This is a genomic window from Novosphingobium sp. FW305-C-111 (assembly GCF_058783565.1).
Genome location: NZ_JBYSYP010000001.1, coordinates 109,855 through 218,960, shown reverse-complemented (window position 1 = coordinate 218,960; position 109,106 = coordinate 109,855). Strand labels below are relative to the sequence as shown.

Below are 109,106 nucleotides of genomic sequence, written 5' to 3'. Positions count from 1 at the left end.
TACTGCGCCCGTTCCGCGCCCTTGCGCAAGGTACTGGGGCGGGGCCTGGTGCTCGGCTTCGGCATGGCCGGCTATCAGTCGCTGCTGCCGTCCGCGGCCCGCGACCTACTGCGCGGCGACGAGATCACATACGGCCTGATGCTCGGCGTGTTCGGCATCGGCTCGGTCCTCGCCGCATTCCGCGTCGGCGCGCTGCGCCAGCGCTTCGGCAGCGAGAACGTGGTCACCGCCGGGACCATCGCCTTCATCGCCGCGATCTCCGGCATGGCCGAGGCCCGCAGCCTCGCGCTCGCGCTGCCTAGCGCGATCCTCGGCGGGATCGGCTGGATCGCGGCGCTGACCAGCCTCAACGTCGCGATGCAGCTGCGCTCGCCCGAGGCGATCCTCGGGCGCTGCATGGCGATCTACCAGGCGATCACCTTCGGCGGGATGGCGCTCGGCGCCTATGCCTGGGGCGCGACCGCCGACTACACCAGCCTGCCGACCGCGATGCACCTCGCCTCCGGTTGGCTGGTCCTGACCCTGCTGCTGCGCTTCCTCGCGCCGATGCCGACGCGCGAGGAAGGGCGGATCGACACTGTGGAGACCCCCGCGAATGCCCGAGACTGACGCCCGCCCCTTGCGCTCCGTGCTCTACATGCCGGCCAGCAACCGCCGCGCGATCGAGAAGGCGCGCGGGCTCGATTGCGACGCGGTGGTTCTCGACCTCGAAGACGCGGTCGCGCCGGAGCTGAAGGAAGAGGCACGCGGGGCGATCCTCGCCGAAAGCGCTGCGGGCGGGTTCGGCCACCGCCGCCTGATCGCCCGGGTCAACGCGCTGGGGACGCCGTGGGGCGCAGACGACATCGTTGCACTGGCGGGCGCAAAGGTCGAGGCGATCCTCGCGCCCAAGGTTGATTCGCCGGACGACGTCGCCGCGCTGTCGGCGGCGATGGACGCGGCGGGCTACCCGGCGGACGTGGCGCTGTGGGTGATGATCGAAACCCCGCGGGCGGTCTTCGCGCTCGAACCGATCGCGGCCACGGCGGGGGCGACGCGGCTCGCCGGGTTCGTCCTCGGCCTCAATGATCTCGCCAAGGACAGCGGGATTGCGCAAGCACCGGGCCGCGCCGCGTTCCAGCCGGTGCTGACCATGGCGGTGCTCGCCGCCCGCGCCCACGGGCTCGTGATCCTCGACGGGGTGTGCAACGCGATCGACGATCCCGCGCGGGTCGAAGCCGAAGCGGTCCAGGCCCAAGGCGGCGGGTTCGACGGCAAGACCCTGATCCACCCCAGCCAGGTCGAGCCGGTCAACCGCGTCTTCGCGCCGACGGCGGAGCAGGTCGCGGAGGCCGAGGGGATCGTCGCCGCCTTCGCCGATCCGGCCAATGCCGGGAGGGGCGCGTTACGGGTCGCGGGCAAGATGGTCGAGCTGCTCCACTTGGCCCAGGCCCGCGCCCTGCTTGCCAGGGCGGAGGCGATCGCGGCCCGCTGAGCGGTGCCAGCGCAACTTAAGCCTTCCTTTACCATGTTGCGCCAGAAGGGCCCTCGTAACGCAGGGGGACGCAAGGACGCGCCATGGATACGTACCGGGGACTGGGTGGAGACCGCGAAGGCTACGACGCCGGGCGCGACGATTTCGATGACGGCGTGGTCGAAGCGCCGCCTTCGCCGGTCGGCCAGGACGAGCGCCGGATGCAGGTGCGCGCCTACAACTTCTGGGCGGGCCTGCTCGGCAATCGCAACTACCCCGCGGTCGACGACCTGCGCGGCGAAGTCCTCCCCGACTTTGCGCCGCATGCGGTGCTGCTCGATTTCTCCCACGGCATCGAGAATCCGCTGATCGCCTATCTCGGCGACAAGCTGGCGGACGAGTGCGGGGCGAACGGGCCGATCGAGCGGCTGAGCGACGTGCCCGGCCGCTCGCTGCTGTCGCGGATCACCGACCACTACATGCAGATCATCGCCAACCAGGCGCCGATCGGGTTCGAGGCGGAGTTCGTAAACCAGCGTGGCCGGACCATCCTCTACCGCGGGATCCTGCTGCCGTTCTCCTCGAACGACGATGCGATCGACTACATCTATGGCGTGATCAACTGGAAGGAACTCGCCGACCAGCACACCACCGACGAGCTGCTGCTCGGTCTCGACCAGGCTCTCGAGCCGCGGCCGGCGCCCCGTGCGCCGGAGCCGGTCGGGGCGAGCTGGGCCGATGGCCCGGTCTCGATCGGCGGGACAGCGCTGCCCGACAGCGAATATGCGATCCCCCAGCCGGTGTTCGGCAGCAGCGACGTCGAGGCCGCGGCAGACCAGCCCTTCGACATCGCCGAGGCGCACACGCTGGCCGACTGGCTGGCCAGCGCCCGCGAATTCGCCCGCGCCGCCCACGCCGCCGAGGACCGCAGCCGCAGCGCGCTTTACGCCGCCATCGGCCGGGCGTGGGACTTCGCCCTCGCCGCCGCCGACGCACGCCAGGAATTCGCCGACCTGCTCGCCGAGGCCGGCCTCAAGGCGCAGGAACGCGCGCCGATGACGCCGGTGGTCAAGCTCGTGTTCGGCGCGGACTACGACAAGACCCGCCTCACCGAATACGCCGCCGCGCTGAACCATGCGCAGCGGATGAAGCTGGCGCGCGGGACGCTCGGCCGCTACCTGACCGACGCACCGGGCGGGCTCAAGGGCGTGGTCCAGTCGGAGCGCAAGCTGCGCCGCGAGGAATCGGGCAAGACCAGCCGCCGCAAGGGGCCGGAAGCGCTCACCGCGAAACTTCGCACGATGCCGCAGCTGCCGTTCGCCGAAATTCCGCGCGAGGGTTCGGAGATCACCCTCCTCGTCGCCCGCCGCCTGCCCTCGGGCGAGGTCGCGCTGCTCGGCGAGGTCACCGGCGATCCCGCGCTAGTCGAACGCGCCGCGCGGCGACTGGTCGGCTGACGGGGCACTCGCACTCCCCTCGTCATTGCGAGGAACGCTGCGACGACCCAATCCAGCCGCCCCGCGCGGACCTTGGACCGAAGCGGCATTCGGCCTTGCAATGACGATTCAGATTTTCCCGCGTTTGGTCTAAGAGACCGGTCATGGTGGGAAAAGGACGACGGATGGGCTGGCTCGGCTGGACCCTGGCTGGCGTGGTTGCGCTCGCGATCGGGCTGTACGGGATCTATCGGTATGCCGTGTGGCGCAATCCACCGGCTGTGCTCGACTGGGCCGACATGCGCTTCCGCTCGGGCGACGAGGCGCGGCTGGTCGAGGCGACACGCTACGGCGCGGACCCGGCGCAGAAGGTGCGGGTCTATCTCCCTGCCAGGCCCGCACCCGGTCCACTGCCGGTGGTGGTCTTCGTTCACGGCGGCAGCTGGGCGAGCGGCGATCCCGACGACTACGGCTTCATCGCTCGCACCCTGGCCCCGCACGGCTATGCCGTGGTGCTGGCGGGCTACCGGCTTTACCCGCGCGCGGTTTTCCCCGGAATGGTCGAGGACACCGGCGCCGCGGTGCGCTGGGTGCGCGACCATGCGGCGGGCTTCGGCGGGGACCCGGCGCGGATCGTGCTGATGGGCCACTCGGCCGGCGCCTACAACATCGCGATGCTGGCGCTGGACCGCGAGTGGCAGGCGCGCGCCGGGCTGACCGACCACGACATCCGCGGCGTCGTCGGGCTGGCCGGACCCTATGACTTCGCGCCGTTCACCTCGCCCGCGACGATCGCCAGCTTCGGCCAGGCGAAGGATCCGGGGGCAACCCAGCCACTCAATTATGTGCGCCGCGATGCTCCGGCCTTGCTCCTGCTGACCGGCGACTCCGACACCACGGTCAAGCCGCGCAACTCGCTCGCCCTGGCCAAGGCGATGACCGCCGCGGGCGCGCCGACCAAGGCCCAGGTGTTCACCGGGATGGACCATTCGTCCATCCTGATGAACCTTGCCCAGCCCTTCGCGCGGCGCGATGCGCGGGTGCTCGACGCGGTGCTGCCGTTCCTGCGGAAGGTTACCGGCGGTGCGGCTTCAGCACAGGTTCAGCCCCCGGCGGCAAAGCCTGCCGCGTGACGCGCCGCCCTTATCGCCTTTTCGCCCGGCTCCTCGCGGTCATTGCCGCGCTGTCGCTGACCGTCCAGCAGGCCGCGGCCCAGTCGATCCTCCGCGACGCCGAAACCGAAGCCCTGCTGCGCGACATCTCCGCGCCGCTGATCAAGGCGGCGGGGCTCGAGCCGCGCAACGTCGACATCATCCTCGTCAACGATGGCTCGATCAACGCGTTCGTCGCCGGCGGGCAGGCGATCTACATCCATTCGGGGCTGATCGGCGCGGCGGATCACGTCGACGAGGTCCAGGGCGTTATCGCCCACGAGCTTGGCCATATCACCGGCGGCCACGTCACCCGCTTCAACGAGGGGCTGAAGCCTGCCACCGGCATCACCCTGCTTTCGCTTCTGCTCGGCGTCGCCGCGGCTGCGGCGGGGGCACCCGACGCGGCGATGGGGATCATCGGGGCGGGCCAGCAGGCGGCGCTCGGCAAGTTTCTCGCCTTCAGCCGGGCACAGGAATCGACCGCGGATGCGGCCGGCGCGCAGTTCCTTTCGAAGGCCGGTATGAGCGGGCGCGGCAGCCTCGAATTCTTCAAGAAGCTGCAGAACCTCGAGTTCCGCTATGGCTTCAAGCGCGACGCCGACAGCGAATTCTATTCCAGCCACCCGATGACGGCCGATCGCCTGACCACGCTGCAGGACACCTACGAGGCGGACCCTGCGTGGAACACCCCGCGCGATGCCGCGTTCGAGGCGCGCTTCCAGCGGGTCAAGGCCAAGCTCTATGGCTACCTCGCCGAGCCGGAAGACACCTTGCGCGCCTATCCCGAGTACATGACCGACGTGCCCGCGCGGTACGCCCGCGCCTATGCCTTCCACAAGGAAGCGCTGATGGACAAGGCGCTGGCCGAAACCGACGCGCTGCTCAAGTCCGATCCGGACAACCCGTACTTCCTCGAGCTTGAAGGACAGGTCCTGCTCGAATCGGGAAAGGTCGACGAGGCCATTGCGCCGCTGCGCAAGGCGACCGCGCTCAGCCGCAATGAACCGTTGATCGCGACGACCTTCGGCCACGCGCTGATCGCCAGCGAGGACAAGGCCAACTTTGCCGAGGCCGAGACCGTGCTCAAGACCGCGGTGGCGCGCGACAGGGACAACCCGTTCGCGTGGTACCAGCTCGGCGTGGTCTATGAAGCGCGCGGCGATCTTCCTCGCGCCCGCCTCGCCAGCGCCGAGCAGCAGCTGATGAGCTACCAGCTGCCCGAGGCGATGCGCAGCGCCGAAGCCGCCGAGCAGGGGTTGCCCAAGGGCTCGCCCGACTGGCTGCGCGCGCAGGATATCGCGATGTCGGCGCGTGCGGAGATTGAGCGCAGCGAGAAGAAGAAGTAGCGCGTCCGGCGATGGCATCCGACGACACCGCTCGCCCGCGCAGCAACCGCGCCTTCCTGATCCTTGCGGTGGTGCTGCTGGTCGCCGGGGCGCTTGGCGGCTGGTGGTGGGAAAGCCGCCGGACCGCTGCGGAGAGCGGCGACGCGGCGCTCGACAACGATCTCGCCGCCGCCGGGATCGACGGGCGCGAGCGTGCCGCGATCGAAGGCTTAGTTCGCGCCTATATCCTCGAGCACCCCGAAATCATCCCCGAAGCGGTCGACCGGCTGGAGCAGAAGCAGGCGGCGAACGCCATCGCGCCCTTGCGCGGTGCGCTGGAAGCACCGTTCCCCGGCGCGGTGCTCGGCAATCCGAACGGCAAGGTCACGCTGGTCGAGTTCACCGATTTCGCCTGCACCTACTGCCGCCGCAGCGTCGCCGACCTCGAGGCGCTGATCGCTGCCAATCCCGACTTGCGCGTGGTCGTGCGCGAACTGCCGATCATCTCGCCGCAGAGCGCGCCCGCCGCCAAGATGTCGCTCGCCGCCGCAACGCAGGGCAAGTACCCGGCGTTCCACAAGGCGATGTTCGCGGGCGAGACGCCCAATCCGAAGAGCATCGCCGCTGCTGCCACCGCCGCCGGGGTCGACATGGCCGCGGCCAACGCCTTCGTCGTCCGCCCCGAAACCGATCAGGAACTCGCCCGCAACCTCGACCTCGCCCGCCGGCTGGGGATCAGCGGTACGCCGGCATGGGTGATCGGCGACCGCCTGATCCACGGCGCGGTCGGCAAGGCGGAACTGGCCGAGGCGATTGCGGCGGCACGGAAGGGGTAGGGGGCACCTAACCGCTGTTGGCGGTATGCCCACCCCTAACCCCTCCCGCCTGCGGGAGTGGAACTGGTCGCGCTAGCCGGGAGGTAGGCCTTGAATCTCCCCCTCCCGCATGCGGGGAGCCGCAGGCGTTCGCGAAGCGAACAGCGGGTCGGGGGGTGGGCCTGCCAGCAAATCACAACCCATCATCCGGCAGCGACCCCGGACGTTACGCTGGAACTGAAACATCGAATCGCGCGGCCGGCCGCGGCGCCATGTGCCGCGGGAGGGGCGGTGTCTGTACGCGTTGCGAACGGCGCAAGGGGAGCAGACGCCCGGTGCGCTCGGCCTGTGAGGACGACGGGCCGGGGCATCGCTCGCAGGCTCGCGAACGAAACGACGCCCTCGCGGCTGACTGTGCCGCGCCATGATGGGGAGACTTGAGCACCGCCCATCCCGTCATCCGGGCTTGGCGCTGGGGGCCTCGCGAGGGCTTAAGGTCAGCGCCCCGTTCTCACCCGCCGCCGCGCCGGCCGCGTCGCTGTTGCCAGCGAAGGAACGAGGCTGGGCCGGCCAAGCCCGCTCCCGATCCGATTCGTCGGGGCTAGGAGTTCAAATCCTACATGTATCCAACAACTTGCTCCGTTTCGGCGGAGTGTTGGAAAGATTGTTTCGCGCGGAGACGCGGAGACGCGGAGAAGAAGAAGAGGGGTCGCGCAAAGGCGCGAAGGGGAAGAAGGCGCAAGGATGGTGCGCCGGGCCGACAGGCCCATCTATGATTCCGGCGCTACGGCAAGCGCGAGGTGTGAGCGGGAAGCCGGCTTCGCCGGTGGCGCTGCATCTCCGCGTCTCCGCGTCTCCGCGTGAACCCTCCTTTCTTTTTAGAGACTCTGCGCGAATCCCGAAAAACCGGACCCCGGATCGAGGTCGGGGTGACGGTAAGGACGGGCGCAACGCCTTTGCGCCTTCGCGCGACCCCCCTGCCTCACTGGTCCGGATCGCGCACCTTGAACGGGTCGGTCGCGTCGGGCTGGGTCGGCAGCGGCATGCGCGGCAGTTCCTTGTCGCTGTTCGCCGCCTGCAGCAGCATCCCGGCCAGGATCACCGAGGCCTGGCGCATGTCGTCGGCGCGCATGTGGTCGACCGTGTCGAGGTTCGAGTGGTGGACCTGCGTCGAATAGTCGAGCGGGTCCTGGATGAACTGATAGCCCGGCAGCCCGATCGCCTGCATGTAGACGTGGTCGGTGCCGCCGGTCTTCTTGGTCACCACCTTGCCGGCGCCCATGGCAGCGAAGGGGGAGAGCCATTCGCGCAGCAGCGGGGCGGCGGCGATGTTGCCTTCGGCATAGATGCCGCGGAACTTGCCGGAACCGTTGTCCATGTTGAAGTAGGCCTTGAGCTGCGCATGCTCGGGCAGCGGCCGAATCGGGAAGGCGTTGCGCCAGGCGATGTAGCTTTCCATGCCCTTGAGCGAGGGATCGACCGGCCGCGTCGCGAGGTGCTTCTCGATATAGGCCTTGGAGCCCAGCAGGCCCTGCTCCTCGCCCGCCCACAGTGCGAAGCGGATCGTCCGCTTCGGCCGCACGCCGAGGCTGGAGAGGATCCGCGCCGCCTCGATCACCGCGACGCTTCCCGCGCCGTTGTCGCTCGCGCCGTCGCCGGCGATCCACGAATCGAAGTGCGCGCCGGCCATCACGTAGCCGGCCTTGGGATCGGTCCCCGGGATCTCGGCGATGATGTTGTGGGCCATCAGGTCGGCGCTGTCGAAGCTGGCATCGGCGGCAAGTTCGACCACCGGCGCGGGACCGGTCTTCGCGAGCCGCACCAGCCGGCGATAATCCTCGGCGGCCAGTTCGAACGCCGGCACCGCCAGTGTCTGGCCGGGCTGGAAGGCATAACCCTCGCCGTGGACCAGCATCCCGTCGCGGTAGCTGCGCTTGACCAGGGCGAGCGCGCCTTCATCCTTCAGGAACGCGGCGAGGCGGTTCTGGAAGGTCGAGCGCTTGAGCTGGAGCTCGGCGCTGTCGGGATCGAAGCTCGGCTGGTCGAACTTGTCGAGATCGGCGATCTCGCTGTCGCTCAGGCGCTTGAAGGTGGGATCGGTGCGCTCGGTCGGCGTGCCGGGGAGCGAGACGAGGACGATCTTGCCGGCGAGCTTTCCGCGCCATGCATCGAAGTGGGCATCCTCGCTCATCGGCGCGATCACCACTTCGGCGCGGACCGGGCCATTGGTCCCGGGCGACCACGCCACCGGGATCGCGGTCATCTCGAGCGGGCGGGGCGATACCATCCGCGCCGAATGGCTCTTGAGGTTCCAGCCCAGGCCGAACTCGAACGGCTCGGCGTGGACGTTCTTGAGGCCATACGCGGCGAACTTGGCAAGCGCCCAGTCCTCGGCCTTCTGGTAGCCGTCGGAATTGGTCAGGCGCGGGCCGATCCGGTCCATCAGCTCCGACGCGGTGAGCATCGCCTCGCTGCGGTTCATGCCCTCGTCGATGACCTGCGCGACGGCGCGATCCTCGGCCGGGCCGGCGGCGGCGGGGACGGCGGACAACAGCACGGCTGCGGCTCCGGCGAGCCAGATGGAACGGGTCATGGTGTGGATGCTCCCCTGAAGGCTTTTGGTTCAGGGCGCGAGTGTTGCGGCAAGCGGTTCCGATTGCAACCGGTTTGCTAGAGCCACCCGATCCGCTTGAACCGCCAGAACAGTCCCCCGCAGATGGTCAGGATCAAACCCCAGACAAAGAAGTAGCCGTATTTCCAGTGCAGCTCCGGCAGGTTGTCGAAGTTCATTCCGTATATCCCGGCAATGGCGGTCGGCACGGCGAGGATCGCGGCATAGGCGGCGAGCGACCGGGTCATCTCGCCCTGGCGGTGCTGTTCGAGCAGGCTCGCGGTCTCGACGATCGAGGCGAGCGTTTCCTTCAGCCCGTCCATCCGCCGCAGGACCCGGCGGACGTGGTCGAGCACATCGCGGAACCAGATGCGGGCGGCGGGGTCGATGTGGGGGAGGTTCTCCTGCACCAGCCGCTCGCACACCTCCTCCATCGGGCCGACGATGCGCTGGAAGCGGCGGAGCTGGCGGCGCAGGCGGAAGATGCGGCGGATGACGTCCTGTTCGGGGAACACGTCGATCGCGCCTTCCTCCATTTCCTGGACCGAGACCTCGAGCGATTCCATGATCGGCAGGTAGCCGTCGACGATGAAGTCGAGCACCGCGTGGAGCACGTAGTCGGCGCCTTCGCACAGCCGTTCGGCGTCGCGCTCCAGCGTCTGGCGCAGTTCGTTGTGGGCGCGGGTCGAGCCGAAGCGGACGGTGATGACGAAGTCCTTGCCGAGGAACACCGCGGTCTGGCCATAGCCGATGACGTCGCCTTCCTCGAGCGCGGCGGTGCGCGCGACGACGAACAGGTGCTTCCCGTAGATCTCCAGCTTGGGCATCTGGGTCGGCTTGAGCGCGTCCTCGACGGCCAGCGGATGGAGCCCGTACTGGACGCGGACCCGCTCCATTTCCGCGGCATCGGGCTCGCACAGGCCGATCCAGTCGAAGCTGTGGGGCTCGTTCTCGGTCCGCACCGATCCGTCGAGCTTGATGGCGTGCTCTCCGGGCACTCCGAGGGTGTAGCGGCGGGCGGCGATGACTGTCATGCTGGCGCGACAGTGGCAAAGCGCGGGCGCGCTGGCAATCGGCGGCGAATCAGGGTAACCCAATTGACACTCTTGTCAGTAGGGCGAAAACGAGAATGAAGACCGGGATGATGGATAGCATAAACCTGCAGCCGGACGTCGATGTCGCGATCGTCGGCGCGGGACTTTCAGGCATCGGCATGGCCGCGCACCTCGAGATGCAGTGCCCCGACCGCAGTTACGCGATCCTCGACCGGCGCGAGAATATCGGCGGGACCTGGGACCTGTTCCGCTACCCCGGCATCCGCTCCGACAGCGACATGCACACGCTGGGCTTCGTGTTCGAGCCGTGGAAACACGAGAAGTCGATCGCCGATGGCCCCGCGATCCTCGACTACCTCAACCGCATCGCCGATGAGCGCGGCATCCGCGACCATATCCGTTTTTCGAGCAAGGTCGGCGCCGCCGACTGGGACAGTGCCACCGCGATGTGGACGCTCTCGATCGAGGGCAAGGACGGCAAGTACCAGCGGCTGACCGCGCGCTTCGTCTACCTCGGAGCCGGCTATTACGACTATGACAATCCCTATGATGCCGGGTTCGCCGGGCGCGAGAGCTTCACGGGCGAAATCCTCCACCCGCAGTTCTGGCCGAAGGACTTCGACCATGCCGGCAAGCGGATCGTGGTGATCGGATCGGGCGCGACCGCGGTGACGGTCGTACCGGCGATGGCGAAGACCGCCGCCCATGTGACTATGCTCCAGCGCACGCCGACCTGGTACGCGATCCGCCCGGCCAAGGACGCGTTCGCCAACACGCTGCGCAAGTTCCTCCCTGAGAAGGTCGCCTACGCGATCACCCGGTTCAAGAACGTCCGCCTGCAGGACCTCGTGTTCAAGCGGGCCCGGTCCCACCCGGACAAGGTGAAGGCCTATCTCACCGACAAGATCAAGGGCGCGCTTGGCGACAAGTATGACGAGGCGACCTTCACTCCGCCCTACGATCCGTGGGACCAGCGGCTGTGCCTGGTGCCCGACGGCGACATGTTCGAGGCGATCAAGGCGGGGAAGGCGGAGATCGTCACCGGCCACATCGACCGCTTCGACGAAACCGGCATCGTGCTCAAGGATGGCCGCCATCTCGACGCCGACGTGATCGTCACCGCGACCGGCCTGGCGCTGGCGGTCGCCGGCAAGATCGCTCTGTCGATGGATGGCGCACCGGTGAACCTCGCCGAGCGATTCTATTACAAGGGCGCGATGTTCTCGAACGTGCCCAACCTCGCGCAGGTGTTCGGTTATCTCAACGCCAGCTGGACGCTGCGCGCGGACATCGTTTCGGACTATGTCTGCCGCCTTCTGAACACGATGAAGGCCAAGGGCGCGACCGTCGCCACGCCGTTTCTCGCGCCGGGCAGCGAGCCGGAGGAGGACGACATCTTCGACTTCTCCTCGGGCTATATCCAGCGCTCCAGGCACATGATGCCCAAGAGCGCGAAGACCAACCCGTGGCGGCTCAGCCAGGAGTACGTGAAGGACAAGGCCTGGCTGAAGGCCGATCCGGTCGACGACGGCCTGATGCGCTTCGGCCAGGCCGAGCCGCAGGCGGCGGCGCTGATGGAGGCGGCGGAATGAGCGTCCTGGCGGCGCTGTTCCTCGGGGCCGCGGAGTACCGGGACCTGAAGCCTGAAATCGACTGCCCGCAGCTTGTCGCGCTGCGCGATGCGGCGACGGATCCTTCGGCATTTGCCGCATTGCTCGCTGCGGGCGGCGCTCCAAAAGTTTCGCCGCTTTACTGCACGACATCGGGGATCGGAACGTGGTGGTGCACCATGTCCCTCGCGCCCGACGGTGTCCGCCGCGACAGCCTCGCCGAGGCGATTACGGCGTGCCTGCCGGATGCGGTCGTTCGCCGCGGCGCGGGGGAGGGTTGGCGACTGGGTCCGACGGTGATCCGCAGCGGCGCGCTGCAGGTTGAAATCGAACAGAGCGGCTCGCCGGCCCATCATGTCGGCGTCTCGGTTGAGCTCATGTTCAGCATCGCCGGATCGCCGACGACCGGAAACTGATCTGCGCCTTGCCATGCGGCCGCTGGCGGTTATCTGCTGTGGCCATGACGGACGAATCGCGCATCTGGACCGCCGCCCTCATCGTCGTCGGCGACGAAATCCTGTCGGGCCGCACGCATGACAAGAACATCGCCCAGGTCGCGACCTGGCTGGGCGTGCAAGGCATCCGCCTGCGCGAGGTCCGCGTCGTGCCCGATGTCGAGGACGCGATCGTCGAGGCGGTGAACGCGCTGCGCGCCCGCAACGATTACCTGTTCACCACCGGCGGGATCGGGCCGACGCACGACGACATCACCGTCGATGCGGTGGCCAAGGCGATGGGCCTGGGCGTCGTGGTCCATCCCAAGGCGCGCGCCATGCTCGAAGGCTGGTACGCCAGCCGCGGCGGGTTGACCGAGGCGCGCCTGCGCATGGCGCGGGTGCCCGACGGCGCGGACCTGATCGAGAACCGCCTGTCGGGCGCACCGGGGATTCGCATCGACAACGTGTTCCTGATGGCCGGCGTCCCCCACATCACCGCGCAGATGCTCGACGGCCTCACCGGCACGCTCGAGGGCGGGTTGCCGCTCCTTTCCGCGACGATCGGCTGCTGGGTGCCCGAAAGCGAGATCGCAGACCTGCTGGCCGTGACCGAAAAGGCGCATGAAGGCTGCCAGATCGGCAGTTATCCGTTCTTCCGCGAGGGCAAGGTCGGCGCGAACTTCGTGATCCGATCGACGAGCGCGGACGACCTCGCGGCTTGCGCCAAGGCGCTCGAGGATGGCCTCGCCGCGGTGGGCCGGTTCCCGGTCCCGGGCGGCATCTGATGCGCTTCACCCGCCGCCTCGCGCTGCTGGCGCCAATGGCCGCCGCACTGGTCGCCGCCGCGCCGAAGAAGAAGCGCGCGGCTCCGTTGCCGCCGCCTAAGCCGATCGGCGAGACCGAATATGTCGTCTTCAAGACCGAGCTGGGCGAGATCATCGCCCTGATTGACGTCAAGCACGCGCCGATCACCGGCACCAACTTCATCCGCTATGTCGATGGGGGCCGGTTCGACGGGATCACGTTCTACCGCGCCATGCACCTGCCGTGGGGTGCCGAGCCCAATGGCCTGATCCAGGCCGGCACGCGCGGCGACCCCAGGCGCAACTTCAAGCCCATCGCGCATGAACCGACCAGCGTGACCGGGATCCTCCACAAGGCGGGCACCCTGTCGATGGCGCGTTACGCCCCGGGGACGGCGACCGGCGATTTCTCGATCATGCTGTCCGACCAGCCGGGGCTCGATGCCGATCCCGCTGCGACCGAACCCGAACTGCAGGCCGGCTATGCCGCGTTCGGCCGGGTTGTTTCGGGCATGGAGGTGGTGCGCGCGATCTACGATTCGCCGATTTCCCCGACCGAGGGGGAGGGCGTGATGCGCGGACAGATGCTGGCGAAACCGGTGAAGATCCTCACGGCCCGGCGGATCGACGTGCCTTCGGTCCCCGCAGCGCCCGCCGCCCCCGCTTCGTGACGGCGCGCCTCGTCACCGCGCTCGCGCTGGTGCTGGGAGGCTGTGTCCCGCCGGGGCTCGCGGATTTCCGCGCGACACTGGCCCGCCAGCCGAGTGCCACCGCCGCGCTGGGCGAATGGTGCGAGGCACGGGGGATCGCCGACCCGCCGACCATCGCCGCATGGCCGGTCGTGGGCGACGAGGTCGCCGCAGGTCCTGACGTTCTTGCGGCGCTCGGCGTGCAGGCGGGCGAGCCGCTCGGCTATCGCCATGTCCGCCTGGCTTGCGGGGAGACGGTGCTGTCCGATGCCCGCAACTGGTACGTGCCGGCGCGCCTGACCCCTGAGATGAACGCGGCGCTCAGCCAGACCAACGTACCGTTCGGCAGGGTCGTCGCTCCGCTCGGTTTCCGCCGCGAGCGGCTGGCCGAGACACGCGGGACGCTCCCGGGCTGCCCGGCCGGGACCATCCTGTCGCACCGCGGCGTGCTGCGCCTGCCCGATGGCCGGGCGATCGCCTGGGTGCAGGAGTGCTACACCCGCGCAAACCTGGCGCGACGATAAAATCAAGCGGGCCGGGAACCTTCCGTCCGCTGGGCCGTTGCGAGCAGTTGGACCGGGGAACCTCTGACAGATCATGCCGAATACGCCGACCTACGCTTTCGGCCGCGACGCACGCACCAACAGGATTGTGCTGGCGTTGCTCGGGCTGGGATTCGTCGCGCTGATCGCGGCGGCGGTGGCCGCGCTGTTCGTGCAGCGCCAGATCGAGCACGATGCGGCGATGGTCGAGCATACCTTCGACGTCGAGACGAGCGTCAATCGCTTCGCCAAGGTCCTCGAACGCACCGAGACGGCGCGGCGCGGCGCACTGCTCAGTCCCGATCCGGTCTTCGCGTCGATCTTCCGTTCGTCCGGCGACCAGGCCGCGCGCGATATGGAGAAGGTCAAGCGGCTCACCGACGACAATCCTGGCCAGCAGGCGCGCGCGTCAAGGGTCGCTTCCCTGCTCGCCGAATACCGTAGCCACGCCGAATACTCGCTGACGACGCTCGGGGAGGAGCGCGCCGCTGTCATCGCCGGTTTCAACTCGGATCGCGGGGTCCGGGCGGTCCGTGCGATTCGCCAGATCACCGACGAAATCCTCGCCGAGGAAGAGCGCCTGCTGGCGATGCGCAGCCGGGTCCAGGACGCGAACCTCGCCCTGTTCTATGCGGTACTGGCCGGGGCCGGCGTGCTGATCGTGCTGACTGCCGTGGTCACGCTCGTCCTGATCCGCCGCAACCTGCGCGAAATCAACGAATCGCGTCGCGAGCTGCGCGTGCTGAACACCCAGCTCGAAGGGCTGGTCGATGCGCGGACCGCGGAACTCCAGCGCGCCAACGCCGAGATCCAGCGCTTCGCCTACATCGTCAGCCATGACCTGCGCTCGCCGCTGGTCAACGTGATGGGCTTCACCGCCGAACTCGACGCCGCGCGCGACACCATCGCCCGCCATTTCGAGGCGCAGGACGAGGCCCCGCCCGAACCGGTGCGTCTGGCGGTGAGCGAGGACCTGCCCGAATCGATCGGCTTCATCCGCAGCTCGACCCAGAAGATGGACCGGCTGATCAACGCGATCCTCCGCCTTTCGCGCGAGGGGCGGCGCAACCTCGCCCCGGCGCAGGTCAGGCTGGAGGACGTGGCCGAGGGTGTGGTCGAGAGCCTCCAGCACCGCATCCAGGAAACCGGGACCGAGATCACGATCGGGCCGATGCCGACCATTTTCACCGACCGGCTCGCCGTGGAGCAGATCGTTTCCAACCTCGTCGAGAACGCGCTCAAGTATCTCCAGCCCGGGCGGCCTGGCCGGATTGCCGTGACCGCGCAGGAGGTGGGCGACCGTGTGCACTTGTCCGTCGCCGACAACGGCCGCGGGATCGAGGCGCGCGACCACGAGCGCATTTTCGACCTGTTCCGCCGTTCGGGCGCGCAGGACCAGCCGGGCGAAGGCATCGGCCTCGCCCACGTGCGCGCACTGGCCTATCGTCTCGGCGGGTTGATCGACGTCGAATCCACCCCCGGCGAAGGCTCGATCTTCACCGTCGTCCTTCCCAGAGAATTCAAGACCGGAGTGTCCGATGCCTGACCAGGTTGCCGTCAATATCGTGATGATCGAGGATGACGAGGGCCATGCCCGGCTCATCGAGAAGAACATCCGCCGTGCCGGGATCTCCAACAAGATCCACCATTTCACCGACGGGACCAGCGCGCTGCGGTTCCTGTGGGAGGACGAGCATGGCCCGGCCCGCAACGGCCCGGCACTGATCCTGCTCGACCTCAACCTGCCGGACATGAGCGGGATCGACATCCTTGCCAAGGTGAAGGGCGACGACAAGCTGCGCCGCACGCCGGTCGTGGTCCTGACCACCACCGACGACAAGGTGGAAATCCAGCGCTGCTATGACATGGGCTGCAACGTCTACATCACCAAGCCGGTCAACTACGAGAACTTCGCCGACGCGATCCGCCAGCTCGGCCTGTTCCTCTCGGTGATCCAGGTGCCCGACCTGGGCGAGGACGGCGCTTGAGCGAAAGCCCCCGCCTTCTCTACATCGACGACGACGCCGGGCTGCGGCGGCTGGTCGAGCGCACGCTCGGCCGCCGGGGCTTCACCGTGACCGTGGCGGCCGACGGCGCGGAAGGGGTGGCGCTGGCGAAAGCCGGCGGGTTCGACCTGATCGCGGTCGACCACCACATGCCGGGGATGGACGGGCTGGCCACGCTGGCGGCGCTGCGCGCCCTGCCGGACTGTCCGCCGGTGGTCTATGTCACCGGCGCCGACGACGGCCGCCTCGCCATGCAGGCGATCCGCGCCGGGGCCGAGGACTATGTCGTCAAGCACGTCGGCGAGGACTTCCCCGACCTGCTCGAGGCGGCGTTCGGCCAGGCATTGGAGCACGTTGCCCTCCAGCGCGCCAAGGATTCCGCCGAGGCCGAGCTGCGCGCCAGCAACGACCGGCTCGCCGCGCTGCTGCGCGAGGTCAACCACCGCGTCGCCAACAACCTGCAGATGGCGATCGCGTTCATCGGGATGCAGGCGCTGGCGCTTCCCGAAGGCGAGGCGCGCAACGCCCTGCTCGCCACCCAGCAGCGGATCGGCGCGATCGCGCAGGTCAACCGCCGCCTCTATTCGACCGGCGATGTCCAGCAGGTCGCGCTGCAGGATTACTTCGAGGGCCTCGCCCATGACCTTGCCGAGACCTGGTCGACACCGCAGGGCGAGCGGCGAATCGTCGCAAGGGTCGCCGACGTCACGCTCAAGACCGACCGCGCGGTCAATCTGGGCATGATCGTCTGCGAACTCGCCGGCAACGCCTGCAAGTACGCCTACCCCGCCGATGTCGCGGGCGAGGTCCGCATCGTGCTGGAGCGCGAGGGCGAACACGGCCTGCTCCTCGCGGTCGAGGACGACGGCGTCGGCATCAACGGCGAGGGCGAGGCGAAAGGCACCGGGCTCGGCACCAAGCTGGTCAAGGCCCTCGCCCGCGGGCTGGGCGCGACCCCGGAATTCGACAAGGCGCACGCCAAGGGGCTACGCGTGGTTTTGCGCTTCAGCGAATAGGCACAACGAAAAGGCCGGGAAGGTTTCCCCTCCCGGCCTTTCGATTTTCAGCCGAAGCGCGGTGCTTACGCCCCGTGGACTTCCGCCACGTCGATCTTGAGGCCCGGGCCCATCGACGAGGACAGGCCGGCCTTGCGCAGGTACTTGCCCTTGGCGCCGGCGGGCTTCGCCTTGACGATCGCGTCCACGAACGCGTCGAAGTTGGCGCGCAGCGCCTCGTTCGAGAACGAGAGCTTGCCGATGCCGCCGTGGATGATCCCGGCCTTCTCGACGCGGAACTCGATCTGGCCGCCCTTGGCCGCCTTGACCGCTTCGGCGACGTTCGGGGTAACGGTGCCCAGCTTCGGGTTCGGCATCAGGCCCTTGGGGCCCAGCACCTTGCCGAGGCGGCCGACGATGCCCATCATGTCGGGCGTCGCGATCACGCGGCCGTAGTCGAGGTTGCCGGCCTGCATGTCTTCGAGCAGGTCCTCGGCACCGACCTTGTCGGCCCCGGCGGCGAGAGCGGCTTCGGCCTTGTCGCCGCGCGCGAAGACCGCGACCTTGACGTCCTTGCCGGTGCCCGAGGGCAGGGTGACCATGCCGCGGACCATCTGGTCGGCGTGGCGCGGATCGACGCCGAGGTTCAGCGAAACCTCAAGGGTCTGGTCGAACTTGGCGCTCTGGAGGTCCTTCAGGAGCTGGATCGCGTCATCGACGCCGTACAGCTTCTGGTTGTCGCCCAGCTTTTCGACGAGGGCCTTCTGCTTCTTGGTCTGCTTTGCCATGGGATCAGCCCTCCACAACCGAAAGGCCCATCGCGCGGGCGGAGCCTTCGATGATCTTCGTCGCCGCGTCGATGTCGTTGGCGTTGAGATCCTTCATCTTCATCTCGGCGATTTCCGAGAGCTGCGAGCGCTTGATCGTCCCGGCGGATTCCTTGCCGGGCAGCTTCGAGCCCGACTTGAGGTTGATCGCCTTCTTGATCAGGTAGGTCGCCGGGGGCGTCTTGGTGATGAAGCTGAACGAGCGGTCGGCATAGACGGTGATCACGGTCGGAAGGGGCATGCCCTTTTCCAGCTCCTGCGTGGCAGCGTTGAACTGCTTGCAGAATTCCATGATGTTCACGCCGCGCTGGCCCAGGGCCGGGCCGATCGGCGGGGCAGGCTTGGCGTCGCCCGCCGGCACCTGCAGCTTGATGTAACCTTCGATCTTCTTGGCCACGAGGGGCCTCCTTTCTTCCTGTCGCCCCGGCTTTCGGCCGGGGCTCAGAGTGAGCGGTCAAGCAACGGCGAAATGCCGTCTCCCGCACGGAATCGCCCCGGCAAGCCGAAGCGAAGGCGCGCGGGTAGGGGAAAATGCGGTTAAAGGCAAGGGCGGGAAGGCCCACCCCGTCCGACTACGGCCGCTGCGCGGCCAAGTCTCCCGACCCTCCCGCATGCGGGAGGGCAGCTGGCGCTTGAACTCCCCTCCCGCTTGCGGGAGGGGCAGGGGGTGGGCAAGCAGCGCGGCGCTGCCCGCCCTGCTTATTTGACCAGTTCGACTTCCTCGAAGCCCAGTTCCACCGGCGTGGCGCGGCCGAAGATCGAGACCGAGACCTTGACCCGGCTCTTGTCGAAGTCGAGCTCCTCGACGATGCCGTTGAAGCTGGCGAACGGGCCGGCGTTGACCTTGACCGAATCGCCGATCTCGTAATCGACGTGGACCTCGCGCTTGGGCGCGGCGGCGGCTTCGTCGCGGGCGCCGAAGTAGCGCGCGGCCTCGCGGTCGGAAATCGGCTGCGGCTTGCCGCCGTTGCCGAGGAAGCCGGTGACCTTCGGGGTGTTCTTGATCAGGTGATACACGTCATCGTTCATGCCGAGCTTGGCGAGGACGTAGCCCGGCATCGTCTTGCGCTCGACCTGGACCTTCTTGCCGCGCTTGACCTCGGTCACGGTTTCGGAAGGAACCTCGACCGCCTCGACCAGCTGCGACAGGCCCATCCGCTCGGCCTCGGACATGATCGATTCGCGGACCTTGTTCTCGAAACCGGAATAGGCGTGGATGATGTACCAGCGGGCCATTGTATCTCGTTTCCCTGGAAAAGCGCGTGCGGCGGCGATCAGGCCAGCGACAGCAGGAACTGGACGATCTTGCCGAACAGCGTGTCGATGCCGAGGAAGAACACGGCGAGGATGACCATCATGATCCCCACGAAGATCGCGGTGGTGACGGTTTCCTGACGGGTCGGCCAGACCACCTTCGCAGCTTCTGCGCGGACCTGGCGGATGAACTCACCGGGGCTGGTCTTGGCCATCGTCGTGTTCCTTCACGGACAATTGAACTCGTCGCTTCCGCCATGGCCTCATCGCCGCCCCGGTCGGAACCGGGAGGGGCTTGCGAGATTCCGATGTCGGAAGAGACCCCGCATTTAGGCCGCACCCGCGCCGTTGGCAAGGGTGGAGGGTGGCGGCCTTGGCAGCGCGCGTTCACAGGATCGCCGAGCCGCCGTCCACCGCCACCAGCGCGCCGTTGACGTAGGACGCCCGCGGCGAGGCGAGGAACGTGGCGACGCTGGCGTACTCCTCGGGCCTTCCCATGCGGTTTGCCCAGAAGTTGCGGTCGTGGCTGGCCATCATTGCCGCCTCGATCTCGGCGGCGGTGCGCCCGGAATCGCGGGCTTCCCGGTCGAGCCTGCCGGCGAGCGCCTCGCCCCTGATCCAGCCGGGGAGCACGGCATTCACCCGCACGCCGGAGCCTGCCCCGTCGCGCGCCCAGTTCTTGACGAGGTGGGCGAGCGCCGCCTTCATCGCGCCGTACTGTGCGGTGCCGGGGCTGTAGTGGCGGACCGAGTTGGCGCAGAGCATGACCACCGCGCCGCTGCCGCGCGCCTTCATCCCGGGGATCACCGCACGCCCGATCCGCATGGCGGACAGGAACAGGCCGTCAAATGCGGCCAGCCACGATTCGTCGTGGCCATACGCGGGGACCGGCACCGTCGGATCGCGGGGAAAGGGGCCGGCGGTGTTGACCAGCACGTCGATCCCGCCGAGCGCGGCGTCGGCAGCGGTGGCGAGCCGGTCCGCTCCCTCGGCATGCGCCAGATCGGCGCAGATCACCGTCGCTCCGCCGCACAGGCGGGCGGTTTCCTCGAGCGGCTCGCGGCGGCGGCCGGCCAGTACCAGCCGCGCGCCCTCCGCCGCCAGTGCCAGCGCGGCGGCCCGGCCGACGTCGGCCCCGGCGCCCACCACGAGCGCGCCCTTGCCGCCCAGTTCGAGGTCCATGTGCTCTCCCGCGCGTGACTGATGCGCACCATCGCCGCACAGGAACCTGCGGACAAGAGCCGGATTGTCAGGGGGAAGTGGCAGGAGTGGCAGGATTCGAACCCGCGGCCCTCGGTTTTGGAGACCGATGCTCTACCAACTGAGCTACACTCCTGTGCGGGGGTGCCCTTAGAGCCAACGATGCGGTAAGACAAGCGAAGGAAAGCATCGCCCTAACAAATGCACGGCACGACCCCTCCTCCGATCATCCCGCCGGCGCTGCTGCTCAAGGCGTACCGTTCCGGCATCTTTCCGATGGCCGACAGCCGCGACGATCCCGAGGTGTTCTGGGTCGAACCGCGGATGCGGGCGATCATGCCGCTGGACGCGTTCCACCTCTCGCATTCGCTGGCGAAGACGCTGCGCAAGGGCCGCTTCCGCGTGACCTGCGACGCCGCGTTCGACCGGGTGATCGAGGAATGCGCCGGCCCGCGGCCCGGCGCCGACGAAAGCTGGATCAGCGCGCGGATCATGGCGAGCTACCGCCGGCTGCACGAACTCGGACATGCTCATTCGATCGAATGCTGGCACGGCGATGAACTGGTCGGCGGGCTTTACGGGGTAAGCTTCGCGCGCGTCTTCTGCGGCGAATCGATGTTCAGCAGGATGACCGATTCGTCGAAAGTGGCGATGGCCTGGCTGGTCGCGGCGTTGCGGCGGGGCGGGGCGGAGCTGCTCGACTGCCAGTTCATCACCCCGCACCTCGCCTCCCTGGGCGCGGTCGAACTGCCGCAGGCGCGCTATCTTGCGCTGCTCCGCGCTGCTCAGCGCCCGCTGGCGGAGGGCGAGGGACTGGGCTTGGCGCTCGGCTTCGGGGAGGGTTTCGGCGATGGCGACGCGCTGGCCGAGGCCGAGGGCGAAGGGCTTGGCTGGGACTTCGGCGCGTCGCTGCTGCCGGCGGGCTTCGCCGCGCTGCTGGCCGATGCCGACGGCGCGGGGCCGCCTTCCTCGCCGGGGAACTTCATCGCACAATTCTTGACCCACACGTCATAGACCGGGTGCTCGACCACGTTGAGCGACGGCGATTCCTTGAACAGCCAGCCCGAGAACACCTTGTGCCAGGCCAGCTTCTCCTGCGTGCTGGCGCGCTCCTCGACATAGACCTGGACGAAGGCGCCGGTCTGCGGCTCTTCCCACGGCAGGCTGCGCTCGCACGTGGCGAGCTTGACGATGACGTTGCCGATCCGCTTCGATTCGCCGGACTTGAGCGTGATGTCCTGTGACAGGTTGTTGCGCTTGTTGAGGAAGCCGAGCGTCGCGACGCGGTCCTTGACCGGCGTGCCGTATTCGCTTTCGACCACCGGGCCGGCCTTGACGTCGGAGCCGCCGGTCGCGGCGATCTCGGGCGGCGGGGCTGACTCCTTCTCGTCGCCGCAGCCGGCGAGCGCGAGCAGCGCCGCGGCGGCAAGCAGCGGCGCAGGGCGCAGGCGCATCAGGCTTCCGGGGACCAGGCTTCGTAGTCGCCGGTCGCGGCGGCGCGCTTGCCACCACGCTCGAGCGCGCCTTGCGGGCGATAGGCGGCGGCGGTGCCGGTGGCGTTGGGGGTATAGTCCACTTCCCAGATCCGCGCGGGCGGCAGGTGGCTTTCGGGCACACCGTCCAGCGAGCCGTGGAGCCAGCCGTGCCATTCGGCGGGCACGCGGCTCGAATCGTTGGCGCCGTCGTAGATCACCCAGCGCCGCTCGCGTCCTTCGAACGGGGTGCCCTTCTTGCCGGGCTTCTTGGAGCGGTAGTACTTGTTGCCCTGCGCGTCGGTGCCGACGTGCTCGTTGTTCACGGCGTTGTCGAGCAGCGTGCCGACGGTCGCGCCGTCCCACCAGGTGAAGATCTTCGCAAGGATGCCCATGGCCTGCGCCCTACTGGATTTGCAGGGGGCGGGGCAAGGGTTGTGTAGTGGTCGGGCGAACCTTGCCTGACTGCGCGGGCCCACCCCTAACCCTTCCCGCTTGCGGGAGGGGGACTGCGCAGCGCTTTACTCCCCTCCCGCTTGCGGGAGGGGCCGGGGGTGGGCCTGCTCTTTTACATCACCACTCGACCTTGTCGCCCGGCTTGATCCCCAGCTGCGCCGCGCGGCCGCCGTTGAGTTCGAGCACCGCCGCGGCGATGCCGATCGAGGGGCGCGGAGTTTCGTCATAGGGACGCGCGTTGGCGGCGATGTTGAGAATCCGGTGGTCGGTGCCGATGAAGATGATGTCGAGCGGGATCACCGTGTTGCGCATCCAGAACGAGGCGACGTCGGGCGGCTGGCGGATGAAGATCATCCCCTCGTCCGCGCCCATCGCGGTGCGGAACATCAGCCCCTGCGCCTGTTCGGCCGGGCTCTTCGCGACTTCGACGAGGAACCCGTGGGCGCCGGTCGGGCTGGTCACGGTCAGCGGAATGACCGGCAGGCCCGACAGCGGGTGAACCTTGGCCGCGCTGGCCGAGGACGACGACTGGCCCTTGCTGCCCGCGTCCGCGGACATCGGCGAGCAGGCCATGACCGCACCCGCCAGCACCAGCGCGGCGGTGCGCAGCTTTCCCGTCCAGCTATTCGCCGTGCACCTATTCGTCATCACCACTCGCCCATTCCTCCGCCGCTTCGACGCTCGCTGCATCGACCAGAATTCGCGCGCTTTCAAGCGGATGCCCGGCGCGCAGCATCGCCGCGAGCTGCTTTTCGCGCTGCGCCCGGTCGGCTGAACCGGGGCCGAACGGACCGAACCGGCGCTTCCTCGCCATGACCAGCGCGGCCTGACGCTGCTCGGCCCGGGAAATGGCCTCGCGGTCGTCCTCGGCGATCCCGGCCGCGGCGAGGGCCTGCCCGATCCGCCGGGTGCCATAGCCGCGCCGCAGCAGGCCGCCGGCCTTGGCCCGGGCATAGCCGGCATCGTCGACATAGCCGCGCGCCACGAACCGCGCGACCAGCGCCGCCGGGTCCGGCTCGCCCGCGCCGTCCCATCCGCGCTCGCGCAGCTTGCGCCTGAGGTAGGCGGACAGCTTGCCCGCGCTGGTCGCGAAGCGCGCGACATAGGCGAGCGCCAGTTCCTCCAGCCGGGCCGCGTCAAGCGGCTTGGGCGGGCGCTTCTCGCGGCGGTCCAGAGGCGGGCGGGTCATCGCCACATTCGTGCCACAGTCCCCGTTAAATGGGAAACTCCGCAGCCGTGCCTTATGAATTGCGCGGCAATGAGAGGTTCAGGCGGACGCGCCGAAAGGCGTCCGCCCCAAGACAACAATCGGGTAAACGCACATGACCGCAACGAACGCCGTGCTGGACAAGACGCCGCTCGTTTCCACGCCGAACGACGATGCACTGCCGCGCCGCTATTCCGATTTCGGCACCTTCGGCGAAGCGCTCGACTATGCGGCGCAGGGTACCAAGGGGCTCAACTTCCACGATGCCCGCGGCAACCTGGTGCGCCCGTATCCGTTCAGCGAACTGCGCGAGGACGCGCTCGCCGCGGCCCGCCGCCTTGTCGCACGCGGGGTCCAGAAGGGCGACCGGATCGCCCTGATCGCGGAGACCGGTCCCGATTTCGCCGCGCTGTTCTGCGGTGCGGTCTATGCCGGGGCGTGGCCGGTGCCGCTGCCGCTGCCGACAAGCTTCGGCGGCAAGGAAAACTACATCGACCAGCTGTCCGTCCAGCTGTCGAGCAGCGACCCCAGCATCCTGTTCTTCCCCGGCGAGATCGCCGAGATGGCCGGTGCCGCCGCCGCGCGGCAGGGCTGCGAAGGGCTCGCGTGGCAGGATTTCTGGAGCGAGGCCGCGCCCGACGTCGCCCTGCCCGAAAGCCGGCCCGACGACATCTGCTACCTCCAGTATTCGAGCGGCTCGACCCGTTTCCCCCACGGCGTCGCGGTGACGCACGAGGCACTGCTGGCGAACCTCGCCGGCCATGCCCACTCGATGAACATCGGCGAGGGCGACCGCGGGATCTCGTGGCTGCCGTGGTATCACGACATGGGCCTCGTCGGCTGCTTCCTCTCGATCATCTCGAACCAGATGTCGTGCGACTACCTCAAGACCGAGGACTTCGCCCGCCGCCCGCTGGCGTGGCTCGACCTGATCAGCCGCAACAAGGGTACCTCGATGTCGTACTCGCCGACCTTCGGCTACGACATCTGCGCGCGCCGCATTTCCAGCCAGTCCAACGTCGCCGAACGCTTCGACCTGTCGCGCTGGCGGGTCGCCGGCAACGGCGCCGACATGATCCGCCCCGACGTGATGCAGAGCTTCGTCAACGCGTTCGCGGATGCGGGCTTCAAGGCCAGCGCCTTCCTGCCGAGCTACGGCCTTGCCGAAGCGACGCTGGCGGTCACCGTGATGCCGCCGGGCGAAGGCATCCGCGTCGAACTGGTCGAGGAAGAGCGCCTGTCGGGCAGCCCTCGCGACCTCTCGCGCCCGGCCCGCTACCGCGCCATCGTCAACTGCGGCAAGGCGATCCGCGGCATGGAAGTCGAAGTGCGCGGCGAGGGCGGAAAGCCGCTGCCCGACCACCACATCGGCAAGGTATGGTGCCGCGGCAGCAGCGTCATGCACTCTTACTTCCGCGACCCCGAATCGACCGCCGAGGCGCTGGTCGACGGCTGGCTCGACACCGGCGACATGGGCTACCTCGTGAACGGCTACCTGTTCATCGTCGGCCGGGCGAAGGACATGATCATCATCAATGGCAAGAACCACTGGCCGCAGGACATCGAGTGGGCGGTGGAACAGCTTCCCGGCTTCCACCAGGGCGACATCGCCGCGTTCTCGGTCGAAAACGACAGTGGGGAGGAAGTGCCCGCGGTGCTCGTCCACTGCCGCGTCTCCGACCCGGTCGAGCGGGCGAAACTGCACGAGGAAATCCGCGAGAAGGTCCGCTCAGTCACCGGCATGAACTGCGTGGTCGAACTCGTCCCCCCGCGCACCCTGCCGCGCACCAGCTCGGGCAAGCTCAGCCGCGCCAAGGCGAAGAAGCTGTACCTGTCGGGCGAGATCGAGCCGTACAAGCTGGCGGCTTGAGCCTGATATCGGCGTCATCCCGGGCCTGACCCGGGTTCCCGCTTTTATTCCGAAGCTACGGAAGACAGCAGCAGGACCTTCGAACAAGTCCAGGGCGCCGGACTAAGATGGCAAGCGGCTACGGCGCAACCTCTCGCCCATCCCACGCAAACACCTTTCCGCTGTCGCTTGGCTGCAGTCCGTCGACCACGCCCAGCAGCCGCTCCGCCGCAAATTCCGCCGAGAACAACTTGCCCTCGGCCACGCCCTTCTGGAACGGGCGGGACAAGTCGGTATCGACCGTTCCGGGGTGCAGCCCGGCCACCACGGCGGCGGGGTTGCTGCGGGCCAGTTCAATCGCGAAGTTCCTGAGCAGCATGTTGAGCGCCGCCTTGGCCGCGCGGTAGGAATGCCAGCCGCCGAGCCGGTTGTCGGAGATCGAGCCGACCCGCGCCGAGAGCGCCGCGAACACGCTCCGGCGGTTGCGGCCCAGCAGCGGCAGCGTGTGCTTGGCTATCAGCGCCGGGCCGATCGCGTGGACGGCGTAGAGTTCGGCCATCGCGGCGGGATCGAGCGCGCGGTAGCTTTTCTCCGGGCCACTGCCGTCGCTGCGATGAAGGATGCCCGTGGCGACGATGACGAGGTCGAGCGGGCCGCCGATTTCTTTCGCGGCCTCGGCGATCGAGCCTTCGTGGAGCAGGTCGAAGCGGAACGGGCGGACCTTGTCGTGGACCGCCACCGCGCCGCTTCTCGCCCCGGCATGGACCTCGCCGACGTCGTCCCGCCCGGCCAGCGCATGGACCAGCGCGCCGCCGATCCCGCCCGAGGCGCCGAACACCGCGCAGCGCAGCGGTGCGCTCATGCCCGCCGCCCGCTGCGTCCCGCAACGGGAACCCTGTTGGCGAACGCCAACTGGTGTCTTGACGAAATCGCCGGCTTTCGATTCATAATCACCCCGGGATAACGGGGAGAGGTCCAATGGGACAGATGGTTGCGGAGCGCGCCCGCGCCGATGCCGTGGTGCATGACACGGGTGAATTCGGGGTACTGGTCGGCTGGACGCACACGCCGTTCAACCGCGGCATCGACCTGTCGGTGCAGAGCGCCGCGCAGGCCTCCACTGCCGCCGGGCAGATCGAGAACCGCCATTACCTGATGACCAGGAACCAGGCGCTGATCCTTGCCAAGTACCTGCTCGACGCGACCGGGCAGGAACTGCCCGAGCGCAAGCGCCCGGGCCTGCTCCAGCGGTTGTTCGGGTAGCAACCTTTCCCCACCTTCGTCATTGCGAGGAGCGCAGCGACGAAGCCATCCAGTGCCGCACGGCTCCTCATGGATTGCTTCGGCCTGCGGCCTCGCAATGACGCGTGTCTGGAGAAGCGGCGGCTTCAGCCCGCCAGCAGCGGCCACAGCACCATGCCGAGGCCGATCAGGCTGACGAAGAACACCAGCGTGCGGATCTTGGGGATTCCGGCCCAGTAGATGAACAGGTAGGCCGTCCGCGCGCCGAGCCAGATCCAGCCACCCAGCGCGGTGGTTCCGTTCGTTTTCCCGGCAAGGACCACGCCGAGCAGCGCGATGATCGCAATCGGCAGCGTCTCGAGGAAATTCGCCTGCGCCCGCGTCAGCCGCCCGGCGATCGGATTGAGCGGCGGCAACGCTTCGTCGCGCGCGCCCATGTTCCAATCGACCCCGTACTGTTTCGTCTTGAAATGCGCCGCGGTGAAGATGTGGACCAGCAGCAGCACCGCGCCCCACGCAAGAATTGTCAATTCGACCGGCATCGACCCGTCTCCCCCTGTTTTTCCGGGCAAGAGGATGCCGCGAACCCGCCGTCCTGTCGAGCCGTGATCTCTCGACGAGCCGCGGACCTTCGCCGACAAACGGAGCTTGCCCGTGTCTTATGGCGATAATACACTTGGCATTGCGGAAGCGGAGCGCCATCTTGGGCGCTTCACCCGGCTCGAAAAAGGGATTGGGCAGGCGATGGCCAGCAGCACGGAAACCACCACGCAGGACGCCTTGGGCATCCAGTTGACACCGCCCGATCCGGTGCCCCAGGTCGCGCCCGCGCAGGCCGCGGGGCTGGTTCCGGTGTCGGAAGAGAACAAGTCCAAGCTCGCCAGCAAGGTCGATGCCTTCGTGGCCGACCTGATCGCGCAGGACGCGGCGAGCCCCGAGTTCGGCAAGCGGGTCGACCAGCTGACCAACATGGGCCGCAAGGAAATCGCGACGGCGGCGGGCATGTCCAACCGCTTCCTCGACCGGCCGATCCGGGCAATGGACAAGGATTCGGGCGTCGGTGCCAACCTCGCCGAACTGCGCCGCACGGTGGAAGAGCTCGACCCCGGCCGCCAGGGCAACCTGTCTTCGGGCCGCAAGTTCCTCGGGATCATCCCGTTCGGCAACAAGCTGAAGAACTACTTCGACAGCTACACCTCGGCGCAGGGGCACATCAAGGCGATCCTCGACCGCCTCGCCTCGGGCAAGGACGAGCTGCTGATGGACAACGCCTCGATCGACGTCGAGCGCCAGAAGCTGTGGGAGGCGATGGGCAACCTCGAGCAGATGATCCTGATCGCCCGCGAGCTCGACACCAAGCTCGAAGACACCGCCAACGACCTCGACCACACCGATCCGGCCAAGGCCAAGGCGATCCGCGAAAGCGCGCTGTTCTATGTCCGCCAGCGCCACCAGGACCTGCTGACCCAGATGGCGGTGACGGTGCAGGGCTACCTCGCGCTCGACCTCGTCAAGAAGAACAACGTCGAGCTGGTCAAGGGCGTCGACCGCGCCAGCACCACCACCGTCGGCGCGCTGCGTACTGCGGTGACGGTGGCGCAGGCGATGACCAACCAGCGCCTCGTGCTCCAGCAGATCACCGCGCTCAACACCACCACCGCGGGGATCATCGATTCCACCGGCAAGCTGCTGCGCGAGAACACCGGCAAGATCCACGAAATGGCGGCCTCGAGCACGCTTCCCATGGAAACGCTGCAGCGCGCTTTCCAGAACATCTACGACACGATGGACAACATCGACACGTTCAAGCTCAAGGCGCTCGACGCGATGAAGCAGACGGTCGACACGCTCTCAGGCGAGGTCGAGAAGTCGAAGGGCTACATCGCCCGGGCCGAAGGTGCGGCGCAGGCCAAGGCGATCGGCACCGAAGCGCCCTCGCTGCTGAGCCTGGAGGGCTGACCGCGCCGGCATGACCAGTCCCGCCCAGAACAGCGACCGCATCCTTGCCGAGGCCCGGCGCACGCTGGCCGAACAGCGCGCCGGCGGGCGGCGGGTGAAATCCATTGGCAAGCGCTCGGCCGAACTCAAGAGCCGTCACGCCCGCGCCAAGGCGGCGCGGCTGGGGGCGGTGATCGCGATGATCCTCGCGGCGGCGACGATCACCGGCCTGGTCATGGGCGGGATCGGCTTCACCGGGCTGATGCTGACCGGCCTTGCCATCTTCGCCGCGCTTTATGTGTTCGGCAAATACCCGAAGCTCAAGGTGCCGGAATTGCCCGCGCTCAACCAGGGCGACGTGCGCCTGATGGTCGGGCGGACCGAGCTGTGGCTCGAGGCGCAGCGCCCGGCGCTGCCCGCGCCGGCGGTGGAGATCGTCGACCGGCTGGGCGTCCAGCTCGATGCGCTCGGCCTCCAGCTTGAGGGCATCAACCCGGACGAGCCGGCGGTCGGCGAAGTGCGCAGGCTGGTGGGCGAGCACCTGCCTGGCATGATCGACAGCTATCGCCGCATCCCCGCGCACCTGCGCCGCGAGGAGCGGGCCGGGCGCACCCCTGACGCGCAGTTGACAGACGCGCTCGGCAAGGTCAGCGGCGAGATCGACCAGATCACCCGCCAGCTCGCCACCGGCGACATCGACAAGCTGGCGATCCAGACCCGCTACCTCGACTACAAGTACGGGGACGCGCTCGACGACGAAGAGAAGCCTGCCTGATGCGCGTTGCCATTCCCCACAGCCACGACCGCGCCGAAGTCCGCCGCCGCATCCGCGAGCGCAGCGGCGAGCTGGCGGGAATCGTGCCGGGCGGCGTCGCCACGGTCGAGACCGCGTGGGCGGACGAGGACACGATGGACATGGCGGTCACCGCGCTCGGCCAGACCGTGCGCGGAGCGGTGACCGTCGAGGACAGCCAGATCGTGGTCAACTTCGACCTGCCCGGGCAGCTGGGCTTCCTCGGCGGGATGATCGAGCAGACCATCCGCGAGAAGGGGCAGAAGCTGCTCGCCTAGAGCTTGCGCTCCAGCTCCAGCAGCTCCTCCGGGATCCGCAGCGATTTCGCGACGATCCGGGTTTCGGCCAGCAGATACACCAGCGCCGCCATCAGCAGGGCGATGGCGAGGAAGAACACGCTGCCAGCGGCGACGCGTAACTCGCGGTCGAGCAGCTCGCCGATGAAGATGACGCCCACGGTCACGCCGATGGCGAGGCCCGACAGCACCAGCATCGTCAGCGCCCGCCCGATCAGGTGGATGCGCCGGTCGACATAGCGGATTTCCACCACGACGGCGTCATGTTCCAGCCCGGCGGTCTCCCCGTGAAGGCGCTGCAGGGCGCGCGAACGGTCGACAACCCGGCCAAGCCGCGTCGTCAGGATGTTCATGATGTTGCCGATTGCCACCAGCACGAAGACCGGGGCAAGCGCGAGCTGGATGGTCTGGGCGATCACGCCGCGAGGCTTACGCCGGATGGACGAGGATGGCGAGGCCGGCCGGATCGAGACGAACGTCTCGAATGCTGGACGCCTGCGCGCACTGGCCGGGGCGCACGCTTTCGCCGCCGACCTGCGCCTCGCCGCGGCGCGGGATCACCAGCAGCGGGCGGTCGTATTCGGCCAGCAGCGCGGCGTCCGGTTCGCCATCGACCCGGTGCGCGGTGAAATACGGCCCGCGCGCGAGCTCGACCGTGCCCTCGTCCGGGATGTGCCGGCGCAGCGCCGGATCGTGCGGCTCGCCCTTCGACACCGCGATCCCCGCGTCGAGGTGCAGCTCGCGCGGGCGGCCATAGTCATAGAGGCGATAGGTGATGTCGCTGGTCTGCTGGATCTCGATCAGGCTGACGCCAGCACCGATTGCGTGGACCGTGCCCGCGGGAATGTAGAAGAAATCCCCGGCCTGGACCGGATGCCACACCAGCATGTCCTCGATCGCACCGCTGAGCGAGGCGGCGCGCATCGTTTCGCTGTCGACGGGATCATGGAAACCGACGCCGAGCGTCGCGCCGGGTTCGGCGTCGATCACCAGCCAGCACTCTTCCTTGCCGGTGTCGGTCTCGCCCGCCGCCTTGGCCTGCGCGTCGTCGGGGTGAACCTGGACCGAAAGCTTCTCGCTGGTGAAGATGTATTTGACGAGGACGCTGGGCAGCTGCGCCGGCGGCTCGAACCAGATTTCGCCGATGCGCTGGCCTTCGGGCGCGGAGAACGGCGCGCGCAGCGTATCGCGGCCCCACGGTTTCTCCACGCTCTTCACCGGCAGGATCACTGGTTCGCCGCCCCCTGGAGCTTGCCGACGAGCTGCGCGCCCTCCGGCGTGCAGACCAGCACCTCGCCCTTGTCGACGACGATGACGAGGTCGCTCGCTCCGATCACCGAGACGCGCGGACCGTCGCTGTCGACCAGGACGTTGCGGCAGTCGACCAGCTCGGCATTGCCGCGCACCGCGTTGCCAACCTCGTCGCGTTCCAGCGCGGCGTGGAGCGCCTGCCAGTTGCCGATGTCGGACCAGGCCATGCTCGCCGGGACCATCGCCGCACGGTCGGTGTTTTCCATGACCGCGTAGTCGACGCTCTCGCTCTCGATCCCGGCGAAGGCCTGCGGATCGGGGTGGAAGCGCTGGCCGTCGACGTGACCAGCCTCGACCGCGGCGCGTGCCGAGGCGGCGATCAGGGGGCGGTGCTTCGCCAGTTCGTCGAGGAACGTGCCGGCGCGGAACGCGAAGATCCCGCCGTTCCAAGAGTAGGTGCCTTCCGAAAGAAAACCGATGGCCCGTTCGAGGTCGGGCTTTTCGACGAACCGGTCGACCTTGTAGCCGCCGGTGGCATCGATCGCCTCGCCGCGCTTGACATAGCCGAAGCCGGTTTCGGGCGCGGTTGCGGCGATCCCGAACGAGACCAGCCAGCCGCTCTCGGCAAGTGCGCCCGCAGCCCGCGCGGCGGACACGAACGCCTCGCAGTCGCCGATGTGGTGGTCGCTCGGGCAGACCAGCATGATCGCATCGGCGGGCAGGCGCAGCGCAGCAAGCGCGATCGCGGCGGCGGTGTTGCGGGCTTCGGGCTCGACGATGACCTGGGCGCGCTCCGGGTGCGGCAGCTGCGCCTCGACATGATCGAGGTGGGCGGTGCCGGTCACCACCACCGGATCGGCGAAGTGGGCCCCGTCGGCACAGCGCAGCAATGTAGCTTCGAACAGCGTGCTGTCGCCGACCAGCGGGAGGAAGGGTTTCGGCATGGTCTTGCGCGAACGCGGCCACAGCCGGGTTCCGCTGCCGCCGCACAGGATAACCGGGGTGATCTTCGTCACGCTCACTCCATCAATTCGAGCAGGTCGGCGATGGTGGTGGTCGCGAACCCCACCGCGCTGTCCGAGATTCCGTAAGGCACCAGCAGCCGCTCGCCAACCCTCAGCGCGCCGCAGGTGTAGACGACGTTGGGGACGTAGCCATAGCGGTCGGCATCGACTGCGGTGAGGATCGGAGTGGGACTGCGGGCCAGTACCTTCGAGGGGTCGTCGCGGTCGAGCAGCGCGCAGCCCAGCGCATACTTGCGCATGGCGCCGACCCCGTGCGTGATCAGCAGCCAGCCCTCATCGATCAGGATGGGGCTGCCGCAATTGCCGATCTGGATGAATTCCCACGGGTATTTCGGCTCCATCAGGAGCACCCCGTCGTCGTCCCAGCACTCGAGATGGTCGGAGCGGAGCAGGAACAGGTTCTTGCCGTCCTGCCGACCGATCATCGCGTACTGGCCGCCAATCTTCTCCGGGAACAGTGCCATTCCCTTGTTGCGCCCGGCGCGGCCCATGATCGGCTCGAGGATGAACTCGCGAAAGTCGGCGGTGCGCAGCAGTTCCGAGCGAATCGAGCTGCCCGAATAGGCGGTGTAGGTCCCGATCCACTCGTAAGCCCCGCCACCATGGTCGAAGCGGACCAGCCGCAGGTCCTCGAGGCCCCCGCGCTGCTGCTCGGTGATCGGGAAGATCACCGTGTTCGACAGGCTGCTTTCGGGATGGCGGTAGACGGTCACCGCCGCGTCGCCGTCGGTCAATGTCGCCGCATCGGTGGACACGGAGGTCGCGAAGGCATTCTGCGGCCAGAGCTGGAAGCTCCCGTCCTGCTGGACGATGCCTTCCCGAAAAGCGACCGAGCTGATGTGGCCTTCGCCGACCGCGCGCAGGCTCATGACGAAGCGGCAGGCACCGCCCGACATCCCCGACTGGTCGGGATGCGGGACGATCGACGGATTCATCAGCGCGGCCGCGGCATAGGTGTATTCGTGGCAGAAGTAGGCGCCGATGAGCCGCTTGCGCAGCTTGCCGAAGTTGCCGCCGTCGAGCCCGAGCGAAGCCTCGACCTCGGCATAGCGTTCTTCGAACATCAGTTCGGTCTGCCAGTGGCGCTCCGCGAAGTCATGGAGCACCCGCCCGTATTCCTCGGCCGCGGCTTCGTCGCTCATCGCAGCGATGTCAGAGACCAGGCGGCCGGCACGCGAATCGGTCGCGGCGCCCTGCCAGCCCAGGTGGAATGGGCGCAGGACTACCCGCGAGGGATCTGCGTGCAGTCGTTCTTCAAGAATGCGCAAGGTGCTGGGCTGTCCGTTCCGCCTTGCCCAACGCCGGGCCCTCCTGCTGGTTCCGCGCCGGTCCATCGATCGCGATCATTTCGCGCAGTTTGTAGTGCGCCAGCTGGAAAGCAAGGATCGATTCCGCGCCCGTGTTCTCGTTTGCGCCGTGCGGGGTGACCCCGTCGCGGCAGCGCCCGCTGGCGAGGTCGCCCAGCACGACGCCGCGATCGTTGGCGCCAAGGAACCAGCGATAGGCGGTTTCGGCATGGCGCAGCCAGCCGCGGTCGCCCGTCGCCTGAAGCGCCACCGCCGCCGCATCGACCGCAGCCCACGCCTCGAGCGGCTGCTGGTCGAACGGGAGGACCGCGAACGGCTTGTGGAACGTGTCGGAGCCAACGGGGCGGAAGTGCCCGGCGGCCGCGACCTGGCGCGAAGCGATGAAGCGCAGCGAATCAAGACCGGCGGCGAGCCAGTCCTCGCGCTCGTCGAGCACGGCTGCCTCGATCAACGCCTGCGGCAGGCGGGGATTGTCATAGCCGAGCACGGCTTCGAACCAGGCCCAGTCCGGGCGGCGCTCGCGGGCCAGCAGATGGCACAGGGTTTGCGCGCCCTTGCGGAACAGGTCGCGGGCCGCCTCGCTACGGTGCCCGGCGCGCAGCGCGGCGCAGGCCCCCAGCATCGAGAAGGCGATGGTCCGCGGCGAATCGAGTTCGGCGAGCGGCTCCACGGCGATATCGAACCACTGCCGCGCCCACGCTCGCAGGCCCGGATCAGGCGCATTGCCGATGGCGAGGCCCAGCGCCCAGAGAGTGCGCCCATTGCTGTCGTCGGAACCGATGTCCTCGCACCAGGTCCGGTCGAAGTTCATGAAGTTGCGGAAGCGTCGCGCCTCAGGGTTCCAGGCGTGCTGGATGAAGCTCGCGTAGACCATCGCCCAGCGCTGCCGATCTTCGGCCGGAATGGCGTCGGCGTTGCCCATCAGCATCAGCGCCCGCACGTTGTCGTCGAGGCAATAGCCGTGGCGCCGGTCGGGCACGATCCCGATCGAATGCTGGAACATGCCGGTGCCATCGCTCATCGCGAAGACGCCCCGAGCGCCGGGGGTGGCGAGGAGCGGCGGCTGCTTGGGTGTGGCGCCGACGGCGCTCCGCACAAGCGCGGCGCTCGCCTCGGCAAAGCGCGGCCAGATTGTTTCGCGGCCGCGCTGCCATGCACGGCGCTGCATCTCGGCGAGGCGGTTGCGGTCGCCCAGCAGGCCGTTAACTGCGTCGGCGATGGCTGAAGCCGAGCGCGGCTCGATCAGGCAACCGACACCGTCGGCGAGCAGCTCACGGGCATGGACATAGGGTGTCGAAACCACCGCCCGGCCCAGCGCGACCGCATAGCTCAGCGTGCCGGAGGTCGACTGCTGCAGGCCCGGGTAGGGCGTGAGATAAATATCGCAGGCTTCCAGCTGCTCGAGCAACTCGCCGGTTTCTAGGAAGCTGTTCTCCCACTGGATGTTATCCGCCACGCCCAGCTTTTCGGCCAGCGCGACGAGACTGTCACGGTAGGCCTCGCCTTCGTGGGCGATCAGGTTGGGGTGCGTCGCGCCGACGATCCGGTAAAGGGTGTCGGGATGGGCGGCGACGATCGACGGCAAGGCTTCGATCACCGTCTCCAGCCCCTTGCCGGGGCCGAGCAGCCCGAAAGTCATCAGCACGTTGCGGCCCTCGAGGCCCGCCTTGCGGCGGAACGCATTGCCCGCGCCGAACGGGCGGTCGGGCGCGCCGTGCTCGATGACGGCGATGCGGGCGGGATCGGCGTGATAATTGCGCACCAGCAGGTCGCGCGAATGGCGGGCCATGACCATGACCCGGCTTGCACGGCGCAGCAGGTGTTCGATGATCGCACGCTGCTTTGCGCTCGGCTCGGCCAGCACGGTGTGGAGCGTGACGATCAGGGGTGCGGCGATGCGGTCGACCAGATCGAGCACCATTTCCCCATCTTCGCCGCCGAAGATGCCGTATTCGTGCTGGAGCCAGACCGCATCGACCGCGTCTTCATTGATCCGCCGTGCGGCGATCGCATAGTCGGCGGCCCGGTCGGCGCGGATCACCGCCCGTGCGTCGGCGTACTCATGTTCGTCGGCGGGGCTGTCGATGACGTGGAGGTCGAGCGCGATCTCGGGATGGTGGCGCAGCAGCTGGTCGTGAATGTCGCTGGTGAAGGTCGCAATCCCGCACTTGCGCGGGCGGAAGCCTCCGATCAGCGCGACGCGCGCGGAGTCGGCAGTCTGACGGGGAATTCTTAGCGCAGCCAGTCCGGTTTCGCCGGCGCTGCGCGGAGCCACGATACGGTCCATCGAAGTCATCGCTATTTCCGGTCCTTCCCGAGAGGATGAGAAACTGTCCCTCCGATGAATGAATGATCGAACGACCCATCCGGTTCCATTGCAGTGCGGCAGTATCTCCCGATCCGGATGCAGTTCGTCGCATCAAGGTGGAGCAAATTTCCGAATTTGCAAGCAGATGCCGCAACTGCGAAGCAATGTTCGCATTTGCAGCAAGAATGAATCAGGGACTGAAGAACCGCTGGCCCCAGCGGTAGACCGCCTCGACCGGCTGGCCGCTCGCATCGAGGCGCGGGCGAAAGCGGAAGCGCTGTTCGGCGAGACGGCAGGTGATCCGGTCGGACTCCGCATCACCGCTGCTGCTGACGACACGGCAATTGCGGGCGCGGCCATCGGTTCCCACCGTCATTTCGATAATCGCGGAGTGGCCCAGCCGGGCGTCGCGCCCGGCCTTGGGATAATCGCGGATCGAATCGATCGTGCCCGCGGTCTTTTCGACCGGTCGCGCCGCCCCGCTGCCCGAGCCGGTGCCACTGCCGCCCGAGCCGGTCCCGTTGCCCGCTCCGCCTCCACCGCTGCCGGAGCCGCTCGCGCCCGCGCCGGAGCGGTCCTGCGTGCCCGACGAGGCAGCAGGCGGAGCGCGGTCGGTCTTGCGCGGGATCCTCGGCTTGGGAGCCGCAGCCTCGCGCGGCTTGGCGGTCGCCGCTTCGGGGGCGGCCTTGCCGGCGGCACTGTCGCCGGTGTCGCTCGGGCTGGGCGGCGGGGCGGGGGGCGGGAGGGCGACGTTGTAGGCGCTGGTCTCCACGAACGGATCGTCGATCACCCCGGCCGCCGCCAGCCCCTTGATCAGCGCGAAGGCGACGACAAGGTGCAGCGCCGCCACCGCCGCGATGGTCGCGATACGGGTGCGGCGCGGCACGCGAGGCTGGTCGCTGAAGCGGACATCGGGTGATTCGCGGGTTGGCACGGGTGCGAGAATTCCCCGCATGGCGCCCCGGTTCCAGCCCAAACTGGCCCGGCTTTGCGACGAGCCGAGCCGATTTGGCCTTGGAGCATTGGGCAAGGCCCCGAAAACCTGTATGGTGGTCGCTTGCGCATTTGGCGCCGGGCCCACCCTTTCGATAGCGGCGGTTCGCTCTGAAGGATGACTGCGATGCGCGTACTGGTTGTCGAGGACGAGCCCCTGCTCGCCATGCTGCTCGAAGAAAACCTCGCGGAGCTCGGCTATGAACTGGCCGGCTCTGCCGCCACGGTTCACCAGGCGCTGTCGCTGCTCGACCAGAGCGAGATCGACTGCGCGTTGCTCGATTTCAGCCTCGGCCAGGATTCGACCTCGGTGCCGGTGGCCCAGCGCCTGCGCGAAGCGGGCAAGCCGTTCACGTTTCTCACCGGGCATGCCTCGCTCGAAGGGACGCAAGGGGTTCCCGAAGATGCGCCGCTGCTGGTCAAGCCAGTCAGCCTCGCCGACCTGCGGGGCGCGCTCAGCCGGATGGCCGAGGGCGAGGCGCAGGCCGCCGAATAACCCTCGCGCCGGGGCCGGTCAGGCCGTGCGAATGCCCATCGTGCTGCGCAGCAGCCGCGCCAGCAGCGGGAACAGCCCGGCATAATTGCCCTTGTCGTACGTCGAACCCTCGCCGAGGTGGGCGCGCAGGCGGCGGTGCGCTTCGGGCAGCGAATGGTAGGGCATCGACGGCAGCAGGTGGTGGAGCGCGTGATAGCGCAGGCCTACAGGAGCCCACAGCTCGGCGGCGATGCCGGGCGGGGGGACGTTGACCGAATCGAGGTACTGCCCGGTCACGGTCATCGCCTCGCCCTCGTTCTTCCACAGGTGCGCGACGAGCGTGCGGACCTGATTGAGCAGGGCGGTCAGCGAGATCACCGCAAGCCCGATCAGCAGCGGACGCCAGCCGTTCTGGCTGCTCCAGGCGAGGATGAACCAGGCCCAGGCGCTTGCTCCGATTTCCTGCCACAGCACCATGCGGGCAAATTCGCCCTCCGGCGGGCGGCGCCGGAACTCGGGGTTGATGGCGAGCGCGGACGCGCGCTCCCACACCAGCTTGCGCAGCGGCGGGATGAGCGCGCCAAGCGGCACGAGAATCGCCGAACGGATCAGCAGCCCCACCGGGAGCAGCAGCGCGGTCAGGGTGAAGACCGGCAGCGACCACCACTTCATCAGGGCGAGCGGCAGGTATTCCGGATCCTCGGCGGTGCCGTACCGCGTCCGCGCATGGTGGAGCGTGTGGACGTTCTCGTACATCAGCGAGGGGATCATCATCGGCACGCCGACCAGCAGGTTCCAGGCGAAACGGAAGCCGGGCAGCGCGTTCTTGTGGATGTGCGTCAGCTCGTGGATGAACAGCAGCGCGCGGTAGAGGAGCAGTGCCGAGAGGACGCCCGAGAGCGCGGCGAGCAGCGGATTGCCGATCAGGATCGCACCGGCAAGCGCCGCATAGCCGAGCCCCGCCGACAACAGCATGTCGGGCCAGTAGAATGCCGGGCGGGCAGCGGCGATGTCGCGGGTCAGCTCGACCGCGGCGCGGAGCATTTCCTTGTCGTCGGGCGTGCGCGCGATGGCACCGTCCGCCGGGATGGCAGAGGCGCGGAGGTCCGCCTGAGGCAGGTCGATCTGTTCGCTGGCAATCATCTCGTCGTCTAATCCCGATGGACCCGAAACGGCGGCTGAATGGCCGCACTTTTGTCGCATTCCGGGCGGATAGGGGCGTCCCGCTTGACATGGCCGGGGACGGCCCGCACTTCGCCGGCCAGATGTCCCTAGCCCCAAACAAAGGCAATATCGTGGCCGCTGCCGACGTAGTGATCGCTCCCGTTTCCGGCAAGGCCGACCTCAAGGCCTTCGTCGACCTCGCCTATCGCCTGAACAAGGACGATCCGGCCTGGGTCCCGCCGATCCGGGCAGAGGCGATGGAGCTGGTCACCCCCGGCAAGAACCCGTTCTTCGAGCATGCCAAGGTCCAGTTCTTCCTCGCCCGCCGCGCCGGGAAGGTGGTCGGCCGGATTTCCGCGCACATCGACCTGCTGGCGCTCGAACAGCCGCCCGAACAGGGCATGGGGCCCGGGACCGGCAACTGGGGCCTGCTCGAGGCCGAGGACCAGGCCACTTCGGACGCGCTGATCGCCCGCGCCGAGGCGTGGCTGCGCGAACAGGGCATGACCCGCGTCCTCGCGCCGATCTCGATGTCGATCTGGGAAGAGCCGGGGCTGCTGGTCAAAGGGCACGATCACAGCCCGATGATCTCGATGGGCCATCATGCGCCGCACTACCAGGGCTGGATCGAAAGACAGGGTTATGCCCCTGCCAAGAAGCTGCTGACCTACGAGCTCGACATCTGCCGGGAGTTCCCGCCCCTCATCAGCCGCATCGTTGCTTCCGGCGAGAAGAACCCGCGGATCAATGTCCGCAAGGTCGACCTGAAGAAGTTCGACCAGGAAGCCGCGATCATCCTCCACATCCTCAACGACGCGTGGAGCAGCAACTGGGGCTTCGTGCCGTTCACCGACGCCGAGATTGCCTATGCCAGCAAGAAGATGAAGACGCTGGTCTTCGCCGACCTCGTGATGATCGCCGAGGTCGACGGTGAGCCGGTCGCCTTCATGATGACCTGGCCCGACATCAACGGCCCGATCAAGCAGATCGGCGGCAAGCTTTTTCCGTTCGGCTGGATCAAGATGCTCCGCTGGTTGCGCAAGCCCAAGCCGGCCGACATGCGGGTGCCGCTGATGGGCGTGGTCAAGCGGCTCCAGTCGTCGCGTCTCGCCAGCCAGCTGGCCTTCATGATGATCGAGTACATCCGCCGCAACGCGGTTGCCGATTATGACGGGCGGCGCGGCGAAATCGGCTGGATCCTAGAGGACAATCAGGGAATGGTGGCAATTGCGGACGCGATCGGATCAAAGGTCAACCGCGAGTACCTGATCTACGAAAAGGCGCTTTAGAACCCGGCGCTGTAACCGCGCGGGAACCCGGCGCGAACACGATCCGTTTCCCGCGCGGGCCGCGGGATCGTTCCGGTGCTCGGTAAAGGAGCAGCACATGGCCGCCAAGGCGCAACAGTCCCGCAAGTCGCCGCCGATGGGCCGCGCATTGATCGTCGAAGACGATGCGATCGTCGCGATGATGATGTCGGACGCGCTGATGGCCAACGGGGCGGAATCGGTCTCGGTATGCCCGACCGTGACCTGTGCCCTGCCCGAGCTCGACCGCCTCAAGCCCGACGTGCTGGTTCTCGACGTCCATCTCGCCGACTGCGACGAGGGCTGGGCGATGGCTGAGCTGGTGCTCGAGCTCAATCCCGATCCGCCGGCGATCGTGTTCTCGACCGGTTCGCCCGAGGCGATCCCGCCGCGGATCGCGGGGCTGGGGGAAGTGCTGGCCAAGCCGTTCACGCCCGAGCAACTGGTCGAGGCGATCCGTCGCCAGCGGCGCAAGCCCGGTCTGCTCGGCCGGCTCAGGAGCATAGTCACGAGCCGGTAGAATCCCAGAAAGTCTCGCCGACCTCGCGAGGTGCAGGTGGCGACGATTTTCCAACCGCTATCGTGAATGGCTTCGCCGTTTCGCGCTTCGCGATGACGAAGCCTGGCCCGCGCGACCTGCAAATGTTTCAACGGGGCAGAAAAAAGGCCTCCACCGATTTCTCGGAGGAGGCCTTTCGGGATCGTATCACCAGCCGCTTGGACGGGAGGGGGGGTCTCGGCGGTGACAAGGGGAAAATGATCCACCCGCTTGCCGGTTCCCTGCCCCCCGAAATTTTTTGCGACTTTTTTTTGGAGGGCGGATCACACGTACGGACGGGGCGGCTGGTTGCGGTCGAAATGGGCAAAATCGCAGGAGCGGTCCATGTCGGGAATCGCAATCGAGCTCTGGTCCCACACCACCAGACCGGCCTTGCGCAGCCATTGCATGGTACGGTTGGTGTGGACCAGCGACAGGCCCAGCATGTCGGCGATCACCGCCTGGCTGATCGCCAGCCGCAGCACCCCGCCCTCGCACATCCCGGTCCCCTCGGCGCGGTTGACGAGGAACGCGGCCAGATATGCCATCCGCTCGCGTGCCGAACGCCGGCCGAGCGCGACGAGATGGTCCTCCAGCGCCCCTTCCTCGCAGGCTGCCTGCCAGGTCACGTCGTAGGCCAGTCGCGGCTGGGAGATGACCAGGTCGAAAAACCGCTCGCGCTGGAAGTGGCACAGGATGACGTCGGTCTGCGCTTCGACCCCGTGGAGCAGGGGCTCGTCGAACGCGCCCTGCAGACCGACGAGGTCGCCCGGGAACATGAAGTTGACCACTTGCCGCCGCCCGTCCTCAAGCAGGCGGTAGCGAAGAAGGATGCCGGACAGCAGCGTCATCACGCTGGTAGACCAGGCACCCTGGGCCAGAACGGTCTCACCGCGGCGGAACGAAAGGTCGCCGGTCCGGAAGGCCTGGAGCCATTTCCGCGTGACGTCGTCGGGCGCGCGCAGACCCTTGCAGGCGAGCAATGGGCACGCCTCGCAGATTGCATTCGATGTGCTTTCTTCTCCCGCCATGACCCCCACCTGACATCCCTTCGGCGCTACGCGCCGTGTCGCTCTGTTCCCTTGATTGCAATAACATATGTAACAGCGCTGCCGAAATTGACCATCTAGACGGCCGGCCTGTTGGAACGGTGGAAGGCGGTTGGATGACGAGGTCGGATGGCGAACGGATCCTCGTCGTGGAAGAGAGCGTGCTCGTGGCGATGGAGCTCGAGGTCGCCCTGGCGGATCGCGGGTTCCGGGCGGTGACGGCAGGCAACCTGATGGCGGCCTACATGATCCTCGGCGAGGGGCGGTTCTCGGCGGCGTTGATCAATCCCGCGCTGCCGGACGGGCGCGGCGAGCAGCTGGCACGCGAGCTCCTCGACGAAGGATGTCCGACCGCTCTCTTCATCGGTTTGCGGGAGCCGTCGATTTCCGTCGATCTCGCCGCTGCCATGCGCTTTCGCAAACCCGTCGAGCCTGCCGAGGTCGTCGGCTGGCTCGAACAAGCGCTTGCGCGCCGCACCGCGACGGACCAATAATTCGCGATAGGCCGGGAACCACTGCGCACGTCGCGGATTGTCCCAGCGGTCGCGCATGTTCTGTCGTGGGAAGGGGTTTTAATGTCGCTTGGCGCCAAGGTAGCCACCAATTTGCCGTATCTGCGTCGTTATGCGCGGGCCCTTACGGGTAGCCAGACGACCGGGGACGCCTTCGTGCGCGCCACGCTCGAAGCGGCGCTCGCCGATCCGGGCCTCCGCGAGGAAATCGGCGCCGGCCGAGCGGAGCTTTACCACGCTTTCAACAGCGTCTGGGAAACCGCCTACGTCGACACACGCGACGTTTCGGGCGCTGCCGGGGACAGCCACGAGGCTGCCGCGCAGGAGCGCCTCGCGCAAGTTACACCGGAAAACCGCCAGGCCCTGCTGCTGACGACGCTCGAGGACTTTTCGATCGAGGAAGCCGCCTACATCATGGAACTCGAACCCGCCGAGGTCGAGGAACTGGTCCAGGATGCGATCGCCGAAATCGATCGCGAATCGACCACCTCGGTCCTGATCATCGAGGACGAGCCGCTCATCTCGATGCAGCTCGAGGACCTCGTCCGCTCGCTGGGCCACGACGTCTGCGGCATGGCCGCGACCCGTACCCAGGCGCAGGAAATCGTTGCCCGCGAGACGCCGGGGCTGGTCCTCGCCGACATCCAGCTCGCCGACGGCAGCTCGGGACTCGACGCGGTGGACGACATCCTCAAGATCGAGGACGTGCCGGTCATCTTCATCACCGCCTATCCGGAGCGCCTGCTCACCGGCGAGCGGACCGAGCCGACTTATCTCATCACCAAGCCGTTCCAGGAATCGACGGTGCGCGCGGCGATCAGCCAGGCGCTCTTCTTCGGTTCCAGCCGCCCGCTGGCCTGATCCCTCCCGGCAATGCGGCGGCACGGGGCCGCGCTTCCTTTTGGGGGAAGCGCGGCCCTTTCACGTTCAGCCGCGCTCGCGCTCCAGCGGATAGGTGCCAAGCAGGCGCACGTCTTTCGCGTAGAATTCCAGTTCCTCATAGGCGCGGTCGAACGCGGCTTCTCCCGGCCGCCCGACGACGTCGCAATAGAATGCCGTCGCCGCAAAGCTCGCACCGCGCTGGTAGCTTTCGAGCTTGGTCATGTTGACGCCGTTGGTGGCGAACCCGCCCAGCGCCTTGTAGAGCGCTGCGGGGATGTTGCGGACCTCGAACACGAACGTCGTCATCGCCGCTCCGTGGATCGTCGCCGGATCGCGCGGTTCGGTTGCGAGGAGAACGAACCGCGTGGTGTTGTCCGGCGCGTCCTCGACATTGCGGGCGATGATCTGCAGGCCATAGAGATCGGCCGCGATTTCCGGGGCAAGGGCGCAAAGCGCCGGGTCGCCCAGCTCCGCGACATAGGCCGCCGCTCCTGCCGTGTCGGCATAGCTCAGCGGCACGATTCCCCGCTCCCGGAGATAGTGCCGCGACTGGCCGAGCGCCTGCGGATGGCTGTAGGCAGCGCTGAACGGCCCCGGGCCGGTCGCCATCAGGCAGGCATGGATCGGCATGAAATGCTCGGCGACGATCCTCAGCCCGCTTTCCGGCAGGAGGAAGTGGATGTCCGCGACCCGGCCGTGCTGCGAATTCTCGATCGGGATGATCGCGCTGCCGGCGCGGCCGTCCTTCACCGCGTCGAGCGCGTCCTCGAAACTGAAGCAGGGCAGCGGCAGGCATTCCGGCGCGACTTCCAGCGCGGCCTTGTGCGAATTGGCTCCCGGCGCGCCTTGGAATGCCACGGCCCGCGACGGTTCGGCGGCGGCGGCGGCGGTCATCTTTTCGACGAGCGCCAGGGCGGGGGCGGGATAGCTCTGCATGGCCCGGCGCGTTACGGTTCCCGCTGCGGGGCGGCAAGTCTCAATCGCTCTTGCATCGGCCCCGAGGCCTGACTAGAGCGAGCCCAAACTCGCGCAGGCCGTCGGCAGGGTGCCGGCATGGCGCTTCATGGGGCTCGTACATGGAAGACCGGTTCAACACCATCGCTGGCTGGACGCTGTTCGGCGGTATCGTGGCGCTCGGGCTGTCGAGCCTTTCGGGCCACTATTTCCAGGCGGACAAGCACCACGCGCCCGAAAAGCAGGGTTATGCAATCGAGGGCGTCGAGGAAGAGGGTGAAGGCGGCGCGGCCAAGGTGCCGCTGCCCGTCCTGCTCGCCGCCGCCGATCCGGCCAAGGGCAAGGCCCTGTTCGCCAAGTGCCAGGCCTGCCACACCGATGCCCAGGGCGGCGCCAACGGCATCGGCCCGAACCTCTACGGAACCATGGGCGAGGGCATCGGGCAGGGCAAGGGCGGCTATGCCTTCTCCGATTCGCTGAAGTCGAAGGGCGGCACCTGGACCTTCGAGGCGATGGACGCGTGGCTGACCAGCCCGAAGAAGTTCGCCGACGGCACCAAGATGAGCTTCGCCGGCCTCTCGAAGGCCGAAGACCGCGCCAACATCATCGTCTACCTGAACTCGCTCGGCTCGAACCTGCCGCTGCCCAAGGCGGATGCCGCGCCAGCGGCTGACGCTCCGGCCGCTGAAGCTTCGGGCGGTGCGGAAGGCCCGGCGGCCCCGGCCGATCCGAAGGCGGCGGGCGCGAACGCGATGCCCGATCCGGCGGTCGCGGCGGGTGGCACCAAGTCGACGGTTCCGGCGACCAAGGCGCCCTGAGCTTTCGCTTCAGCAGAATACCCTAGGGGCGGGGCCGCGAGGCTCCGCCCTTTTTCGTGTCACCACCTCGGCCGGCGCGCCAACCGCACCAGGGACATGCAAGGGGTGCCCTGCACCAAATTTTTCGGCATAAGCTTGTCCAGGGACCGACATAGGCGCGCATCGATATGACGGAAGAACAGCTAGCGCTCGCAAAGGTCCCCGCAGTGACGCTGGGCTTCTGGGTCATCAAGATTCTCGCCACCACGCTCGGCGAGACCGGCGGGGATACCCTGTCGATGACCTACGACCTCGGCTACCTCGCCAGCAGCGCGATCTTCATCGTTCCGCTTGGCCTGCTGGTCGCCGCGCAGGTTCAGGCTCGCCAATTCCATCCGCTGCTCTACTGGGCGACAATCATCGCCTCGACCACCGCGGGCACGACGATGGCCGACTTCGCGACCCGTTCGCTCGGTATCGGTTACGCCGGCGGCTCGGCGCTGTTGCTGGCGGCGGTTCTGGCATGCCTCGCCGCGTGGAAGGCGGTGATGGGGACGATCGCGGTGGAGAGCGTCGCGAGCGCGAAAGCAGAACTGTTCTACTGGACCACGATCACCTTCTCGCAGACCCTGGGCACCGCGTTGGGCGACTGGGCGGCAGACGACGGCGGGCTCGGCTATCTGGGCGGAGCGCTGCTGTTCGGCGGGGCGCTGCTCGCCCTCGTCGCGCTGTGGCGGCTGACGCGGGTAAGCCGGGTCGGGCTGTTCTGGGCGGCGTTCATCCTGACGCGGCCACTCGGTGCGACGGTCGGCGATTTCCTCGACAAGCCTCTGGGCAAGGGTGGGCTCGACTTCAGCCGTCCGCTAGCAACCGCGGTGCTGGCAGGTGCGATCCTGGTACTCGTGCTCACCCTGCCGCAGCGTGCGGGGCGGCATCCGCAGGCGTGACTAGCGCCCCTTGAACCCCTGCGCGATGACGTACCATTCCGACGAGTCCTTGCGGCTCGCGGGCGGCTTGGCGTGCTTCACGACAGCAAAGTTCTGCTTGAGGATCTTGAGCAGCTCGCCGTCGGTGCCGCCGGCGAAGACCTTGGCGACGAACGCGCCGCCCGGCGCCAGCGTGGTCACGGCGAAGTCCACGGCGGTCTCGACCAGCCCCATCGTGCGCAGGTGGTCGGTCTGCTTGTGGCCCACGGTGTTGGCGGCCATGTCGGACAAGACGAGGTCGGGCGGCCCGTCGAGCGCATTCTCCAGCGCGGCGGGGGCTTCGTCGGCCATGAAGTCCATCTCGAAGATGGTGACGCCCTCGATCGGCTCGGTCGGCAGGAGGTCGATGCCGACGACCTTGGCCTTGGGGTTGCGCGCGCGCACGACCTGGCTCCACCCGCCCGGTGCGATGCCGAGGTCGACCACCCGGTGCGCGCCCTTGATCAGGCCGAAGCGGTCGTCGAGCTCGACCAGCTTGAACGCCGCGCGGCTGCGATAGCCGGCGGCCTTGGCTTGCTTGACATACGGATCGTTGATCTGGCGCTGGAGCCAGCGCGCGGAGGACTGCGTGCGCTTTTTCGCGGTGCGCAGCTTTTCGCCGGGGTCGCGTCCTGAACGGCTCATCGCTGGGCCGCCTTGGCGCGCCGCAGCGCCGCGTGGCGACCTTCGCTTTCGCTGCCTGCCGCCATGAGCGAACGCAGGATACCCTCGCGGATGCCGCGGTCGGCCACGCCGAGCCGCTCGGCCGGCCAGACTTCGAAGATCGATTCGAGGATGGCACAGCCGGCGACGACAAGGTCGGCGCGCTCGCGCCCGATGCAGGGGACCGACTGGCGCTCGGCCGGGGACATCGTCGACAGCCGGCGGCTGATCGCCCGCATCGAATCCGACGGTACGACCAGCCCGTCCACCGCCCGGCGGTCGTACTGGGGCAGGTCGAGGTGGAGGCTGGCGAGCGTGGTCACGGTGCCGCTGGTGCCGAGCAGGCGGACATCGCCCAGCGCCTTGGCCTCGTCGCGGAATGGCGTGATCCGCTCGGCGAAGGCGGCGAAGCTGTCGTCCACCCGCTGGCGCATCGCAGCATAACCGGCGATACGGCCCTCGGGGCTGTCCTCGATCCGGCCGACGCTTTCCGTCAGCGAGACAACGCCCCAGGGGACGGACTGCCAGTCGATGATCCGGGGAACGTTGCCGCCGGTCTCGATCAGCACGAGTTCGGTCGAGCCGCCGCCGATGTCGAAGATCATCGCCGGACCCTCGCCCTGCTCGAGCAGGATGTGGCAACCCAGCACCGCAAGCCGCGCTTCCTCTTGCGCCGAGATGATGTTGAGGCGGATGCCGGTCTCGCGGTGGACACGCTCGATGAAGGCGGGGCCGTTCTCCGCCCGGCGGCAGGCTTCGGTCGCGACCGAGCGGGCGAGGTGGACGTTGCGCTTCTTGAGCTTGTCGGCGCAGACGTGGAGCGCGGCGAGCGCCCGGTCCATCGCCTCGTCGGACAGGCGGCCCGACTGGCTGAGGCCTTCGCCGAGCCGGACGACGCGGCTGAACGCATCGATCACGACGAAGTTCTCGCCCGAAGGCCGCGCGATCAGCAGGCGGCAATTGTTGGTCCCGAGGTCGATCGCGGCATAGGCCTGGCGGTGATGGGGAAGCGGACGCGGCAGCACCGGGGTGCCGCTGCCCCAGCCTTGGCCGGCGGTTGGATCGCTGGGTGGGAAACCGGGGCCGGAGGACATGGCGGAGACCGCAGCGGCTGAACCGCGGGGCGCCTCGTGCGCCTCGCCGCTGTCCACGCCGGAACCTGCCTGCCCGCCTTGCACCGGCGGAATATACGCCGCCATGACTCGAAATTCGCTTGTGTTTTCCCGTCCGCGGGAAGCGCGGCGGGTGCTTGGCAGTCATGCTAGCGTCATGCCGCTCCGCCCGCAAGGCCGGCCGCCCCGGAACCGGCCTTGCGCGGCTTGACTCGGCTTTGACCCCGCCCTAGAGGGCGCGCTCCGTTGCCCCGTCGTCTAAAGGTAAGACTACGGACTCTGACTCCGTCAATCGAGGTTCGAATCCTCGCGGGGCATCCAACCACCTTTCGCAGCCGGTCAATTTCCTTCCTTCCGCCTGAGCGAGGAGGGTTGGATTTGCGACGAAATCGTCCAGACTGCGTGTCATGCTTTCCGCATCGCAACCTCTCTACGACCTCGCCGTCATCGGCGGCGGGGTCAACGGCTGCGGCATCGCCCGCGACGCGGCGGGGCGCGGGGCCAAGGTCCTGTTGCTCGAGCGCGGCGACCTCGCCCAAGGCACCTCGTCCGCCTCGACCAAGCTGATCCACGGGGGGCTGCGCTACCTCGAGCACTACGAGTTCGCGCTCGTTCGCGAATCGCTGTCGGAGCGCGAGCGGCTGTGGGCCATTGCTCCGCACATCGTCTGGCCGCTGCGCTTCGTCCTGCCGCACGTGAAGGGCCTGCGTCCGCGCTGGCTGCTGCGGCTGGGACTGTTCCTCTATGACCACATCGGCGGACGGAGGAAGTTGCCCGCGGCCGAAGGAATCGACCTGCGCCGCCATCCCGCGGGTGCGCCGCTCAAGGACGGACTGGTCCATGGCTATGCCTATTCGGATTGCTGGGTCGACGATGCCCGGCTGGTGGTGCTCAATGCCCGCGATGCCGCGCAGCACGGCGCCGAGGTGCGCACCCGCTGCGAGGTGACTGCGCTGCGCCGCGAGGACGGAGGCTGGGCGATCGAGACCGCACAGGGACCCTTCCGCGCCCGCGCCGTCGTCAACGCGGCCGGACCGGCCGTGCTCTCGCTGCTCGAACGCGCGCATGAGAAGGCCGACTACGCGATGCGGCTGGTGCGCGGCTCGCACATTGTGGTGGGCAAGCTGTTCGACCACCCCTTCGCCTATTTCTTCCAGCTGCCCGACGGGCGGATCTTTTTCGCGATCCCCTATGAGCAGGACTTCACCCTGATCGGCACGACCGATGCCGACCACACCGGCGGGCCGATCGAGGCGAGCGCGGAAGAGATCGCCTATCTCTGCGAGGGGGCGAGCGGCTATTTCCGCAAGGCGGTGACGCCTGCCGACGTGGTCTGGACCTACTCCGGCGTGCGTCCGCTGGTCGATGACGGATCGGGCAAGCCCGAGGCGGCGACGCGGGGTTACCGGCTGGACCTGTCGGAGCCGGAGGAGGGCGCGGCGCTGCTCTCCGTCTATGGCGGGAAGATCACGACCTATCGCCACCTCGCCGAAGAGGCGGTCGACAAGCTCGCAGGCCGTCTCGATGCTCTGAGGGGACCGGCCTGGACCGGCGGCAGCGCGTTGCCCGGCGGCGACTTTCCGATGGACGGGGCGGCCGGGCTGATCGCGAAGCTTGGCCGCGATCATCCGTTCCTCGAACCGGCATGGGCCGAGCGGCTGGTGCGCTGCTATGGCAGCGATGCGTTCGCAATCCTCGATGGCGCGCAGTCGCTGGCCGATTGCGGCGTCCACTTCGGCCACGGCCTGACCGAGCGCGAGGTGCGCTGGCTGGTGACGCGCGAATGGGCGGTGAGCGCCGACGACGTGCTGTGGCGGCGGACCAAGCTGGGCCTGCAGCTCGGCGCCGACGAGAAAGCGGCGCTGGCCGACTGGTTGGCGTCGTCCCGGACCTGATCCGGGACGACGCGAGCCTCAGAACTTTGCCGACAGCGACACGTTGAACACGTGGTCGTTGGTGTCCGGCCCGTTCCGGACGTAGCCGTGCTGGAGCAGGTAGCCGCCCTCGACCGTCACGTTCTTGAGCAGCGGCGTGCTGAGCCCGATGAAGCTGCGGGTGCGGTCCCAGCCGCTCTGCTTCTGGAAGCTGGTGGTGTTGAAGTTGATGAACGCTTCGTTGGTGAAGACGACCTTGGTCTTGCTGCCCTTCGCCACCGGCAGCGCCAGCTTGGCATAGGGCCGCAGGCGCCAGCCGGTGCCGTCGATCCCGTCGCGGAAGCGCTCTTCCATGCGCAGGCGGCCCGACACCTCGACGTTGCCGAGCTTGTACTTGTCGAAGTTGACCTGCTGGCGGGCGCGTCGTTCCATCACGGTGAAATCGCCATGGCTGTACTGCGGATCGTGGGTGTAGCCGACGAACACGGTGACGTGCTTGTTCAGCGCCTTGCCGATCATCAGGTTGTTCTCGACCTCGTAGAAGCCCCGCCTGTCGCTCGTGCGCAGGACGATCTCGTTCGAGACCTGGAACCCGTCGCCGAGGTCCTTGCTGACGGTGACGGCCTGCCAGTACTGCGTGTCGTCCTTAGCGCTGGCGGCGGTTGCGCTCATGCTGGCCGCGCCAAGCAGCGCGATCGCGGTGATGGTAGTCCTGTTCATGGCCCGTTTCCCTTCCGGTTCGGGACGCGCCTATGTCCGATTTATGACAGCCAGAAGACAGATCGGCGAAATTTTCCTGACCGTGCTCTGACAGGAAGAGCGGGCCGGCTCGCCGCTGCGAACCGACCCGCTCCGGGGGGACCGCCGGGACCGGGCGGCCGGGAAGTCAGGCAGGATCAGCCCTTGCTGTCGTTGCGGTGCAGTGCCGAATGTTCGTTCGAGCGCTCATAGGCGCGGTCGATCCCGCGATTGTCGGGAAAGCCGTCCTTCGGGCCGACAGCTGGCCTTGTCTTGTCGTCTTTCTTCGAGGTCTCGTAGCCGCCCTTGGGCATGGCGGCGGCGGCGCGATTGTTACCGGCATGCGCGGCGGCGGGGAGGATCAGCGCGGCGGCGAGAATACCGGCGGCAAGCGGGTTCCGGAACGTAATGGCGACCATTTTCGGGGTACTCCGTGACTTGGTTCGCCCCCTGTTTGGTCGGTAATATCCTACCAAGCATTGTTGCTATCGCATTAATCGATATGGTTAATTTTTTAGCCCTGCGTCGTGATGCAGTGCAGCATGGACGAGCTGCGGGAACCGTGCTTTTGCCGCGACAGATCGCCGATCGCATGGCAGATAGCCGGCATGACAGACGACAATCAGAAACTCACCAACCGCAAGTTCTACAAGGCCGAGCAGGAAGCCGGGTTCGTCGAATCGCACCCGCGCACGACCCCGCAGCAGCAGGATCCCGCCTACCGTCTCGCCTTCCGCGACACCGACTTCCTCCTGCGCGAAGAGCTGCGCCCGGTGCGCTTCCAGCTCGAGCTGCTGAAGCCCGACATGCTGCTCGACGAGGCCGGGATCGGCTCGACCCTGGTGATGTACGGCTCGGCCCGCATTCCTTCGCCCGAAGCTGCCGAGGCGGCGCTTGCCACGCCGACGACGCCCGAACGCAAGGCGGTGATCGAGCGGCTGGTGGCGAAGTCGAAATATTACGAGGAAGCCCGCAAGCTCGCCTTCATCGCAAGCCAGTGCGCGGTGGTGGAGGACGGCAAGCGCCAGTTCGTGGTCTGCTCGGGCGGCGGCCCGTCGATCATGGAAGCGGCCAACCGCGGGGCCTGCGACGCGGGCGCGGAATCGATCGGGCTCAACATCGTCCTGCCGCACGAGCAGGCGCCCAACGGCTATGTCACCCCGCACCTCTCGTTCCAGTTCCACTACTTCGCGCTGCGCAAGATGCATTTCCTGCTGCGCGCGCGGGCGGTGGCGGTGTTCCCCGGCGGGTTCGGCACGCTCGACGAGTTCATGGAACTGCTGACCCTCGTCCAGACCGGCAAGATGAAGCCGATCCCGATCCTCCTGTTCGGTGCGGACTACTGGTCGAAGGTGATCAACTTCCAGGCGATGGCGGAGGAAGGGGTGATCAATTTCGAGGACCTCGCGCTGTTCCACGTCGTCGAGACCGCGCAGGAGGCGTGGGACAAGATCGTCTCGTTCTACGAGCTGGATTGCTGACTTAACGCACCGCCTGCTGCCCCAGCGGTCCGTGCCCCTTGCCCAGCCCCGGCGCGGCCTCGAGGGCAGCGCGGACAAAGGCGCGGGCCGTCTCGACCGCTTCGACCAGCGTCGCGCCGCGCGCCAGCGCGGTCGCGATCACGCTGGCCATCGTGCATCCGGTGCCGTGGGTGCTGGTGGTCTCGATCCGCGGCGCCGACCAGGAGCGCTCCGGCGTCCCGGGCACGACAAGCCGGTCGGTCACCACCGTGCCGCCGGCATCCCCGCCTTTCGCGAGGTAGGCGATGCCCCGCGCCGCCATCGCCGCGTCTCCGCCCAGCGCCTGGAGTTCGGGGACATTGGGTGTGGTCACGGTCGCCAGCCGCATCAACCGCTCGAACGCCGCGATCGTCGCGGCGTTTGCCAGCACCGAGCCGCTGGTTGCGACCATCACCGGATCGAACACCACGGGCAGGGCCAGCCCTTCGAGCCGGTCCGCCACCACCCCGGCAATGTCCGGCGAGCCGAGCATCCCGATCTTGACCGCGTCCGCGCCGATGTCGCCGAGGCAGGCGTCGATCTGCGCCGCGACCATGTCCGGCGATACCGCCTCGACCGCGTGGACCCCGCAGGTGTTCTGCGCGGTCAGCGCGGTGATCGCGGTCATCGCGTGGCCGCCCAGCATGGTGATCGTCTTGATGTCGGCCTGGATCCCTGCACCGCCGCTCGAATCCGATCCGGCGATGACCAGCACGCGCGGGGTCATGCGCTCAGGCCCGCAAGGTATGAGGCCGGACCGGCCGCTCCATCATCTCGCCGCCGCAGCTCGGGCAGATCAGGTCGAGCGCCCGCGCGCAGTCCGCGCAATAGGTGCACTCGTACGAGCAGATGTAGGAGCCGGGCTGCTCGGGATCGAGCGCCACGCCGCAGCGATCGCATTTGGCCCGCATCTCGAGCACGTGCGTCATCCTTCATGTAAGCCCCGCATCGATATACCAGACAAACGTGCCAGCGTCCTAAGGCTTATGCTTACGTTCGGCTGAAGGCGGGTGCTTTGCATGGAGCGCCTTGGCCCGGGTCGGACGGTCCATCAGCTCGCCGCCGCAGTTGGGGCAGCGATCGTCGAGCGCCTCGGCGCACTCCGCGCAAAAGGTGCACTCGAACGAGCAGATGAACGCGCCCGGCGCCTCGGCCGGAAGGTCGGTGCCGCAGCGTTCGCAGTCGGGACGCATTTCAAGCATGGGCTGCCTCCCGCACCGCGTCGCAGATCGCGTCGACCACCTGCTCGACCTCGCCGGCATCGTCGCCTTCCGCCATGACGCGGATCACCGGCTCGGTGCCCGAGGGCCGGATCACCAGCCGCCCGCGACCGGCGAGACGCGCCTCGGCGTCGGCGATCACCGCCTTGACGCTCGCGGCCTCCAGCGGCTTGCCGCCGGCGAACCGGACGTTCTTGAGCAGCTGGGGAACGGGATCGAACAGGTGCAGCACCTCGCTCGCCGGCTTGCCCGACTGGACCAGCGCCGCGAGCACCTGGAGCGCGGCGACGGTGCCGTCGCCGGTCGTGCCGTGATCGGCGAGGATCATGTGGCCGGACTGCTCGCCGCCGAGGTTGTAGCCGCCCGCGCGCATCTTCTCGAGGACATAGCGATCGCCCACCGCGGTGCGGGCGAGTTCGAGACCGTTGGCGTTCAGATGCCGCTCGAGCCCGAGGTTCGACATCACCGTCGCCACCACCCCGCCGCCGCGCAGCTCGCCGCGGCCTGCGAGCTGGGTGCCGATCAGCGCCATGATCTGGTCGCCGTCGACGACGTTACCCTTTTCGTCGACGACGATCAGGCGGTCGGCGTCGCCGTCGAGCGCGATGCCGATATCGGCGCCGCTCGCGACCACGGTCTCGCGGATCAGGTCGGTGTGGGTCGAGCCGCAGTGGTCGTTGATGTTCTTGCCGTTGGGCGAGACGCCGATGGCGACGACCTCCGCGCCCAGCTCCCAGAAGGCCGAAGGGGCGACCTGGTAGGCCGCGCCATTGGCGCAGTCGACCACGATCTTGAGCCCGTCGAGCCGAACCGTCTGCGGCAGCGACTGCTTGACCGCGTGGATGTAGCGGCCGCGGGCATCGTCGATGCGGCGGGCGCGGCCGATCTCGCTCGCCTCGGCCAGCGGGAGCTCTTCGCCGAGCATCCGCTCGATCGCGAGCTCGGCCTCGTCCGACAGCTTGTAGCCGTCGGGGCCGAACAGCTTGATGCCGTTGTCCTCGTACGGGTTGTGGCTGGCCGAGATCATCACGCCGACGTCGGCGCGCATTTCGCGCGTGAGCAGGGCGACCGCCGGGGTCGGCATCGGGCCGAGCAGGACGACGTCCATGCCGACGCTGGTGAAGCCTGCGACCATCGCGTTTTCGAGCATGTAGCCCGACAGGCGGGTGTCCTTGCCGATGACCACCCGGTGGCGGTGCTTCCCGCGAAGAAAATAGGTTCCTGCCGCCTGGCCGACCTTCATCGCGGTCGCCGCGGTCATCACCCCGGCGTTGGTCCGGCCGCGGATGCCGTCGGTACCGAAGAACTTGCGCGCCATGTTTCGATATCGCTCCCGTCAGGACCCGTTTAGCCCGCCAAACATTTGCGTGTTTGCCATGCCGTCCGCCGTCCCTAATGTCACGCCCCGATGAGCGTCTCCCTCCCCGCTTCGCTGCGTGAACCGCTTCCCCCGATCGCCTCGGTCTCCGCGGTGATCGTCTTTGCCGCGCTGGTCGGCGGGCTCGGGCTCGGCCTGGGCCTGGCGTTTGCCGCGCCCGATACGCTGCCCCCGGTGCTGGCGGTGGCCGAGCCGGTGGGCGAGCTGTGGCTGCGGGCGCTCCAAGCGACGATCGTTCCGCTGGTCGCGGCGCTGCTGTTCACCGGCATCGTCCAGACGGTCGAGGCGGCGAGCGCGGGACGGCTCGCGCGGCGCAGCCTCGGCTGGTTCGCGGTGGTGCTGGCCGGGGGCGCCGCAATGGCGGCGGCGGTGACGCCTGCTTTCCTTGCGGCCATTCCCATTCCCGCCGAGGCGGCAGCGGCGCTGCGTTCGGGCCTGGCGGGCGCGGAGCCCGGACCGGTGCCGGGGTTTGCCGACTTCCTCCGTTCGGTCGTCCCGTCCAACGTGCTGGCCGCCGCCGTCAACGACGCGGTGCTGCCGCTGATCCTGTTCGTGAGCGTGTTCGCGCTCGCCGCGATGCGCCTGCCGGCGAGCCAGCGCGATGCGCTCGCGCTGTTCTTCCGCGCGCTCGCCGGGGCGATGCTGGTGGTGATCGGCTGGGTTCTCGCCGCCGCGCCGATCGGCGTGTTCGCACTGAGCCTCACGGTCGCCGCCAAGAGCGGCGCGGCGGCGATCAGCGCGCTGGCGCACTACGTGTTGATCGTGACGCTGGTCGGCACGGTGATCCTGCTCGCCGCCTATGGCGTCGCGGTGCTCGCGGCGCGGATCGGGCTGGGCCGGTTTGCCCGGGCGATGATCCCGGCGCAGGCGCTCGCGCTGTCCACCCAGTCGTCGCTGGCGACGCTCCCGGCGATGCTCGGGGTGTGCCGCACGCTCGGGGTGCGCGAGGCGACGGCGGACTTCACCATGCCGCTGGCGGTGGCGCTGTTCCGCTCGACCGGTCCGGCGATGAACTTCGCGGTGGCGATCTATGTCGCGCACTGGTTCGGGATCGCGCTCACGCCGGGGATGCTGCTGGCCGGTTTTGCGGTGGCGACCCTGACCACGCTCGGTGCGGTGAGCCTGCCCGGCGCGCTGAGCTTCGTCACCTCGATCGGCCCGATCGCGCTGGCGATGGGCGTGCCGGTCGGCCCTCTCGCGCTGCTGGTGGCGGTCGAGGTGCTGCCCGACCTCATGCGCACCCTCGCCAACGTGACCATGGACGTCGCGGTCACTGCGGCGGTCGACCGGGCGGAGGAACGCGACGAAGCCGCGCAACCATGACGGCATTCGTGCGTTGCGAGAAGGTCGGCGAGCCCGGCATCCCCTACTGGCAATTTACGGACATCCCATGACCATCCAGCTCACGCCGCTTCCCTACGGCGAAGACGCCCTGTCCCCCGCGATCTCGGCCGAAACTTTGCGCACCCATCACGGCAAGCACCACAAGGCCTACGTCGACAAGACCAACGCGGCGGTCGCGGGCGGCGAACTGGCCGACGCTCCGCTCGAAAAGATCATCGCGGCCGCCGCGAAAAATGGCGACAGCAAGCTGTTCAACAACGCCGCGCAGGCGTGGAACCACGGCTTCTACTGGCACAGCCTGTCGCCTGAGGCGAAGCAGCCTTCGGGCGATCTCGCCGCTGCGATCGACAGCGCGTTCGGTTCGCTCGATGCCCTCAAGGAAGAGCTGGCCAAGCAGGGCGCGGATCACTTCGCCTCGGGCTGGGTCTGGCTGGCCGAGCGCGGCGGCAAGCTGGTGGTCATCCAGACTCACGATGCCGAAACCCTGGCGCACGAAGGCGGCAACCCGCTGCTGGTCATCGACCTGTGGGAGCATGCCTACTACCTCGACCACAAGAACCTGCGGCCGGACTACCTGAAGCAGGTGATCGAGGGTCACCTCGACTGGGACTTCGCCGCGGAGAACCTCGCGCGCGGTTCGGCCTGGACCTATCCGGGCTGAGTCCGAACCTCGTCCAGATCGTCCCTGATCAGTTCGTCATTGCGAGGCCGCCGATCGCGGCATTCCGCGCCTCGCAATGACGACGGGGCGGTCAGGCCGTCTGTTCCCGCTCCGCAGGGTCTTCATCCCCCATGTCGTCGCCCGGCTGGAACAGGGGTTCGCCGAAGAGGAAGCCGATGAGGTTCGGCTTGCCGAGGTGCTCGAACAGCGCGACGATGGTGATGAGGATCGGTACCGACAGCAGCGCGCCGACCACACCCCAGATCCACGAGAAGTACGAGATCGCGAACAGGATCGCGACCGGGTTGATCGTGAACCGCGCGCCCAGGATCGACGGGGTGATGAAGTTCGCCTCGATCGCATGGAGCGCGAGGAAGGCGAGCATCGGGATCAGGCCCACGGCGACCGTGTCGGCCGTGCCAACGCCGACGACGCCCAGCAGACCCATCATCGTCAGCGGCCCGACATAGGGGAGGAAGTTGAGCACGAAGGCGAGGCCGCCCCACATGATCGGCGCGGTCAGCCCGAATGCCCAGGCCCCGATGGCGACGATCACCCCGACGCCGAGGTTGATGGTGGCGACGGTCAGGATGTAGCTCGCGACCCGGTCCTGCACGTCGCGCAGGACGCGGGCGACGCGCAGCGAAGCGCCGAAGCTCTGCCGGTCGAGCAGCAGACGGCGTTTCATCCGGGTCCGCGCCTCGATCATGAAATAGGCCATCAGCAGGGTGAGCAGCGCCTCGAGCACCACCGACGGCGTGGCGAAGGCGACCTGTTCGATCACCGAAGGCTGGGCGAGAACGACCTCGCGCCGCGCGCTCGCCGCCGGGATATAGCGAGCGACCTGGCGGTTGAGGTCGGCAATCCAGTCGAAGCTGCCGCGCAGCTCGGAAAAGCGCTGGGCGATGTTGCGGGCCATCGCCGGGACCTGGTCGACCATGTCGAACGCCGGCTGGAGGATGAGCGCGAGCGCCGCCACGATCGCGCCGAGCATCACCACGATGGCGAGCAGCGACGCGAGCATGTTGGGCAGGCCGACACGGATCAGACGATCGGCCAGCGGGGACAGGATGATGGTGAAGATCATCGCCGTGACCGGAGGCAGGAACACCACCGAGCCGATCGACAGCACGAACGGCAGGCCCAGAAACAGGCCGATGCCCAGCAGCAGGACCAGCGCCGAGATCATCCGCGTGGGCGAGGGGTCGGCCTGGGGAGGGGGTTCGGGCAGTGGATCGGACAGGGAGGCCATGGCCGACGACTAGCCCATAATTTCGCCCGCGGTAAGGGTAAGCGGCCGCGCACCTCCAGAGCGCGCGGCCGGGCCTTTCACGAAGAAATTGGGATCAGTCGCGGGCGTGCGACTTCGCCTCTTCCTCCGCGCGGCGCAGTTCATCGCCTTCGGCGCCGTCGAGCGCCTCTGCGGCATCCTCCGCGAGCGCCTCGACCTTGCCCTCGTTCTTTTCGAGGAAGGCCTCGGTGCGATCGTTGTAGTCCTTGGTCGCCTTGTAGTTGCCTTCGCCCTTTTCGGCGTTGGCGAGCACGTCGTTGCTCATGGTCTCACTCCGGATTGCTGTTGCTCGACCAACGGCAGTCCGGGCGGGTGGTTCCTACTCGACCGTGTCCTCGGCGTGGTTGCGGTCCTCGGCGTGCACGGTCCCGTCGAGCTCGGCCATGATCGCATCGTGCGCGATGACGTCGCCGATCGCACGGCGCGGGATCTGTCCACCCTCGATCATGGCGGACAGGGTGGCGCGGGCGCGGCCGACGCGGCTCTTGATCGTGCCGACCGCGCAGTCGCAGATCTGCGCCGCCTCTTCATAGGAGAAGCCGCCGGCCCCGACCAGCAGCAGCGCCTGGCGGCGTTCGTCCGGCAGGGTCTGCAGCGCGCGGTAAAGGTCGGCAAGGTGCTGCGGCCCTTCTTGCGCGGCGGGCGTGGTCAGGATGCGCTCGGCCACCGTCTCGTCGTAATCGGCGCGGAAGCGGTTGCGACGCATGTCGGTGAGATAGGCGTTGCGCAGGATCACGAAGGTCCACGCCCGCATCGATGTGCCGGGCTCGAACCGCTCCTGCGCGGCCCACGCCTTGAGCAGCGTTTCCTGCACGAGATCGTCGGCGAGGTCGGGACGGCCGCAAAGGCCGCGGGCGAACGCGCGAAGGTGCGGGATGACCCCGGTCAGTTCGCGCTTGAAGGCGGTGGCGCGCGAAGCGCCGGCCTGTGTCGGCGAGGGGGCGTCAGCCATTTTCGCTCGAATCGAGCTGGTCGAGCAATTTTGCAAAGCTGTCGGGCAGGGGCTCCTCGACGACGGAATCGTACAGCTTCTTCAAGCTGCTCGTCCATTCGGGGTCCTTCCGGCTCGCACCGGTGCCGCGTGGGCGCGGTGTGCTTTTCATCTTCTTTCGGTCTTCCGACATCAGCCTGCTTGCGCCTCCCCCCTGAGGACGACTCCACCGAGGCGCACGGATGCGCACCATCGGACATCATGAAACGGTCCCAGCCCCGAGCCATGGCACGCTATTGCCATGTTCGGGGTTGGACAGGAACGAAATCATGCGCCGATGGTTCCCCGTGAAATGACCGCTCCTTACGTTTTGTGCTTTGCCGTCCGGGCGCGAGCGGGCACGACAGGACGTAAGGCAGCGCAGGCAGGGGGTTAAACGGGCAGTGGAAAGGCTGGTAGCCGGCATGGCGAAGACGCCGCGCTGGTACGAGCGCTACCCGCGCGGCGTACCGGTGGCGATCTTTGCGCTGACCATGGCGGTGACGCTCGTCTCGGTCTTCGCGATCGAGCGGGCCGAAAGCCAGCGAGAGAACGCCCAGCTTGTCCAGACCGCGCAGGTCATCGCCAGCGGCCTCGAGCGGCGGGCCAATGCCAACGCCGCCTACCTGCGTTCCGGCGCGGCGCTGTTTGCGACCCAGCAGGTGGTCGGAGCCCCGCTGTTCCAGACCTTCATCGCCCAGCTCCATCTCGACGACAACGGCGGCGGGGCAGACGGGATCGGCTGGGCGATGCGCGTCGATCGCAACGAAATCCCGGCCGCCGAGGCAAACATGCGCCGCCTCGGCCTGGGGGACTTCCGCGTCCACCCGGCACCGCGCGACGATCAGGCCTATGCGGTGCCGATCATGTATCTCCAGCCCGATACCGAGCGGAACCGCGTCGCACTCGGCTACAACATGTTCACGGACGACACACGCCGCGAAGCGATGCTCGAGGCGGAGGCCAAGGGGCGCCCCACCGCAACCGGCAAGGTCGTGCTGGTCCAGGAAGGGCCTCAGGCCAAGGACCCGGGCTTCCTGATCTACATGCCGGTCTATGCGATGACCGGAAAGAACGAGCCGCGCCGGCTCAAAGGGTTTGTCTACAGCCCGTTCAATGCGCGCAAGTTCGTCGCCTCGGTTCTCGACACCGATGCCGAGCGCGAGGTGGGAATCGAGATCTTCGACCAGGTCCCGGCCGCCGCCAACCTGCTCGTCGCATCGCCCCCGGTCGAAGAGTCGGGCGTCTATGCGGTGCGCGAGGCGACGATCGCCAACCGCAAGTGGGTGATCCGGGTCGAGGCTCCGGCCAGTTCGACGCTGTCGATGCTGTCGCTGGTGACCCTGCTGTTCGGCCTGCTGGTGGCGACGCTGCTGCTGGTGCTGGCGCGGCTGCTCACGGTCCAGGCCGCGGAAGACCGCATCGCCCTCGCCTGGTTCGAGGAACAGTCCTCGATCCGCAACTCGTTGACCCGCGAACTCAACCACCGGGTCAAGAACACGCTGGCCAACGTGCTGTCGATCATTGCCCTGACCCGGCGCCGGGCCAGCGACCTGACGAGCTTTGCCGACAGCCTCGACGGGCGCATCCGCGCACTTTCGGCCACGCACGACCTGCTGACCCAGTCGGAATGGGGCACGACCCCGATCCGTGCGGTCGTCACTGCCGAGCTTGCGCCCTATGCCCAGGACCACGAGCGCCACCTCTACATCGAGGGACCCGACGTCGAGCTCGCCCCCAACGACGCGCTCTCGCTGGGCCTCGCGATTCACGAACTGGCGACCAACGCCGCCAAGTACGGCGCGCTGTCGACGCTCGACGGCAAGGTGCGGATCCACTGGCAGCTGCTCACCCAGGACCTTGCCCGGATCGAATGGGTCGAGGAAGACGGGCCTCCGGTCGACACGGCGCGGGAGAAGCGCGGGTTCGGGATGGATCTCATCGAAAAGATTGTCGCCCACGAACTGCGCAATCCGGTCGATCTTCGCTTCGAGCCGACCGGAGTGCGCTGCAGCCTGATCATCCCGGTCCGTCGCCGCGGCGATTTCGCGATGCGCGCCGGCGGCTGACGTGGTCTCGCTTAGGGCGGCTTGCGCGCGCGGTTGCTCCGTGCGACGACTGCACGGGTGACAGCGGGTGGGACAGCGCATCTGAACGCCATGGCGGCGGCGCAGCAGGGGGCGGATGGCGCTGCCTCGGCCTGGCGCACGGTCCGCGCGGCGAACGATATCCAGTTCGCCCCGCTCCCCGCGGTGCCCCCGAAGCCGCCGGCCCCGCCGCCCGAGCCACCGGCCTTCCTTAAGTGGATCTTCGATGCGCTGGAGGCGCTGTTCAAGCCGATCGCGCAGTTTTTCGGCGCGGCATGGGGCGGGATCGAGATCCTGCTCATTCTCCTCGCCATCGCGGGTGTGGCGTGGATTGCATGGTCGCTGCTCTGGCCGATGTGGCGGGACAGAAAGCCCCGTGCCGCCGTGCAAGTCGAGGCGGAGTGGGCGCCCGAGCGTGCCGCCGCGGTCGCGCTGCTCGACGATGCCGACCAGCTGGCCGCCGAAGGCCGCTACGGCGAGGCGGCGCACCTCCTGCTCCAGCGCAGCGTCCACCACATCGCCGCCGAACGGCCCGAATGGCTCACCCCGTCGAGCACCTCGCGCGAGATCGGGCGGATCACCGGCCTGCCGTGGCGCGCCAAGGAGGCGTTCGGCCTGATCGCGCGCGAGGTCGAACGCTCGCTGTTCGCGCTGCAGGAACTGGGCGCGGACGACTGGCAGCGGGCCCGCACCGCCTATGCCGACTTCGCGCTTGCCGACCTGAGGCGCGGCGGTTGAGCGCCGCCGCGGCATCCTCGGGCGCGCCGTCCGCCGACGCCGGCTTCGGCCGCGGCACCGTCATCGGCATGCTGCTCATCGGGCTGCTCGGCTTCATCGGCCTGCTTTATGCGCTGGGCAACGATCCCGGCGCCGATCCCAACGACGGCGGCGGCCATGCCGGGGGCAAGGGCCTCAACGGCTACGCCGCACTCGTCGAAATGATGAAGGCGAGCGGAGAAACCGTCCGCCAGATCCGCAGCGACCGAGAGCTCAAGGAGCCGGGGCTGCTCGTGCTGACCCCGCCGCCGCAGTTCGACGGCGAGAAGCTGGCGCGGATCGTCGAGGAGCGGCGCTATGTCGGCCCGACGATCGTGGTGACGCCGAAGTGGCTGGCCGCACGCAGCAGAAACCAGGAGGCCCAGAAAGGCTGGGTCGAACTCAGGGGCGTCGAGCCGGTCAGCTGGCCGGGCTTCCACGACGAGCTCGGCGTGTCGGCGACCACGGCGAAGGACAACAAGCCGGCCGGCGGCTGGGTCTCCGGGGGACGCCGGGGCAAGCTCGCCGATGATCGCACCGTGATGTCGGCGGCGGGGCAGAACCTCGTCCCGCTCGTCGAAAGCGGCGACGGGCGGATCCTCGCCGCATGGATCGACGACGGCGAGACCTATCCGGGGCTGGAGGACTTCATCGGCAACGACGTCGACCGAGCCGAGGAAGAGGACAACGGCCGCTTCCCGGTGATCCTGGTGTTCGAGCCGGACCTGCTCGACAACTACGGCCTCGCCGACGAGCAGACCGCGCTGCTCGCCCGCGACCTGCTGTGGGCCGCCGCCGACGAGACCGGCAGCGAGCCGATTCGCTTCGACCTCACCCAGAACGGGTTCGGCTCGACCCAGAACCTGCTGACGCTGGCGTTCCGTCCGCCGTTCCTCGCCGCGACGATCTGCCTCGCTCTCGCCGGTCTCGCCATCGCCTGGCGCGCCTTCAACCGCTTCGGCCCGCCGCGCCGGCGCGAGCGGGCGATCGCGCTGGGCAAGGGCGCGCTGGTCGAGAACAGCGCCGGGGTGATCCGCCGCACGGGCCGCATCCACCTGGTCGCCGGGCCTTATGCCGACGCCGCCCGCGACCGCCTCGCCGGAGTGCTCGGCCTGCCGCGCGGCGCCGATGCCGAAGCCCGCGAAGCCGCGATCGACCGCGCCCAGGAGCGGCGCGGGGTTGCCGGCCCGCCGTTTTCCCGCGCCGCCGCCGACTTGCGCGCGGCGCGCAATCCCCACGAGGTGGCGAAGCGCGCCGCCGTCCTCCAGACAATCGAGAAGGCGCTGACGTGAGCGACATGAATCCCCCGATGAATCTCGGCGAAGTGAGCGGTCTTGCCAATGCGATCCGCGGCGAGGTGGGCAAGGCCGTGGTCGGCCAGCGCGAGGTGGTCGATCACCTGCTGATCGCCCTGTTCTCGGCCGGGCATGTCCTGCTCGAAGGCCCGCCGGGCACGGCCAAGACATTCCTCGCGCAGAGCTTCGCCACCGCGCTGGGGCTCGACTTCGGGCGCATCCAGTTCACGCCCGACCTGATGCCGGGCGACATTCTCGGCTCGAACCTGTTCAACTTCCAGACCAGCCAGTTCACCCTGACCCGCGGGCCGATCTTCCGCGAAGTGCTGCTCGCTGACGAGATCAACCGCACCCCGCCCAAGACCCAGGCCGCGCTGCTCGAGGCGATGCAGGAACGGCGGGTGACCCTGGACGGCGAGATCCACCCGCTGTCCGAACGCTTCATGGTCGTCGCGACGCAGAACCCGATCGAGAGCCAGGGCGTCTATCCGCTGCCCGAAGCCCAGCTCGACCGTTTCCTGTTCAAGCTGCTCGTCGATTATCCCAGCGCGGCGGAGGAAGCGCAGATCGTTGCGCGCTATGGCGAGCGGGTCGGCGCGCCCAAGCCCGCTGACCTCGGCGTGAGCCGGGTCGCCGACGCCGCGCTGATCGGCCGGGCGGCGGCGGCGGTGAAGACCGTGACGCTCGCCGAAAGCATCGTCGACTACATCGTCCGACTGGTCCGGGCAACGCGCGAGACCACGGATTTCGTCTCCGGCGCGAGCCCCCGTGCCGCGGTCCTGCTGGCCAGCGCGACCCGCGCCCGCGCCGCGCTCGACGGGCGCGACTATGCGGTGCCGGACGACGTGAAGGCGCTCGCCGGCGCGGTCCTGCGCCACCGCATGCTCCTGAGCCCGGCCGCGGAGATCGAGGGCAAGCAGGTCGAGACCATCGTCGCCGACCTGATCCAGGCGACCGAGGCGCCGCGGTGAGAAGCCGCTGATGCGCCTCCCCGCCTTCTATCCCACGGCGCGCGCCGCGATCCTCGTCGCGCTGGCCGCGCCGGTGGCGCTGGTGCTGGCGGCAACGCGGCCGGGGCTGTGGACGGTGGCCCCGGCGCTGGGCGGCGGGCTGCTGCTCCTGGTGCTGCTCGACGCGCTGTTCGCCGGCTCGTTGCGCGAGTTGCGCCTGGTGGTGCCGACCGACACCGAAGTGGGCGAGGACACCCGCCTCGTCGTTCTGGCCGAGATCGCCCGCGGCACCGGACGGGCCCGGCCGGAGGCGGCGGTCTCGCTCGACCCGAAGCTGGTCCCCGGCGGGCGGATCGTGCTTCCGCTCTCGCCTTCCGGCGGGGCATGGAGCGGGGAGACGACGTTTGCCCCGACCCGCCGCGGCACCGGGCCGATCGACCGGGCGTGGCTGCGCTGGACCGGGCCGCTCGGCCTCGCCCACCGCCAGGCCAGCCGCGAGCTCGACCTGTCCTTGCGGGTCTGGCCCAACATCGCCGCAGTGCGCAGCCCGGCGCTGCAGATGTTCCTGCGCGACGCCCAGTTCGGCCTGATTGCGCGGCGGATCCGCGGCGAGGGGACCGAGTTCGAATCGCTCGCCGAATACGAACCGGGCATGGACCGCCGCCGGATCGACTGGAAAAGCTCGGCCCGCCACGGACGGCTTTATGCCAAGGAATACGAGACCGAGCGCAACAACCAGATCGTCTTCGCGTTCGATTGCGGACAGGCGATGTGCGAGCCGATCGAGGGCTTGCCGCGCATCGACCGCGCCGTCTCCGCCGCGCTGACCACCGCCTATGTCGCGCTGAAGGCGGGGGACAAGGTCGCGCTGTTCGCCTTCGCGGCGCGGCCTCTGCTGACGACGCCGTTCGTCACCGCCAGCCGCGACTTCCACCGCCTCCAGACCGCCGCCGCCGGGCTCGACTACCGGCCGGAGGAGCCGAACTTCACGCTTGCGCTGTCGACGCTGTCGTCGCGGCTCCAGCGGCGCAGCCTGGTCGTGCTGTTCTCCGACTTCTCCGACCCGACCAGCGCCGAGCTGATGCTTGAGAACGTCGGCCGGCTGGTCGAACGTCACCTCGTGATCTTCGTGGTGATGGCCGACGCCGAACTGGCCGAGATCGTCCGCCGCCCGGTCGAGACGATGCAGGACGCCGCGATGGCGGTGACCGCAACCACGCTCGAGCGCCAGCGCGCACTGGTGCTCCAGCGCCTGCGTCACCTCGGGGTCGAGATCGTCGAGGCCCCGCACGACGCGATCGGCAACCGGCTGCTCGACAGCTATCTGCGGGTCAAGCGCAAGGGGAGCATCGGGTGAACCTCCTCCCGCACAATCACCTCAATCGTCATTCCGAGGCCGCAGGCCGAAGCAATCCAGCCCCCGTGCGCGGCTCTTTGGATTGCTTCGCCCGCTGGCGCGGGCTCGCAATGACGAAGGGGCGTGCGCGATGACAGTCCCCTTCAACCCGGCCACCGCCGTCGAGCAGGCGGCGCTGCGGTCCGACCGCTTCCGTCTGGAGCGCGAGCACGAATGGCAGCGGCTCGACGAGATCGTCACGCGGATGGAGAAGGGCAAGCTCAAGCGCGTGTCCGACGACGACCTGATGGCGCTGCCCGCGCTTTATCGCAACGTCGCCTCGAGCCTTGCCATCGCCCGCGAAACCTCGCTCGACCGGGCGACCATCACCTATCTCGAGGCACTGGCCCAGCGCGCGTGGTTCCTCGTCTATGGTCCGCGCCAGTCGCTCGGCAAGTGGCTCGCCGGGTTCTTCGGCGGCGGCTGGGGCGCGGCGGTGCGGAGCATCTGGCTCGACATCCTGATCGTCCTGCTGGCGATGGTCGCGGGGACGATCGTCGGCTGGCAGCTCGTCTCCCACGACCCCGAATGGTACTATGCGCTGGTCGGCGACATGGCCTCGGACCGGGTGCCGGGGGCGAGCCGTGAGGCGCTGCGCAGCACCCTGTTCGGCAACCAGGATCAGGACGCGCTGTCGGTGTTCGCGGCGTTCCTGTTTTCGAACAATGCGCAGGTCTGCATCCTGGCGTTCGCGCTGGGCTTCGCGTTCGCGCTGCCTTCGCTGATGCTGGTGGTCCACAACACTGCCTCGCTTGGGGCGATGCTGTGGCTGTTCGACAGCCAGGGCCTGCTGGTCGACTTCGTCGGCTGGCTTTCGATCCACGGCACGACCGAGCTGCTCGCGATCCTCCTCGCGGGCGCGGCCGGAGTCCATGTCGGTCGGTCGATGGCGTTCCCGGGCGAGGCCTCGCTGCTCGATGCCGCCGCCGCCGCGGGCCGCCGCTCGGCGCAGGTCATGGCCGGAGTGGTGATCATGCTGGTGGTCGCGGCGGTGCTCGAAGGCTTCTTCCGCCAGCTGATCGACAACACCCAGGGCCGCTTTGCCGTGGGCGGGTTCATGCTGGTATTCTGGATCGGCTACCTGTTCGTGTGGCGGCGCGGACGCGTCTCCGGAGGGCAGCCCTGATGGCGAGCCGCGCCAGTTCTCGCCCCGGCTTCGGCGATGCCGCGACGCATGACCGCCAGCGCCAGCTGGTAACGCCCGAGGGCGTGCCGCTCACGCTGGTCGTCGCCAGCCGCGGGGCGCGCGCCGGGGCGCTGGTGCTCGACCTGATGCTGATCGGGTTCCTCCAGACGGTGACGACGATCGCGCTGATCATGATGGCGGCGGGAATCGGCATCAAGCTGGACGACCTCGACGGTCCGACCGGCCGCGCGCTCCAGTTTCTCGCGATCCTCTACATCATCGCGATGTTCCTGTTCCGGAACGCCTACTTCCTCTACTTCGAGCTCGGCCCGAAAGGCGCGACGCCGGGCAAGCGGGTTTCCGGCATCCGGGTCGCCTCGCGCGATGGCGGGCGGCTGACGACCGAGGCGGTGATCGCCCGCAACATCGTCCGCGACATCGAGCTGTTCCTGCCGCTGACCTTTTTCACCGGCGCGACCGGCGGCGACTCGACCGGGCTCGCGGTGCTCTCCGCCTTCGCCTGGTTCGGGGTCTTCGTGCTGTTCCCGTGCTTCAACCGCGACCGCCTGCGCTGCGGCGACCTGATTGCGGGGAGCTGGGTGGTCGAGGCGCCCAAGCGCAAGCTCGAGAAAGCGATGTCGGTGGGCGAGGGCGGCTCGGGCCGCAGCGCGATGACCGGGACCGAATACCGCTTCGGCGAGGCGGAACTGGCGGTCTACGGGGAGTACGAACTCCAGGTCCTCGAACGCGTGCTGCGCGACGACCGGCCCGAAGCGCTGCGCGAGGTCGCCGAAACCATCTGCCACAAGATCGGCTGGACCAGCGGGCGGGGCGACGAACGCGCGTTCCTCGAAGCCTACTATACCCAGCTGCGCGCCCGGCTGGAACGCGGCATGCGCTTTGGCAAGCGCAAGGCCGACAAGTATTCGGGGGAGGGCTGAACCCTCCCCGGCGAGAGCCTTACTTCTTCGCCCAGTTCCAGCTGCGCAGCAGCATCATGCCCGACAGGTGGCGGTACTTGGCCCGATCGGCAGAGGCCGCCTGGGCCTGCGCCATCGTCGACTGCATGTAAGCGTTGTACATGTCGTCGCGCTTCTTGCCCTCGGCCGGGTCGGCAAAGCGCGGGAACCGGGTGACGAGGTAGAAGTCGGGTTCGCCGGCGCGGGGATACTCGTTCGAGAGGATTTCGTAGCTCGAGATCCAGCCCTGCGCCTTGGCGTAGTCCTGGCCCTTGCGCCACTGCCCGGCGAGATGGTTGATGTAGTCGAGGGTGTGGCCGTCATCGACGGTGATCGACGAGATCTCGACGTAGTCGCCCGGTTCGACCGGCAGGTCCTCGGCCATCGCCGGGAGCGCGGCAAAACCGAAGGTAAGCGCGGCGGCGGCCGCAATGCGCAGATGTTTCATGGCGTCATTCCCCTGCTTCGGAAAAGGCGGACTATCCGCCGGTTCCATTGGCCGTCAGGCGCAGGGCGACCCGGTGACATTGCACCTTTGGGCGGGCCTTTGGTGCGCCAGCCGCGAGGGAGAGTCAATCGCTGTAAATTGCTGATTTTCTTATGCCGCTGCTGTCGGCCCGGCCCCGGTACATGCCCGGCGTGCTGAACGAAAACGCGGTCGATCCGTCGGGCGCGGCGACGATCACCCCGCCCTCGCCGCCGAGCCCGGCGATCTCGGCGATCACCGCGTCGGCCGCGGTCTGCGCGTCCTCGCCGAGAAGCCGCATCCGCGCCGCGATCTCGTGTCCCGCGCCCTCGCAGATGAAGAACTCGCCCGCCCCGGTTGCGCTGACCGCGCAGGCGCGGTCGTCGGCCCAGGTTCCCGCGCCGATGATCGGGGAATCCCCGATCCGGCCCCAGCGCTTGCCGGTGAGCCCGCCGGTCGAGGTCGCCGCGGCGAGGTGTCCCGCAGCGTCGCGCGCCACCGCGCCGACCGTGCCGTATTTCAGGTCGACGTCGAACCAGCCGAGCTTCCTGGCCTTCATCTCCTGCAGCTGCCGCCAGCGTTCGGGGGTGGCGAACCAGTCGGGGTCGACCTGCTCGATCCCCTGCTCGCGGGCGAATTCCTCCGCGCCTTCGCGGCTGAGCAGGACGTGGGGGCTGCGCTCCATCACGGCGCGGGCGAGCGTGACCGGGCTGCGGGTGTGGGTGACCCCGGCGACCGCTCCGGCGTTGCGGGTCGCCCCGTCCATCACCGCGGCGTCGAGTTCGTTGACCCCGGCGTAGGTGAACACCGCGCCGCGCCCGGCGTTGAAGCGGGGATCGTCCTCCAGCACCATGACCGCCGCGACCACCGCGTCCATCGCGCTGCCGCCGCCGTCCAGCACGGCCGAGCCCGCGGCGAGCGCCGCCTCGATCCCGGCGAGGTAGCCGCGCTCCTCCTCGGGCGTCGCATAGCCCGGCCGCATCGACCCCGCACCGCCGTGGACGGCGAGGCTCCAGCGCGGTTGCTCCATGGTCGGCTCTCCTGCAAGATCGGGGACGGGGTGCCGGCAGGCGATATCAGATGAAACCGGTTTGGAAAGGGCGGGAATGAGCGAGGCGGTGCGGCTCGTCGAGGACGACCTGAGCGGAGAAGCGGTGCAGGCCCTGGTCGCGTTGCACCTGTCGGGGATGCATGCGAGCTCCCCGGCGTGCAAGGTCCACGCGTTGCCGCTCGACAAGCTGCGCAGCCCGGACGTGACGTTCTATTCCGCCTGGGTGGGTGACAGCCTCGCCGCGATCGGGGCGCTGAAGGAACTGGACGCCGGGCGGGGCGAGCTGAAGTCCATGCGCGCCGCCCCCGAATGGCGCGGCAAGGGCGTGGGCGAGGCGATGCTCCACCACCTGCTGGCCGAGGCGAGGACGCGCGGCTACCGCTGGGTCGGCCTCGAAACCGGCCGCACCGAGGAGTTCGCGCCGGCGGTGGCGCTCTACCGCAAGCACGGCTTCGAAAGCTGCGCGGCGTTCGGGGATTATGTGGTGGACGAGTTCAGCCAGTGTTTGGCGCGGGCGCTGTGATTAGGGGATGATCCAGTGGATCGTTTCGGCCCAATACGACCGGCGTGGGTTCCCCTGCGCGTCCCTTGCCGGTTCGAACCGCGCTCTCCGCATCACCACCCGGCATGCCGTCTCCCGAAAGCCCGTGCCGGCGGTTGCCGACTGGATATTGCAGCTTTCAGGCAAGCCGTCGGCACCCACGATCATGCGAAAGCTGGTCATCGCCTGCTGGCCTGATTGCAGAGCTTCCTTTGGGTAGTCCTTGCTGACGACCCACTCGCCCGGGCTACCGATTGGCTTGGGCAAACTGATGAGGTTGGCTTGCTCAGCGGGATCGAGGCCCCAGCTTTCTACCAGCTTGCCAAGACAGGCCCTCACTGCCTCCATGGGAGGAAACATCGAGCCTGTCTCAAGCTTGAGTGTCTTTCCGCGAAACCCGATTTCGAGCGAGTTGGCCGCGCGTTCGGCGGCCTCCGGGAGAAACGGAACCGGCGTGAAGCCGACGTCCGGGCGCGGAGAGTTGTCAAACCTCGGACCGGCACTGAGGAGCATTGGGGTGGCGCCACCCAGCTTGCCGACAGACATCGTTTTCTTGGCGGGTTCGCCGCTCGTGCCCCAGCGGAACAAGACTTCACGTCGCAACTCGCTCGTGGAGAAGCGCTTGCCGACAAGCGTGATCTTGTAGTCTGCGCTGGGCTGGGTGAACTCCATGAACAGCAACACCGGGTCGGCCGGGTCTCCGAAGGAGCGGCCCAGGCGGCAGCTGTCGGCGGCGTAGTCCATGGTCCAAGACCCGCCCTTGAGCACCTCGGGCGGCTTTTCGGCGGCGATGGCGGGGGTGCAGAGCGTACACAGGCTCAGTGCGACGATGATCGAGCGTGCGGTAGTCACGCGTCAATGGTAGCGGGAAAGCCGTCTGGAACCAACAGCTTGTTGTTCGATATCAGTGCTATCGATTGGCATCCGGGCTTGGCCCGACCGCGGTGAGGTTGGGCGCTTTTGCGGCGGTATGCCCACCCCTAACCCCTCCCGCCTGCGGGAGGGGGACCGGTCGCGCTGTGCGAGAGGCAGCTCTTCACTCTCCCCCTCCCGCAAGCGGGGAGCCGCAGGCGTTCGCGAAGCGAACAGCGGGTCGGGGGGTGGGCCTGAGAGCAAGTCACAATAGCTCATCCGGCAGCGACCCCGGACGTTACGCTAAGCTGAAACCATCGAATCGCGCGGCCAGCGCGGCGCCAATGTGCCGCGGGAGGGGCGGTGTCTGTACGCATCGCGAACGGCGCAAGGGGATCAGACGCCCGATGCGCTCGGCCTGTGAGGACGACGGGCCGGGGCGGCGCTCGCAGGCTCGCGAACGAAACGACGCCCTCGCGGCTGACTGTGCCGCGCCATGATGGGGAGACTTGAGCACCGCCCATCCCGTCATCCGGGCTTGGCGCCTGGGGGCCTGATCAGGGCTTGGGTATCAGCGCCCCGTTCTCACCCGCCGCCGCGCCGGCCGCGTCGAAGCCGAAGCTTCGAAAGAACGAGGCTGGGCCGGCCTAGCCCGCTCCCGATCCGATTCGTCGGGGCTACGAATTCAAATCCTACATGTATCCAACAACTTGCTCCGTTTCGGCGAAATGTTGGAAAGGGGTTCGCGCGGAGACGCGGAGACGCGGAGAAGTAGAAGGAGTTCGCGCAAAGGCGCGAAGGGGAAGAAGGCGCAAGGATGGTGCGCCGGGCCGACAGGCCCCTCTCCAAATATCGGTTTGCGGCAAGCGCCCGGTGCGAGCCGGAAGCCGGCTTCGCCGGTGGCGCTCCATCTCCGCGTCTCCGCGTGAACCCTCTTTTCTTGCTCCGCGGCTCAGCGCGAGCCCAAAAAGCGGGAGCCGGCCGCAACCGCCCCGCCAAGCCTCAGACCGGCGTCAGCCCGCACATCTGGTCGAGGCGGTAGAGCGTGACCGTGCCGAAGTCCTTTGCCAGCTCCTGCGGGCCGACGCTGGTGAAGGCGCAGTCGTCGCACTTGTCGATCAGCAGCGCCGCGGCGAAGGTTTCGGTGCAATAGACGCCGCCGACCGGGGTCACCGGCTCGATCCGGGCGGTGCGGTTGACCTCGCCGCCGTACCAGATGCGATTGCCGGTGATGCGGTCGGTGCCGACCCAGATCGGGCCGTAGTGGAGGCCCAGCCGCATCCCCGAAATTTCTCCCGGCGGGGTCAGCGCCGGCGGCAGGTCCTGCAGCGCGCGCTGGAGTTCGAGCGCGATCCGCGCCGCAGTGGTCGGCTTGTCGACGATCGCATAGATTGCGTCGCCCCAGGTGTTGCGGAACTCGACATGGTCGCCGAAGCGGGTGAGGACCGTGCCGATCCGGCCCATCACCTCGTGCATGAACAGCGGCAGTTCGCGCTCGCCGAGGCGGGAGAAGCCCTTGTAGTCGGCGAAGATGATCGAGCGGATCTCGCGCCGGGTGCCGCTTGCGGGCCACTGGTGCTGCGGAAACTTCAGGTTCCGCGTGACCGGCCCGGTGCCGATCTCGACCGTCCGCCCGCCGACCTCCTGCCAGATGCGCACGTCGGCCCTGGCCCCGGCGAGCCCGGTGTTCGACAGCGAGGGATGCTCCGAAAGGATCGCCAGCTGGACCGGCTCGGCCCCGGTTTCCTGCGCCCGCAGCGCGGTCAGGCCCATGACCAGCCGGGTGTTGTAGGCATACTGGTGGTCGTCGCCGACATACGCGCCGGGCGTGGCGAACTGGACCGAGTGCGCGCCGTCGCGGCAGGCGTGGAAGCGCGGAACCCAGCTCGCCCCGCCGCTCCGCACCGATTCCTCGATGAAGTCGGCTTCGGCGAACGGCAGCACCACGTGGAGCCGCGCGCCCCGCGCCAGCAGCGCTTCGGCGATGACGATGTCCGCCCCGCAGGCGAGCGGGCCGAACGCTTCCTCGATGCCCATCTCGGCGAGCCTGGCGGCGACTGTGGCGGCGAGCGCGGCTTCGGCTTCGCGGCACTGGTCGTCGAACATCCGGCCGCAGTAGCCGATGACCGGTGGGATCGGGCTCATCGCACCGCGCCTGCAGAGCGCGAAACCTCGAGCCGGCGCAACATGGCGACGTTGGCGAGTTCGATCTCGCTGAGATCGACCTCGTCGGTGGTCGGACGGTACCAGCTCATCGCCGCGAAGTATTTCTGCAGGTAGGGATCGACGAACCGCCTGCCGTGCCGTGCGTAGATTTCATTGCGCGCGAGCCGCGCCTTGAGGGGGGTCAGCGACTGGAGTTCAGAGGGCGACAGTATCCGGACGGAGGACTGCGGGAAGATCATCCCGCCGGTGTCGGCGGCCGGCTCCGGCGCAACCGGCGCTGCAGCCACCGGAGCGCTCGCAACCTCCGGCCTGGCACTCGCGGTCACCGCCGGGGATGACGCGGACGCCGCAACCTTCGGCTCTTGCAGTTCCGACGCCGGCGCGGGCGTGCCCGTTGCCGATGCGGACGCCACAGGGCCGGGGGAGTCGCTCTTGCGCTGGCCGAGGACGAAACCGCCCGCGACCGCGATCGCCACCAGGGCGACTGCAATCCCTGCGAACAGCGGCGCCTTCGACGCTTGCGGCGCGGCGGCTGGCTGCTGGAGCGGCACGGGCGGAGGGGTCCACGCCGGTGCGCCCGCCACCGGCTCGCGCTTGCCGCACAGGTCGGCGAGGCTCGCCTTGACCTTGCGCCAGCCGGGATGGTCGGGCTCGCCCCGCCAGTCGGCGATCTCGGCGAACTGGATCTGGTTGAACGGCAGCGGCGGCATGATCGGGCCGAGCGCGGTCTGGACGAGCTTCTTCTGGTTGCGGGCCATGTCGGCCTCGGCCCGGACCCATTCGCTTTTCACCGCCTCGGCCGACCACACCACGATCGCGGCGCGGGCCGTGGCGATCTTTTCGGTGATGACATCGCCATAGGACTGGTGCGGCGGGAGTTCGGCATCCCACCATACATCATAGCCTTCGCCCTCGACCGCGCGGGCCAGCATGGCTACCATGGCATGGTCGCTGCGCGAGTAGGAAATGAACACGTCGACCATCGCCGGCCGTCCCCCCAGGAAACCTGTCAGGCGAGCAAGGCTAATGCGCAGGCTCGCACTTGGGAAGCGCGCAATCGCCCGCTGGTGGCTTGCGCTGGCGCTGGCCGTCGCGGGTGTGCCTGCCGCCGCTGCTCCGCTCACGGGCCAGCAACGTGCCGACGCGCTGGTGCAGAGCGTCGGCTACCGGCTCGCCACCGGCAATGCGCGGTACTGTCCGAACCAGCGCCCGGTCGTCGGCCTCCTGCTGCAGGATGCGATGAACTATGCCGACCCGCCCGCGGTGCGCGGGGCGCTGGGCCTGACGCGGGACATCGCGGTGGAGGCGGTGGCGGAAGGGTCGCCGGCGCAGGAAGCGGGGCTCGAGGCCAACCTGGCCCTCGTCGTGCTCGACGGGCGGGACCTGACAACGCTGCCGCCGGTCAAGGCGGGCGACTGGCAGCGCCTGACCACGCTGCACGACAGCATCGACGCCGCGCTGGTCCAGGCCGGGGAAGTGACGCTGGTCGCGGAAGCCGCGCAAGGCCGCCGCGAGGTGACGCTGACCGGCGTGCCCGCCTGCGCCGCGCGCTTCGAGCTCGGGACCGAAGGCAGCGGCGCGCGCGCCGGGTTGGATCGGGTGCTCATCACCCGGACGATCTATGACCAGGTCGGCGGCGAGCCGGACATGGTCGCGGCAATCCTCGCGCATGAACTGGCGCACGTGATCCTCCGCCACTCGGCCTCGCCCCTGCCGGTCAAGGCGCGCGAGGAGGAGGCCGACCGCCTGTCGCCGTGGCTGCTGCAGAACGCGGGCTACGACCCCGAGGCGGCGGCCCGGCTGCACCGGACCTGGGGCAAGGCACACGACTGGGGCATATTCTCGGCCCCCGATCACAACCGCTGGAAAAAGCGCGCCGCCCAGATCGACGCGGAGATCGTGGCGCTGCGGGCGGTCACCGGCGCGGACGGCCAGGCGGACTGGGCCGCGCACTTCGTCCGGGCGCGGTCGCGCTAGACCTTCGCGGGACGGGTCTGGATCGCAAGTAGCCCGGCAGCGGCCACCGGCAGCATCAGGAACAGCGCGCCCCACAGCATCGAGATCACCAGCCAGACCAGGTCCAGCCTGTCCCGCTGGTAAAGCCGCGCAGGATCGCCGCCGACCAGCGGGGCGATCATGTCCCACTCGCCGGGGCACTGGCTGTCGGCGTCGATCGTCGGAGCCTGCGTCCGGACCATGGCGATGGCATCGCTGCGCCAGCCGCAGCCGATGACGGTGCGCTCCCCGCCGATCACCGCGACATGGCGCTGGGCCGCGAGGTTGTAGCCGACGCCGAGCCCGAAGGCGGCGACGATCGCCGCGATCGTGGCGAGCAGCACGGTGCGCTCTCCCGCACGCAGGAGGAACCGGCGGGAGATGAAAAACAGCGCCGGACAGGTCGCGACGAGGATGGCCGCCTGCACGCCGCCGCGCGGCGGGGCGATGCCAAGGACGAGCGCCAGCAGCGGCACTGCGCCCAGGGCGATTGCCAGAAGCGGTGCCGCCGGTGGCGTCTTCGTGCCCGGCCGCAGCGGCGGCGAAGGCGCGGCGCCTTGAGCGATATAGGGCGCCGCGTGCTGCTCACCGCCGAGCAGCGCGGCAAGGCTCGCGGTGATCGTCACCCAGCGCGGGTCGGCCGCCGCGGCATGGGGATCGGCAATGGGGACGCACTGGATCTGGTCGAACGGCATCGGCAATCGCGCCGCGCCGATGCTCGTCTGGACGAGCTTGCCCGACAGCCGCGCCCGGTCCGCTTCGGATCGCACCCAGTGCGAGCGCACCGCTTCCTCCGACCACACGACCAGTACAGCGGCGGCCGCGTCGAGCCGCTCCTCGATCTCGTCGCCATAGGCGCGGTGGGCCTGGAGCTTGCGGTCCCACCACACCTCGTAGCCGTCACTCTCGAGCGCGGCGGCAATCGCCTCGACCTGCTCGAGGTCGCGGCTCGAATAGGAAATGAAGATGTGCCCCACGATCCCCCCGGGACCTGCGTCAGTCCGCCTTCGCCGCCTCCAGCTTGCTGTACATGCCTTTCAGCGGCTTCGCCATGACCCGCCGGACGATCGGTTCGAAGAACTCGATCGGCAGGGTGTCGTAGTCCGGATCGAACGCGCTCTGGTCGTACTTCTCGCAGAACTCGGCGCACGCATGGAAGTACGGGCTGTCGCGGTGGCGTTCGCGGATTTCGCGGTCCTGGCCGAGGAAGTGGAAATAGTAATAACCCTGGAACGCGCCGTGGTGGGCGCAGATCCAGTGCTCCTCCTCGGTCACGAACGGCTTGATGATCGCGGCCCCGACCGCCGGGTGGTCGAACGAGCCGAGCAGGTCGCCGACGTCGTGGAGCAGCGCCATCGTCACGTAGGTTTCCGGCCGGCCGTCGCGGTAGGCGCGGGTCGCGCATTGCAGCGAGTGTTCGAGCCGGCAGACCGGGAAGCCGCCATGGTCGCCCTTCAGCATCATCAGGTGGGCCAGCACCCGGTCGGCGACCGAGGCGCCGAACGTGAAGTATTCCTTGGCGATGATCGCCCAGTCTTCCTTCGTGCCTTCGGTCATCGCGCGGAACTTCGCGCGTTCCTCAAGCCCGTGCGCGGCGTCGAGAGTCGTGTCCATCGCTGTTCTCCCAATTGCGGGAGAGGCTACTCCTCTCGTCTGGCGGTGCAAGGGTGTAACCGCCGCCCCCTCGCAATAGCCGCGCTGATGGACTAGCTTGGGACATATGGCTGTCCTTCCCTTCCGGCCGACACCGTTCTTCGGCAACAAGAACCGGGCCTTCTGGCGGCTCCAGGCGCTCGGCTGGGCTGGGGCGATGCTGCTGCGCGCGCTGTCGAGTCTCGCCAACCAGCAGCCGCTGTCGTTCCTCGTCATCATCCTGATCGCGACGATCACCGGCTTCTCGATCTCGCTGATCCTCTCGGTGATCTACCGCACGCTGATCAACCGGACGCCGCTGGTGACCTGGGGGGTGACCGCGCTGGTGCTGGGCATCGCGGTGGGGCTTTACGCGTTCATCGATTCGTGGGTGATCAGCCTCTACCGCCCGAACAGCGACGCAAGCTTCGCCCAGCTGTTCCTCGGCGTGTTCTACCTCGACCTGACGCTGCTCGGCGCATGGTCCGCGCTCTATTACGCGATCAATTTCTACATCCAGGTGGAAGAGCAGAACGACGCGCTGCTCAGGCTCGAAAATCAGGCGACGAGCGCGCAGCTGGCGATGCTGCGCTACCAGCTCAACCCGCATTTCCTGTTCAACACGCTGAACTCGATCTCCACGCTGGTCCTGCTCAAGCAAACCGAGCCCGCCAACGCGATGCTCAGCCGGCTGTCCTCGTTCCTGCGCTACACGCTGGTGAACGAGCCGATGGGGCGCGTGACCGTCGCGCAGGAGGTGGAGACGCTGAAGCTCTATCTCGACATCGAGCGGATGCGCTTCGAAGAGCGGCTGCGCACCGATTTCCAGATCGACGGGGCGGTCACCGGCGCGCTGCTGCCCTCGCTGCTGCTCCAGCCGCTGGTCGAGAACGCGATCAAGTATGCGGTCTCTCCGCTTGAAGAAGGCGCCGAAATCACCATCTCGGCGCAACTCGTCGGCCCAATGCTTCGCATTACCGTCTCGGACACCGGGCCGGGATTGCAAAGCGGCGTGGACCCGACGAAGGTCATAAGCGTTGGTCCCGATGGCGGAGACCCCAACTCGACCGGAGTGGGGCTTGCCAACATCCGGGACCGGCTTGCTCAGGCTTATGGCGAAAACCAGCGTTTCGAAGTGCTCAACCGCCCCGAGGGGGGCTTTGCGGTGGTGATCGAGCTGCCCTTCGAAACGCGCGCCCAGGAAGCTGCACGGGCCACCCCGGCCCTGGCGACGGCATGACCTGCCGTGGCCGTCCCCCCAGAACATACCAAGGGTAGCACATGACCATTCGCACCATCCTCGTCGACGACGAGAAGCTGGCGATCCAGGGCCTGCAACTGCGGCTCGAAAAGTTTCCGGACGTCGAGATCATCGACACCTGCTCCAACGGGCGCGAGGCGATCCGCAAGATCAAGACCGAAAAGCCCGACCTCGTCTTCCTCGACATCCAGATGCCCGGGTTCGACGGGTTCAGCGTGGTCAAGGGGGTGATGGAGATCGACCCGCCGCTGTTCATTTTCTGCACCGCCTACTCGGAGCACGCGCTGAAGGCGTTCGAGGCCAACGCGGTCGATTACCTGATGAAGCCGATCGACGAAGACCGCCTTGCCGACGCGCTCGAACGCGCGCGCACGCGGCTCGCCGAAAAGCGCGGGCTGGAAGAGGCGGAGAAGCTCAAGAACGTCCTCGCCGAAGTCTCCCCGGAATCGCTGCCCGACATGGAGGAAGAGCCGGAGCATGCCGCCGGGCGGTTCGAGAAGCTCATCAACATCAAGGATCGCGGCCAGATCTTCCGCGTCGACGTCGACACGATCGAACGGATCGACGCGGCCGGCGACTACATGTGCATCTACACCGGCGACAACTCGCTGATCCTGCGCGAGACGATGAAGGACCTCGAGCGCCGCCTCGACCCGCGGGTGTTCCAGCGGGTCCACCGCTCGAAGATCGTCAACCTCGACCGCGTGCGACAGGTGCGGCCCCACACCAACGGCGAGTGCTTCCTGGTGCTGGAGAGCGGGGCCGAGGTGAAGGTCTCGCGCAGCTACCGCGACGTGGTGGCGCGGTTCGTGCACTGATAGCTGACGGCGAGTCCCCGCGCAGGCGGGGACCTCCATCCATCATTCGGTCCGTTCGGTTGCACGAGGCCCCCGCCGTCCGGTCTTCGTCCGGAAGTTTATCCTGAGCGGCCGGACTGCCGGCCAGCCGAAGGGCGGGGGCGCGCTGGTTTTTGGCCTGACCTTCTCTTAAGGGATGGCCATGACCTTCACCCTCCCCGGCTTCGACCTCGCCCGCTTCGTCTCCGAAACACTGGCCGAGGACCTCGGCGAGGGTCTCCCCGGTGGCGGGCGGGACGTTACCAGCGAGAGCGTGATCCCGGCGGACGCCCGCTTCACCGGTGTGATGGACAGCCGCGATGCGATCACCGTCGCCGGGCTGCCGATCGCCGCGGCGTTCTTCCGCGCGCTCGATCCGAAGATGGAGATCGATATCCTGGTCGAGGAAGGCGCGCGGGTCAGCCCCGGCAGCGACCTCATGCGCCTCGCCGGCAACGCCCGCGCGATGCTGACGGCGGAGCGCAGCGCGCTCAACACCGTCCAGCACCTGTCGGGCGTGGCCACGCTGACCCGGCAATATGTCGATGCGATGCAGGGGAACGCGATCCTCCTCGACACCCGCAAGACCATCCCCGGCCTGCGCCACCTCGAAAAGTACGCGGTGCGGATGGGCGGCGCGCAGAACCACCGGATGGGGCTGTGGGACGCGGCGATGATCAAGGACAACCACGTCCTCGTCGCGGGCGGCGTCGCCGAAGCGGTGCGCCGCGCGCTGGATGCAGGCGTGCGCGAGGTGATCTGCGAAGTCGACCGCATCGACCAGATCGAACCCGCGCTGGCCGGCGGCGCGACCCGGCTGCTGCTCGACAACATGGGCCCGGACACGCTGCGCGAGGCGGTGGCGCTGGTCGCCGGCCGGGTAAAGTGCGAGGCCAGCGGCGGGGTGCGGCTCGACACCATCGCCGCGATCGCCGCCTCTGGCGTGGACTACGTTTCCGTAGGCCGCCTCACCCAGAGCGCCCCGGCCGCGGACATCGGGCTGGATTTCACGGTGGTTTAACGTCGTCCCGGGCTCGACCCGGGACCGCTGGCAATTTACGCAGCGCTGCTCGCAAGCACCTGGCACCGGTCCCGGGTCAGGCCCGGGACGACGCTGTTACAGCGCCTTGTACCCGTACCCGTGCACCGTCATCGTCATCGACTCGCCGGTCTGGAAGCCGGTGAACTGGCCCGACCACTGGACGAAGCCGGTGTTGGTCGGATTCGCGGCCCACATCTCGAACCACGGCTTCATCGCGCTCGACGGGAAGTAGGTCATCTTGGCGCGGTCCCAGCGGTGGACGAGCGCGCCGTTGACGTACATTTCGACGTAGCCGGTCGCCTGGTCCATCTTGATGCCCAGGCGCAGGCGCCTGCCGGAAAAGTCGGTGCCGGCGAAATAGCGCACGGTCTGCGACTGGTGGACGCCGTTCGGCCAGGAATGGATCGTCACGTCGAGGCCCTTGCGGCCCGGGAACTCGAAGTCGACCTCGTCGCGGGTGGTCGAGTTGTAGATCCACAGCGGCGCGACGACCACGCCGTCGCGCAGGGTCGGCAGGGTCACCTCGCTCTCCCACAGCCCGGCGGTGTACGACGGCATCGCGTTCATCGCCTGGAGCTGCGGCGCGCCCGCGCTGTCGAGCGTGAAGTAGGTGTCGGTCAGCGCCGGCTGGGTCACGTGGTTGTAGCGCCACGGGATCGTCGAGTTGGCGTTGTCCCACTCGGAGGCGGTCCACAGCCCGTCCCAGTTCCACAGCTTCATCGTCGAGAGGTCGAGCGGCGGCAGCGGGCTCGCGCTCGGCGTCGGCGTGGGGGTCGGCGTCGGGGTGGGCGTGGGTGTCGGGGTCGGCGAGGGCAGGGTGGTCTTGCCGCCGCCCTTGCCGCCGCTGCTGGTCACGTCGCCTGGCTTGGCGAACGCGGCCGCGCCCAGCAGCAGTGCGGTCGCCGCGATGTAGCCGGCGGATTGCTTGCGAATCATGTGCCCCGAACCTCGATTGCGCGCCGGCTCCGGTCCGGCAGGTCGCGACCGGTTTGCCGGGTTCGGGTGAAGGAGAGTCCAAGGGCTCTGGTTAACGGCCCGGACACCCTTGGGAATCCGCCAAAAATTGCGCCATTCCGGTGGTTAACGCGGCGTTGACCGCGTAAGCCGCGGCGGCGAACCGGCAATTGACGGCCAGCGACCGGCGAGCGGCTTTTCGCTCCACGGGGAATTGCGGATCGGCTAGGAACCGGCCCGCAACCATGGTCTACCGCCTCGTCATCGCGCTCGCCCTGCTTATCCTCCCGCTGCCGGCCGCCGCGCAGGCGTGGCAGTGCCGCGTGCCGGGGGAGATCGCGGTGCCGCCCATGGAGCGCCCCGACGGTCCGGTCAGCACCGCCCGTACGACCGGCTACACCCTCGCCCTGTCGTGGTCGCCGGGGTTCTGCCGGACCCGGCAAGACAGCCGCCGTGATGCGCTGCAATGCTCGGGGCGGATGGGGCGGTTCGGCTTTGTCCTCCACGGCCTCTGGCCCGAAGGCGAGGGCGAGAGCCCGCAGTGGTGCCCGACGCGCCTCGCGCCAAGCCGCGAGACGCTGCGCCGCAACCTCTGCCTGACCCCCTCGCCCGAACTGCTGGTCCACGAATGGGCCAAGCACGGCAGCTGCATCGCGAAGTCGCCGGACGGCTATTTTGCCGCGGGACGGGCGCTATTCGGTTCGATCGGCTTTCCCGACATGGCCCGCCTGTCACGCGAGCCGGGGCTGACGGCGGGGCGGGTGCGGCAGGCGCTGGTCGCGGCCAACCCGTCGATGCGCGGCGACATGTTCCAGTTCAAGCTCGACGATCGCGGCTGGCTGCTCGAGGTGTTCGTCTGTTACCGGGCCGACTTCATGCCCGGGCGCTGCCGGGGCAAGGCCAGGCCCGCTGACGACACGCCGGTGCGGATCTGGCGCGGGATCTGACCGCGTCGTCCCGGGCTTGACCCCGGACCGGTGGCCAGTGCTTGCAAGCGGCGCAGGCCGAAAGCGCCAGCGGTCCCGGATCAGGTCCGGGACGACGTAAATTTCAGCGCCGCCCCCGGAAGAACCCCCGCAGCAGCTCCGCCGCCTCCGCTTCGCCCATCCCCGAGTACACCTCCGGCCGGTGCAGGCAGCCGGGCTGGTCGAACACCCGCGCCCCGTGCTCGACCGCGCCGCCCTTGGAATCGGGCGCGGCGTAGTACACGCGGGCCACGCGGGCATGGACGATCGCCCCGGCGCACATCGCGCAGGGCTCCAGCGTCACCCACAGGTCGCAGCCGTCGAGCCGTTCGTTGCCGAGCGCCTGCGCCGCCGCGCGAATCGCCAGGACCTCGGCATGGGCGGTGGGGTCGTGCGTTCCGCGCGGCGCATTGTGCGCGGCGGCGATCAACGCGCCGTTCTTGACCACGACCGCGCCGATCGGCACTTCGCCCTGCGATTCGGCCATGCGCGCCTGTTCGAGCGCCAGCGTCATCGGTTCGGGCAGGGGCCAGCGGCTCATGAATCGGGGCTAACCGCAGCGTGGCAACGGGGCAACCGGCGAATCCTTGACTTCGCCCCGTGAATCGCTAATGGCCGCGCCTTCCGACAGATTATCGTGCATTCGAGCGAGTTAGAACCATGTCCCGCATTTGCGAACTGACCGGCAAGGGTCGCCAGATCGGCCACAATGTCAGCCACGCCAACAACAAGACCAAGCGGGTGTTCCTGCCCAACCTGCAGAACGTCACGCTGATGAGCGAGAAGCTGGACCGCAGCTTCAAGTTCCGCGTGTCGACGCACGGCCTGCGCTCGGTCGAGCACAACGGCGGCCTCGACAACTGGCTGCTCAAGCAGTCGGACACCAAGCTCAGCGCCCGCGCCCTCAAGGTGAAGCGCGAGCTGGTCAAGGCTTCGGCGGCCTAACCACTTCTCCCGCAAGGGAACGCAAGCGGCCCGCCCCCACGCCGGGGAGCGGGCCGCAGGCGTTTGTGCCGGCAACAGCGTCGTCCAGCCAATATCCGACATCTCGTCATTGCGAGCGACGCGAAGCAATCCTGCGCGGCTCTGGATTGCTTCGTCGCTACGCTCCTCGCAATGACGATCATGATCCAGCCTGTCCGCTCTACTCCCGCCACTCCAGCTGGAGCAGCATCGAACGCTGCAGCCAGCTCGACACGTTGCTGTCGCTGATCAGCCAGATCGTGGTGCTGCCGTCGGCGTTGGCGCGGGTGGTCATGCCTTCGTAGTTGTCGGTGATGCGGTGATCGGCGATCTCGGCGATCGGCGTCACGGCGAGCGTGCCCCCTTCGCGCAGGTCCCGCGGATCGGCCACGCCGACCACGCTGCGGAAGCCGAGCAGGGTCACCTTGCGGCCGAGCACCAGCATCCGCCCGTCGGGCAGCGGGGTCGCGTCGGTCGGGCGGAAACCCTCGGGCATCTCGGCAGTGAAGTGCAGCGGTTCCTCGCCCGCGACCGGCGTGCCCTTCCACAGCAGGCCGGGGTGGCGCGAGCGGGTGAAGAGCGAGATGCGCTTCTCGATCAGCGCGATGAAGCGCCCGCTGGCCAGCCGGGTCATCGCCTCTGGCCCCGAATTGTCGGGATACTGCGCGAGGACCGGCGCGGCGACCGGGCGGCGCTTGAAAAAGTCGGCCGAAAACACCCAGAACCGGTCGTTGCCTTCATAGGCGGTCCAGATGTCGCCGGTAGCCGGATCGAGCGCGATCGCCTCGCAGTCCGGCTCGACCGTCTCGACGCGGGTGTCGACGCCCCACAGCGGGCGGATCCTGGCGCGCAGCGGCGTGCGGCTGCCGGGGACGTCGAACAGCAGCACCCCGTTCTTGTCCGACACCGCGAGCAGCCGCCCGTCGGGCAGGCGGGCGAGCGCGGAGTAGCTGCCGAAATCGCGATTGCGGCCGAGGATTCGCCAGGCGCCGGAGAGGGTGACGCCCGCGCCGGGCCGGATCTGTCCGGCAGGCTCGGGCATCACGTCGACGAAGAAGACGCGGGGATCGAATATCGGCGGGGGCGGCACATCGCGCTTGAAGAACGCCAGCCACACCGCGGCGGCCAAGACTAGAACGGCAAAGAGGCGGCGCATGGCCGCCGCCCTAGCCGGAAATCATCCCGCGCGGAACTTCATCGCGTCGCCGTTCATGCAATAGCGCTTGCCGGTCGGCGGGGGGCCGTCGTCGAACACGTGGCCGAGATGACCGCCGCAGCGGGCACAGTGGACCTCGGTACGGGCGTAGCCGAGGATCCGGTCGGTCGAGGTGCCGATCCCGCCCTTCAAGGGGCGATAGAAGCTTGGCCAGCCGGTCCCGCTCTCGAACTTGGTGGTCGAGGAGTAGAGCGGGTTGTCGCAGGCGGCGCAGAAGAACGTACCCTTGCGGTGCTCTCGGTTGAGCGGCGAGGTGCCCGGCTGCTCGGTCCCCGCCTGGCGCAGCACATAGTACTGCTCGGGCGTGAGCAGGCGGCGCCACTCCGCGTCGGTCTTCTTGACCGGGAAATTGCCCTGCGCGGTCGGGGCGGCGCTGCAGGCCGAGGCAAACGGCATCGCCGCGCCAAGGCCAAGGAAGGCGAGGAAGCGGCGGCGGGAGGAAGCTGCGTTCATGCCGTCCTGCATAGCACGCTCCGCTGAACCGGGAGTGATCGGATTAACAGGTGCGAGGGGGGAAGCCAACGTCGTCCCGGACTTGATCCGGGACCGCTGTGTGGCTGGGCGCTAACCCCGCCAACGGTCCCGGTGGCGTTCCTCAAACCTTCTCGAGCACCACATCCATCTTGCGGAAGCCGTGGACGAAGTTGGCGCGGACGCGCTCGGGCTTGCCGACCACGCGCACGCGCATGCGGCGCTCGTGCATCTCTTCGAGCAGCACGCGCAGCTGCAGTTCGGCGAGGCGCGCACCGACGCAGCGGTGGATGCCATAGCCGAACGACAGGTGGCGGCGGGCGTTGTCGCGGGTGACGATCAGCTTGTCCGGGTTCTCGAACACGGTCTCGTCACGGTTGGCCGAGATGTACCACAGGACCAGCTTGTCGCCTTGCTTGATCTCGTTGCCGAACAGCTCGGCGTCCGCGGTCGCGGTGCGGCGCATGTGCGCGAGCGGGGTGACGTAGCGGATGCATTCCTGCACCGCGTTGGGGATCACCGACGGATCGTTCTCGAGGATCGCGCGCTGGTCGGGGAACTGGTCGAGCGCGTGGACGATCCCGCTCATGGTGTTGCGGGTGGTGTCGTTGCCGCCGACGATCAGCAGCACGAGGTTGCCCATGAACTCCTGCGGGCTCATGTGGTTCATCGCCTCGGAGTGGATCATCATCGAGATGAGGTCCGACGCCGGGGCCGACTGGCTCCGCTCCATCCACAGCCGCTGGAAGTAGTGCGCCATCTCGCCGAGGATCTCGAAGCGTTCGTCGCCCAATTCTTTCGCCAGGCCCAGCTCGACGTCACCCGCCCAGTCGGACCAGAAGGTGAGCAGGCGGCGGTCCTCCCACGGGAAGCCGAACAGGATCGCGAGCATGCCCGTGGTCAGCTCGATCGAGACCTTGTCGACCCAGTCGAAACGCTCGCCCCACGGCAGCGAATCGAGCACCGCGGCGGTGCGCTGGCGGATCTCCGCCTCCATCTTGACGATCTCGCCGGGGGTAAACTTGGGCGCGACGGTGCGGCGCTGGCCGGTGTGGTCGGGCCGGTCCATCGCGATGAACATCGGCAGCTGGCGTTCGGCGAGCACCTGCGGGTCCATGTCCGCCGGCGGGTCGCCGATGGTGATGCCGCCGTACTGCCACGACGAGGAATAGAGTTCGGGCAAGGCCTCGACGTGAGTGATCGTCTTCGACGTGGTCACGTTCCAGTACGACCCGTAAGGCGACGAGGTCACCTTGTTGATCGGGGCCTTGGCGCGCATCTCCGCAAAGATCGGCTCCCACCGGTCCTCGGCAAAGATGTCCGACCGGCTGACGTCCCAGCGTTCGGTGTGCTGCGGGCGGTACTGCGGGTTGGCGGCGAACCACTCCTCAAGCCGCTGCCATGCGATCGGGCTGGAACGATATGTAAATCCGGCTTCGGGTGCGAGCTGCGTAGCCATGTCGGGCGATCTCCCAATCGCGAATCCGCCGGTGCGCGGATTTCCTGCAAGGCTAGGTATCCCGCTTATCTACACTGGTGTCAATAACGTTTCGACGCTGGTCCGAAACGTCCCGCCTTCAGGCCCGCGAGGGCCGCAGCATGGCGCCGAGCGTCGCGAACAGGCCGCGGCGCGCCTTGCCGCGCGCTCCGCCGCTCTTCATCACGGTGCGCCGGAACAGCTGCGCTCCGCCGCGCACGATCAGCGCGACCCACAGGCCCTGCCACAGCAGCGCGAGGAGGTGCGGCCACAGCGCGTCGCCCATCGCCGCCCGCGCGAGCATCGCATAAGGCGAGGTGAACGGCACCAGCACCGCGGCCCATTCGATCGGCTTGCCGATCTGGGTGAGGGCGTAGCTCGAGAAGAAGAACGTTACGAGCTGGAGCATCGTCACCGGCATCGACAGCGTCTGCACTTCGCGCACCGTCGTCGCCATCCCGCCGATGGTCAGGAACACCGAGCCGAGCAGGAGGTAGGCCATCGCGAAATAGGCGAAGGCGAGAGTGAGGAACATCGGCCAGCCGACGGCGGGTTCAGGCAGCTGGTCCATCGGCACGCTACCGACAGTGACCAGCGCGAGCCATCCGGCCGACCACACCGCGATCGCCACCAGGCTCACCGCCAGCATCGCGAACAGCTTGCCGAGGAACAGCGAATCCATCGGAATCGCGGCGGCGAGGACCTCGATGATCTTGTTGCTCTTTTCCTCGACGAGGTTGGACAGGACCATGCCCGCGAGCATGATCGTCAGCAGGAACAGGCCCATCTGGCCAAGCTGGGCGGTCGAGATCTGGCCCGAGCGGACCTTGGCCGCGCTGGTCGCGACGATGTCGGTGCGGACCTCGGGGAAGGACGCCGGGCTGGCTTCGAGCGCGCGGGCGGCAAGCAGCGAGATCGGCCCGCTCCAGCGCTCGACGCGTTCCTCGGTGCCGGTGAGCACGGGCTTGGCGAGCGTGCCGGTCAGCACCGCGGCGAGCTGGCCGTTGCCGGCCTTCATCGCCGCCTGCGCGTCGAACGGTTGCCCGTCCTCGAGCCGGCCGAGCACGACCATGTCGGGTACCCGGCCCGCCAACCGGTCGCGCAAGTCGGCGTGCGCGGTCATCAGCCGGTCGACGTCGGGGGCGGACATCGCCACGCCGAGCTGGGGGTTGTCCATGTCGCGCTGGACCTTGGCCCCGATCCCGCCGGCCAGGCCGCCGACCAGCACCGGGAACAGCGGCCCGATCAGGAAGAAGATGAAGGTCTTGGAAAAGATCACCGCCACGAAATCGCGGCGGGCGACGACGAACGCGGCGCGCAGGGTCTCGATCATCGCGGCTCTCCCTCCCCGCCGTTTTCCTCGAGCGCCCGCGCCGCCGCCTCGCCGGCGATGGCGACGAACGCGTCGTGCAGCCCGGCCCGCTCGATCGACAGGCTGAGGATGCCGGCATTGCCTTCGATCAGCGCGCGCAGCAGCGGCTCGACCCCGCTTTCGGGCAGGGTGAAGTACCAGAACGAACCCTCACGCCGGGCATCGGCGGGGAGCGCGGCGCGCCACGCGCCATCATGGTCGCGGGTTTCGAGGCGGACTTGCGGACGCAGCCGGTCGCGGGCGACGTCGACCGGGCCAGCGAAGGGCACCTTGCCCCCGGCGATGATCGCGACCTGATCGCACATCCGCTCGGCATGGGCGATGACGTGGGTCGAGAAGATCACCGTCGTGCCGTTGGCGGCGAGTTCGCGGATCGTCTTCTCGAGCTTGCCCTGGTTAAGCGCGTCGAGGCCCGAGAACGGCTCGTCGAGCACGACCAGCTTCGGCTTGTGGACCAGCGTGCCGAGCAGCTGGACCTGCTGGGCCATGCCCTTGGACAGCTGGCGGATCTGCCGGTCGATCGCATAGCCGAGCCCGTGCTCCTCGAGCAGTTCCTTGCCCTTGCGCTGGCCCTCCTTGAGCGGCACCCCGCGCAGCGCGGCGAGGAACCCGATCGCCTCGTAGGCCTTCATCGCCGGGTAGAGCCCGCGCTCTTCGGGAAGGTAGCCGATCAGCCTGGCCACCTCGGTCGGGCGCTCGTGGCCGAGCACGCAGCGGTAGCCCGCGTCGGGATCGATGATCCCCAGCAGCATCCTGATCGTGGTCGTCTTGCCCGCGCCGTTGGGGCCGAGGATGCCATAGATCGCACCCTCCGGCACGGCGATGTCGACCCCGTCGACCGCCGTGAACCCGTCGAACCGCTTGACGAGGCCGCGCGCCTCGATTGCCAAAGCCGTGCCGGTCACGTCAGTTCCGTTGCCCGTGCGCGGCCATTGTCCTAGCTCCAGTTTCATGGCGTGGGGGATAGCCCATGCCCGTCAACGCGAGCATCAGCAAGTTTGGTTAACGCCGCAAGCCTCGATCTTAAGGAACGCATCCGCGCCGAGGCGGAGCGGCTGGGCTTCGCCGCCTGCGGTTTTGCGCCCGCGATCGACGATCCCGCGCGCGCCGAGCGGCTGGAACAGTGGCTCGGCGAAGGGATGCACGGGCAGATGGCGTGGATGGAGACCCGCCTCCACCACCGCCGCGGCCCCCAGTCCTTGTGGCCCGAGGCGAAGAGCGTGATCGCGCTCGGGATGAGCTATGCCCCGGCGGCGGACCCTTTGGCGCTGGCCGGCGCCGCGGACCGGGCACGGATCTCGGTCTATGCGCAAGGGTCCGATTATCACGACACCGTCAAGAAGGCGCTCAAGCACCTCGCCCGCTGGCTGGTGGCCGAAATGCCGGGCTCTCAGGTCAAGGTGTTCGTCGATACCGCTCCGGTGATGGAAAAGCCGCTGGGGCAGGCGGCAGGGATCGGCTGGCAGGGCAAGCACACCAACCTCGTCAGCCGGCAGCACGGCTCGTGGCTGTTCCTCGGCGCGATCTACACGACGCTCGACCTCGAGCCCGACGCGGCCCACGCCGACCGCTGCGGGTCGTGCGATGCCTGCCAGCGGGCCTGCCCGACCAGCGCCTTCCCCGCGCCCTACCGGCTCGATGCGCGGCGCTGCATCAGTTACCTGACCATCGAGCACAGGGGCCCGGTGCCGGAAGAATTCCGCGCCGCGCTGTGCAACCGGATCTACGGCTGCGACGATTGCCTGGCGGTGTGCCCATGGAACTCCTTCGCCAGCGCGGCAGCAGCGAACCGGGCGTTCCTCCCCCGCGCCGAACTCGCCGCGCCAAGACTGGCGGAGCTGCTGGCGCTGGACGACGCGGGCTTCCGCAAGCTCTTCGCCGGCTCCCCGATCAAGCGCATCGGGCGCGACCGGTTCGTGCGCAACTGCCTCTATGCGGCGGGGAACAGTGGCGATGCGGCGCTGGTGGAGTCGGTGCGCCTGTTGCTGGGCGATCCGGACGAGGCGGTGGCAGATGCGGCCGACTGGGCGATGGGGCGGCTGACGGCCTAAGGGGTTCGCGCAAAGGCGCGAAGGAAAAAGAAGGCGCAAAGAGGGCGCGCCGGGCCGCAAGGCCCTTGACCAGCTCTATGATGCGGAAAACGCGAGGTGCGAACTGGAAGCCGGCTTCGCCGGTGCCTCTACACCCTTGCGCCTTCGTCCCCTTCGCGCCTTTGCGCGAACCTTTAGCAAGCCCTCAGGCCACCAGGTCCTTCAGCGCCGCGCCGGTATCCGCCAGCACGGCCGGGTCCGCGCTCACCCCGGCTTCGACCAGCTTGCGGCCCTGGACATAGTCCTTGATCACGTTGACGCAGTCGAGCGCGATGACCTTCCCGCCCTTCAGATACACGACCGAAAACGCCCGCGTTGCCGGATCGCCGCGCAGCACGGTCTGGTCGTAGCCGACCGAAAGTCCTGCGGTCTGGAGCTTGAGGTCGTACTGGTTCGACCAGAACCACGGCAGCGCGTGATAGGGCTTCTCGTCGCCGCAGATGCCCTTGGCGACGCAGGTGGCCATGTCGTTGGCGTTCTGGACCGATTCGACCCGCATGACCTGCCCGCCGGCAAAGTCGCAGGCGAACGCGGCACAGTCACCGATCGCATAGACGTCGGGGAGCGAGGTGCGGCAGAATTCATCCACGTCCACGCCGTTGCCGCCCGCCGCACCGGCCGCGATCAGCGGGCCGACCGCGGGGATGATGCCGATCCCGACGATGACGATCTCGGCGGGAAGCACGCCGCCGTCGGCAAGCCTGACCCCGGTCACCTTGCTGCCATCGCCTTCCAGGCAATCGACGGTCACGCCGGTGCGCAGGTCGACGCCGTGGGCACGGTGGTCGGCTTCATAGAAGGTGGAGATGTCCTCTCCGGCGACGCGGGCGAGGATGCGCGGCAGCGCTTCGAGCAGGGTGACGTGGCAGCCGAGCTTGGTCAGCACCGCCGCCGCCTCGAGCCCGATGTAGCCGCCGCCGATCACCACGACGCGCCGCGCTCCGGCGTCGAGTTCGCCCATCAGCCGGTCGACGTCCTCGCGGGTGCGCACGGCGTGGACCCCGGCGAGGTCCGAGCCGGCGCATGACAACTTGCGCGGATCGCCGCCTGCGGCCCAGATCAGCTTGCCGTAGGTCACCGTGCCGCCGTCCGACAGCGTGACCGCATGCGCCGCCGCATCGACCGTGACGACTTCGGTGCCGAGCTTCATCTCGATCTGCTTGTCCGCCCAGAACTGCGGCGGGCGGATGTAGAGCCGCTCGAACTCCTTGTCGCGGGCGAGGTATTCCTTCGATAGCGGCGGGCGCTCGTAAGGCGGTTCGCTTTCGCGGCCGATCATCAGGATCGAGCCCTCGAAACCGTTGGTGCGCAGCGCCAGCGCGGCCTGCGCTCCGCCATGCCCGGCTCCCACGATCACCACGTCTGCCTGCGCCATCCGATTCCTCCCGATCTTGCCGGGCGGATTGGCGAAAGTCGCGCGCCCGTCAAGTGACGCAGATCAAATTGGCGCCGCCGTAGCGTAATTTATCGGCCGAGGAGGTTCCGTGCCTGGCTCGCGACCTGCGCCAGCATCGCCGGGGCAACGGGCTGTGCGGCCCGGGCCCGACCGACCAGCCCGCGAAACTGGCGTACCGACGGTTCGCGCTCTGTCAGCCAGTCTTCGACGAACGTCCCGGGCGCTGCCTTCCTGGCACTTTTCAGGAAATCGAGCCGCATCTGCTGGAAATCGCGCGCGAGCCCCGCCACCAGCAGCCGCTCCCACGGATCCGACGGGTTCATCGCCGTCGCCGCCTGCTGCGCCCAGTCGAGCCCGAGCCGCGCGCCCAGATCGGTGAAGGCGCGGGTCAGCGCGACCGGATCGGTGCGGGTGTCGGCGGCGAGGCGGGCAAGGCCGACTGCGCCGTCCATGTCGAACAGGTGGCCGATCCGCATGGCGACTTCGGCCGGTGCGCCCACCCCTGCCAGCTCGCCGGCCAGCCGCCCGCCCTGGGCCCGCGCCTCGGCGTTGAGCAGCGAGCCGGTCTCGGCGGACAGGACGGAGACGCCCTTGCCGAGCTCGGCGACAAGCCTGCCCGGGACGAGCGTATGGTGCCCGGCACGCAGGATGTCGGCCATGTGCCCGCGCAGTGCCGCGGCGGCGCGCTCGAACAGCATGAGCCGCGCCGTCTCGGGCATCGCCGCGGCATCGATGGCGCGCCAGGTCTCGGCCATCCCGAACAGTCGCTCGGCGGCGACGAACGCGGCGGTGACTTCGGCCAGCGTCGCGCCTTCCTCCTCCATCAGTTCGAACGGGTGGATCGTGCCGAGCCGGTTGATCATGCGGTTGGCAAGCTTGGTCGCGATCATCTCGCGGCGCAGGCGGTGGGCGAGGATGTCCTTGCGGAACTTGCCCTGCATGGTGGCGGGGAAGGCGGCGATGAGGTCGTCTTCCAGCGCCGGATCGTCGGGCAGCGCGCTCGCTTCGATCTCGCGCTGGAGGACCAGCTTGGCGCTCGACAGCACGACCGCGAGTTCGGGGCGGGTCAGCCCGATGCCGTCGGTGGCGCGGCGCTTCAGCGTGTCGCTGTCGGCCAGCCCCTCGGTCCGGCGGTCGAGGTCGCCGCCTTCCTCGAGCATGTCGATCAGCCGCGCGTGGCTCGCCGTGGCGAGAGGTCCCGGCCGCTGGGCGATTGACAGGGCGAGCGCCTGGAGGCGGTTGTCCTCGAGCACGAGCGACGCGACCTCGTCGGTCATGCTCGCGAGCAGCGCGACCCGGGCCTTTTCGGTCAGCCGCCCGGCGCGCCTAGCCCCGGCGAGCGCGATCTTGATGTTGACCTCGTTGTCCGAGCAGTCGACCCCGGCCGAATTGTCGATGAAGTCGGTGTTGATGCGGCCGCCCAGGCCCGATGCGCCTAGCAGCGCAAACTCGATCCGACCGGCCTGCGTGGTGCCGAGGTTGGCGCCCTCGCCGATCACCCGAGCACGGACCTCGCGTCCGTCGACCCGCAGACCGTCGTTGGCGGGGTCGCCGACCGTGGCGTTGTTCTCGCTCGAAGCCTTGATGTAGGTGCCGATCCCGCCGAACCACAGCAGGTCGACGCGCGCCTTGAGGATCGCGTGGATCAGGCCCTCGGGGTCGATCTCAGCGACGTCGAGGTCGAGCATCGCGCGCACTTCGGGTGACAAGGGGATCGCCTTCATCGAGCGCGGGAAGACCCCGCCACCCTTCGAGATCAGCGCCTTGTCGTAGTCGTCCCAGCTCGAGCGGGGCAGCGCGAACATGCGGGCGCGCTCGGCCCACGACCTGGCCGGATCGGGATCGGGGTCGAGGAACACGTGGCGGTGGTCGAACGCGGCGACGACCTTCAGCGCCTTCGACAGCAGCATGCCGTTGCCGAACACGTCGCCCGACATGTCGCCGCAACCCGCCACACGGACCGGCTCGCTCTGCACGTCGACGCCCATTTCGAGGAAGTGCCGCTGCACCGAAAGCCACGCGCCCTTGGCGGTGATGCCCATCGCCTTGTGGTCGTAACCGTTGGAGCCGCCGCTGGCGAAGGCGTCGTCGAGCCAGAAGCCGCGCTCTTCGGCGATGGCGTTGGCGACGTCGGAGAAGGTCGCGGTGCCCTTGTCGGCGGCGACCACGAAGTACGGGTCCTCGCCGTCGTGGATGACCACGCCATCGGGGTGGACGACCTTCCCGCCAACCAGGTTGTCGGTCACCGACAGCAGCGTGCGGATGAACACCTGGTAGCTGGCCTTGCCCTCGGCCAGCCAGCCCTCACGGTCCCGCGCCGGGTCGGGTAGCTGCTTGGGATAGAAGCCGCCCTTGGCCCCGGTCGGCACGATGACGGCGTTCTTGACCCGCTGCGCCTTCATCAGCCCGAGGATCTCGGTGCGGAAGTCGTCGCGCCGGTCCGACCAGCGCAGTCCGCCGCGCGCGACCGGGCCGGCGCGCAGGTGGATACCCTCGACCTGCCGCGAATAGACGAAGATCTCGCGCCACGGCACCGGGCGGGGCAGGCCGGGGACGAGCGCCGAATCGAGCTTGAACGCCAGCGCCTCGCGGCCGGCGGGGGCGAAGGCGTTGGTCCGCAAAATCGCATCGCCGAGCGCCCGGAAGGCGCGGAGCAGGCGGTCGTCGTTGATCGCGGCGACGCGGGTCAGGGCATCGCGGACGGCTTCCGCGGCGGCGGTGGCGGCCTGCTCGCGGTTGCCGGTGAAAGCGGGGTCGTGGCGCGCGACGAAGGCGTCGATCAGTCCGCGGGTCACTTGCGGCGCGGCCTTCAGCGCCTCGACCACCGTGGCGATGCCGTAACCCATCCCGGCCTGGCGCAAGTAGCGGAACCACGCGCGCAGCCAGTCGGCCTCCTGCGCCGACAGGCCGGTGGCGACGATCAGGCGGTTGAACGCATCGTCCTCGGCCGCGCCGTTGAGCACCGCGCCGAGCGAGCTTTCGATCGCCCCGGCGCGGGCGAGCAGGTCGTCCACCGCGCAATCGTCCGGCGGGGCGACGAGGAAGTCGTGGATATAGCCGAGCTTGCCGCCCTCCAGCGGGGTCGGGTTCTCCTCCAGCACCCGGAAGCCGAAGTTCTCGAGGACCGGCACCGCGTCGGACAGGACGATCGCGCCTTCACGCTGGTAGAGCTTGAGCCGCAGGCCGTCCTCGCCAGGCAGGCGGTGGAGCCGGGCGGCGCGGCGCGGAGCGTTCTCGCCGGTGAGCGTGCGCAAGGTGCGGATGTCCGCCGCCGCGCTCGCCGCGCCATAGGTTGCGCGATATCCGGCCGGGAACGCCTCGGCGAAACGCATCGCCAGCGCGGCGGCGCGGGCCGGGTCGCCATCGCTCGCCAGCTCGCTTTCGACGGCGGAGCGCCAGCCGCGCAGCATGGCTTGCAGTTCGGCGTCGAGCACCGCCTCGTCGGGCGCGGCATCGCCGTCGCGGATGTCGAGGACGAAGCGGATGAGGGCGAGGTTGTTGCCCTCGACCGAGAGCGCCCAGTCCATCGCCGGGGCCTTGGTCGCCCGTTCGAGCAGCGCCTGGATGGCAAGCCGGGTGGCGGTGGACAGGGCGTCGCGCGGCAGCCACACGAACGCGAAGAGGTGGCGGGCGAGCGGGGCACGGACCAGGGCGAGGCGCGGGCGCGGGCGGTCGACCAGCCCGATCATCGCCGTGGCGATGCGTTCCAGGTCGGACTCGCCGAAGCCGACGAGAAGGTCGTGCGGCAGCGCGGTCAGCGCGTGAACCAGCGCCTTGCCGGCGTGGCCGCCCGGCGCAAATCCCAGCTTGTCCATCAGGTGGGCAAGCTGGGTGCGCAGGCGCGGGATTTCGGTCGGCGCGGCGGCAAGCGCGGCGCTGGTCCAGATGCCCGCGTGGACCGACAGCGCGGCGAGCTTGCCGTCTTCCATCACGGGCACGATGAACAGGTCGAGCGGGACCCGGCGGTGGACGTTGGACAGGCGGTTGGCCTTGATCACCAGCGGCACCGGGCGCGCTTCCGCACCGCGGCGGCGGGTGGTCTCGAACCAGCTGAAAGCGCGCTCCCACGAGGCCGGGGCGAGGAGGGCGCGGGCGCTCTTGCGGCACACGCCGAGCAGGCCGTGCTGGCTGCCGTCGCGCCGGTGGACGAGGTGGCCGAGCTGGGTGAAGTTGTCGCCCGCCAGCCAGCGCAGCAGCTCCGCGCCTTCGGGATCGGAAACCGCCTCGGCATCGGCGAGCATCGCCGCGCGCAGCTTCGGCCAGTCGGTGACGGCGGCGCGGACGTCTGCCAGCGTGACCTTGAGCGCGGCGGCGAGGTCGCGGCGGACGCGGGCATCGGCGCGCTCGGTCTCGAGGTAGATGACCGATTCGCGCGCGGTCGGCTGGTCGGGGTCAATCGCGAGCAGCACGCCCTCGGCGCTCCGGCTGACCGGGATCACCGGGTGGACCAGGCGATCGACGACGAGGCCGTAGGCCGCGACCGTCGCCGCGATCGAATCGACCAGGAACGGCATGTCGTCGTTGACCAGCGCCATACGCAGGTAGCGCTGGCCCGAGGTCGGGGAGGTTACCGAATCGACCACCAGCCCCGGCTCGCCGTCCTCGCGCCTGGCCAGCGCCTGCATCGCGAAGGCAGCGGCCTCGGCGCACTGCTCGGGGCCGAAGCCGGGCGCCTCGCCGGGCAGCAGCGAAGCGCAGAAACGGTCGCCAAGGGTCTTGGCGAGGGCGGCGGGGGACGATTTTCTGGCCATCTCGTGTTCCTGGCTCTCTCCGGCGCGGCAGGATCCGTCGGTCGGCTTTATAATTTTGTGTCGCTAACGTGAAGCAATATTTTGTATCTTTTGAAACCGGATTCTAGAGCCCGGCGACCGCCTGCATCGTCAGCTCAAGCGAGCGGCGGCGCCATTCCGGCTCGAACGTGGAGCCGGCGACGATCAGTTCGTCGGCGCCGGTGCGCTGGGCAAAGGCGGCGATCCGCTCGCGCACCGTATCGACCGAGCCGATCGCCGAAGCCTGGCGCATGTGTTCGAGCATGCCCAGCAGGTGCGGCGGCAGGCTGTCGCGATAGCCGCGCACCGGCGGCTTCAGCTTGCCCGGCTGGCCGGTGCGCAGCGCGACGAACGCCTGGTCCATCGAGCTCATCCGGTACGCCGCCTCGTCGTCGCTTTCGGCGGCGAGGACGTTGATCGCGGCGACCGCATAGGGCCTGTCCAGCGTCTCCGACGGCTCGAACCGCTCGCGGTAGATCTTCAGCGCCGCGTCGAGCTGGTCGGGCGCGAAGTGCGAGGCGAAGGCATAGGGCAGCCCGAGCATCGCGGCGAGCTGCGCCCCGAAGGTGCTCGAACCGAGGATCCACAGCTTGACCGCCGCGCCCTGGCCCGGCGTCGCCTGCAACGACAGGCGCGGATCGCCAGCGAACAGCGCGCGCAGCTCGACCACGTCGTTGGGAAACCGTTCGGACGAGGCCATCAGGTCCTTGCGCAGGGCATTGGCGATCCGCCCGTCCGCCCCCGGTGCGCGGCCGAGGCCAAGGTCGATGCGCCCGGGAAACAGCGCGTCGAGCGTGCCGAACTGCTCGGCGATCACGAACGGGTTGTGATTGGGCAGCATGATCCCGCCCGCGCCGATTCGGATGGTGCTGGTGGCGTGGCCGATGTGGGCGAGCGTGACCGAGGTCGCGGCGCTGGCGATCCCGGGCATGGCATGGTGCTCGGCGACCCAGAACCGCTCGTACCCGGCGGCTTCGGCGGTTTTCGCCAGCTCGGCGCTGGCGTCGAGCGCGTCGCGAATCGTGCTACCCTCTACGACGGGGACAAGATCGAGGACGGAGAGCTTCATGGTTTGCCGACAACACCGGCTTCAGCGCTCTGTTCCGGCCCGATCTGCTCGAGATAGCCCGTGGCGATCCGCGCCTCGTTGCTGTTCGGCGCGGCGGCGATGACCGAATTCCAGGACTTGCGTGCCGCCGGCTCGCGCCCGTCGAGCATGGCGATCACGCCCGCTTCGAGGCCCACGGCCGGGTCGACCGGATTGAGCTCGGCCGCCTTCTCGATCGCCTTCTGCGCGCTCCCCAGGTCGCGGACCCGGCGATACAGCGTGGCGGAAAGGAGCCACCCGTCGGGGTCCTGCGGGGTCAGTTGCAGCGCGTGGTCGAGCGCGGTGCGTGCCTCGGGCAGGCGCTCCATCGCGACGAAGGCGCGGGCGCGGTCGATTTCGATCTCGCCGTACTGCTCGCTCGGCAGGGTCGAGCCGATCGAGGCGGCTTCGTCGAGCATCGGCAGCGCGCGTTCGGGGAAGCCCCCGGCCAGCGCGGCGGTCCCGGCCATGACGCGGTAGGCCGCGGCGTCTTCGCCGTCCTTGAGCGGGGTGTCGAGCGAGAGCAAGGTGAAGGTCTGTTCGGCCGCTTCCCAGCGCAGCAGCGCCGCCTGCGCCATGCCGAGGCACAGCCGCGGCTTGCGCTGCGCGGCGGCGGTCTGGCTGAGGCCAAGCCAGCCTTCCGCCTCGGTCGCGGCGGCGGCGGGATCGCTGCGGACCCTGGCAAGGCACAGCGCCAGCCGTTCATCCTCGAGCGTCGGCGCGGGGCCGGACGGCGCGGTCGGCTGCGGGGCTTTCTCCGCGGCCTTCTTGCGCGGGATCGGCAGTTCGCTCGCGGCCTGCGGGGCGGGGTTGGCGCCCGGCTGGAGCAGGCCGTCCTGCATCAGGAAAAGAAGCGCGGCGAGGATCATCGGCAGGTCATCCCGTGGGCAGCGCGGCCAGCGTGCGCAGGAGCAGCGCCACGTCGGATTCGCGCGAGAGGCGGTGGTCGCCGTCCTTGATCAGCGTGACCTGCACATCGGCTGAACGCAAGGCCGCAGCGAGTTCCAGCGAGAGCTCCCATGGCACGTCGGGGTCGTGCTGGCCGTGGAGCAGGCGCACCGGGCAGTCGATCGCAATCTCGCGGCCGAGCATCCGCAGGCGCTGGCCGTCCGCCCAGAAGCCGGGGTGGGTCGGCGTCGGTTCGGGGCCGTAGGGGTTGTCCTCGTACACGGTCTCGCCCGCCGCGAGACGCGCCTTGTCGGCCTCGCTGGTGCCCCATTCGGTAAAGTCGGGCGCGGCGGCGATGCCTACCAAGCCCTTCACACGCGGCCCCAGCGTCTCGGCTACCAGCAGCATCAGCCAGCCGCCCATCGACGAGCCGACCAGCACGATCTCGTCGAAGCCGGCGTGTTCGATCAGCGCCAGAACATCATCGCGCCATTTCGACAGTGTTCCGTCGGCGAACGCGCCCGAGGACAGCCCGCAGCCCGAATAGTCGAGCAGCAGGCACGACCGCCCCTGCTCCCGCGCCCAGGCGAGCACGGCCTGCGCCTTCCCGCCGGCCATGTCCGACATGTAGCCGGGGAGGAATACGATTCCTGGCCCATGTCCGGGACTGAGGACATGGGCCAGCTTCTGCCCATCGGGCATCTGGTAAAAGGCTGTCTCGCTCACCGCTCCGTCATGGCGGCGGGCAGCGCGGCGGGCAAGCGGTCATGCTTGCTGGCCGACATCGAGGCGGCGGTGATGCCGATGGCGATGGCCGCCCACATGGCGAAGTTGCGGGTGCGGGATTTGCAGAACATGGGTCATTCTCCTTTCTGGAAGATGGCTTCGATGGGCAGGCCGAACAGGTCGGCGATGCGGAAGGCGAGGGGGAGGGATGGGTCGTACTTGCCGGTCTCGATCGCGTTGACCGACTGGCGTGAGACCTCGAGCCGCTCGGCCAGGTCGGCCTGGCTCCAGTCGCGCTCGGCGCGCAGGACCTTGAGCCGGTTCTTCACGAGCAGCCCTCCGCACCAAGGGTCATGCGGTTGTAGAGTGCTCCGACGCCGAGGCCCGCGAACCACAGGAACGCCACGCCGAAGCCGTTGGTGCCGCCCGAGATCAGGTCGAAATTCTCGAGCCATTCGCGAACCGTGCTGATCGCCAGGGCAAAGCCGGTGGCGACGAGACACTGCCTGACCAGCAGCATCCGCAGGTATTCGTCGGTCTGCTCGACCAGCAGCCGCATCACCGCCCAGAACACCCCGATGATTGGCAGCGCGGGCAGCGCTGCGAGCACCCAGCCGAGCGCACCCTCGGCCAGCCCGCGCTTGAACATCCAGTTCGCGAGCACGAGCAGCAGGATATAGGCGGTCATGAGTACAGCGAGGCGGATCACATAACGGCGATGGGCCGGGCTCTTCATATTGGTCATGATTGGTTTCCTTGAACTTATGACAAGCTTACTTGACCTTCTGGGATGGCTTGTCAAGCGTCATTGTCACATTGACGCGGAAAGTTGACCAATGGTGCCGGGTGACAAGCCCGGGAAGCGCAGCTATGTGGCCGTCATGCCTATGCGCCGCACAACCGCGACGACTACCACCACCCCGGCTTGCCGGGGGCGGGGTCGTTCGCGCTGACACGCGCCAGCGATGCCGCAGCCCGGTCGGGCAGGCGGCGTCTCCTGCCCTGACCGTATGACCTGAGACGCCTGCCTTTGCGGGGCCGCGGCTTTGTGCCAAAGCGCGTGGCCCGAGAACGAGAGTTGACGATGTCCGAATTGCTCAAGATCAGCCTGCCCGACGGATCGGTCCGCGAAATGCCCGCGGGCTCGACCCCCTATGACGTCGCGGCGGCCATCGGCCCCGGCCTCGCCAAGGCGGCGATCGCGGCGCGCGTGGACGGCGAACTGCGCGACATCATGCGCCCGTTCGAGGGCGACGCGAACCTCGCGCTGGTGACCTCGCGCGACGAAGCCGATGCGCTCGAACTCGCCCGGCACGACTATGCCCACGTGCTGGCAGAGGCGGTGCAGGCGCTGTTCCCCGGCACCCAGATCACCTTCGGTCCGAGCACCGACGACGGCTTCTACTACGACTTCGCGCCCGCCGAGCGCCCGTTCACCGACGAGGACCTGCCGGCGATCGAGGCGAAGATGCGCGCGATCATCGCCGCCGACAAGCCGCTGGTCCGCGAGGTGGTGGGCCGCGACGACCTCATCGCCAAGTGGCGCGCGGCGGGCGAGACCTTCAAGGCCGAATGGGCCGCCGAGCTTCCCGCCGGCGAGGAGCTGACCGTCTATCACTCAGGCTCGGACTGGTACGACATGTGCCGCGGGCCGCACCTCGCCTCGACCGGCAAGCTCGATCCCGCCGCCTTCAAGCTGACCCGCGTGTCGGGCGCCTACTGGCGCGGCGACCAGAAGAACGCGATGCTCAGCCGCATCTACGGCACCGGCTGGCTGAACAAGAAGCAGCTCGACGCGCACCTCACGCGACTGGAAGAAGCGGCCAAGCGCGACCACCGCCGGCTGGGCAACGAGATGGACCTGTTCCACCTCCAGGCCGAGGCTCACGGAAGCGTGTTCTGGCATCCCAAGGGGTTCAAGGTCTGGCGCGAGCTCGAGGCCTACATGCGCCGCGCGATCGACGCCGCGGGCTACCGCGAGGTCAAGACCCCGCAGGTCATGGACGCGCGCCAGTGGGAGCAGTCCGGCCACTGGGGCAAGTACCGCGAGAACATGTTCGTCATCCCCGACGAGGTCCCCAACACCGAGGACGAAGGTCCGGTGATCTCGGGCGAGGCCGACTGGATGGCCTTGAAGCCGATGAACTGTCCGGCGCACGTGCTGATCTTCCGGCAGGGCCTGAAGTCCTATCGCGAGTTGCCGCTGCGGCTCTACGAGAACGGCTGCTGCCATCGCAACGAACCGCACGGCGCGCTCCACGGGCTGATGCGGGTGCGCCAGTTCACCCAGGACGACGCCCACATCTTCTGCCGCGAGGACCAGATCGTCGATGAGGTTCGCGCGTTCTGCGAGCTCGCCGACCGGATCTACAAGGACTTCGGCTTCACCTATTCGATCAAGCTCGCGCTGCGCCCCGAAAAGCGCTTCGGCAGCGACGCGGACTGGGACAAGGCCGAGGACGAGCTGCGCAACGCGGTGATCGAGGCGGGCCTCGCCACCGAGGCTTACGGCTGGGAGGAACTCCCCGGTGAAGGCGCGTTCTATGCGCCCAAGCTCGAATGGCACCTGACCGACGCGATCGGGCGGACCTGGCAGGTCGGCACGATCCAGTCGGACCGCGTTCTGCCCGAACGGCTCGACGCCAGCTACATCGGCGAGGACGGCGAGAAGCACCGCCCGGTCATGCTCCACCGCGCGATCTTCGGCAGCTACGAACGCTTCATCGGCATCCTGATCGAACACTTCGCCGGCAAGCTGCCGACCTGGCTCGCCCCGGTCCAGGCGGTGGTCGCGACGATCGTTTCCGATGCCGACGACTACGCCCGCGAGGCCACCGCGCAGCTCGCCGCGGCCGGCATCCGGGTGGAGAGCGACACGCGCAACGAGAAGATCAACTACAAGGTCCGCGAACACTCGCTGCAGAAGGTCCCGTACCTGCTGGTCGTCGGCAAGCGCGAGGCCGAGGAGGGCACCGTTGCCATTCGCACGCTGGGCGAACAGCAGCAGAAAGTGATGCCGCTGGCCGACGCGATCGCGCTGCTGAAGGGCGAGGCGACCGCGCCGGACCTGCGAGGCTGAGCCGCTGATCCCCTTCGCCCTCGAGCTGCCTGACCTCATGCCAGTGCTGCTTTGCGCCCTCGCGGCGCTGATCGCAGCGTTCGTGCGCGGGCTCGCCGGGTTCGGGATGGCGATCCTGCTGGTGCCCCTGCTCGGGCTGGTGATCCCGCCGGCTGAGGCGGTGGTCGTTTCCAATATGCTGGGCCTGCTAATCGGGCTGGTCGGCGCGCGCACGGTCTGGGGCGGGGGCGAAAAAAGCGCCGGGCTGATCGGCGGTCTCGCCATGCTGGCGACGCCGCTCGGCCTGCTGGTCCTCGCCGAAACCCCGCCGCAGCTGGCGCGGGTGCTGATTGCCGGAGTGGCCATCGGGGCGTTCGTGCTGGTCCTGCTGCCGCCGAAGGGCGAGCATGTGCCGGGCAACGTCGAGACCGGGCTGACCGGACTCTCCGCCGGGTTGCTCACCGGGTTCGCGGGGATGCCGGGGCCGCCGGTCGTCCCCTATTACCTGCGCCGCCCGATTCCGGCGGCGGTGGCGCGCAATTCGATGCTGACGGTGTTCCTGATGACCTCGGCAGCGAGCACCGCGGCGGCGCTGCTGCTGGGGCTCGCTTCGTGGCGCGACGCGTTGTTCGCGCTGCTGCTGTTCGTACCCGTCCTGCTCGGCAACCGCATCGGCAGCATGGCCTTCGGCAAGGTCTCCGATGCCGCGTGGCGTGGGTTCGTCGGCTTCGTGCTCGGCCTTTCCGGCGTGATGGCGGTGGTCAGGTTGCTGGACTGGGCTTGAGGGCGGCCGGCTTGTACTTGGCCGCGTCGGTCGTGAACTCGGCATGGCCAAGGCTGCCTAGGTAGCGCTTGAGCTTGCCGACCAGCCGCACGTCGGCCACCTCGCGGAGCACCGGCACGCGGCTCGCAGCACCATAGGCGGTCATCTTGCCGACCACCCGCGCCCCCACCGCCGCCGCGCGCAGCCGGTCGACGGGATCGGCGACAACGCCCATGCTCCGCGCCCGCGCCGTGTTCCCTTCGAGGAAGTTGTCGATGAAATAGACCTTGGCGAAGCTGCGTTCATACTTCTCGCGCAGCCGGCCCTGCGGAGTCGAGGTGTCGCCGAGGTCCGCCGCCATCGTCGCGCGCAGCAGTTCGCCGCAGGTCGCGTCGTCATAGCCGCTGCGCAGCGTAAGCATCCGCGCGTTCCACGCATCGACTATGCCTTGCGGGGTATCGGCCAGCAGGTCTTCCGGCAGGCCGAGGAGGAAGCAGCGATAGCGGCTGAGTTCCACCTGCGCGCGCTCGTCCGGCGTAAAGCTGGTCCGCCCTTCCTTCAGCGCCTTCGACGAGATGAAGAAATCCGAGATCAGCCCGGCCGGCATCTGGTCGACCTGCGGGATCGGGATGCCGAAGACCTTCTGGTCCCAGCGCCCGGTCGAAAGCACGTTGAACCGCACCATCGAGTGCATCAGCCGGACCATCGCCGCCGCCTTGAACCCGGGGCCGAACCGCTCGAGTGCGCCGGGCAGCATGGTCGTGCCGAAGAAGGTCGCGGTTTCCTTGATCCGCCGCGCCGCGGTCTTGTGCGAGAGCGTGCCGGTCAGCGCCATCGGCAGCGCAGCGTACTTGTTCATGAAGGTCGCGACGAACGCCCCGCGGATCGACCACGGCGCGAAGTTGGCCATGGCGTTGCGCTGCAGCCTCGCCCCGCGCTCGACCAGCGCCATGTCGACCCAGGCGGGGCGTGCCTCCATCGCGCGGACGAAGGCGATGAGCTCGGGCGGCGCGTTCTCCACCGCCTCGACACCGCGGTCGCAGGCGGTGACCAGCATGTCGACGAGCGGGCGGAAGCCGCGCTCACGCATCAGCGCGGCGTAGGGATCGGCGACGCTGTCGCCGAGCATCGTGTAGGCTTCCATCCGCCCGACAAGGTCGCTGTTAGCCATCAACCGCAAGGCAGAAGCCTTGCCCGCCCCGCGCAGTTCCGACAGCTCGGGTTGCCCGGAGATCAGCCGTTCGGGGCGCAAGTCGAAGTCGATGCCGCCGTACATCGCGGGGTTGTCGGTCTTCTGCGCGGCGATCTTGGCGCGCAACTGGTCGAGCGGCAGCGGCATCGGGGGCGTCCTCGTTCAGGGACACCATCCTAACATGCTACCCTTTGGTAGCAAGGCTCAGACCGTGAAGCTCTCGCCGCAGCCGCAGCTGCCCTTGGCGTTGGGGTTCTCGAACACGAACCCGGCCTGGAAATCGTCCTCGACCCAGTCCATCGTGCTGCCGACGAGATACAGCACCGAGCCGCCGTCGATGAAGAAGGTGCCGCCGGGTGTCTCGATCCGCTCGTCGAAGGGCACAGCCTCGTTCACGTAATCCACCGAATAGGCGAGGCCCGAACAGCCGCGGCGCGGCGTCGAAAGCTTGACCCCGATCGCCCCTTCGGGCGCCGACGCCATCAGCTTGGCGATGCGCGCTTCGGCATTGGCCGTCAGCATCACGGCGGCAGGGCGGGCGCGGGTCTTGGTCTCGGTGGTCATCGTCATCTGCTCCCCCCTCCTGCTTGCGGGAGGGGTCGGGGGTGGGCCTCTATCAAGATAGGGATGCGGCTGGCCCGTGCCCACCCCCAGCTCCTCCCGCCAGCGGGAGGGGAACTACAGCATGCCCAGTTCCAGCTTGGCCTCGTCGCTCATGTTCGACGGGTCCCACGGCGGGTCCCAGACGAGATTGACCTCGGCATCGCGCACGCCGGGGACGGCGGAGACGCGCAGTTCGACCTCGCCGGGCATCGATTCGGCGACCGGGCAGTGCGGCGTGGTCAGCGTCATCGTCACATTGACGTGCGCTTCGTCCGACACCTCGACGCCATAGATCAGCCCGAGGTCGTAGATGTTCACCGGAATCTCGGGATCGAAGATCTCGCGCAGCGCGGAGATCACGCCCTCGTAGATGTCGCCGCCGGGCTGGCCGGGGGAGAGCCCTTCGGGCTTCTGCGCCAGAAAGCCTTCGAGATAGTCGCGCTTGCGCTCGAGCTTCTCCACGGGCGTTTCGGCCACATCCTCCACCTTGGCGCGGCGCGGCGGCTCGATGCCATCCACTTCCTCGACCTCGAAACCGCTCATCCGAAGATCCTCTTCGTTCGTTCGATGCCGCGCACGAGCGCGGCGATATCGCTTTCATCGCTGTAGATGCCGAAGCTCGCCCGGGCCGTGGCGGGGACGCCGAGGTGGTCCATCAGCGGCTGCGCACAGTGGTGCCCGGCGCGGATCGCGACGCCCTCTTCATCGAGGATCGTGCCGAGGTCGTGCGGGTGGACGCCCTCCAGCGCGAAGCTGACGATGCCGGCGCTCTCGTCGGGTCCGAACAGGCGGATCGAGTTCATCGACCGCAGGGCATCACGCGCCTGGGCGACCAGCGCGCGCTCGTGCGCGTCGATCGCGGCGAGGCCGATGCCCTGGACGTAATCGACCGCCGCACCGAACCCGATCGCCTCGACGATGGCGGGCGTGCCCGCCTCGAACCGCTGGGGGGCGGGGGCATAGGTCGTGCGCTCGAACGTCACCCGGTCGATCATCGCCCCGCCGCCCTGCCACGGCGGCATGGCATCGAGGATCTCGGCCCGCGCCCACAGCGCGCCGATCCCGGTCGGGCCGTAGAGCTTGTGCGCGCTGAACGCATAGAAATCGCAGCCCATCGCCGCCACGTCCACAGCCAGCCGCGGCACCGCCTGGCAGCCGTCGAGCAGGATCTTCGCGCCGACGGCGTGCGCCAGCGCGACGGCGCGCTCGACGTCGAGCACCGAGCCGAGCACGTTGGAAACGTGCGCGAAGGCGACCAGCTTGTGCGCCGGGGTGAGCATCGCCTGCGCTGCGTCGAGGTCGATCCGGCCGTCCTCGGTGAGCGGGCAGACGTCGATTGCAATGCCGATCCGGTCGCGCAGCAATTGCCACGGCACGATGTTCGAGTGGTGCTCCAGCGTGGACAGCAGGATGCGGTCGCCGGCTGTCAGGTGCGTGCCGCCCCAGCTCTGCGCGACGAGGTTGATCGCCTCGGTCGCACCGCGGGTAAACACGATCTCGCCTTCCGCGCCGCCAACCAGCGAGGCCACCTTGCGCCGCGCCGCCTCGAAGGCGAGCGTCATCTCGGCCGAGCGGGCATAGACGCCGCGGTGGACGGTGGCGTAGTCGCCGCCGATCGCCCGGGTGACGGCCTCGATCACCGGGCGCGGCTTCTGCGCGGTGGCGGCGGTATCGAGATAGTGCCAGCGGCTGCCGTCGGCATTGAGGAGGCCGGGCCATTCCTCCCCTGCAAGGGGAGGGGGACCACCCGCAGGGTGGTGGAGGGGCACGTGCGGTGAACGCAGGCTATCGGCGGAAGTGTTCACAGCGCGTGCCCCTCCACCATGCTCCGCATGGTCCCCCTCCCCGTTCCGGTGAGGATCTTGTTCACAGCACCGCCTCCAGCGCCGCAATCGCCGCTTCGGTCAGCGCCGCCTCGTCCGCCGCGCCGACGAAGGCTTCGGCGAGGAACGCCTGGAGCATCAGCCGCTTGGCCACTTCGGGCGGCAGTCCGCGCGCGGCCATGTAGAACAGGCCCATGGCGTCGAGTTCGCCCACCGCGCAGCCGTGGGCGCACTTCACGTCGTCGGCGTAGATTTCCAGCTCCGGCCGGGCATTGGCGGTGGCGGTGCGGTCGAGCAGCATCGCGCGGACCGACTGCTCGCCGTCGGTGCCATCGGCCCCGCGCGAGACCGCGACCTTGCCGAGGTAATTGACCGTGGCGGTGCCCCCGGCGACCGAGCGCACCACCTGCCGGCTCACCGCGTCGGGCGCGGCGTGGCGGACTTCGCTGACGACTTCGAGTGTCTGCGCGCCGCCCGCGACCTGTGCCGCGCCGAAAGTGAAGGTGCTGCCCTTGCCGAGCGTCGCCGTCACCGCGATCCGCCCGTAATCCTTGCCTGCCGCGAGCACGCGCAGGTCGAACGACGCGCCGTCTTCCAGCACGATCCCGATGTCGCGCGCGCCGCTTTCGAGCACCAGCGACATGGCCGCGCTTTCGCCGGCGGTGACGCGGATGTCCTCGCCGGCCACCGGCCACAGCGGGGCCAGCGCGTCGAGGTCCGCGTAGCGAAACGCCTCGTCGCGGCGGGTCGGGAGGGTCAGCGCATTCACGCCGCCGCCTCGTAGCCGTGCTCTTCCAGCTCCAGCGCCAGCTCAGGCCCGCCGGTGCGGACGATCCGCCCGCCGGCGAGCACGTGGACGAAGTCCGGCTTCACGTAGTCGAGCAGCCGCTGGTAATGGGTGATCAGCAGCACCGCCTTGCCGGGCTGGCGCATGATCGCGTTGATGCCCTCGCCGACGATCCGAAGCGCGTCGATGTCGAGCCCGGAATCGGTTTCGTCGAGCAGCGCCAGCTTGGGATCGAGGATGCCCATCTGGACCATCTCGGCGCGCTTCTTCTCGCCGCCCGAAAAGCCGACGTTCACCGGGCGCTTGAGCATGTCCATGTCCATGCGCAAGAGGCCGGCCTTCTCCTTGGCGAGCTTGAGGAACTCCCCGCCCGAAAGCGGTGCCTCGCCGCGGACCTTGCGCTGGGCATTGGCCGCCTCGCGCAGGAACTGGACGAACGACACGCCGGGGATCTCGACCGGGTACTGGAAGCCGAGGAACAGGCCTGCGGCGGCCCGTTCATGCGGTTCGAGCGCGAGCAGGTCCTGCCCCGCGAATTCGACCGAACCCGCCGTCACTTCGTACCCCGGCCGCCCGCCGAGGGTGTAGCCGAGCGTCGATTTGCCCGCCCCGTTCGGCCCCATGATCGCATGGATCTCGCCCGGATTGATCTGGAGCGACAAGCCCTTGAGGATCGGCTTGTCCGCGACGGTGGCGTGGAGGTTTTCGATTTTCAGCACGTCGCAAGTCTTTCGATACCGAAGTCATGAAACACATCGTCACCCTGAACTTGTTTCAGGGTCTCCTGCGCGCTCGCACCGGGCAGAGCGACGGGCAGAAGGGATGCTGAAACGCGTTCAGCATGACGGTTGAAAGAGAGCGCGGCGCTGCTCACCGCCGATACCCCTGCGCCCGGCCCTGCGGACGGCGCGGCGGGCGTGCCGGGCGCAGTTCCGCCCAGCGCGCTTTCATTTCCTCGATGATCCGCGCGGCGAGCGCCGCCGGATCGGCCAGCGCATCGGCGGCCGGATAGCGCAGCACCTTGACGCCCACGGCGGCGAGGCTGGCGTCGCGGCGCTGCTCGAGCGCGGTGTCGGCGCCGTCCTCGACCAGTTCGATCGCCAGCTTCATCGGCGGGCAGGCGAAATCGACGATCGCCGAGCCGATCACCTGCTGGCGCCGGAAGCGAAAGCGGCCGAGATCGAGTTTCGTCAGCTCATCCGCCAGCGCGGTCTGCGCGGCCGTGGGATGGCGGCGCATCTCGCGCGCGCGGTCATGGATCTTGTCGAGCCGCGACTCCGCAATCGCCCAGCCGCGGCCCTTCTTCTGAAGCGCGGGGGCGTCGGCGCGTTCGGATGGGGCGCGCAGGGAGAGGGTTTTCTTGGCGGTCACCCGACGCTTCCTTCCAAACTGATCCCCAGCAGCTTCTGCGCCTCGACCGCGAACTCCATCGGCAGCTGCTGCAGCACTTCCTTGGCGAAGCCGTTGACGATCAGCGCCACCGCCTCTTCCTGGCCGAGCCCGCGCTGCATCGCGTAGAACAGCTGGTCGTCGGAAATTTTCGAGGTGGTCGCCTCGTGCTCGATCTGGGCGCTGGGATTGCGCACCTCGATATAGGGCACGGTGTGCGCGCCGCAGTCCTTGCCGAGGAGCAGGCTGTCGCACTGGGTGAAGTTGCGCACCCCTTCCGCACGCGGCGCGACGCGCACCAGCCCGCGGTAGGTGTTGTTGCTCTTGCCCGCCGAGATGCCCTTGGAGACGATGGTCGAACGGCTGCGCTTGCCGTTGTGAATCATCTTGGTGCCGGTATCGGCCTGCTGGTAGTTGTTGGTGACCGCGACCGAGTAGAACTCGCCGACCGAATCCTCGCCGTTGAGCACGCAACTGGGATACTTCCAGGTGATCGCGCTGCCGGTTTCGACCTGGGTCCACGAAACCTTGCTGCGCGCGCCCTGGCACAGCGCCCGCTTGGTCACGAAGTTGTAGATCCCGCCCTTGCCCTCGGCATTGCCGGGGTACCAGTTCTGCACGGTGGAATACTTGATCTCGGCATCGTCGAGCGCGACCAGTTCGACCACGGCGGCATGGAGCTGGTTCTCGTCGCGTTGGGGGGCGGTGCAGCCTTCGAGGTAGGAGACGTAGCTGCCCTTGTCGGCGACGATCAGGGTCCGCTCGAACTGCCCGGTGTTTTCGGCGTTGATGCGGAAATAGGTGGACAGCTCCATCGGGCAGCGCACGCCCTCGGGGATGTAGACGAAGGTGCCGTCGGAAAAGACCGCGCAATTGAGCGTGGCGAAGTAGTTGTCGTGCATCGGCACGACCTTGCCGAGCCACTTCTTCACCAGCTCGGGGTATTCGCGGATCGCCTCGCTGATCGAGCGGAAGATCACGCCCGCCGCTTCCAGCTCCTTGCGGAAGGTCGTGGCAACCGAGACGGAGTCGAACACCGCGTCCACCGCGACCTTGCGCGCGCCCTCGACCCCGGCGAGGACCTTCTGCTCCTCCAGCGGGATGCCGAGCTTTTCGTAGACACGCAGGATTTCGGGGTCGACCTCGTCGAGGCTGCCGAGCTTGGGCTTGGCCTTGGGCGCGGCCCAGTAATAGGCGTCCTGGTAGTCGATCGGCGGCACGTTGAGCTTGGCCCAGTCCGGCGGGGTCATGGTCAGCCAGTGGCGATAGGCCTTGAGCCGCCATTCCAGCATCCACTCCGGCTCGTTCTTCTTGGCCGAGATATAGCGGACGGTGTCCTCGTTCAGGCCCTTGGGCCCGAACTCCTGCTCGATGTCCGACGACCAGCCGTGCTCGTAGTCGGCGACCTTGGCGGCGGCGTCGCGGGCGGCCTGGTCCTTGACCTGGGTTTCCTCGGTCATGCCGGCACTCCCATCGGACTGGCAAGCTGGGGGCTGGCCAGCTGGGTAAGCGGTACCCCGGCGAGCGCGCCGCGCAGCGCGGCGTCGACCACCGGCCAGTGCGGGCGGACGCCGCAGGCCGATTCCAGCGTGCAGTCGTGCTTGCCGTGATCGCTGCACGGGGCGAGCGCGATCGGCCCTTCGACCGCCTCGACGATGTCCGCCAGCGTGATCGCCGCGGCCGGGCGGGCGAGCTTCAGCCCGCCGCCCGCACCGCGCGAGGACTTGAGCAGGCCGGCGGCCGACAACTTGCTGACCAGCTTCTGCACCGTCGGCGCGGGCAGCCCGGTCTCATCGGCGAGCTGCTGGGCCGAAACCCGCGCGCCGCCGCAGTGGCGTGCAGCGGCGCTCATCGTGACGACGGCATAGTCGGCCATGCTGGAAAGTCGCATGATTCAAGATACTTCCGGAAGTGCCCGATTAAATCGGACTGATTCGTTCCGGTTATCTAGGCGCGGCAACCCGAAATCGCAATGGCGGGCGGTTTGCCTCTACAGCGTGCCGGCGATGTCGATGACGAAGCGGTACTTGACCTCGCCCTTTTCCATCCGCTCATACGCCTCGTTGATCTCGTCCATGCGGATCATCTCGCAGTCGGGGAGGATGCCCTTCTCGGCGCAGAAATCGAGCATTTCCTGCGTCTCGCGGATCCCGCCGATGCCCGAGCCGGAGATTGACTTGCGGTTGAGCACCATGCCGCCGTGGAACTCCAGCGGTTCGATCGCGCCGACCAGCACCAGCGCGCCGCCGGGCTTCAGCAGCAGCAGGTAGGGGTTGAGCGGGTGCTTGACCGGCGCAGTGTCGAGGATGAAGTCGAAGCTGCGCATCTCCTGCTTCATCGCGTCGCGGTCGGTCGAGACGAGCACGGCCTTCGCCCCGAGCCGCTCGGCATCCGCGCCCTTTTCGGGCGAGGTGGTGATGACGGTGACGTCCGCACCCATCGCCGCAGCGAACTTGACCCCCATGTGGCCGAGCCCGCCGAGCCCGACGACCCCGACCTTCATGCCGGGGCCGACCTTCCAGTGGCGCAGCGGCGAGTAGCTGGTGATCCCTGCGCAGAGCAGCGGCGCGGCCTGCGCCATGTCGAGCGCATCGGGCACCCGCAGCACGAATTCGCGCCGCACGACGATGCCTTTGGAATAGCCGCCCTGCGTCGGCGAGCCGTCGCGGCGGTCCTTGCCGTTGTAGGTGCCTGTCATGCCGTGGGCGCAGTACTGCTCCTCGCCCGCGTCGCACTCCGGGCAATCGAGGCAGGAATCGACCATGCAGCCCACCGCGACCCGGTCGCCCGGCCTGAAGTCGGCAACCGCGCTGCCGACTGCGCGCACGGTGCCGACGATCTCGTGCCCCGGCACCACCGGATAGGTCGTGCGGCCCCAGTCGTTGCGGGCGGTGTGGAGGTCGGAGTGGCAGACCCCGCAGTACTGGATGTCGATCGCGACATCGTCTTCGCGAAGCGCGCGGC

114 protein-coding genes, 2 tRNA genes and 1 pseudogene (2 of these 117 only partly in view) are annotated in these 109,106 nt (G+C 68.4%); 49 read left to right on the top strand and 68 right to left on the bottom strand.

Translation table 11 applies throughout. The features are described from left to right. From AC3WLD_RS01135 to AC3WLD_RS01110, 6 genes are all read left to right on the top strand, one after another. Window positions 1-609, top strand: partial view of an MFS transporter gene (locus tag AC3WLD_RS01135; RefSeq protein ID WP_492555067.1) — the 3' end only. Its footprint begins 672 nt before the window's first position; 609 of the gene's 1,281 nt are visible here — the last part of the coding sequence; its start codon lies beyond the left edge, outside the window; it ends in the stop codon at window positions 607-609. Further along, complete coding sequence (locus AC3WLD_RS01130; RefSeq protein WP_492555066.1) at window positions 596-1,474, top strand: HpcH/HpaI aldolase/citrate lyase family protein; 879 nt, start codon at window positions 596-598, stop codon at window positions 1,472-1,474. The genes AC3WLD_RS01135 and AC3WLD_RS01130 overlap by 14 nt, the downstream gene beginning before the upstream one ends. Window positions 1,475-1,557: 83 nt before the next feature. After that, window positions 1,558-2,910, top strand: a complete 1,353-nt coding sequence (locus AC3WLD_RS01125) for a PAS domain-containing protein (RefSeq protein WP_492555065.1) — start codon at window positions 1,558-1,560, stop codon at window positions 2,908-2,910. Window positions 2,911-3,074: 164 nt separating this feature from the next. Continuing rightward, window positions 3,075-4,022, top strand: coding sequence for an alpha/beta hydrolase (locus AC3WLD_RS01120; protein ID WP_492555064.1), 948 nt, complete (start codon window positions 3,075-3,077; stop codon window positions 4,020-4,022). Then, window positions 4,019-5,389: a M48 family metalloprotease gene (locus tag AC3WLD_RS01115; protein ID WP_492555063.1), complete on the top strand. Its 1,371-nt coding sequence runs from the start codon at window positions 4,019-4,021 to the stop codon at window positions 5,387-5,389. The genes AC3WLD_RS01120 and AC3WLD_RS01115 overlap by 4 nt, the downstream gene beginning before the upstream one ends. Before the next feature lie 11 nt (window positions 5,390-5,400). Continuing rightward, the gene (locus tag AC3WLD_RS01110; protein WP_492555062.1) at window positions 5,401-6,204 is read left to right on the top strand and encodes a DsbA family protein; all 804 of its coding nucleotides are present in this window, start codon (window positions 5,401-5,403) and stop codon (window positions 6,202-6,204) included. 961 nt (window positions 6,205-7,165) lie between these two features. Here AC3WLD_RS01110 and AC3WLD_RS01105 read toward each other — a convergent pair. Continuing rightward, complete coding sequence (locus AC3WLD_RS01105) at window positions 7,166-8,776, bottom strand: M20/M25/M40 family metallo-hydrolase (protein WP_492555061.1); 1,611 nt, start codon at window positions 8,774-8,776, stop codon at window positions 7,166-7,168. Window positions 8,777-8,853: 77 nt separating this feature from the next. Continuing rightward, window positions 8,854-9,828: a magnesium and cobalt transport protein CorA gene (locus tag AC3WLD_RS01100; protein ID WP_492555060.1), complete on the bottom strand. Its 975-nt coding sequence runs from the start codon at window positions 9,826-9,828 to the stop codon at window positions 8,854-8,856. A 107-nt stretch (window positions 9,829-9,935) separates the two neighbouring features. Between AC3WLD_RS01100 and AC3WLD_RS01095 the strand changes: the two genes are divergently transcribed. The 8 genes from AC3WLD_RS01095 to AC3WLD_RS01060 all read left to right on the top strand — a co-directional run bounded on the left by AC3WLD_RS01095 (window position 9,936) and on the right by AC3WLD_RS01060 (window position 16,952). Next, complete coding sequence (locus AC3WLD_RS01095) at window positions 9,936-11,441, top strand: flavin-containing monooxygenase (protein WP_492555059.1); 1,506 nt, start codon at window positions 9,936-9,938, stop codon at window positions 11,439-11,441. Then, a complete protein-coding gene (locus AC3WLD_RS01090) occupies window positions 11,438-11,875 on the top strand; it encodes a hypothetical protein (protein ID WP_492555058.1) in 438 nt (145 codons plus the stop codon). Before AC3WLD_RS01095 ends, AC3WLD_RS01090 begins: the two co-directional genes overlap by 4 nt. Window positions 11,876-11,919: 44 nt before the next feature. After that, window positions 11,920-12,681, top strand: coding sequence for a competence/damage-inducible protein A (locus tag AC3WLD_RS01085; protein ID WP_492555057.1), 762 nt, complete (start codon window positions 11,920-11,922; stop codon window positions 12,679-12,681). Continuing rightward, a complete protein-coding gene (locus AC3WLD_RS01080; RefSeq protein WP_492555056.1) occupies window positions 12,681-13,370 on the top strand; it encodes a peptidylprolyl isomerase in 690 nt (229 codons plus the stop codon). The genes AC3WLD_RS01085 and AC3WLD_RS01080 overlap by 1 nt, the downstream gene beginning before the upstream one ends. Beyond that, window positions 13,367-13,912, top strand: a complete 546-nt coding sequence (locus AC3WLD_RS01075) for a hypothetical protein (RefSeq protein WP_492555055.1) — start codon at window positions 13,367-13,369, stop codon at window positions 13,910-13,912. Before AC3WLD_RS01080 ends, AC3WLD_RS01075 begins: the two co-directional genes overlap by 4 nt. Window positions 13,913-13,985: 73 nt before the next feature. Next, the gene (locus AC3WLD_RS01070; protein WP_492555054.1) at window positions 13,986-15,476 is read left to right on the top strand and encodes a sensor histidine kinase; all 1,491 of its coding nucleotides are present in this window, start codon (window positions 13,986-13,988) and stop codon (window positions 15,474-15,476) included. Further along, the gene (locus AC3WLD_RS01065) at window positions 15,469-15,918 is read left to right on the top strand and encodes a response regulator (RefSeq protein ID WP_492555053.1); all 450 of its coding nucleotides are present in this window, start codon (window positions 15,469-15,471) and stop codon (window positions 15,916-15,918) included. Before AC3WLD_RS01070 ends, AC3WLD_RS01065 begins: the two co-directional genes overlap by 8 nt. Continuing rightward, window positions 15,915-16,952 carry a sensor histidine kinase gene (locus AC3WLD_RS01060; protein ID WP_492555052.1) on the top strand — a complete coding sequence of 346 codons (1,038 nt, stop codon included), beginning with the start codon at window positions 15,915-15,917 and terminating at the stop codon, window positions 16,950-16,952. The genes AC3WLD_RS01065 and AC3WLD_RS01060 overlap by 4 nt, the downstream gene beginning before the upstream one ends. Window positions 16,953-17,017: 65 nt before the next feature. Here AC3WLD_RS01060 and rplA read toward each other — a convergent pair whose 3' ends face one another. From rplA to AC3WLD_RS01030, 6 genes are all read right to left on the bottom strand, one after another. Next, window positions 17,018-17,719 (bottom strand): 50S ribosomal protein L1, encoded by a 702-nt coding sequence (gene rplA / locus AC3WLD_RS01055; RefSeq protein WP_492555051.1) that lies wholly within the window; start codon window positions 17,717-17,719, stop codon window positions 17,018-17,020. A gap of 4 nt (window positions 17,720-17,723) precedes the next feature. Further along, complete coding sequence (gene rplK / locus AC3WLD_RS01050; RefSeq protein WP_492555050.1) at window positions 17,724-18,155, bottom strand: 50S ribosomal protein L11; 432 nt, start codon at window positions 18,153-18,155, stop codon at window positions 17,724-17,726. A 302-nt stretch (window positions 18,156-18,457) separates the two neighbouring features. Next, window positions 18,458-18,994 (bottom strand): transcription termination/antitermination protein NusG, encoded by a 537-nt coding sequence (nusG, locus tag AC3WLD_RS01045; protein ID WP_492555049.1) that lies wholly within the window; start codon window positions 18,992-18,994, stop codon window positions 18,458-18,460. Window positions 18,995-19,032: 38 nt separating this feature from the next. Beyond that, window positions 19,033-19,227, bottom strand: coding sequence for a preprotein translocase subunit SecE (gene secE / locus AC3WLD_RS01040; RefSeq protein ID WP_492555048.1), 195 nt, complete (start codon window positions 19,225-19,227; stop codon window positions 19,033-19,035). 172 nt (window positions 19,228-19,399) lie between these two features. After that, window positions 19,400-20,194: an SDR family NAD(P)-dependent oxidoreductase gene (locus tag AC3WLD_RS01035; protein ID WP_492555047.1), complete on the bottom strand. Its 795-nt coding sequence runs from the start codon at window positions 20,192-20,194 to the stop codon at window positions 19,400-19,402. 78 nt (window positions 20,195-20,272) lie between these two features. Next, window positions 20,273-20,348: transfer RNA gene (locus AC3WLD_RS01030), tRNA-Trp, on the bottom strand. A gap of 65 nt (window positions 20,349-20,413) precedes the next feature. On the opposite strand from AC3WLD_RS01030, the gene aat reads away from it, so the two are divergent. After that, window positions 20,414-21,226 (top strand): leucyl/phenylalanyl-tRNA--protein transferase, encoded by an 813-nt coding sequence (gene aat / locus AC3WLD_RS01025; protein ID WP_492555046.1) that lies wholly within the window; start codon window positions 20,414-20,416, stop codon window positions 21,224-21,226. A gap of 35 nt (window positions 21,227-21,261) precedes the next feature. Here aat and AC3WLD_RS01020 read toward each other — a convergent pair. The 4 genes and pseudogenes from AC3WLD_RS01020 to AC3WLD_RS01005 form a co-directional block, all read right to left on the bottom strand. After that, window positions 21,262-21,666: pseudogene (locus tag AC3WLD_RS01020) on the bottom strand (DUF2155 domain-containing protein); the annotation flags it as partial. Beyond that, complete coding sequence (locus AC3WLD_RS01015; RefSeq protein WP_492555045.1) at window positions 21,666-22,079, bottom strand: NADH:ubiquinone oxidoreductase subunit NDUFA12; 414 nt, start codon at window positions 22,077-22,079, stop codon at window positions 21,666-21,668. The pseudogene AC3WLD_RS01020 and the gene AC3WLD_RS01015, both read right to left, overlap by 1 nt. A 178-nt stretch (window positions 22,080-22,257) precedes the next feature. Then, window positions 22,258-22,788: a DUF192 domain-containing protein gene (locus AC3WLD_RS01010; protein WP_492555044.1), complete on the bottom strand. Its 531-nt coding sequence runs from the start codon at window positions 22,786-22,788 to the stop codon at window positions 22,258-22,260. Beyond that, window positions 22,778-23,329: a regulatory protein RecX gene (locus AC3WLD_RS01005; RefSeq protein ID WP_492555043.1), complete on the bottom strand. Its 552-nt coding sequence runs from the start codon at window positions 23,327-23,329 to the stop codon at window positions 22,778-22,780. The genes AC3WLD_RS01010 and AC3WLD_RS01005 overlap by 11 nt, the downstream gene beginning before the upstream one ends. Window positions 23,330-23,462: 133 nt before the next feature. Here AC3WLD_RS01005 and AC3WLD_RS01000 point away from each other — a divergent pair, with 133 nt between their 5' ends. Beyond that, window positions 23,463-25,217, top strand: a complete 1,755-nt coding sequence (locus AC3WLD_RS01000; RefSeq protein ID WP_492555042.1) for a fatty acyl-AMP ligase — start codon at window positions 23,463-23,465, stop codon at window positions 25,215-25,217. Between the two features lie 118 nt (window positions 25,218-25,335). On the opposite strand, the gene AC3WLD_RS00995 is transcribed toward AC3WLD_RS01000, so the two are convergent. Then, window positions 25,336-26,058, bottom strand: a complete 723-nt coding sequence (locus AC3WLD_RS00995) for an SDR family NAD(P)-dependent oxidoreductase (RefSeq protein WP_492555041.1) — start codon at window positions 26,056-26,058, stop codon at window positions 25,336-25,338. Window positions 26,059-26,174: 116 nt separating this feature from the next. Here AC3WLD_RS00995 and AC3WLD_RS00990 point away from each other — a divergent pair, with 116 nt between their 5' ends. Further along, window positions 26,175-26,459, top strand: coding sequence for a hypothetical protein (locus AC3WLD_RS00990; RefSeq protein WP_492555040.1), 285 nt, complete (start codon window positions 26,175-26,177; stop codon window positions 26,457-26,459). Window positions 26,460-26,584: 125 nt separating this feature from the next. Here AC3WLD_RS00990 and AC3WLD_RS00985 read toward each other — a convergent pair whose 3' ends face one another. Next, window positions 26,585-26,980 carry an MAPEG family protein gene (locus AC3WLD_RS00985; RefSeq protein WP_492555039.1) on the bottom strand — a complete coding sequence of 132 codons (396 nt, stop codon included), beginning with the start codon at window positions 26,978-26,980 and terminating at the stop codon, window positions 26,585-26,587. A 202-nt stretch (window positions 26,981-27,182) separates the two neighbouring features. On the opposite strand from AC3WLD_RS00985, the gene AC3WLD_RS00980 reads away from it, so the two are divergent. From AC3WLD_RS00980 to AC3WLD_RS00970, 3 genes are read left to right on the top strand one after another with little or no spacing between them, the layout of a single operon-like run. Beyond that, complete coding sequence (locus AC3WLD_RS00980) at window positions 27,183-28,397, top strand: toxic anion resistance protein (protein WP_492555038.1); 1,215 nt, start codon at window positions 27,183-27,185, stop codon at window positions 28,395-28,397. A 10-nt stretch (window positions 28,398-28,407) separates the two neighbouring features. Further along, window positions 28,408-29,151, top strand: coding sequence for a hypothetical protein (locus AC3WLD_RS00975; RefSeq protein ID WP_492555037.1), 744 nt, complete (start codon window positions 28,408-28,410; stop codon window positions 29,149-29,151). Beyond that, on the top strand, window positions 29,151-29,447 hold the full coding sequence (locus tag AC3WLD_RS00970) for a polyhydroxyalkanoic acid system family protein (protein ID WP_492555036.1): 297 nt from the start codon (window positions 29,151-29,153) through the stop codon (window positions 29,445-29,447). Before AC3WLD_RS00975 ends, AC3WLD_RS00970 begins: the two co-directional genes overlap by 1 nt. On the opposite strand, the gene AC3WLD_RS00965 is transcribed toward AC3WLD_RS00970, so the two are convergent. The 6 genes from AC3WLD_RS00965 to AC3WLD_RS00940 form a co-directional block, all read right to left on the bottom strand. Next, the gene (locus AC3WLD_RS00965; RefSeq protein ID WP_492555035.1) at window positions 29,444-29,884 is read right to left on the bottom strand and encodes a DUF2721 domain-containing protein; all 441 of its coding nucleotides are present in this window, start codon (window positions 29,882-29,884) and stop codon (window positions 29,444-29,446) included. The two genes, AC3WLD_RS00970 and AC3WLD_RS00965, sit on opposite strands and share 4 nt — an antisense overlap. Window positions 29,885-29,894: 10 nt before the next feature. Further along, entirely contained in the window at window positions 29,895-30,695 is an 801-nt protein-coding gene (locus AC3WLD_RS00960) for a class I mannose-6-phosphate isomerase (protein ID WP_492555034.1), read from the bottom strand. Continuing rightward, window positions 30,692-31,732, bottom strand: coding sequence for a mannose-1-phosphate guanylyltransferase (locus AC3WLD_RS00955; RefSeq protein WP_492555033.1), 1,041 nt, complete (start codon window positions 31,730-31,732; stop codon window positions 30,692-30,694). The genes AC3WLD_RS00960 and AC3WLD_RS00955 overlap by 4 nt, the downstream gene beginning before the upstream one ends. Window positions 31,733-31,734: 2 nt before the next feature. Further along, a complete protein-coding gene (locus AC3WLD_RS00950) occupies window positions 31,735-32,883 on the bottom strand; it encodes a glycoside hydrolase family 130 protein (RefSeq protein ID WP_492555032.1) in 1,149 nt (382 codons plus the stop codon). A 112-nt stretch (window positions 32,884-32,995) separates the two neighbouring features. Next, the gene (locus AC3WLD_RS00945) at window positions 32,996-35,344 is read right to left on the bottom strand and encodes a glycosyltransferase (RefSeq protein ID WP_492555031.1); all 2,349 of its coding nucleotides are present in this window, start codon (window positions 35,342-35,344) and stop codon (window positions 32,996-32,998) included. Between the two features lie 202 nt (window positions 35,345-35,546). After that, window positions 35,547-36,290, bottom strand: coding sequence for a TonB family protein (locus AC3WLD_RS00940; RefSeq protein WP_492555030.1), 744 nt, complete (start codon window positions 36,288-36,290; stop codon window positions 35,547-35,549). 186 nt (window positions 36,291-36,476) lie between these two features. Here AC3WLD_RS00940 and AC3WLD_RS00935 point away from each other — a divergent pair, with 186 nt between their 5' ends. Further along, on the top strand, window positions 36,477-36,845 hold the full coding sequence (locus AC3WLD_RS00935; protein ID WP_492555029.1) for a response regulator: 369 nt from the start codon (window positions 36,477-36,479) through the stop codon (window positions 36,843-36,845). A gap of 18 nt (window positions 36,846-36,863) precedes the next feature. Here the strand turns inward: AC3WLD_RS00935 and AC3WLD_RS00930 are convergent, their stop codons facing one another. Then, a complete protein-coding gene (locus AC3WLD_RS00930) occupies window positions 36,864-37,967 on the bottom strand; it encodes a fatty acid desaturase family protein (protein WP_492555028.1) in 1,104 nt (367 codons plus the stop codon). 122 nt (window positions 37,968-38,089) lie between these two features. Here AC3WLD_RS00930 and AC3WLD_RS00925 point away from each other — a divergent pair, with 122 nt between their 5' ends. Both AC3WLD_RS00925 and AC3WLD_RS00920 read left to right on the top strand, forming a co-directional pair. Continuing rightward, a complete protein-coding gene (locus tag AC3WLD_RS00925; protein ID WP_492555027.1) occupies window positions 38,090-39,277 on the top strand; it encodes an N-acetyltransferase in 1,188 nt (395 codons plus the stop codon). Between the two features lie 97 nt (window positions 39,278-39,374). Next, on the top strand, window positions 39,375-39,815 hold the full coding sequence (locus AC3WLD_RS00920) for a response regulator (RefSeq protein ID WP_492555026.1): 441 nt from the start codon (window positions 39,375-39,377) through the stop codon (window positions 39,813-39,815). Between the two features lie 302 nt (window positions 39,816-40,117). On the opposite strand, the gene AC3WLD_RS00915 is transcribed toward AC3WLD_RS00920, so the two are convergent. After that, window positions 40,118-40,864 (bottom strand): Crp/Fnr family transcriptional regulator, encoded by a 747-nt coding sequence (locus AC3WLD_RS00915; RefSeq protein ID WP_492555025.1) that lies wholly within the window; start codon window positions 40,862-40,864, stop codon window positions 40,118-40,120. A 167-nt stretch (window positions 40,865-41,031) separates the two neighbouring features. Here AC3WLD_RS00915 and AC3WLD_RS00910 point away from each other — a divergent pair, with 167 nt between their 5' ends. Further along, the gene (locus tag AC3WLD_RS00910) at window positions 41,032-41,376 is read left to right on the top strand and encodes a hypothetical protein (protein ID WP_492555024.1); all 345 of its coding nucleotides are present in this window, start codon (window positions 41,032-41,034) and stop codon (window positions 41,374-41,376) included. An 81-nt stretch (window positions 41,377-41,457) separates the two neighbouring features. After that, complete coding sequence (locus AC3WLD_RS00905) at window positions 41,458-42,255, top strand: response regulator (RefSeq protein WP_492555023.1); 798 nt, start codon at window positions 41,458-41,460, stop codon at window positions 42,253-42,255. A gap of 66 nt (window positions 42,256-42,321) precedes the next feature. Here the strand turns inward: AC3WLD_RS00905 and AC3WLD_RS00900 are convergent, their stop codons facing one another. Then, entirely contained in the window at window positions 42,322-43,212 is an 891-nt protein-coding gene (locus AC3WLD_RS00900; protein ID WP_492555022.1) for a prephenate dehydratase, read from the bottom strand. A gap of 140 nt (window positions 43,213-43,352) precedes the next feature. Between AC3WLD_RS00900 and AC3WLD_RS00895 the strand changes: the two genes are divergently transcribed. Then, window positions 43,353-44,048, top strand: a complete 696-nt coding sequence (locus tag AC3WLD_RS00895) for a c-type cytochrome (protein ID WP_492555021.1) — start codon at window positions 43,353-43,355, stop codon at window positions 44,046-44,048. Window positions 44,049-44,215: 167 nt separating this feature from the next. Then, window positions 44,216-44,974: a COG4705 family protein gene (locus AC3WLD_RS00890; RefSeq protein WP_492555020.1), complete on the top strand. Its 759-nt coding sequence runs from the start codon at window positions 44,216-44,218 to the stop codon at window positions 44,972-44,974. On the opposite strand, the gene AC3WLD_RS00885 is transcribed toward AC3WLD_RS00890, so the two are convergent. Together AC3WLD_RS00885 and AC3WLD_RS00880 are read right to left on the bottom strand one after the other, a co-directional pair. Continuing rightward, complete coding sequence (locus tag AC3WLD_RS00885; RefSeq protein WP_492555019.1) at window positions 44,975-45,637, bottom strand: RlmE family RNA methyltransferase; 663 nt, start codon at window positions 45,635-45,637, stop codon at window positions 44,975-44,977. Next, window positions 45,634-46,854, bottom strand: coding sequence for a Ppx/GppA phosphatase family protein (locus tag AC3WLD_RS00880; protein ID WP_492555018.1), 1,221 nt, complete (start codon window positions 46,852-46,854; stop codon window positions 45,634-45,636). Before AC3WLD_RS00880 ends, AC3WLD_RS00885 begins: the two co-directional genes overlap by 4 nt. A gap of 160 nt (window positions 46,855-47,014) precedes the next feature. Between AC3WLD_RS00880 and AC3WLD_RS00875 the strand changes: the two genes are divergently transcribed. Beyond that, a tRNA-Gln gene (locus AC3WLD_RS00875) sits at window positions 47,015-47,088 on the top strand. Window positions 47,089-47,174: 86 nt separating this feature from the next. Then, on the top strand, window positions 47,175-48,662 hold the full coding sequence (locus AC3WLD_RS00870) for a glycerol-3-phosphate dehydrogenase (RefSeq protein ID WP_492555017.1): 1,488 nt from the start codon (window positions 47,175-47,177) through the stop codon (window positions 48,660-48,662). An 18-nt stretch (window positions 48,663-48,680) separates the two neighbouring features. Here the strand turns inward: AC3WLD_RS00870 and AC3WLD_RS00865 are convergent, their stop codons facing one another. After that, window positions 48,681-49,361 carry a DUF2490 domain-containing protein gene (locus AC3WLD_RS00865; protein ID WP_492555016.1) on the bottom strand — a complete coding sequence of 227 codons (681 nt, stop codon included), beginning with the start codon at window positions 49,359-49,361 and terminating at the stop codon, window positions 48,681-48,683. 176 nt (window positions 49,362-49,537) lie between these two features. After that, entirely contained in the window at window positions 49,538-49,798 is a 261-nt protein-coding gene (locus tag AC3WLD_RS00860; RefSeq protein WP_492555015.1) for a hypothetical protein, read from the bottom strand. 189 nt (window positions 49,799-49,987) lie between these two features. Between AC3WLD_RS00860 and AC3WLD_RS00855 the strand changes: the two genes are divergently transcribed. After that, window positions 49,988-50,860: an LOG family protein gene (locus AC3WLD_RS00855; RefSeq protein WP_492555014.1), complete on the top strand. Its 873-nt coding sequence runs from the start codon at window positions 49,988-49,990 to the stop codon at window positions 50,858-50,860. A 1-nt stretch (window position 50,861) separates the two neighbouring features. On the opposite strand, the gene thiD is transcribed toward AC3WLD_RS00855, so the two are convergent. From thiD to glmM, 4 genes are read right to left on the bottom strand one after another with little or no spacing between them, the layout of a single operon-like run. Then, window positions 50,862-51,605, bottom strand: a complete 744-nt coding sequence (gene thiD, locus AC3WLD_RS00850) for a bifunctional hydroxymethylpyrimidine kinase/phosphomethylpyrimidine kinase (RefSeq protein ID WP_492555013.1) — start codon at window positions 51,603-51,605, stop codon at window positions 50,862-50,864. Window positions 51,606-51,609: 4 nt separating this feature from the next. Further along, the gene (locus AC3WLD_RS00845; RefSeq protein ID WP_492555325.1) at window positions 51,610-51,798 is read right to left on the bottom strand and encodes a DUF1272 domain-containing protein; all 189 of its coding nucleotides are present in this window, start codon (window positions 51,796-51,798) and stop codon (window positions 51,610-51,612) included. A 57-nt stretch (window positions 51,799-51,855) separates the two neighbouring features. Then, the gene (locus AC3WLD_RS00840; protein ID WP_492555012.1) at window positions 51,856-52,080 is read right to left on the bottom strand and encodes a DUF1272 domain-containing protein; all 225 of its coding nucleotides are present in this window, start codon (window positions 52,078-52,080) and stop codon (window positions 51,856-51,858) included. Next, on the bottom strand, window positions 52,073-53,416 hold the full coding sequence (glmM, locus tag AC3WLD_RS00835; protein WP_492555011.1) for a phosphoglucosamine mutase: 1,344 nt from the start codon (window positions 53,414-53,416) through the stop codon (window positions 52,073-52,075). Before glmM ends, AC3WLD_RS00840 begins: the two co-directional genes overlap by 8 nt. A gap of 90 nt (window positions 53,417-53,506) precedes the next feature. Between glmM and AC3WLD_RS00830 the strand changes: the two genes are divergently transcribed. Next, window positions 53,507-54,799 (top strand): dicarboxylate/amino acid:cation symporter, encoded by a 1,293-nt coding sequence (locus tag AC3WLD_RS00830; RefSeq protein ID WP_492555010.1) that lies wholly within the window; start codon window positions 53,507-53,509, stop codon window positions 54,797-54,799. Between the two features lie 67 nt (window positions 54,800-54,866). After that, window positions 54,867-55,481 (top strand): superoxide dismutase, encoded by a 615-nt coding sequence (locus AC3WLD_RS00825; protein WP_492555009.1) that lies wholly within the window; start codon window positions 54,867-54,869, stop codon window positions 55,479-55,481. 91 nt (window positions 55,482-55,572) lie between these two features. On the opposite strand, the gene AC3WLD_RS00820 is transcribed toward AC3WLD_RS00825, so the two are convergent. From AC3WLD_RS00820 to AC3WLD_RS00805, 4 genes are all read right to left on the bottom strand, one after another. After that, window positions 55,573-56,733: an AI-2E family transporter gene (locus AC3WLD_RS00820; protein ID WP_492555008.1), complete on the bottom strand. Its 1,161-nt coding sequence runs from the start codon at window positions 56,731-56,733 to the stop codon at window positions 55,573-55,575. 94 nt (window positions 56,734-56,827) lie between these two features. Further along, complete coding sequence (locus AC3WLD_RS00815; RefSeq protein WP_492555007.1) at window positions 56,828-57,037, bottom strand: hypothetical protein; 210 nt, start codon at window positions 57,035-57,037, stop codon at window positions 56,828-56,830. Window positions 57,038-57,091: 54 nt separating this feature from the next. After that, window positions 57,092-57,724: a sigma-70 family RNA polymerase sigma factor gene (locus AC3WLD_RS00810; protein WP_492555006.1), complete on the bottom strand. Its 633-nt coding sequence runs from the start codon at window positions 57,722-57,724 to the stop codon at window positions 57,092-57,094. Further along, complete coding sequence (locus tag AC3WLD_RS00805) at window positions 57,717-57,809, bottom strand: NepR family anti-sigma factor (RefSeq protein ID WP_492555005.1); 93 nt, start codon at window positions 57,807-57,809, stop codon at window positions 57,717-57,719. Before AC3WLD_RS00805 ends, AC3WLD_RS00810 begins: the two co-directional genes overlap by 8 nt. Before the next feature lie 358 nt (window positions 57,810-58,167). Between AC3WLD_RS00805 and AC3WLD_RS00800 the strand changes: the two genes are divergently transcribed. The 7 genes from AC3WLD_RS00800 to AC3WLD_RS00770 all read left to right on the top strand — a co-directional run bounded on the left by AC3WLD_RS00800 (window position 58,168) and on the right by AC3WLD_RS00770 (window position 66,293). Beyond that, a complete protein-coding gene (locus AC3WLD_RS00800) occupies window positions 58,168-59,811 on the top strand; it encodes a CHASE domain-containing protein (RefSeq protein WP_492555004.1) in 1,644 nt (547 codons plus the stop codon). A 57-nt stretch (window positions 59,812-59,868) separates the two neighbouring features. Further along, window positions 59,869-60,567: a hypothetical protein gene (locus tag AC3WLD_RS00795; protein ID WP_492555003.1), complete on the top strand. Its 699-nt coding sequence runs from the start codon at window positions 59,869-59,871 to the stop codon at window positions 60,565-60,567. After that, window positions 60,564-61,877, top strand: a complete 1,314-nt coding sequence (locus AC3WLD_RS00790) for a DUF4350 domain-containing protein (RefSeq protein ID WP_492555002.1) — start codon at window positions 60,564-60,566, stop codon at window positions 61,875-61,877. The genes AC3WLD_RS00795 and AC3WLD_RS00790 overlap by 4 nt, the downstream gene beginning before the upstream one ends. A 17-nt stretch (window positions 61,878-61,894) precedes the next feature. Further along, a complete protein-coding gene (locus tag AC3WLD_RS00785; protein ID WP_492555324.1) occupies window positions 61,895-62,851 on the top strand; it encodes an AAA family ATPase in 957 nt (318 codons plus the stop codon). Window positions 62,852-62,861: 10 nt separating this feature from the next. Next, window positions 62,862-64,187, top strand: coding sequence for a DUF58 domain-containing protein (locus tag AC3WLD_RS00780; protein ID WP_492555001.1), 1,326 nt, complete (start codon window positions 62,862-62,864; stop codon window positions 64,185-64,187). A gap of 130 nt (window positions 64,188-64,317) precedes the next feature. Continuing rightward, window positions 64,318-65,352 carry a stage II sporulation protein M gene (locus AC3WLD_RS00775; RefSeq protein WP_492555000.1) on the top strand — a complete coding sequence of 345 codons (1,035 nt, stop codon included), beginning with the start codon at window positions 64,318-64,320 and terminating at the stop codon, window positions 65,350-65,352. Then, window positions 65,352-66,293, top strand: coding sequence for an RDD family protein (locus AC3WLD_RS00770; RefSeq protein ID WP_492554999.1), 942 nt, complete (start codon window positions 65,352-65,354; stop codon window positions 66,291-66,293). Before AC3WLD_RS00775 ends, AC3WLD_RS00770 begins: the two co-directional genes overlap by 1 nt. A 19-nt stretch (window positions 66,294-66,312) precedes the next feature. Here AC3WLD_RS00770 and AC3WLD_RS00765 read toward each other — a convergent pair whose 3' ends face one another. Both AC3WLD_RS00765 and AC3WLD_RS00760 read right to left on the bottom strand, forming a co-directional pair. Continuing rightward, window positions 66,313-66,759, bottom strand: coding sequence for a hypothetical protein (locus tag AC3WLD_RS00765; protein ID WP_492554998.1), 447 nt, complete (start codon window positions 66,757-66,759; stop codon window positions 66,313-66,315). Window positions 66,760-66,883: 124 nt separating this feature from the next. Next, window positions 66,884-67,807 carry an isoaspartyl peptidase/L-asparaginase family protein gene (locus AC3WLD_RS00760; protein ID WP_492554997.1) on the bottom strand — a complete coding sequence of 308 codons (924 nt, stop codon included), beginning with the start codon at window positions 67,805-67,807 and terminating at the stop codon, window positions 66,884-66,886. A 76-nt stretch (window positions 67,808-67,883) separates the two neighbouring features. On the opposite strand from AC3WLD_RS00760, the gene AC3WLD_RS00755 reads away from it, so the two are divergent. Then, on the top strand, window positions 67,884-68,351 hold the full coding sequence (locus tag AC3WLD_RS00755; protein ID WP_492554996.1) for a GNAT family N-acetyltransferase: 468 nt from the start codon (window positions 67,884-67,886) through the stop codon (window positions 68,349-68,351). Here the strand turns inward: AC3WLD_RS00755 and AC3WLD_RS00750 are convergent, their stop codons facing one another. The 3 genes from AC3WLD_RS00750 to AC3WLD_RS00740 all read right to left on the bottom strand — a co-directional run bounded on the left by AC3WLD_RS00750 (window position 68,352) and on the right by AC3WLD_RS00740 (window position 72,370). Beyond that, window positions 68,352-69,221, bottom strand: coding sequence for an energy transducer TonB (locus AC3WLD_RS00750; RefSeq protein ID WP_492554995.1), 870 nt, complete (start codon window positions 69,219-69,221; stop codon window positions 68,352-68,354). A gap of 1,002 nt (window positions 69,222-70,223) precedes the next feature. Continuing rightward, window positions 70,224-71,366, bottom strand: a complete 1,143-nt coding sequence (locus tag AC3WLD_RS00745) for an adenylate/guanylate cyclase domain-containing protein (RefSeq protein ID WP_492554994.1) — start codon at window positions 71,364-71,366, stop codon at window positions 70,224-70,226. Beyond that, on the bottom strand, window positions 71,363-72,370 hold the full coding sequence (locus AC3WLD_RS00740; RefSeq protein WP_492554993.1) for a TIR domain-containing protein: 1,008 nt from the start codon (window positions 72,368-72,370) through the stop codon (window positions 71,363-71,365). The genes AC3WLD_RS00745 and AC3WLD_RS00740 overlap by 4 nt, the downstream gene beginning before the upstream one ends. A gap of 43 nt (window positions 72,371-72,413) precedes the next feature. Here AC3WLD_RS00740 and AC3WLD_RS00735 point away from each other — a divergent pair, with 43 nt between their 5' ends. After that, on the top strand, window positions 72,414-73,364 hold the full coding sequence (locus AC3WLD_RS00735) for a M48 family metalloprotease (RefSeq protein WP_492554992.1): 951 nt from the start codon (window positions 72,414-72,416) through the stop codon (window positions 73,362-73,364). Here the strand turns inward: AC3WLD_RS00735 and AC3WLD_RS00730 are convergent. Together AC3WLD_RS00730 and AC3WLD_RS00725 are read right to left on the bottom strand one after the other, a co-directional pair. After that, window positions 73,361-74,359, bottom strand: coding sequence for a toll/interleukin-1 receptor domain-containing protein (locus AC3WLD_RS00730; protein ID WP_492554991.1), 999 nt, complete (start codon window positions 74,357-74,359; stop codon window positions 73,361-73,363). The two genes, AC3WLD_RS00735 and AC3WLD_RS00730, sit on opposite strands and share 4 nt — an antisense overlap. Window positions 74,360-74,378: 19 nt before the next feature. Beyond that, a complete protein-coding gene (locus AC3WLD_RS00725; RefSeq protein WP_492554990.1) occupies window positions 74,379-74,996 on the bottom strand; it encodes an HD domain-containing protein in 618 nt (205 codons plus the stop codon). A gap of 106 nt (window positions 74,997-75,102) precedes the next feature. Between AC3WLD_RS00725 and AC3WLD_RS00720 the strand changes: the two genes are divergently transcribed. The 3 genes from AC3WLD_RS00720 (at window position 75,103) to nadC (ending at window position 78,132) form a co-directional block, all read left to right on the top strand. Beyond that, the gene (locus tag AC3WLD_RS00720) at window positions 75,103-76,254 is read left to right on the top strand and encodes a sensor histidine kinase (protein ID WP_492554989.1); all 1,152 of its coding nucleotides are present in this window, start codon (window positions 75,103-75,105) and stop codon (window positions 76,252-76,254) included. 41 nt (window positions 76,255-76,295) lie between these two features. Next, entirely contained in the window at window positions 76,296-77,093 is a 798-nt protein-coding gene (locus tag AC3WLD_RS00715) for a LytR/AlgR family response regulator transcription factor (protein WP_492554988.1), read from the top strand. 181 nt (window positions 77,094-77,274) lie between these two features. Continuing rightward, window positions 77,275-78,132 (top strand): carboxylating nicotinate-nucleotide diphosphorylase, encoded by an 858-nt coding sequence (nadC, locus tag AC3WLD_RS00710; protein ID WP_492554987.1) that lies wholly within the window; start codon window positions 77,275-77,277, stop codon window positions 78,130-78,132. A gap of 96 nt (window positions 78,133-78,228) precedes the next feature. Here the strand turns inward: nadC and AC3WLD_RS00705 are convergent, their stop codons facing one another. Further along, a complete protein-coding gene (locus AC3WLD_RS00705) occupies window positions 78,229-79,089 on the bottom strand; it encodes a family 16 glycosylhydrolase (protein WP_492554986.1) in 861 nt (286 codons plus the stop codon). A 263-nt stretch (window positions 79,090-79,352) separates the two neighbouring features. Between AC3WLD_RS00705 and AC3WLD_RS00700 the strand changes: the two genes are divergently transcribed. Next, window positions 79,353-80,054 (top strand): ribonuclease T2 family protein, encoded by a 702-nt coding sequence (locus tag AC3WLD_RS00700; RefSeq protein ID WP_492554985.1) that lies wholly within the window; start codon window positions 79,353-79,355, stop codon window positions 80,052-80,054. Window positions 80,055-80,157: 103 nt separating this feature from the next. On the opposite strand, the gene AC3WLD_RS00695 is transcribed toward AC3WLD_RS00700, so the two are convergent. Continuing rightward, window positions 80,158-80,613 carry a nucleoside deaminase gene (locus AC3WLD_RS00695; RefSeq protein ID WP_492554984.1) on the bottom strand — a complete coding sequence of 152 codons (456 nt, stop codon included), beginning with the start codon at window positions 80,611-80,613 and terminating at the stop codon, window positions 80,158-80,160. A gap of 119 nt (window positions 80,614-80,732) precedes the next feature. On the opposite strand from AC3WLD_RS00695, the gene rpmB reads away from it, so the two are divergent. Then, window positions 80,733-81,017, top strand: coding sequence for a 50S ribosomal protein L28 (gene rpmB, locus AC3WLD_RS00690; RefSeq protein ID WP_492554983.1), 285 nt, complete (start codon window positions 80,733-80,735; stop codon window positions 81,015-81,017). Window positions 81,018-81,216: 199 nt separating this feature from the next. On the opposite strand, the gene AC3WLD_RS00685 is transcribed toward rpmB, so the two are convergent. The 5 genes from AC3WLD_RS00685 to AC3WLD_RS00665 form a co-directional block, all read right to left on the bottom strand. Continuing rightward, complete coding sequence (locus AC3WLD_RS00685) at window positions 81,217-82,191, bottom strand: esterase-like activity of phytase family protein (protein ID WP_492554982.1); 975 nt, start codon at window positions 82,189-82,191, stop codon at window positions 81,217-81,219. 21 nt (window positions 82,192-82,212) lie between these two features. Next, a complete protein-coding gene (gene msrB, locus AC3WLD_RS00680; RefSeq protein ID WP_492554981.1) occupies window positions 82,213-82,704 on the bottom strand; it encodes a peptide-methionine (R)-S-oxide reductase MsrB in 492 nt (163 codons plus the stop codon). A gap of 142 nt (window positions 82,705-82,846) precedes the next feature. Continuing rightward, on the bottom strand, window positions 82,847-84,181 hold the full coding sequence (locus tag AC3WLD_RS00675) for a cytochrome P450 (RefSeq protein WP_492554980.1): 1,335 nt from the start codon (window positions 84,179-84,181) through the stop codon (window positions 82,847-82,849). A 118-nt stretch (window positions 84,182-84,299) separates the two neighbouring features. Continuing rightward, window positions 84,300-85,532 carry an ABC transporter permease gene (locus AC3WLD_RS00670; protein WP_492554979.1) on the bottom strand — a complete coding sequence of 411 codons (1,233 nt, stop codon included), beginning with the start codon at window positions 85,530-85,532 and terminating at the stop codon, window positions 84,300-84,302. Next, a complete protein-coding gene (locus tag AC3WLD_RS00665) occupies window positions 85,529-86,524 on the bottom strand; it encodes an ABC transporter ATP-binding protein (protein ID WP_492554978.1) in 996 nt (331 codons plus the stop codon). Before AC3WLD_RS00665 ends, AC3WLD_RS00670 begins: the two co-directional genes overlap by 4 nt. Window positions 86,525-86,569: 45 nt before the next feature. On the opposite strand from AC3WLD_RS00665, the gene queG reads away from it, so the two are divergent. Beyond that, window positions 86,570-87,622, top strand: coding sequence for a tRNA epoxyqueuosine(34) reductase QueG (gene queG, locus AC3WLD_RS00660; RefSeq protein WP_492554977.1), 1,053 nt, complete (start codon window positions 86,570-86,572; stop codon window positions 87,620-87,622). A gap of 184 nt (window positions 87,623-87,806) precedes the next feature. Here queG and AC3WLD_RS00655 read toward each other — a convergent pair whose 3' ends face one another. The 8 genes from AC3WLD_RS00655 to AC3WLD_RS00620 all read right to left on the bottom strand — a co-directional run bounded on the left by AC3WLD_RS00655 (window position 87,807) and on the right by AC3WLD_RS00620 (window position 97,272). After that, the gene (locus AC3WLD_RS00655) at window positions 87,807-89,036 is read right to left on the bottom strand and encodes an NAD(P)/FAD-dependent oxidoreductase (protein WP_492554976.1); all 1,230 of its coding nucleotides are present in this window, start codon (window positions 89,034-89,036) and stop codon (window positions 87,807-87,809) included. 89 nt (window positions 89,037-89,125) lie between these two features. Beyond that, entirely contained in the window at window positions 89,126-93,808 is a 4,683-nt protein-coding gene (locus AC3WLD_RS00650; protein WP_492554975.1) for an NAD-glutamate dehydrogenase, read from the bottom strand. A 103-nt stretch (window positions 93,809-93,911) separates the two neighbouring features. Continuing rightward, window positions 93,912-94,895, bottom strand: a complete 984-nt coding sequence (locus tag AC3WLD_RS00645) for an LLM class flavin-dependent oxidoreductase (RefSeq protein ID WP_492554974.1) — start codon at window positions 94,893-94,895, stop codon at window positions 93,912-93,914. After that, window positions 94,892-95,782, bottom strand: coding sequence for a tetratricopeptide repeat protein (locus AC3WLD_RS00640; RefSeq protein WP_492554973.1), 891 nt, complete (start codon window positions 95,780-95,782; stop codon window positions 94,892-94,894). Before AC3WLD_RS00640 ends, AC3WLD_RS00645 begins: the two co-directional genes overlap by 4 nt. Window positions 95,783-95,789: 7 nt before the next feature. After that, window positions 95,790-96,527, bottom strand: coding sequence for an alpha/beta fold hydrolase (locus AC3WLD_RS00635; protein WP_492554972.1), 738 nt, complete (start codon window positions 96,525-96,527; stop codon window positions 95,790-95,792). Then, complete coding sequence (locus AC3WLD_RS00630) at window positions 96,524-96,658, bottom strand: hypothetical protein (protein ID WP_492554971.1); 135 nt, start codon at window positions 96,656-96,658, stop codon at window positions 96,524-96,526. Before AC3WLD_RS00630 ends, AC3WLD_RS00635 begins: the two co-directional genes overlap by 4 nt. A 3-nt stretch (window positions 96,659-96,661) precedes the next feature. Continuing rightward, window positions 96,662-96,856: a helix-turn-helix transcriptional regulator gene (locus AC3WLD_RS00625; protein ID WP_492554970.1), complete on the bottom strand. Its 195-nt coding sequence runs from the start codon at window positions 96,854-96,856 to the stop codon at window positions 96,662-96,664. Further along, window positions 96,853-97,272 (bottom strand): hypothetical protein, encoded by a 420-nt coding sequence (locus AC3WLD_RS00620; protein WP_492554969.1) that lies wholly within the window; start codon window positions 97,270-97,272, stop codon window positions 96,853-96,855. Before AC3WLD_RS00620 ends, AC3WLD_RS00625 begins: the two co-directional genes overlap by 4 nt. Before the next feature lie 339 nt (window positions 97,273-97,611). Between AC3WLD_RS00620 and thrS the strand changes: the two genes are divergently transcribed. Further along, window positions 97,612-99,606 carry a threonine--tRNA ligase gene (thrS, locus tag AC3WLD_RS00615; protein WP_492554968.1) on the top strand — a complete coding sequence of 665 codons (1,995 nt, stop codon included), beginning with the start codon at window positions 97,612-97,614 and terminating at the stop codon, window positions 99,604-99,606. A 37-nt stretch (window positions 99,607-99,643) separates the two neighbouring features. After that, window positions 99,644-100,369 (top strand): TSUP family transporter, encoded by a 726-nt coding sequence (locus AC3WLD_RS00610; protein ID WP_492554967.1) that lies wholly within the window; start codon window positions 99,644-99,646, stop codon window positions 100,367-100,369. On the opposite strand, the gene AC3WLD_RS00605 is transcribed toward AC3WLD_RS00610, so the two are convergent. From AC3WLD_RS00605 to AC3WLD_RS00555, 11 genes are all read right to left on the bottom strand, one after another. Next, complete coding sequence (locus AC3WLD_RS00605) at window positions 100,347-101,687, bottom strand: oxygenase MpaB family protein (protein ID WP_492554966.1); 1,341 nt, start codon at window positions 101,685-101,687, stop codon at window positions 100,347-100,349. The two genes, AC3WLD_RS00610 and AC3WLD_RS00605, sit on opposite strands and share 23 nt — an antisense overlap. 57 nt (window positions 101,688-101,744) lie before the next feature. Beyond that, entirely contained in the window at window positions 101,745-102,104 is a 360-nt protein-coding gene (locus AC3WLD_RS00600; RefSeq protein ID WP_492555323.1) for a HesB/IscA family protein, read from the bottom strand. Window positions 102,105-102,218: 114 nt separating this feature from the next. Then, window positions 102,219-102,686 carry an SUF system Fe-S cluster assembly protein gene (locus tag AC3WLD_RS00595; protein ID WP_492554965.1) on the bottom strand — a complete coding sequence of 156 codons (468 nt, stop codon included), beginning with the start codon at window positions 102,684-102,686 and terminating at the stop codon, window positions 102,219-102,221. Beyond that, window positions 102,683-103,912, bottom strand: a complete 1,230-nt coding sequence (locus AC3WLD_RS00590) for a cysteine desulfurase (RefSeq protein WP_492555322.1) — start codon at window positions 103,910-103,912, stop codon at window positions 102,683-102,685. Before AC3WLD_RS00590 ends, AC3WLD_RS00595 begins: the two co-directional genes overlap by 4 nt. A 97-nt stretch (window positions 103,913-104,009) precedes the next feature. Next, window positions 104,010-104,735, bottom strand: coding sequence for a SufB/SufD family protein (locus AC3WLD_RS00585; RefSeq protein ID WP_492554964.1), 726 nt, complete (start codon window positions 104,733-104,735; stop codon window positions 104,010-104,012). Beyond that, a complete protein-coding gene (sufC, locus tag AC3WLD_RS00580; RefSeq protein ID WP_492554963.1) occupies window positions 104,732-105,472 on the bottom strand; it encodes a Fe-S cluster assembly ATPase SufC in 741 nt (246 codons plus the stop codon). The genes AC3WLD_RS00585 and sufC overlap by 4 nt, the downstream gene beginning before the upstream one ends. Next, window positions 105,466-105,627, bottom strand: a complete 162-nt coding sequence (locus tag AC3WLD_RS00575; protein WP_492554962.1) for a hypothetical protein — start codon at window positions 105,625-105,627, stop codon at window positions 105,466-105,468. Before AC3WLD_RS00575 ends, sufC begins: the two co-directional genes overlap by 7 nt. Continuing rightward, window positions 105,624-106,124 (bottom strand): endonuclease domain-containing protein, encoded by a 501-nt coding sequence (locus AC3WLD_RS00570; RefSeq protein WP_492554961.1) that lies wholly within the window; start codon window positions 106,122-106,124, stop codon window positions 105,624-105,626. Before AC3WLD_RS00570 ends, AC3WLD_RS00575 begins: the two co-directional genes overlap by 4 nt. Continuing rightward, window positions 106,121-107,602, bottom strand: coding sequence for a Fe-S cluster assembly protein SufB (gene sufB / locus AC3WLD_RS00565; protein WP_492554960.1), 1,482 nt, complete (start codon window positions 107,600-107,602; stop codon window positions 106,121-106,123). Before sufB ends, AC3WLD_RS00570 begins: the two co-directional genes overlap by 4 nt. Further along, on the bottom strand, window positions 107,599-108,033 hold the full coding sequence (locus tag AC3WLD_RS00560) for an SUF system Fe-S cluster assembly regulator (protein ID WP_492554959.1): 435 nt from the start codon (window positions 108,031-108,033) through the stop codon (window positions 107,599-107,601). Before AC3WLD_RS00560 ends, sufB begins: the two co-directional genes overlap by 4 nt. A 99-nt stretch (window positions 108,034-108,132) precedes the next feature. Further along, window positions 108,133-109,106: the 3' portion of an NAD(P)-dependent alcohol dehydrogenase gene (locus AC3WLD_RS00555; protein ID WP_492554958.1), read on the bottom strand. Its footprint extends 67 nt past the window's final position; the window shows 974 of its 1,041 coding nt (coding positions 68-1,041); the start codon falls outside the window, past its right edge; the stop codon is at window positions 108,133-108,135.

Excerpts from the sequence above, each read along its gene's own strand:
- AC3WLD_RS01130 (WP_492555066.1), top strand. The coding sequence starts at position 596 with ATGCCCGAGACTGACGCCCGCCCCTTGCGCTCCGTGCTCTACATGCCG.
- AC3WLD_RS01125 (WP_492555065.1), top strand. The coding sequence starts at position 1,558 with ATGGATACGTACCGGGGACTGGGTGGAGACCGCGAAGGCTACGACGCC.
- AC3WLD_RS01120 (WP_492555064.1), top strand. The coding sequence starts at position 3,075 with ATGGGCTGGCTCGGCTGGACCCTGGCTGGCGTGGTTGCGCTCGCGATC.
- AC3WLD_RS01110 (WP_492555062.1), top strand. The coding sequence starts at position 5,401 with ATGGCATCCGACGACACCGCTCGCCCGCGCAGCAACCGCGCCTTCCTG.
- AC3WLD_RS01105 (WP_492555061.1), bottom strand. The coding sequence starts at position 8,776 with ATGACCCGTTCCATCTGGCTCGCCGGAGCCGCAGCCGTGCTGTTGTCC.
- AC3WLD_RS01100 (WP_492555060.1), bottom strand. The coding sequence starts at position 9,828 with ATGACAGTCATCGCCGCCCGCCGCTACACCCTCGGAGTGCCCGGAGAG.
- AC3WLD_RS01095 (WP_492555059.1), top strand. The coding sequence starts at position 9,936 with ATGATGGATAGCATAAACCTGCAGCCGGACGTCGATGTCGCGATCGTC.
- AC3WLD_RS01090 (WP_492555058.1), top strand. The coding sequence starts at position 11,438 with ATGAGCGTCCTGGCGGCGCTGTTCCTCGGGGCCGCGGAGTACCGGGAC.
- AC3WLD_RS01085 (WP_492555057.1), top strand. The coding sequence starts at position 11,920 with ATGACGGACGAATCGCGCATCTGGACCGCCGCCCTCATCGTCGTCGGC.
- AC3WLD_RS01080 (WP_492555056.1), top strand. The coding sequence starts at position 12,681 with ATGCGCTTCACCCGCCGCCTCGCGCTGCTGGCGCCAATGGCCGCCGCA.
- AC3WLD_RS01070 (WP_492555054.1), top strand. The coding sequence starts at position 13,986 with ATGCCGAATACGCCGACCTACGCTTTCGGCCGCGACGCACGCACCAAC.
- AC3WLD_RS01065 (WP_492555053.1), top strand. The coding sequence starts at position 15,469 with ATGCCTGACCAGGTTGCCGTCAATATCGTGATGATCGAGGATGACGAG.
- rplA (WP_492555051.1), bottom strand. The coding sequence starts at position 17,719 with ATGGCAAAGCAGACCAAGAAGCAGAAGGCCCTCGTCGAAAAGCTGGGC.
- nusG (WP_492555049.1), bottom strand. The coding sequence starts at position 18,994 with ATGGCCCGCTGGTACATCATCCACGCCTATTCCGGTTTCGAGAACAAG.
- secE (WP_492555048.1), bottom strand. The coding sequence starts at position 19,227 with ATGGCCAAGACCAGCCCCGGTGAGTTCATCCGCCAGGTCCGCGCAGAA.
- AC3WLD_RS01035 (WP_492555047.1), bottom strand. The coding sequence starts at position 20,194 with ATGGACCTCGAACTGGGCGGCAAGGGCGCGCTCGTGGTGGGCGCCGGG.
- aat (WP_492555046.1), top strand. The coding sequence starts at position 20,414 with ATGCACGGCACGACCCCTCCTCCGATCATCCCGCCGGCGCTGCTGCTC.
- AC3WLD_RS01015 (WP_492555045.1), bottom strand. The coding sequence starts at position 22,079 with ATGGGCATCCTTGCGAAGATCTTCACCTGGTGGGACGGCGCGACCGTC.
- AC3WLD_RS01010 (WP_492555044.1), bottom strand. The coding sequence starts at position 22,788 with ATGACGAATAGGTGCACGGCGAATAGCTGGACGGGAAAGCTGCGCACC.
- AC3WLD_RS01005 (WP_492555043.1), bottom strand. The coding sequence starts at position 23,329 with ATGACCCGCCCGCCTCTGGACCGCCGCGAGAAGCGCCCGCCCAAGCCG.
- AC3WLD_RS01000 (WP_492555042.1), top strand. The coding sequence starts at position 23,463 with ATGACCGCAACGAACGCCGTGCTGGACAAGACGCCGCTCGTTTCCACG.
- AC3WLD_RS00995 (WP_492555041.1), bottom strand. The coding sequence starts at position 26,058 with ATGAGCGCACCGCTGCGCTGCGCGGTGTTCGGCGCCTCGGGCGGGATC.
- AC3WLD_RS00990 (WP_492555040.1), top strand. The coding sequence starts at position 26,175 with ATGGGACAGATGGTTGCGGAGCGCGCCCGCGCCGATGCCGTGGTGCAT.
- AC3WLD_RS00985 (WP_492555039.1), bottom strand. The coding sequence starts at position 26,980 with ATGCCGGTCGAATTGACAATTCTTGCGTGGGGCGCGGTGCTGCTGCTG.
- AC3WLD_RS00980 (WP_492555038.1), top strand. The coding sequence starts at position 27,183 with ATGGCCAGCAGCACGGAAACCACCACGCAGGACGCCTTGGGCATCCAG.
- AC3WLD_RS00975 (WP_492555037.1), top strand. The coding sequence starts at position 28,408 with ATGACCAGTCCCGCCCAGAACAGCGACCGCATCCTTGCCGAGGCCCGG.
- AC3WLD_RS00970 (WP_492555036.1), top strand. The coding sequence starts at position 29,151 with ATGCGCGTTGCCATTCCCCACAGCCACGACCGCGCCGAAGTCCGCCGC.
- AC3WLD_RS00950 (WP_492555032.1), bottom strand. The coding sequence starts at position 32,883 with ATGAGCGACGAAGCCGCGGCCGAGGAATACGGGCGGGTGCTCCATGAC.
- AC3WLD_RS00945 (WP_492555031.1), bottom strand. The coding sequence starts at position 35,344 with ATGACTTCGATGGACCGTATCGTGGCTCCGCGCAGCGCCGGCGAAACC.
- AC3WLD_RS00935 (WP_492555029.1), top strand. The coding sequence starts at position 36,477 with ATGCGCGTACTGGTTGTCGAGGACGAGCCCCTGCTCGCCATGCTGCTC.
- AC3WLD_RS00930 (WP_492555028.1), bottom strand. The coding sequence starts at position 37,967 with ATGATTGCCAGCGAACAGATCGACCTGCCTCAGGCGGACCTCCGCGCC.
- AC3WLD_RS00925 (WP_492555027.1), top strand. The coding sequence starts at position 38,090 with ATGTCCCTAGCCCCAAACAAAGGCAATATCGTGGCCGCTGCCGACGTA.
- AC3WLD_RS00920 (WP_492555026.1), top strand. The coding sequence starts at position 39,375 with ATGGCCGCCAAGGCGCAACAGTCCCGCAAGTCGCCGCCGATGGGCCGC.
- AC3WLD_RS00915 (WP_492555025.1), bottom strand. The coding sequence starts at position 40,864 with ATGGCGGGAGAAGAAAGCACATCGAATGCAATCTGCGAGGCGTGCCCA.
- AC3WLD_RS00905 (WP_492555023.1), top strand. The coding sequence starts at position 41,458 with ATGTCGCTTGGCGCCAAGGTAGCCACCAATTTGCCGTATCTGCGTCGT.
- AC3WLD_RS00900 (WP_492555022.1), bottom strand. The coding sequence starts at position 43,212 with ATGCAGAGCTATCCCGCCCCCGCCCTGGCGCTCGTCGAAAAGATGACC.
- AC3WLD_RS00895 (WP_492555021.1), top strand. The coding sequence starts at position 43,353 with ATGGAAGACCGGTTCAACACCATCGCTGGCTGGACGCTGTTCGGCGGT.
- AC3WLD_RS00890 (WP_492555020.1), top strand. The coding sequence starts at position 44,216 with ATGACGGAAGAACAGCTAGCGCTCGCAAAGGTCCCCGCAGTGACGCTG.
- AC3WLD_RS00885 (WP_492555019.1), bottom strand. The coding sequence starts at position 45,637 with ATGAGCCGTTCAGGACGCGACCCCGGCGAAAAGCTGCGCACCGCGAAA.
- AC3WLD_RS00880 (WP_492555018.1), bottom strand. The coding sequence starts at position 46,854 with ATGGCGGCGTATATTCCGCCGGTGCAAGGCGGGCAGGCAGGTTCCGGC.
- AC3WLD_RS00870 (WP_492555017.1), top strand. The coding sequence starts at position 47,175 with ATGCTTTCCGCATCGCAACCTCTCTACGACCTCGCCGTCATCGGCGGC.
- AC3WLD_RS00865 (WP_492555016.1), bottom strand. The coding sequence starts at position 49,361 with ATGAACAGGACTACCATCACCGCGATCGCGCTGCTTGGCGCGGCCAGC.
- AC3WLD_RS00860 (WP_492555015.1), bottom strand. The coding sequence starts at position 49,798 with ATGGTCGCCATTACGTTCCGGAACCCGCTTGCCGCCGGTATTCTCGCC.
- AC3WLD_RS00855 (WP_492555014.1), top strand. The coding sequence starts at position 49,988 with ATGACAGACGACAATCAGAAACTCACCAACCGCAAGTTCTACAAGGCC.
- thiD (WP_492555013.1), bottom strand. The coding sequence starts at position 51,605 with ATGACCCCGCGCGTGCTGGTCATCGCCGGATCGGATTCGAGCGGCGGT.
- AC3WLD_RS00840 (WP_492555012.1), bottom strand. The coding sequence starts at position 52,080 with ATGCTTGAAATGCGTCCCGACTGCGAACGCTGCGGCACCGACCTTCCG.
- glmM (WP_492555011.1), bottom strand. The coding sequence starts at position 53,416 with ATGGCGCGCAAGTTCTTCGGTACCGACGGCATCCGCGGCCGGACCAAC.
- AC3WLD_RS00830 (WP_492555010.1), top strand. The coding sequence starts at position 53,507 with ATGAGCGTCTCCCTCCCCGCTTCGCTGCGTGAACCGCTTCCCCCGATC.
- AC3WLD_RS00825 (WP_492555009.1), top strand. The coding sequence starts at position 54,867 with ATGACCATCCAGCTCACGCCGCTTCCCTACGGCGAAGACGCCCTGTCC.
- AC3WLD_RS00820 (WP_492555008.1), bottom strand. The coding sequence starts at position 56,733 with ATGGCCTCCCTGTCCGATCCACTGCCCGAACCCCCTCCCCAGGCCGAC.
- AC3WLD_RS00815 (WP_492555007.1), bottom strand. The coding sequence starts at position 57,037 with ATGAGCAACGACGTGCTCGCCAACGCCGAAAAGGGCGAAGGCAACTAC.
- AC3WLD_RS00810 (WP_492555006.1), bottom strand. The coding sequence starts at position 57,724 with ATGGCTGACGCCCCCTCGCCGACACAGGCCGGCGCTTCGCGCGCCACC.
- AC3WLD_RS00800 (WP_492555004.1), top strand. The coding sequence starts at position 58,168 with ATGGCGAAGACGCCGCGCTGGTACGAGCGCTACCCGCGCGGCGTACCG.
- AC3WLD_RS00785 (WP_492555324.1), top strand. The coding sequence starts at position 61,895 with ATGAATCTCGGCGAAGTGAGCGGTCTTGCCAATGCGATCCGCGGCGAG.
- AC3WLD_RS00780 (WP_492555001.1), top strand. The coding sequence starts at position 62,862 with ATGCGCCTCCCCGCCTTCTATCCCACGGCGCGCGCCGCGATCCTCGTC.
- AC3WLD_RS00775 (WP_492555000.1), top strand. The coding sequence starts at position 64,318 with ATGACAGTCCCCTTCAACCCGGCCACCGCCGTCGAGCAGGCGGCGCTG.
- AC3WLD_RS00770 (WP_492554999.1), top strand. The coding sequence starts at position 65,352 with ATGGCGAGCCGCGCCAGTTCTCGCCCCGGCTTCGGCGATGCCGCGACG.
- AC3WLD_RS00765 (WP_492554998.1), bottom strand. The coding sequence starts at position 66,759 with ATGAAACATCTGCGCATTGCGGCCGCCGCCGCGCTTACCTTCGGTTTT.
- AC3WLD_RS00760 (WP_492554997.1), bottom strand. The coding sequence starts at position 67,807 with ATGGAGCAACCGCGCTGGAGCCTCGCCGTCCACGGCGGTGCGGGGTCG.
- AC3WLD_RS00755 (WP_492554996.1), top strand. The coding sequence starts at position 67,884 with ATGAGCGAGGCGGTGCGGCTCGTCGAGGACGACCTGAGCGGAGAAGCG.
- AC3WLD_RS00745 (WP_492554994.1), bottom strand. The coding sequence starts at position 71,366 with ATGAGCCCGATCCCACCGGTCATCGGCTACTGCGGCCGGATGTTCGAC.
- AC3WLD_RS00740 (WP_492554993.1), bottom strand. The coding sequence starts at position 72,370 with ATGGTCGACGTGTTCATTTCCTACTCGCGCAGCGACCATGCCATGGTA.
- AC3WLD_RS00735 (WP_492554992.1), top strand. The coding sequence starts at position 72,414 with ATGCGCAGGCTCGCACTTGGGAAGCGCGCAATCGCCCGCTGGTGGCTT.
- AC3WLD_RS00725 (WP_492554990.1), bottom strand. The coding sequence starts at position 74,996 with ATGGACACGACTCTCGACGCCGCGCACGGGCTTGAGGAACGCGCGAAG.
- AC3WLD_RS00720 (WP_492554989.1), top strand. The coding sequence starts at position 75,103 with ATGGCTGTCCTTCCCTTCCGGCCGACACCGTTCTTCGGCAACAAGAAC.
- AC3WLD_RS00715 (WP_492554988.1), top strand. The coding sequence starts at position 76,296 with ATGACCATTCGCACCATCCTCGTCGACGACGAGAAGCTGGCGATCCAG.
- nadC (WP_492554987.1), top strand. The coding sequence starts at position 77,275 with ATGACCTTCACCCTCCCCGGCTTCGACCTCGCCCGCTTCGTCTCCGAA.
- AC3WLD_RS00705 (WP_492554986.1), bottom strand. The coding sequence starts at position 79,089 with ATGATTCGCAAGCAATCCGCCGGCTACATCGCGGCGACCGCACTGCTG.
- AC3WLD_RS00700 (WP_492554985.1), top strand. The coding sequence starts at position 79,353 with ATGGTCTACCGCCTCGTCATCGCGCTCGCCCTGCTTATCCTCCCGCTG.
- AC3WLD_RS00695 (WP_492554984.1), bottom strand. The coding sequence starts at position 80,613 with ATGAGCCGCTGGCCCCTGCCCGAACCGATGACGCTGGCGCTCGAACAG.
- rpmB (WP_492554983.1), top strand. The coding sequence starts at position 80,733 with ATGTCCCGCATTTGCGAACTGACCGGCAAGGGTCGCCAGATCGGCCAC.
- AC3WLD_RS00685 (WP_492554982.1), bottom strand. The coding sequence starts at position 82,191 with ATGCGCCGCCTCTTTGCCGTTCTAGTCTTGGCCGCCGCGGTGTGGCTG.
- msrB (WP_492554981.1), bottom strand. The coding sequence starts at position 82,704 with ATGAACGCAGCTTCCTCCCGCCGCCGCTTCCTCGCCTTCCTTGGCCTT.
- AC3WLD_RS00675 (WP_492554980.1), bottom strand. The coding sequence starts at position 84,181 with ATGGCTACGCAGCTCGCACCCGAAGCCGGATTTACATATCGTTCCAGC.
- AC3WLD_RS00670 (WP_492554979.1), bottom strand. The coding sequence starts at position 85,532 with ATGATCGAGACCCTGCGCGCCGCGTTCGTCGTCGCCCGCCGCGATTTC.
- AC3WLD_RS00665 (WP_492554978.1), bottom strand. The coding sequence starts at position 86,524 with ATGAAACTGGAGCTAGGACAATGGCCGCGCACGGGCAACGGAACTGAC.
- AC3WLD_RS00655 (WP_492554976.1), bottom strand. The coding sequence starts at position 89,036 with ATGGCGCAGGCAGACGTGGTGATCGTGGGAGCCGGGCATGGCGGAGCG.
- AC3WLD_RS00650 (WP_492554975.1), bottom strand. The coding sequence starts at position 93,808 with ATGGCCAGAAAATCGTCCCCCGCCGCCCTCGCCAAGACCCTTGGCGAC.
- AC3WLD_RS00645 (WP_492554974.1), bottom strand. The coding sequence starts at position 94,895 with ATGAAGCTCTCCGTCCTCGATCTTGTCCCCGTCGTAGAGGGTAGCACG.
- AC3WLD_RS00640 (WP_492554973.1), bottom strand. The coding sequence starts at position 95,782 with ATGATCCTCGCCGCGCTTCTTTTCCTGATGCAGGACGGCCTGCTCCAG.
- AC3WLD_RS00630 (WP_492554971.1), bottom strand. The coding sequence starts at position 96,658 with ATGTTCTGCAAATCCCGCACCCGCAACTTCGCCATGTGGGCGGCCATC.
- AC3WLD_RS00620 (WP_492554969.1), bottom strand. The coding sequence starts at position 97,272 with ATGACCAATATGAAGAGCCCGGCCCATCGCCGTTATGTGATCCGCCTC.
- thrS (WP_492554968.1), top strand. The coding sequence starts at position 97,612 with ATGTCCGAATTGCTCAAGATCAGCCTGCCCGACGGATCGGTCCGCGAA.
- AC3WLD_RS00610 (WP_492554967.1), top strand. The coding sequence starts at position 99,644 with ATGCCAGTGCTGCTTTGCGCCCTCGCGGCGCTGATCGCAGCGTTCGTG.
- AC3WLD_RS00605 (WP_492554966.1), bottom strand. The coding sequence starts at position 101,687 with ATGCCGCTGCCGCTCGACCAGTTGCGCGCCAAGATCGCCGCGCAGAAG.
- AC3WLD_RS00600 (WP_492555323.1), bottom strand. The coding sequence starts at position 102,104 with ATGACCACCGAGACCAAGACCCGCGCCCGCCCTGCCGCCGTGATGCTG.
- AC3WLD_RS00595 (WP_492554965.1), bottom strand. The coding sequence starts at position 102,686 with ATGAGCGGTTTCGAGGTCGAGGAAGTGGATGGCATCGAGCCGCCGCGC.
- sufB (WP_492554960.1), bottom strand. The coding sequence starts at position 107,602 with ATGACCGAGGAAACCCAGGTCAAGGACCAGGCCGCCCGCGACGCCGCC.
- AC3WLD_RS00560 (WP_492554959.1), bottom strand. The coding sequence starts at position 108,033 with ATGCGACTTTCCAGCATGGCCGACTATGCCGTCGTCACGATGAGCGCC.